At 63.9% G+C, this 113,439-nt stretch carries 101 protein-coding genes, 1 tRNA gene and 3 pseudogenes (1 of these 105 only partly in view); 51 read left to right on the forward strand and 54 right to left on the reverse strand.

Features of this window, described 5'->3' with window-relative positions:
• Nucleotides 1-96: 96 nt before the first annotated feature.
• Nucleotides 97-655 (reverse strand): annotated as a pseudogene (locus tag IVA75_RS27900) (strawberry notch C-terminal domain-containing protein); the annotation flags it as partial.
• A 294-nt stretch (nt 656-949) separates the two neighbouring features.
• On the opposite strand from IVA75_RS27900, the gene IVA75_RS27905 reads away from it, so the two are divergent.
• Nucleotides 950-1,171, forward strand: a complete 222-nt coding sequence (locus IVA75_RS27905; RefSeq protein ID WP_247282431.1) for a hypothetical protein — start codon at nt 950-952, stop codon at nt 1,169-1,171.
• Nucleotides 1,172-1,317: 146 nt separating this feature from the next.
• Here the strand turns inward: IVA75_RS27905 and ybgC are convergent, their stop codons facing one another.
• Nucleotides 1,318-1,761, reverse strand: coding sequence for a tol-pal system-associated acyl-CoA thioesterase (gene ybgC, locus IVA75_RS27910; RefSeq protein WP_026232585.1), 444 nt, complete (start codon nt 1,759-1,761; stop codon nt 1,318-1,320).
• Between the two features lie 1,624 nt (nt 1,762-3,385).
• Between ybgC and IVA75_RS27915 the strand changes: the two genes are divergently transcribed.
• The 3 genes from IVA75_RS27915 to IVA75_RS27925 all read left to right on the forward strand — a co-directional run bounded on the left by IVA75_RS27915 (nt 3,386) and on the right by IVA75_RS27925 (nt 6,650).
• On the forward strand, nt 3,386-4,858 hold the full coding sequence (locus IVA75_RS27915) for a coproporphyrinogen-III oxidase family protein (protein WP_247282432.1): 1,473 nt from the start codon (nt 3,386-3,388) through the stop codon (nt 4,856-4,858).
• Entirely contained in the window at nt 4,855-6,069 is a 1,215-nt protein-coding gene (locus IVA75_RS27920) for a hypothetical protein (RefSeq protein WP_247282433.1), read from the forward strand. The genes IVA75_RS27915 and IVA75_RS27920 overlap by 4 nt, the downstream gene beginning before the upstream one ends.
• A gap of 71 nt (nt 6,070-6,140) precedes the next feature.
• Nucleotides 6,141-6,650, forward strand: a complete 510-nt coding sequence (locus IVA75_RS27925) for a GNAT family N-acetyltransferase (protein WP_026232583.1) — start codon at nt 6,141-6,143, stop codon at nt 6,648-6,650.
• 513 nt (nt 6,651-7,163) lie between these two features.
• Here IVA75_RS27925 and IVA75_RS27930 read toward each other — a convergent pair.
• Both IVA75_RS27930 and IVA75_RS27935 read right to left on the reverse strand, forming a co-directional pair.
• A complete protein-coding gene (locus tag IVA75_RS27930) occupies nt 7,164-7,409 on the reverse strand; it encodes a hypothetical protein (RefSeq protein ID WP_247282434.1) in 246 nt (81 codons plus the stop codon).
• A gap of 69 nt (nt 7,410-7,478) precedes the next feature.
• A complete protein-coding gene (locus IVA75_RS27935) occupies nt 7,479-7,712 on the reverse strand; it encodes a hypothetical protein (protein WP_026232582.1) in 234 nt (77 codons plus the stop codon).
• 484 nt (nt 7,713-8,196) lie between these two features.
• Between IVA75_RS27935 and IVA75_RS27940 the strand changes: the two genes are divergently transcribed.
• Nucleotides 8,197-8,589, forward strand: a complete 393-nt coding sequence (locus IVA75_RS27940) for an avidin/streptavidin family protein (protein ID WP_039798703.1) — start codon at nt 8,197-8,199, stop codon at nt 8,587-8,589.
• A gap of 1,072 nt (nt 8,590-9,661) precedes the next feature.
• Here IVA75_RS27940 and IVA75_RS27950 read toward each other — a convergent pair.
• The 4 genes and pseudogenes from IVA75_RS27950 to IVA75_RS27965 form a co-directional block, all read right to left on the reverse strand.
• Nucleotides 9,662-10,291, reverse strand: a pseudogene (locus tag IVA75_RS27950) (hypothetical protein).
• 418 nt (nt 10,292-10,709) lie between these two features.
• Entirely contained in the window at nt 10,710-11,993 is a 1,284-nt protein-coding gene (locus IVA75_RS27955; RefSeq protein WP_247282435.1) for an FAD-binding oxidoreductase, read from the reverse strand.
• A 64-nt stretch (nt 11,994-12,057) separates the two neighbouring features.
• Nucleotides 12,058-13,302: a type II toxin-antitoxin system HipA family toxin gene (locus IVA75_RS27960; protein ID WP_247282436.1), complete on the reverse strand. Its 1,245-nt coding sequence runs from the start codon at nt 13,300-13,302 to the stop codon at nt 12,058-12,060.
• Complete coding sequence (locus tag IVA75_RS27965) at nt 13,295-13,606, reverse strand: helix-turn-helix transcriptional regulator (protein ID WP_026232580.1); 312 nt, start codon at nt 13,604-13,606, stop codon at nt 13,295-13,297. The genes IVA75_RS27960 and IVA75_RS27965 overlap by 8 nt, the downstream gene beginning before the upstream one ends.
• Before the next feature lie 827 nt (nt 13,607-14,433).
• Here IVA75_RS27965 and IVA75_RS27970 point away from each other — a divergent pair.
• A complete protein-coding gene (locus IVA75_RS27970) occupies nt 14,434-14,760 on the forward strand; it encodes a hypothetical protein (protein ID WP_247282437.1) in 327 nt (108 codons plus the stop codon).
• On the opposite strand, the gene IVA75_RS27975 is transcribed toward IVA75_RS27970, so the two are convergent.
• The 5 genes from IVA75_RS27975 to IVA75_RS27995 form a co-directional block, all read right to left on the reverse strand.
• Nucleotides 14,705-16,063 (reverse strand): integrase arm-type DNA-binding domain-containing protein, encoded by a 1,359-nt coding sequence (locus tag IVA75_RS27975; protein ID WP_247282559.1) that lies wholly within the window; start codon nt 16,061-16,063, stop codon nt 14,705-14,707. The genes IVA75_RS27970 and IVA75_RS27975 overlap by 56 nt on opposite strands.
• 700 nt (nt 16,064-16,763) lie before the next feature.
• Nucleotides 16,764-17,441: a hypothetical protein gene (locus IVA75_RS27980; protein WP_247282438.1), complete on the reverse strand. Its 678-nt coding sequence runs from the start codon at nt 17,439-17,441 to the stop codon at nt 16,764-16,766.
• A 54-nt stretch (nt 17,442-17,495) separates the two neighbouring features.
• Entirely contained in the window at nt 17,496-17,978 is a 483-nt protein-coding gene (gene greA / locus IVA75_RS27985) for a transcription elongation factor GreA (RefSeq protein WP_247282439.1), read from the reverse strand.
• Nucleotides 17,979-18,018: 40 nt separating this feature from the next.
• Nucleotides 18,019-18,531 carry a hypothetical protein gene (locus IVA75_RS27990; RefSeq protein WP_247282440.1) on the reverse strand — a complete coding sequence of 171 codons (513 nt, stop codon included), beginning with the start codon at nt 18,529-18,531 and terminating at the stop codon, nt 18,019-18,021.
• A 150-nt stretch (nt 18,532-18,681) separates the two neighbouring features.
• Nucleotides 18,682-19,020, reverse strand: a complete 339-nt coding sequence (locus IVA75_RS27995) for a hypothetical protein (protein WP_247282441.1) — start codon at nt 19,018-19,020, stop codon at nt 18,682-18,684.
• 254 nt (nt 19,021-19,274) lie between these two features.
• Here IVA75_RS27995 and IVA75_RS28000 point away from each other — a divergent pair, with 254 nt between their 5' ends.
• From IVA75_RS28000 to IVA75_RS28015, 4 genes are all read left to right on the forward strand, one after another.
• Nucleotides 19,275-19,508, forward strand: a complete 234-nt coding sequence (locus IVA75_RS28000) for a DUF3551 domain-containing protein (RefSeq protein WP_007596464.1) — start codon at nt 19,275-19,277, stop codon at nt 19,506-19,508.
• A 324-nt stretch (nt 19,509-19,832) separates the two neighbouring features.
• On the forward strand, nt 19,833-21,368 hold the full coding sequence (locus IVA75_RS28005; RefSeq protein ID WP_247282442.1) for a heme peroxidase family protein: 1,536 nt from the start codon (nt 19,833-19,835) through the stop codon (nt 21,366-21,368).
• Nucleotides 21,369-21,631: 263 nt separating this feature from the next.
• A complete protein-coding gene (locus IVA75_RS28010) occupies nt 21,632-23,233 on the forward strand; it encodes a hypothetical protein (protein ID WP_247282443.1) in 1,602 nt (533 codons plus the stop codon).
• A 22-nt stretch (nt 23,234-23,255) separates the two neighbouring features.
• A complete protein-coding gene (locus IVA75_RS28015; RefSeq protein WP_247282444.1) occupies nt 23,256-23,822 on the forward strand; it encodes a hypothetical protein in 567 nt (188 codons plus the stop codon).
• A gap of 45 nt (nt 23,823-23,867) precedes the next feature.
• Here the strand turns inward: IVA75_RS28015 and IVA75_RS28020 are convergent, their stop codons facing one another.
• Nucleotides 23,868-24,386 (reverse strand): hypothetical protein, encoded by a 519-nt coding sequence (locus tag IVA75_RS28020; RefSeq protein ID WP_247282445.1) that lies wholly within the window; start codon nt 24,384-24,386, stop codon nt 23,868-23,870.
• A 37-nt stretch (nt 24,387-24,423) separates the two neighbouring features.
• Nucleotides 24,424-25,971, reverse strand: a complete 1,548-nt coding sequence (locus tag IVA75_RS28025) for an acetolactate synthase large subunit (protein ID WP_247282446.1) — start codon at nt 25,969-25,971, stop codon at nt 24,424-24,426.
• Between the two features lie 257 nt (nt 25,972-26,228).
• Between IVA75_RS28025 and IVA75_RS28030 the strand changes: the two genes are divergently transcribed.
• Complete coding sequence (locus IVA75_RS28030) at nt 26,229-26,807, forward strand: L,D-transpeptidase (protein ID WP_027565212.1); 579 nt, start codon at nt 26,229-26,231, stop codon at nt 26,805-26,807.
• A gap of 69 nt (nt 26,808-26,876) precedes the next feature.
• The gene (locus IVA75_RS28035; RefSeq protein WP_247282447.1) at nt 26,877-27,692 is read left to right on the forward strand and encodes a DUF2927 domain-containing protein; all 816 of its coding nucleotides are present in this window, start codon (nt 26,877-26,879) and stop codon (nt 27,690-27,692) included.
• A gap of 36 nt (nt 27,693-27,728) precedes the next feature.
• Here the strand turns inward: IVA75_RS28035 and IVA75_RS28040 are convergent, their stop codons facing one another.
• On the reverse strand, nt 27,729-28,535 hold the full coding sequence (locus tag IVA75_RS28040) for a class I SAM-dependent methyltransferase (RefSeq protein ID WP_027565214.1): 807 nt from the start codon (nt 28,533-28,535) through the stop codon (nt 27,729-27,731).
• A gap of 103 nt (nt 28,536-28,638) precedes the next feature.
• Nucleotides 28,639-29,766 carry a threonine synthase gene (locus IVA75_RS28045; protein WP_247282448.1) on the reverse strand — a complete coding sequence of 376 codons (1,128 nt, stop codon included), beginning with the start codon at nt 29,764-29,766 and terminating at the stop codon, nt 28,639-28,641.
• A 387-nt stretch (nt 29,767-30,153) separates the two neighbouring features.
• Between IVA75_RS28045 and IVA75_RS28050 the strand changes: the two genes are divergently transcribed.
• The 4 genes from IVA75_RS28050 (at nt 30,154) to IVA75_RS28065 (ending at nt 33,628) form a co-directional block, all read left to right on the forward strand.
• The gene (locus tag IVA75_RS28050; protein ID WP_007614497.1) at nt 30,154-31,410 is read left to right on the forward strand and encodes a GTP cyclohydrolase II; all 1,257 of its coding nucleotides are present in this window, start codon (nt 30,154-30,156) and stop codon (nt 31,408-31,410) included.
• Nucleotides 31,411-31,417: 7 nt separating this feature from the next.
• Nucleotides 31,418-32,656 (forward strand): URC4/urg3 family protein, encoded by a 1,239-nt coding sequence (locus IVA75_RS28055; RefSeq protein ID WP_247282449.1) that lies wholly within the window; start codon nt 31,418-31,420, stop codon nt 32,654-32,656.
• A gap of 54 nt (nt 32,657-32,710) precedes the next feature.
• Complete coding sequence (gene upp / locus IVA75_RS28060) at nt 32,711-33,340, forward strand: uracil phosphoribosyltransferase (RefSeq protein ID WP_247282450.1); 630 nt, start codon at nt 32,711-32,713, stop codon at nt 33,338-33,340.
• Nucleotides 33,341-33,418: 78 nt separating this feature from the next.
• Nucleotides 33,419-33,628: a hypothetical protein gene (locus IVA75_RS28065; RefSeq protein ID WP_247282451.1), complete on the forward strand. Its 210-nt coding sequence runs from the start codon at nt 33,419-33,421 to the stop codon at nt 33,626-33,628.
• 15 nt (nt 33,629-33,643) lie between these two features.
• Here IVA75_RS28065 and IVA75_RS28070 read toward each other — a convergent pair whose 3' ends face one another.
• The 3 genes from IVA75_RS28070 to IVA75_RS28080 form a co-directional block, all read right to left on the reverse strand.
• Entirely contained in the window at nt 33,644-34,123 is a 480-nt protein-coding gene (locus tag IVA75_RS28070; RefSeq protein ID WP_247282452.1) for a DUF305 domain-containing protein, read from the reverse strand.
• A gap of 101 nt (nt 34,124-34,224) precedes the next feature.
• Nucleotides 34,225-35,331 carry a M48 family metallopeptidase gene (locus IVA75_RS28075; RefSeq protein WP_247282453.1) on the reverse strand — a complete coding sequence of 369 codons (1,107 nt, stop codon included), beginning with the start codon at nt 35,329-35,331 and terminating at the stop codon, nt 34,225-34,227.
• 3 nt (nt 35,332-35,334) lie between these two features.
• Nucleotides 35,335-36,489, reverse strand: a complete 1,155-nt coding sequence (locus tag IVA75_RS28080) for a YjgN family protein (protein WP_247282454.1) — start codon at nt 36,487-36,489, stop codon at nt 35,335-35,337.
• Nucleotides 36,490-36,858: 369 nt separating this feature from the next.
• Between IVA75_RS28080 and IVA75_RS28085 the strand changes: the two genes are divergently transcribed.
• Entirely contained in the window at nt 36,859-38,124 is a 1,266-nt protein-coding gene (locus IVA75_RS28085) for a cytochrome P450 (RefSeq protein ID WP_219683050.1), read from the forward strand.
• A gap of 92 nt (nt 38,125-38,216) precedes the next feature.
• Nucleotides 38,217-39,491: a cytochrome P450 gene (locus IVA75_RS28090; protein ID WP_247282455.1), complete on the forward strand. Its 1,275-nt coding sequence runs from the start codon at nt 38,217-38,219 to the stop codon at nt 39,489-39,491.
• A gap of 226 nt (nt 39,492-39,717) precedes the next feature.
• On the opposite strand, the gene IVA75_RS28095 is transcribed toward IVA75_RS28090, so the two are convergent.
• Nucleotides 39,718-40,638 (reverse strand): LysR substrate-binding domain-containing protein, encoded by a 921-nt coding sequence (locus tag IVA75_RS28095; RefSeq protein ID WP_027565224.1) that lies wholly within the window; start codon nt 40,636-40,638, stop codon nt 39,718-39,720.
• 123 nt (nt 40,639-40,761) lie between these two features.
• On the opposite strand from IVA75_RS28095, the gene IVA75_RS28100 reads away from it, so the two are divergent.
• The 4 genes from IVA75_RS28100 (at nt 40,762) to mdlC (ending at nt 45,669) form a co-directional block, all read left to right on the forward strand.
• Nucleotides 40,762-41,931 carry an acyl-CoA dehydrogenase family protein gene (locus IVA75_RS28100; RefSeq protein ID WP_247282456.1) on the forward strand — a complete coding sequence of 390 codons (1,170 nt, stop codon included), beginning with the start codon at nt 40,762-40,764 and terminating at the stop codon, nt 41,929-41,931.
• A 9-nt stretch (nt 41,932-41,940) separates the two neighbouring features.
• Entirely contained in the window at nt 41,941-43,044 is a 1,104-nt protein-coding gene (locus IVA75_RS28105; protein WP_247282457.1) for a CaiB/BaiF CoA-transferase family protein, read from the forward strand.
• Between the two features lie 15 nt (nt 43,045-43,059).
• Nucleotides 43,060-43,908 carry a MaoC family dehydratase N-terminal domain-containing protein gene (locus IVA75_RS28110; RefSeq protein WP_247282458.1) on the forward strand — a complete coding sequence of 283 codons (849 nt, stop codon included), beginning with the start codon at nt 43,060-43,062 and terminating at the stop codon, nt 43,906-43,908.
• Nucleotides 43,909-44,046: 138 nt separating this feature from the next.
• Complete coding sequence (mdlC, locus tag IVA75_RS28115) at nt 44,047-45,669, forward strand: benzoylformate decarboxylase (protein WP_247282459.1); 1,623 nt, start codon at nt 44,047-44,049, stop codon at nt 45,667-45,669.
• A gap of 175 nt (nt 45,670-45,844) precedes the next feature.
• Here mdlC and IVA75_RS28120 read toward each other — a convergent pair whose 3' ends face one another.
• Both IVA75_RS28120 and IVA75_RS28125 read right to left on the reverse strand, forming a co-directional pair.
• A complete protein-coding gene (locus IVA75_RS28120) occupies nt 45,845-46,639 on the reverse strand; it encodes an SDR family oxidoreductase (RefSeq protein WP_247282460.1) in 795 nt (264 codons plus the stop codon).
• Nucleotides 46,640-46,695: 56 nt separating this feature from the next.
• On the reverse strand, nt 46,696-47,391 hold the full coding sequence (locus IVA75_RS28125) for a hemolysin III family protein (protein WP_247282461.1): 696 nt from the start codon (nt 47,389-47,391) through the stop codon (nt 46,696-46,698).
• A gap of 178 nt (nt 47,392-47,569) precedes the next feature.
• On the opposite strand from IVA75_RS28125, the gene IVA75_RS28130 reads away from it, so the two are divergent.
• Both IVA75_RS28130 and IVA75_RS28135 read left to right on the forward strand, forming a co-directional pair.
• Nucleotides 47,570-49,039, forward strand: coding sequence for a YcjX family protein (locus tag IVA75_RS28130; RefSeq protein WP_247282462.1), 1,470 nt, complete (start codon nt 47,570-47,572; stop codon nt 49,037-49,039).
• Complete coding sequence (locus IVA75_RS28135) at nt 49,036-50,064, forward strand: TIGR01620 family protein (RefSeq protein ID WP_247282463.1); 1,029 nt, start codon at nt 49,036-49,038, stop codon at nt 50,062-50,064. Before IVA75_RS28130 ends, IVA75_RS28135 begins: the two co-directional genes overlap by 4 nt.
• On the opposite strand, the gene IVA75_RS28140 is transcribed toward IVA75_RS28135, so the two are convergent.
• Complete coding sequence (locus tag IVA75_RS28140) at nt 49,973-51,637, reverse strand: glycosyltransferase family 39 protein (RefSeq protein WP_247282560.1); 1,665 nt, start codon at nt 51,635-51,637, stop codon at nt 49,973-49,975. The two genes, IVA75_RS28135 and IVA75_RS28140, sit on opposite strands and share 92 nt — an antisense overlap.
• Before the next feature lie 280 nt (nt 51,638-51,917).
• On the opposite strand from IVA75_RS28140, the gene IVA75_RS28145 reads away from it, so the two are divergent.
• From IVA75_RS28145 to IVA75_RS28160, 4 genes are all read left to right on the forward strand, one after another.
• Nucleotides 51,918-53,651 carry an adenylate/guanylate cyclase domain-containing protein gene (locus IVA75_RS28145; RefSeq protein WP_027565233.1) on the forward strand — a complete coding sequence of 578 codons (1,734 nt, stop codon included), beginning with the start codon at nt 51,918-51,920 and terminating at the stop codon, nt 53,649-53,651.
• Nucleotides 53,652-53,786: 135 nt separating this feature from the next.
• Nucleotides 53,787-54,986 (forward strand): molybdopterin-dependent oxidoreductase, encoded by a 1,200-nt coding sequence (locus tag IVA75_RS28150; protein ID WP_027565234.1) that lies wholly within the window; start codon nt 53,787-53,789, stop codon nt 54,984-54,986.
• Between the two features lie 11 nt (nt 54,987-54,997).
• Nucleotides 54,998-55,306, forward strand: coding sequence for a sulfite:cytochrome C oxidoreductase subunit B (locus IVA75_RS28155; RefSeq protein ID WP_027565235.1), 309 nt, complete (start codon nt 54,998-55,000; stop codon nt 55,304-55,306).
• 208 nt (nt 55,307-55,514) lie between these two features.
• Nucleotides 55,515-55,715 carry a cold shock domain-containing protein gene (locus tag IVA75_RS28160; protein ID WP_007596519.1) on the forward strand — a complete coding sequence of 67 codons (201 nt, stop codon included), beginning with the start codon at nt 55,515-55,517 and terminating at the stop codon, nt 55,713-55,715.
• Between the two features lie 171 nt (nt 55,716-55,886).
• On the opposite strand, the gene IVA75_RS28165 is transcribed toward IVA75_RS28160, so the two are convergent.
• Nucleotides 55,887-56,348, reverse strand: a complete 462-nt coding sequence (locus IVA75_RS28165; RefSeq protein ID WP_027565236.1) for an Lrp/AsnC ligand binding domain-containing protein — start codon at nt 56,346-56,348, stop codon at nt 55,887-55,889.
• Nucleotides 56,349-56,462: 114 nt separating this feature from the next.
• Here IVA75_RS28165 and putA point away from each other — a divergent pair, with 114 nt between their 5' ends.
• The 3 genes from putA (at nt 56,463) to IVA75_RS28180 (ending at nt 61,592) form a co-directional block, all read left to right on the forward strand.
• Nucleotides 56,463-59,474, forward strand: coding sequence for a bifunctional proline dehydrogenase/L-glutamate gamma-semialdehyde dehydrogenase PutA (gene putA / locus IVA75_RS28170; RefSeq protein WP_247282464.1), 3,012 nt, complete (start codon nt 56,463-56,465; stop codon nt 59,472-59,474).
• A gap of 114 nt (nt 59,475-59,588) precedes the next feature.
• Entirely contained in the window at nt 59,589-60,794 is a 1,206-nt protein-coding gene (locus IVA75_RS28175) for a CoA transferase (protein ID WP_247282465.1), read from the forward strand.
• A gap of 150 nt (nt 60,795-60,944) precedes the next feature.
• Nucleotides 60,945-61,592 (forward strand): glutathione S-transferase family protein, encoded by a 648-nt coding sequence (locus IVA75_RS28180; RefSeq protein ID WP_247282466.1) that lies wholly within the window; start codon nt 60,945-60,947, stop codon nt 61,590-61,592.
• Nucleotides 61,593-61,601: 9 nt separating this feature from the next.
• Here IVA75_RS28180 and IVA75_RS28185 read toward each other — a convergent pair whose 3' ends face one another.
• The 3 genes from IVA75_RS28185 to IVA75_RS28195 all read right to left on the reverse strand — a co-directional run bounded on the left by IVA75_RS28185 (nt 61,602) and on the right by IVA75_RS28195 (nt 64,506).
• Entirely contained in the window at nt 61,602-61,766 is a 165-nt protein-coding gene (locus IVA75_RS28185) for a hypothetical protein (protein ID WP_247282467.1), read from the reverse strand.
• A 99-nt stretch (nt 61,767-61,865) separates the two neighbouring features.
• Nucleotides 61,866-63,416: a hypothetical protein gene (locus IVA75_RS28190; RefSeq protein ID WP_247282468.1), complete on the reverse strand. Its 1,551-nt coding sequence runs from the start codon at nt 63,414-63,416 to the stop codon at nt 61,866-61,868.
• 94 nt (nt 63,417-63,510) lie between these two features.
• Complete coding sequence (locus tag IVA75_RS28195) at nt 63,511-64,506, reverse strand: hypothetical protein (RefSeq protein ID WP_247282561.1); 996 nt, start codon at nt 64,504-64,506, stop codon at nt 63,511-63,513.
• 288 nt (nt 64,507-64,794) lie between these two features.
• Here IVA75_RS28195 and IVA75_RS28200 point away from each other — a divergent pair, with 288 nt between their 5' ends.
• The gene (locus IVA75_RS28200; protein ID WP_027520234.1) at nt 64,795-65,166 is read left to right on the forward strand and encodes a Crp/Fnr family transcriptional regulator; all 372 of its coding nucleotides are present in this window, start codon (nt 64,795-64,797) and stop codon (nt 65,164-65,166) included.
• On the forward strand, nt 65,163-65,975 hold the full coding sequence (locus IVA75_RS28205) for an MBL fold metallo-hydrolase (protein WP_247282469.1): 813 nt from the start codon (nt 65,163-65,165) through the stop codon (nt 65,973-65,975). Before IVA75_RS28200 ends, IVA75_RS28205 begins: the two co-directional genes overlap by 4 nt.
• 157 nt (nt 65,976-66,132) lie before the next feature.
• Here the strand turns inward: IVA75_RS28205 and IVA75_RS28210 are convergent, their stop codons facing one another.
• The 3 genes from IVA75_RS28210 to IVA75_RS28220 all read right to left on the reverse strand — a co-directional run bounded on the left by IVA75_RS28210 (nt 66,133) and on the right by IVA75_RS28220 (nt 68,259).
• Nucleotides 66,133-66,630, reverse strand: a complete 498-nt coding sequence (locus tag IVA75_RS28210) for a TPM domain-containing protein (RefSeq protein ID WP_247282470.1) — start codon at nt 66,628-66,630, stop codon at nt 66,133-66,135.
• A gap of 3 nt (nt 66,631-66,633) precedes the next feature.
• Complete coding sequence (locus IVA75_RS28215) at nt 66,634-67,524, reverse strand: YgcG family protein (protein ID WP_247282471.1); 891 nt, start codon at nt 67,522-67,524, stop codon at nt 66,634-66,636.
• A 132-nt stretch (nt 67,525-67,656) separates the two neighbouring features.
• Nucleotides 67,657-68,259, reverse strand: a complete 603-nt coding sequence (locus tag IVA75_RS28220; RefSeq protein ID WP_247282472.1) for a LemA family protein — start codon at nt 68,257-68,259, stop codon at nt 67,657-67,659.
• 184 nt (nt 68,260-68,443) lie between these two features.
• Between IVA75_RS28220 and IVA75_RS28225 the strand changes: the two genes are divergently transcribed.
• From IVA75_RS28225 to IVA75_RS28235, 3 genes are read left to right on the forward strand one after another with little or no spacing between them, the layout of a single operon-like run.
• Nucleotides 68,444-69,298: an enoyl-CoA hydratase gene (locus IVA75_RS28225; protein WP_247282473.1), complete on the forward strand. Its 855-nt coding sequence runs from the start codon at nt 68,444-68,446 to the stop codon at nt 69,296-69,298.
• A gap of 5 nt (nt 69,299-69,303) precedes the next feature.
• Complete coding sequence (locus IVA75_RS28230; RefSeq protein ID WP_247282474.1) at nt 69,304-70,452, forward strand: acyl-CoA dehydrogenase; 1,149 nt, start codon at nt 69,304-69,306, stop codon at nt 70,450-70,452.
• A gap of 15 nt (nt 70,453-70,467) precedes the next feature.
• On the forward strand, nt 70,468-71,664 hold the full coding sequence (locus IVA75_RS28235; protein WP_247282475.1) for an acyl-CoA dehydrogenase family protein: 1,197 nt from the start codon (nt 70,468-70,470) through the stop codon (nt 71,662-71,664).
• Between the two features lie 212 nt (nt 71,665-71,876).
• Here IVA75_RS28235 and IVA75_RS28240 read toward each other — a convergent pair whose 3' ends face one another.
• The 3 genes from IVA75_RS28240 to IVA75_RS28250 all read right to left on the reverse strand — a co-directional run bounded on the left by IVA75_RS28240 (nt 71,877) and on the right by IVA75_RS28250 (nt 76,331).
• Complete coding sequence (locus IVA75_RS28240) at nt 71,877-74,198, reverse strand: xanthine dehydrogenase family protein molybdopterin-binding subunit (protein WP_247282476.1); 2,322 nt, start codon at nt 74,196-74,198, stop codon at nt 71,877-71,879.
• 231 nt (nt 74,199-74,429) lie between these two features.
• The gene (locus IVA75_RS28245; RefSeq protein ID WP_247282477.1) at nt 74,430-75,305 is read right to left on the reverse strand and encodes a dihydrodipicolinate synthase family protein; all 876 of its coding nucleotides are present in this window, start codon (nt 75,303-75,305) and stop codon (nt 74,430-74,432) included.
• A gap of 60 nt (nt 75,306-75,365) precedes the next feature.
• The gene (locus tag IVA75_RS28250) at nt 75,366-76,331 is read right to left on the reverse strand and encodes a VOC family protein (protein ID WP_247282478.1); all 966 of its coding nucleotides are present in this window, start codon (nt 76,329-76,331) and stop codon (nt 75,366-75,368) included.
• Between the two features lie 193 nt (nt 76,332-76,524).
• Here IVA75_RS28250 and IVA75_RS28255 point away from each other — a divergent pair, with 193 nt between their 5' ends.
• Complete coding sequence (locus IVA75_RS28255; RefSeq protein ID WP_247282479.1) at nt 76,525-77,391, forward strand: S1C family serine protease; 867 nt, start codon at nt 76,525-76,527, stop codon at nt 77,389-77,391.
• On the forward strand, nt 77,388-77,759 hold the full coding sequence (locus tag IVA75_RS28260; RefSeq protein WP_247282480.1) for a helix-turn-helix transcriptional regulator: 372 nt from the start codon (nt 77,388-77,390) through the stop codon (nt 77,757-77,759). Before IVA75_RS28255 ends, IVA75_RS28260 begins: the two co-directional genes overlap by 4 nt.
• Here the strand turns inward: IVA75_RS28260 and IVA75_RS28265 are convergent.
• The 4 genes from IVA75_RS28265 to IVA75_RS28280 form a co-directional block, all read right to left on the reverse strand.
• Nucleotides 77,756-78,829, reverse strand: coding sequence for a HAMP domain-containing sensor histidine kinase (locus IVA75_RS28265; RefSeq protein WP_247282481.1), 1,074 nt, complete (start codon nt 78,827-78,829; stop codon nt 77,756-77,758). The genes IVA75_RS28260 and IVA75_RS28265 overlap by 4 nt on opposite strands.
• A complete protein-coding gene (locus IVA75_RS28270) occupies nt 78,816-79,508 on the reverse strand; it encodes a response regulator transcription factor (RefSeq protein WP_007596553.1) in 693 nt (230 codons plus the stop codon). The genes IVA75_RS28265 and IVA75_RS28270 overlap by 14 nt, the downstream gene beginning before the upstream one ends.
• 97 nt (nt 79,509-79,605) lie before the next feature.
• Nucleotides 79,606-80,055 (reverse strand): hypothetical protein, encoded by a 450-nt coding sequence (locus IVA75_RS28275; RefSeq protein WP_247282482.1) that lies wholly within the window; start codon nt 80,053-80,055, stop codon nt 79,606-79,608.
• Nucleotides 80,056-80,293: 238 nt separating this feature from the next.
• The gene (locus tag IVA75_RS28280) at nt 80,294-82,630 is read right to left on the reverse strand and encodes a Tex family protein (RefSeq protein WP_247282483.1); all 2,337 of its coding nucleotides are present in this window, start codon (nt 82,628-82,630) and stop codon (nt 80,294-80,296) included.
• 399 nt (nt 82,631-83,029) lie between these two features.
• Here IVA75_RS28280 and IVA75_RS28285 point away from each other — a divergent pair, with 399 nt between their 5' ends.
• A complete protein-coding gene (locus tag IVA75_RS28285; protein ID WP_247282484.1) occupies nt 83,030-84,142 on the forward strand; it encodes a ring-opening amidohydrolase in 1,113 nt (370 codons plus the stop codon).
• Between the two features lie 125 nt (nt 84,143-84,267).
• On the forward strand, nt 84,268-85,737 hold the full coding sequence (locus IVA75_RS28290; RefSeq protein WP_247282485.1) for an amidase: 1,470 nt from the start codon (nt 84,268-84,270) through the stop codon (nt 85,735-85,737).
• Between the two features lie 38 nt (nt 85,738-85,775).
• On the opposite strand, the gene IVA75_RS28295 is transcribed toward IVA75_RS28290, so the two are convergent.
• Nucleotides 85,776-86,096 (reverse strand): hypothetical protein, encoded by a 321-nt coding sequence (locus IVA75_RS28295; protein ID WP_027565258.1) that lies wholly within the window; start codon nt 86,094-86,096, stop codon nt 85,776-85,778.
• A gap of 147 nt (nt 86,097-86,243) precedes the next feature.
• Here IVA75_RS28295 and IVA75_RS28300 point away from each other — a divergent pair, with 147 nt between their 5' ends.
• Complete coding sequence (locus IVA75_RS28300; protein WP_247282486.1) at nt 86,244-87,152, forward strand: PaaI family thioesterase; 909 nt, start codon at nt 86,244-86,246, stop codon at nt 87,150-87,152.
• A gap of 67 nt (nt 87,153-87,219) precedes the next feature.
• Nucleotides 87,220-87,585, forward strand: a complete 366-nt coding sequence (locus tag IVA75_RS28305) for a hypothetical protein (RefSeq protein WP_027565260.1) — start codon at nt 87,220-87,222, stop codon at nt 87,583-87,585.
• Here the strand turns inward: IVA75_RS28305 and poxB are convergent.
• The 3 genes from poxB to IVA75_RS28320 all read right to left on the reverse strand — a co-directional run bounded on the left by poxB (nt 87,582) and on the right by IVA75_RS28320 (nt 90,959).
• On the reverse strand, nt 87,582-89,318 hold the full coding sequence (gene poxB / locus IVA75_RS28310; protein ID WP_247282487.1) for a ubiquinone-dependent pyruvate dehydrogenase: 1,737 nt from the start codon (nt 89,316-89,318) through the stop codon (nt 87,582-87,584). The two genes, IVA75_RS28305 and poxB, sit on opposite strands and share 4 nt — an antisense overlap.
• An 80-nt stretch (nt 89,319-89,398) precedes the next feature.
• The gene (locus tag IVA75_RS28315; RefSeq protein WP_247282488.1) at nt 89,399-90,031 is read right to left on the reverse strand and encodes a 2-dehydro-3-deoxy-6-phosphogalactonate aldolase; all 633 of its coding nucleotides are present in this window, start codon (nt 90,029-90,031) and stop codon (nt 89,399-89,401) included.
• A gap of 13 nt (nt 90,032-90,044) precedes the next feature.
• Nucleotides 90,045-90,959: a 2-dehydro-3-deoxygalactonokinase gene (locus tag IVA75_RS28320; protein ID WP_247282489.1), complete on the reverse strand. Its 915-nt coding sequence runs from the start codon at nt 90,957-90,959 to the stop codon at nt 90,045-90,047.
• A gap of 240 nt (nt 90,960-91,199) precedes the next feature.
• On the opposite strand from IVA75_RS28320, the gene IVA75_RS28325 reads away from it, so the two are divergent.
• A complete protein-coding gene (locus tag IVA75_RS28325; protein ID WP_007596571.1) occupies nt 91,200-92,297 on the forward strand; it encodes an LLM class flavin-dependent oxidoreductase in 1,098 nt (365 codons plus the stop codon).
• Nucleotides 92,298-92,354: 57 nt separating this feature from the next.
• A complete protein-coding gene (locus tag IVA75_RS28330) occupies nt 92,355-92,909 on the forward strand; it encodes a flavin reductase family protein (RefSeq protein WP_027565264.1) in 555 nt (184 codons plus the stop codon).
• Nucleotides 92,910-92,987: 78 nt separating this feature from the next.
• On the opposite strand, the gene IVA75_RS28335 is transcribed toward IVA75_RS28330, so the two are convergent.
• The 4 genes from IVA75_RS28335 to IVA75_RS28350 form a co-directional block, all read right to left on the reverse strand.
• Nucleotides 92,988-94,856 carry a sigma-54-dependent Fis family transcriptional regulator gene (locus tag IVA75_RS28335; RefSeq protein WP_247282490.1) on the reverse strand — a complete coding sequence of 623 codons (1,869 nt, stop codon included), beginning with the start codon at nt 94,854-94,856 and terminating at the stop codon, nt 92,988-92,990.
• 110 nt (nt 94,857-94,966) lie between these two features.
• Nucleotides 94,967-98,272, reverse strand: coding sequence for a carboxyl transferase domain-containing protein (locus tag IVA75_RS28340; RefSeq protein ID WP_247282491.1), 3,306 nt, complete (start codon nt 98,270-98,272; stop codon nt 94,967-94,969).
• A 128-nt stretch (nt 98,273-98,400) separates the two neighbouring features.
• The gene (locus IVA75_RS28345; RefSeq protein ID WP_247282492.1) at nt 98,401-99,084 is read right to left on the reverse strand and encodes an aspartate/glutamate racemase family protein; all 684 of its coding nucleotides are present in this window, start codon (nt 99,082-99,084) and stop codon (nt 98,401-98,403) included.
• Between the two features lie 12 nt (nt 99,085-99,096).
• On the reverse strand, nt 99,097-100,779 hold the full coding sequence (locus tag IVA75_RS28350) for a cache domain-containing protein (RefSeq protein WP_247282493.1): 1,683 nt from the start codon (nt 100,777-100,779) through the stop codon (nt 99,097-99,099).
• Nucleotides 100,780-101,075: 296 nt separating this feature from the next.
• Between IVA75_RS28350 and IVA75_RS28355 the strand changes: the two genes are divergently transcribed.
• Both IVA75_RS28355 and IVA75_RS28360 read left to right on the forward strand, forming a co-directional pair.
• Nucleotides 101,076-101,576: a hypothetical protein gene (locus IVA75_RS28355; protein ID WP_027565269.1), complete on the forward strand. Its 501-nt coding sequence runs from the start codon at nt 101,076-101,078 to the stop codon at nt 101,574-101,576.
• An 11-nt stretch (nt 101,577-101,587) separates the two neighbouring features.
• Nucleotides 101,588-102,061, forward strand: coding sequence for a hypothetical protein (locus IVA75_RS28360; protein ID WP_247282494.1), 474 nt, complete (start codon nt 101,588-101,590; stop codon nt 102,059-102,061).
• Between the two features lie 3 nt (nt 102,062-102,064).
• On the opposite strand, the gene IVA75_RS28365 is transcribed toward IVA75_RS28360, so the two are convergent.
• Entirely contained in the window at nt 102,065-102,664 is a 600-nt protein-coding gene (locus IVA75_RS28365) for a TetR/AcrR family transcriptional regulator (protein WP_247282495.1), read from the reverse strand.
• A gap of 110 nt (nt 102,665-102,774) precedes the next feature.
• Between IVA75_RS28365 and IVA75_RS28370 the strand changes: the two genes are divergently transcribed.
• Nucleotides 102,775-103,152 (forward strand): tautomerase family protein, encoded by a 378-nt coding sequence (locus IVA75_RS28370; protein WP_027565272.1) that lies wholly within the window; start codon nt 102,775-102,777, stop codon nt 103,150-103,152.
• A gap of 2 nt (nt 103,153-103,154) precedes the next feature.
• Here IVA75_RS28370 and IVA75_RS28375 read toward each other — a convergent pair whose 3' ends face one another.
• Nucleotides 103,155-104,105 carry a GTP-binding protein gene (locus tag IVA75_RS28375; RefSeq protein ID WP_247282496.1) on the reverse strand — a complete coding sequence of 317 codons (951 nt, stop codon included), beginning with the start codon at nt 104,103-104,105 and terminating at the stop codon, nt 103,155-103,157.
• Between the two features lie 3 nt (nt 104,106-104,108).
• A pseudogene (locus IVA75_RS28380) lies at nt 104,109-105,597 on the reverse strand (amidohydrolase family protein).
• Between the two features lie 919 nt (nt 105,598-106,516).
• Between IVA75_RS28380 and IVA75_RS28385 the strand changes: the two are divergent.
• On the forward strand, nt 106,517-107,542 hold the full coding sequence (locus IVA75_RS28385) for an alpha/beta hydrolase (RefSeq protein WP_247282497.1): 1,026 nt from the start codon (nt 106,517-106,519) through the stop codon (nt 107,540-107,542).
• Nucleotides 107,543-107,638: 96 nt separating this feature from the next.
• Here the strand turns inward: IVA75_RS28385 and IVA75_RS28390 are convergent.
• Nucleotides 107,639-107,713: transfer RNA gene (locus IVA75_RS28390), tRNA-Glu, on the reverse strand.
• A gap of 228 nt (nt 107,714-107,941) precedes the next feature.
• The gene (locus IVA75_RS28395) at nt 107,942-108,286 is read right to left on the reverse strand and encodes a hypothetical protein (protein WP_027565287.1); all 345 of its coding nucleotides are present in this window, start codon (nt 108,284-108,286) and stop codon (nt 107,942-107,944) included.
• On the opposite strand from IVA75_RS28395, the gene IVA75_RS28400 reads away from it, so the two are divergent.
• The 3 genes from IVA75_RS28400 (at nt 108,285) to IVA75_RS28410 (ending at nt 110,942) form a co-directional block, all read left to right on the forward strand.
• Entirely contained in the window at nt 108,285-109,292 is a 1,008-nt protein-coding gene (locus IVA75_RS28400) for an RluA family pseudouridine synthase (RefSeq protein WP_247282498.1), read from the forward strand. The two genes, IVA75_RS28395 and IVA75_RS28400, sit on opposite strands and share 2 nt — an antisense overlap.
• A gap of 217 nt (nt 109,293-109,509) precedes the next feature.
• The gene (gene rpoH, locus IVA75_RS28405; RefSeq protein WP_007596598.1) at nt 109,510-110,409 is read left to right on the forward strand and encodes an RNA polymerase sigma factor RpoH; all 900 of its coding nucleotides are present in this window, start codon (nt 109,510-109,512) and stop codon (nt 110,407-110,409) included.
• Between the two features lie 191 nt (nt 110,410-110,600).
• Entirely contained in the window at nt 110,601-110,942 is a 342-nt protein-coding gene (locus tag IVA75_RS28410; RefSeq protein ID WP_027565289.1) for a hypothetical protein, read from the forward strand.
• Between the two features lie 4 nt (nt 110,943-110,946).
• On the opposite strand, the gene IVA75_RS28415 is transcribed toward IVA75_RS28410, so the two are convergent.
• The 3 genes from IVA75_RS28415 to IVA75_RS28425 form a co-directional block, all read right to left on the reverse strand.
• Nucleotides 110,947-111,573: a peptidoglycan recognition family protein gene (locus IVA75_RS28415; RefSeq protein WP_247282499.1), complete on the reverse strand. Its 627-nt coding sequence runs from the start codon at nt 111,571-111,573 to the stop codon at nt 110,947-110,949.
• Nucleotides 111,574-111,607: 34 nt separating this feature from the next.
• A complete protein-coding gene (locus IVA75_RS28420) occupies nt 111,608-112,819 on the reverse strand; it encodes a GGDEF domain-containing protein (protein WP_247282500.1) in 1,212 nt (403 codons plus the stop codon).
• 581 nt (nt 112,820-113,400) lie between these two features.
• Nucleotides 113,401-113,439, reverse strand: the final stretch of a protein-coding gene (locus tag IVA75_RS28425) for a LysE family translocator (RefSeq protein WP_027565292.1). Its footprint extends 573 nt past the window's final position; 39 of the gene's 612 nt are visible here — the last part of the coding sequence; the start codon falls outside the window, past its right edge; its stop codon occupies nt 113,401-113,403.

A 113,439-nucleotide genomic window follows, 5' to 3' on the forward strand; every position in this document is an offset into this window, starting at 1 on the left:
ACTATCCTTCGACATTGTGACCTCGCGACAAACCATTCCGCGAGATCTTCTAGCCGACCAGATCAGCCCTCAGCGCGTGGTCCCTGCATGACGCTCACGAAACAACGGCGGCTGCGCCCGGTTCGTCCGCTTGGTGCGGCCGAGCCCCTGGATCGCGGCATCGGCCTCCAACCGGGCTCGAGCAAATAATGACCCGCAGGCGACGCTTCCGCGCCGACAGCTCGGCATGATAGCTCCTCCCCGTGCCGCCCGCATCGGAGAACACGAGGACCCGCTTGACGTCGACCATGAACGCCGAGGTCTCGGCGATGTTGGCCGAACCGGCGCGGTTTTCGACCACCAGCCGATCGCCCTTGCGCACGACGCGGCGTGAGCGGCCTGTGACCTCCGCGACCATGTCAGTGCCGAAGCGCTGGATCACCTGATCCAGCGCGCCCGGGACCGGCGGCAGCCACGAGCTTCTCGATGAGGCCGTCGCGATAGACGGGTCGAGAGCAGAGATTGCCCTCCTGATCGGTGAAAGGCTCGTAGAGCTGCACCGGAAAGGCCGGCGCTCCATCAGTGCCTCGCCGGTCGAGACGAGCTGGATGACAGCGGCATGGCCAGCGTCAAGATCGCGTTCGATCGAGTGGATCAGCGACGGCGTCTTTATCGAACACGATCACAGTGGCCTTGCCAAGCTGCAATCGGCCATGTTGCTCCAGGGCCGGCAGCAAGGTCGGGATCATCACCTTGAGCCGCTTGCCGCATAGGCGACGGCGGCGTGCCGAGACTATCAGCCATCAACAATTGCAGAAGGTCCCCGCCGCCAGGACGATAGCGCAGCTGATGATGACTAAGCCGACCACCTAACTAAGGCCGAGACCGTCACGCTTGCCGTCATCGAACAAAACTTTCCTATGCTGGCCGATGCCCAAGCTCTCCAGGCGATCATCCGAAGGAGGCCGAGATGGAGCTCGAACCTCGGATTGATGAATCCAAGCGGAGCCTCATTGCGTCGTTCGCGAATGGGATCGCCAACGATAAGGGCGCGGTGCACGCCGCTATTACGCAACCATGGTCCAATGGCCAAGTGAAAGCTCACATCGCCAAGCTCAAGCTGGTCGAACGGCAGATGTACGGGCGCGCTAAGCTCGATCTTCTTCAGGCTAGGCTGATTGGCGCGCCATAAAAACAATCACGATCATCGAATATGCGTCAGAGCCCCGATTGGATGCCGATTACCCCGAACACTCGTTTGACTAGGTCGCAACAGAAGCTTAATGACTTGATTTCAGTGGGGCGCTGGAAGCTAAAAGCTTGAACTAAGCGGCAGATCTATCGAAGCCCTTCCATAGCGAGCCGCAGCGACTTCGGGATGCGCTGCGCCTTTCCGGCTGAAATAAACGCCACGCGTACACGCGCCGTGACTAGGAGATCGTCTCCGCGCCTGCATTCCTGCAGCAACGCAATCGACGCTCCCCTCACCTCTTGCGGGACTGTGACGACGTCAAGCAGGTCATCCAAGACCGCCGGTTTTAGAAAATCGATCGTCATGGAGCGGACAACGAAGGCAAAGCCGGGCGCATCTTTCTTGGCTTCTCTGAGTAGCGCTTGCTGAGTGGTTCCGAGCAGGCGCAAGTAATTCGTTCTACCGCGTTCCATGAAGCGCAAAAAATTTGCGTGATAAACAATCTGACCGGAGTCAGTATCTTCGAAATAGACGCGGACCTGCATATGATGGCCGCCGTCGCGAATTTCGCCATCAAGAGAAGCTGTCACAGTGCGGTTTCCTTACTGCCGTTCTGGGACGAATTGTCTTGCACAGAGGCGCGTTCCGCAGCAAGTGCCAATGGGTTTGGTGCGTGCAGGTTGAGGCTGCCCGGCGCAAGGCCGGTCGGAGACCGGTTGCTTTGCGAGAAGCCGGCACCCCCTATCCAGATTTCGGGCAAGTCCCGCACGCACGGATGGTCTGCAGAGCTCTTATCGCTGCTCAGCAATCCCCGAGGACCGAGGTCGCCCCACTGGCAAGCGCCTTGATCTCCGCGTACATCTCCGCTTCGCAGGCCAAAGTCGGGATTGCCCGGCAGTGCGGATTGTTCAGCAAGCAGTCCTATTCCGCGAATCCTACCATTCTTAGCAATTGTTAAACTCCGGCCGGTCAGTCATCGCGGCTGGATATTCCAGGTGAGATGGTCATGGAGATCAATGAAACCGGGCAGAATGATCCACGGTACCTTGACCGAAGAGTCGGCCGCGCCGATGCTCTGCGCCCGAGCTCGTCGCTCGGTACGACACGCACCGCGCCTGGCAAGTCCGCGCCGAGCGCTGCCAATAGATCGAAGTCGCTCACCGCGCCGCAAGAAAGCGACGAGTTCATTTGCATATCCGTCACGTGCCGGGACGCTGCCTTATGAGCCGGGCGATTCGGTCGTAAGGTGGCCGTTGGAGCAGATGTTCGAGTTCGGCATGAGAGGCCGCCAACGTCATTCAACATTCCGCGTTGTCGTGTTCAGCCGTGTCCGGCTGAAGACGTTAATGTCCGGGACCAGACACTGAGGCGCGAGTATTCCGTCGGTGGACACGAAGCACATGGTTTTGCCCTCTTCAAGCCAGGCTCGCAAATGTCTTTAGTGGCACGTGTATTGCTGGGACACCGTAAATGCATCCGCACGACCATGACGATCTCGCATTCGCCGGCCCAGGAGTTCAAATGAAACTTGCTCGACTCAATGCCTTGGACCTGCGCTATTGAGTGCGGTCCCGCCTAAAGCTTTGCCGCGTCCCTCGCGGGTGCCGCTGTCGTTCTTCGCGTCGGGTAACTCTCAAGACCACCAGACACGACTAGCATTGAGCGCGCTTACTCCCGAGCAAATCCGAACCAGTGTGACACGTTTGGGCGGCTCTGTGTCGAATGCATGCAGCGGCACGCGAATGTTGGCGTCGGACCGGGAGGAAACCAAATCAAGCTTGGTCTCGAGCAATGGGCGCTTCCTGTCGAAGAGGGGAGCGGACAGAAGTTGTTCAATGGCACGCTGGAGCAGATCGAGCTCGGCGCCCGACCCGGCGCGGGTCACACTCGAAGGTGGAGCACCATTTTCTCCAGCAGTATTCGCACTCCTCAGCCCCTGAAGTCTTTCTCGGTGCCGTTTCGCAACGCCCGAAGGACATTCGGCCACGGCATCTGTCTTCCTCGCCGAACCATAATCATCCCGCGTGTCCCCGAGCGGATGGCGACACTCGGTCTGCTCTACGGTGGTTGCGTCGAGTAGGAGCCGACAAATCCGCGTCTGATCGAATTGCACGACTTCAGTATCGAGCCCGAGCTTAAGAGCGCGATGTGACACGAGCAACGAAGCTGCCATCGGGCCTTGCCTTCACAAGAAAGCTAGAGGAGTTTAAAAAAATGCGTGCGCCGTCCTATTCCGAGGCCTTGGAATTCGCGATCGACCGCTCGTACGACATTAACCTTGACATGTTGAGGTCACGGAATTTGCACCTTGACATGCACAACGATTATCTTGTCGGCACATATCCGCCTCTCAAGGCAATGGGCGACCTGAATGCCGAAAAGTTGTTGCTTCAGGTTTCGTCGTCAATTGATCTCTATTTTCACATCCCCTTCTGCGATCAGTATTGTACCTTTTGCCACTTCGCCAAGGAAATCAATCCATCTTCCGGGCGAGTGGAGCGCTATCTGGCGGCTTTAGATAAAGAGATGAGTTGGTCGGACGCAGCGCTCGGTGGCAGAGCTGTTGAGACTGCTTTTTTTGGAGGCGGCACTCCCTCGTTCTTAACCAACCGTCAACTCGAAACGCTATTTGGCATGATTAGCCGGCGCTTTGACCTGTCTAAGTCGGAAGTGAGTTTCGAATTGCATCCCTCTCTTGCAAAGCAAGCGGACGCTGCACATCGCATATCCACACTGCTTAGAGCCGGCGTAAACCGCTTCGTATTGGGCGTTCAGAGTCTAGATCCGAGCATTTTACGCATATTGAACCGCGGGCACCACGTGGACGAGGTAGTACAACTAGTAAAGTTACTGAATGAGATGGGCGTTCAGAATCTGTCGCTTGATCTCATGTATGGGTTGCCGCAGCAAACGCTCCGGAGCTGGTACGACTCACTTATCGGCTTACTGGATATGGGAATAGAGAAGTTCAATGTATTCCCATTGATGTTTAAATCTACAGACCCCGTAGCCCGCCATTTGGCTAGGGGACGATATCAATTTGCCGGGGCTAAGGAGCGCATTATCATGCATTTTATGGCCGAGCACATCCTCACGAAACTCGGCTATCGCCATGGGCCGATTTTCTATTGGAGTAAGCAGTCGCAGCCGCACTCAATTCAACAGAGCCGCAAATACGATTCCTGGAACGACAATAATCTGGTCCCGTTTGGGGTTGCCGGGTTTGGTTACATGAGCCAGTGCCAGTTCTATAACGAGGCAGATTTAGATCGCTACCTATATAGGGTTGAGGCGGGCGAGAAGCCTGTGTGGAAGGGTGTTGTCCTGTCGCAAGATGATCTCATGCGCAGAACGGTAATGTTTGCCCTGCGTAGCAGTGGGGTGTTGCTCTCCCGCTTCGAGCGGGAGTTTGGGGTTTCCATTGAGAAATGCTTTGGCCGCGAGCTTGAACTCTTGAATGAGGCAGGACTCATCTGCATTTCGAACGGCCTGCTTTCGCTAACTGCCGCCGGCACTATCAATTCGGGCGCCGTATCGCTGCTATTCTTCTCGAACAATATACTCGAGCGGGTCGCGTACAACGACAGCAGGATAATAGACAAACGAACTGATCTGCTCGAAAAGCACGATTACTCACCGGCCGCACGATACGGGTCAAGTGCCGAAATGCAAGTTGCGTTTCGATGAAGTCGCGTGCGCGCTCATTTATGGTCGCTCCTTTTTCCGTTTCCACCCCGCAAGGCTCGCCCTGCCAGGCGGAGGACATATTTTCGCATCTGTCCGATAGCATTGATCGCCGGCACCGAGAACGCCCGCTTGGGCTTGTCAGCAATTTTGTCGCCGATCAACTGCCGCACTGCATTGCGGAGATCAAATGCAGTGAACGACCAGATGAAGCGGTTAAGGCTCTTGGGCGTAATATCAACGCGATGATTGCGGAGGCGGACTATGAAGCGCAGCTGCTAAGTCTGCCGCAGTCGGAATTCGAGATCGCTAAGACAGACATCCAATATCTCGTAAATTGTGCTTATCAGATGTCTGCGTTTGCCGGCCTTCATCCCGTGGACGCCGAGCTGACGGTGGGAGATGTACTGATCCGCCTTGCGCGCTCGACTTGTCAACGGCGGCCTGGCATTGAGGTCCTCTCCTATGAAGATATGATCCTTACGAATCCGCTGCAGAACGATCCACGCGTATACTGCCTCGGCGCGGCCGGCGTCGAGGAGCGAGATTTTTGCTTGGGCCACCAGATCATCGAGAGCGAATTGCAGTCAGCAATGGACGCTCTGCTCAAGTTGCGTGATGTGGCCGACGTGGATGCGGGGCAATGTCTTGCGACATGCCTGGAGCGCCTTGAGTCAGCAAACAATGTTCTGACGCGCTTTTATGAACATATGTCGCCGGACTTATTTGGCCAATTTCGTGTGTTTTACGGAAAGAATCCTTATAAGAATACGCTTGGTCCAAGCGGCCGCTTCTCGGCCGGTATCGTGGCGGTCTCGGTGCTACTGGTCGGTGAAGAACTCTTCCACCACAAACCGCAATTTTATAGGGATCTGTACCGGCTGTCCGAATATTATCCGCAGAGATGCATTCACGAGGTATTCCGCTGGCTGTCGTCAGGCAAAGGGAGTGCACCGCTCAAGCCACGTTGGCTAAAGGGGAAAGCGGACTTTCCCAGGGTTGCGACCATTTCGCCAGTCGTGGAGCATCACGGCGGCGAAATCGGAACGCTGCGCACGTCCTGTGTTTGTGCACTGGATCGGTTTACCCGGATGCATCGTAGTACGGCCTTAAAATATACGGTTGAGCCGGGTCGTCCAGTTGTCGGAGTTGAGGTATCGGAAAGTGTTGAGGCTGTCCTTTCTCAGCGGCTGTTGACAGAGGCGCGCCCGTAAGCCGACGGTGGTCTCTGCGTGGCTAACAACAAAGGCGCAGACGTCCGCCACCGGTCGAGAGGTAATAGTCGATGTCTCAAGACGAACTGATCCTTCGTCGGTTCGAGTCCGGGGATAGCGATGATGCATGGCATCTGCACAGAAGCGCATCGCAGGATGTTGGTGTGTGTGGCCCGGAAGGGGCTTGGGAGGATGATTTACGCAATATCGGGGAAGTATACATCGCCTCGGGCGGTGACTTCGTAGTTGCGCATATTGGTCCCCGGTTCGCTGCCATGGGTGGGCTGAAACCTTTTGATGATGATGTCGCAGAACTAAAACGTATGCGGGTCGACCCCGTCTTTCAGCGACGAGGGTTTGGAAGGAGGGTTCTTCGTGAATTGGAGTCGCGAGCTGTTGCTCTCGGTTTCAAGTGGATAATGCTCGATACAACAACGATCCAAGTAGGGGCCCAAAGACTTTATGAGAGCGCTGGCTATGTTCGCCGCAGGGAAGGGATGTTGCACGGATATGCAGTGATCTTCTACGAGAAGCGGCTCATTTGGCCAGGAATGACCCCCGCTGAGCAAATGAGGTTGTGAGACCGGACAATCCAGTGAAGCTCTACGGACGCGCAACGAGCACAAATTCAATCACTTGCCCCCTGACTAGCCGAATGCCCAATCTCGCTCCTTGGGAATGACGTGGAATGCGCTCAGATAAAACCGTATCATCCGCGAGGACTTTCTCATTGAGCTTCGCGAGATCCGCGATCGGAATGAATCGTGTCACTGTAGCTGATAAGGACGTGAAGGTTTCGCGACCGATAGGCCTCGAACGCACGCACAAACTCACGTCTGGCCGAGCCAGCGTTGCATTCAAAACGAGAGCTGATACGGTGCGCCAGCGGCGGATAGGCGAAGACGCTCTGGAGTGTCGTGGGCTCGCGACGTGAGCCTTGCCAGCCGGCATACAAATCCACCTCGATTCAACCGCAACATTCTGTTGCGTATGGAATCCAAAAGTCCGCTCTTGGTGATGCGGGATGGTGGATGCACGGGCGCGTCTAATCGCCCCCTACCAGCTTGTGGTGGTCGCCCTTCCAGATCGTGATGCTACTCGGGCGTATCGACCGGTTGCGTGCCGTAGCGCTCGCAGGCTCTCAACCAAGGACCCAGCTCGCACCCTTCTGGATCACGATCGAGTACCAAACCTGCATCAAGCAGCTGCGGATCGGGTCTCACCAGCTTCGTGGTGCTCACGCCCGTATTCGGGTCAACTGCCATTCGGTAGTCTCGTTCAAGCAGCTCTCGCAGGCGCTCGATGCGAGCGAACCGGAATGGATGGACCGGTTTAATCATCGGGCCAGGCTCCTCGGGTCGAATGCCAACAATTGGATGATGAAAATGACGGCGGGCGACGGGTTGCGTTCATGAGTCGAGCTGTCGGTTCTCCGCCGAATGCCAGTCCGCGCCGTAGAGGCGGATCATCTCCCGACGGGACCGCTCGATGAAGATGCGCTCAACGCAAAAGCCGGTTGTCACTGAAGCCGCCAGCGCAAGGCCGCAGACCATATAGTCATTCATGAAATTCCAAAACATGTTGCAGCCGGCAACTCCCACAAAAGTAAGTGCCATGACCGTATTGCGAAATGCCTTAACCATGTTGCCCCCAGTCAGTGGGAACTTTACCATTGCAACCATGGCGATTAGCAGCGTTTGTCCTTGTTAGGCGCCGTCTTTCTGCTCGATCGGCCTGGGTCCGCCCGCGCTGTCGACGGCCGTGGGTTCCCCATTGCCCGGCGCAGCTCATTCGATCGCGTCGGAGTCCTGGCGCGGATTGCCCGATCCGATACAGCTCGTGGACAATGACCTCTACTCTCCGCATCTCCTCCGACGACCACAGGCGTGGCACATCAAAATAACCGAGCACCGGCTCGGCGCTCGGCCGCCCAGGCGAACCGATTCGAGGATGAGAAGCGCCGAGGGCTGGACAGCGTCGGCTACGCCGCGATCCAGCGTGGTTTCGGGTATATGCGCCGCATTCCTATGCCGAACGCGAGATAATGGCAGTGAATATGACCTCAAGTTGTATCACGCTAGATGATCCACGTTGCGACCTTTAAGTGACCTCTTTTGGGGCTTCAATATGAAGAGACTTCTGGGACTCTTGCTGCTCGCCCATTCCTTCTTCCTTTCCGCCGAGGCCATCGCACAGGGGCTTCCTGCCCCCTCGTACTGGAAGAATGAACGAGGTTCAGAACTTTTTGTTTGGTCCGCCAATAGCGGGGCAATACAAGGGACTTTCACAAACCATGCTCAAGGGTTTGCGTGCCAGGGCATTCCATATCCTGCATCGGGAGCCGTTAGCCCTGCTGGCTTGTATTTTGTTGTTACCTTTGCCCAGTGCAATTCCTTCACCCGGTGGGTTGGAAAGCTCAACGGGTCTCAAATGCCGACCTCATGGACGCTGTTCTACGTTGACAAGAACGGCAAGCCCGGCAAGTTGAAGGGTGCCGATACATTCACGCGCGTATGGTAGTTTTCAATCTTCTTGCTCTGTCGTGACCTTTGATTGGAAACTCACTCTCGCGAGTTTTTGGCTGCGTCTCTTCGGGAAATGTGGGCTCGCCTTCGTGGAGCACTGGCCTGTCCAGGATCAGCTTCGATGCTGGACAGCCGGCAAGTCGTGCCGAACGGCCCGGGAAAAACATCAAAGGGCCTCTCCCGAAATCCGAAAGGACATTCTGAATTTGCGTCCGAATCGCGGGACGATCCGTGCACTACCGTTACTTTTCAGGTCCTTGTTTTGAAGCCGAGCGCGGGCTCCGGCAGATGCCGCTAACATCTGCGGCGGTCGCGTTGCCTGAGTTTGGTTGACGACGTGATTTTCAGCTCTCGATACCCAGAATTCTCACACAGCGCGATTCGCAGGCTTCGCCGCCGGAAGTAGCCAAGGGCGCGCTCAGTCTAACCGTTCCGCGAAGCTGCTTGCTATTGCCGGTTCATGTTGCGCGGCGACAAGATCGCACGTTGGCAACGAGTACGGACTTGATCCCTCTCTAGCCATTAGGTAGATCCCGTCATTTGGAATTGGAGATACTTAGTGACGACTGGCATCGTAAGGTGGTTAAACGCGACCCAGGCTATGGATTTATCAAGCTGGATGATGGCGGAGCCGACGTTTTCGTGCACATAGGGCGGTCGAGAAGGCCGGCTACACCGTCTTGCAGAGGGGGCCTTGATCAGGTTCGAGATCAAGACTGGCAGCTCAGGCGAGGTATCCGCAGAAAATCTGCGTACAGGATGATTCGCGCTATCAGCTACATGATGCGTCAACAGTGATTCGCCTAGGGCGTCAGCATTCTTCGCGCTTACATGCCTCGATCTGACTTCGGCGAAACACTTCAGAGTCGGCAACCTCGCATGAAGGCGCACATCAGTGTTAATACGCGATCTCGTGTTTTTTCAAAACCATTGTATTTCTCATGTAAGAAGATTCGCAGCCGCAAGATCTTCGATTGCGGCCCCAACAGACTTGAAGAGAGTGATCTCTTGCTGCGAAAGGCGGCCAGACTTCAAACCATTGGTTAACTCATGAAGATCCCCACAAATCATTGAGGCGTCCCACCGGCCACCCGCAATCGGCTGGAGCAGATCACTGGCTTCTTTGGGGGCACCCGCATAGTATCTACGAACACGCGGCTGCGGCAAACAGCATCGTCGTCGGTCTCACGCATTTCTGGTGTGAATGCGCCGACGAGATCGAGATGTGTTCCTGGCCTGAGGTGCTGGCCTACGATCAGCGGCTCACGTGACGTGGTGGCGCAGCTAACGATGTCCGCCACCGAGAGAGCGTCCGTCAGATCAGCAGCCGGTTTCGCCTTGAGACCCTGATGCTCAAGCGTGTCCGCGAGAGCTTAGACAGGTTGCGCATTGCATCCCCAGACCAGCACGGCTTCAATCGGCCTAACTGCGCGATGGGCAACGGCCAAATAGGAGGCGAGCAGGCCGGTTACAATCAGCAGCAGCGTGCGACTGTCGGGGCGTGAGAGATGTCGTGATGCGAGCGCGGAGGCGGCGGCTGTACGCCGATTAGTGAGTTTTTCGCCATCGAAATTTGCGCGCGGCCGGCCGGTTGCCGTCGAACAGCATGTAAAGCGAGGAAAGGCAGGGAGACCGCATGCCCGCTCTTCGGAAACACGGTCACCAGCTTCACGCGGAGTGCCTTGCCCCGCTCCCAAGCCGACATTGTCAGGAGACGACCTGGGCTTGCAGCGGTACCAACATTATAGCTCTGCCGCACTGGCATCGCTTCTCCGCCGCGCCGGACGGCTTCGCTTAGGGCATCGATCAACCTGGGATAGTCGAGGCCGGCATCTACCTCTGGGGCGGAGAAATAACGCGACATGATTTCCTCGTTTTCATTCGAAGTTCGGACGAGTTTAGCACCCGTCGCTCCGATGACAGCACGGTCTATACCGCCGCCAAAGAGAGGCCGTCGCCAGCGTTTAAATTCGCGTGTGAAGCTCGACTGAACGTACAGAACACAAAAAAATCTCGCCTCGTAGCAACAGATCGAGGTCAATGGCCGTCGGAGCGCGAAGTTGAGTCATGAGCATGCCGATGACAGTCCCATACTTGGCGAACTCGTTTGAGTAATCAGAACCGGGTCTCCAATAGGTGAACAAGTTGGGACCCCGCGATGTAGAAGGCTTCCCGCGCGGCACGAAAGCGTCGCCGTTCAACGGCAGTGACCGGCAGCGGAAGATCGTTCTCCGCGATCTGACCCAGAACGTACGAAGCCAACACACTGCCAAAGACTGTGCCAGGTGCGATGCCGCGACCGTTGTAACCGCTGAAAGCAACGACGTTGCGGTCGAGCTCGTGAAAGCGCGGCAGGTTGTTCGAGGTCATTCCAATCATGCCGAACCAGCCGGTTTCAAACTCGACATGCTGAAGTCCCGGAAACAGCTTGCGCAACGATCTCTGAGCCCATGCCCGGTGAACGGATGCGCCAATACCCTCAAGGGCACCAACACTGCCAAACACGAGGCGCCCGGAGCGATCCAAGCGAAATGAAGAGAGGACCTCTCGAGTGTCCCACGCTCCCTGCCGTTCAGGCAGGATCGACTTCCTCAGACCATCCGGCAGAGAACCTGTAGCAAAGTTGAAGTAGGGCAGATGGATCTGCTCCTGCCGTACCTGCGACCAAAGTCCTTTACCATAGGCATCCGTCGCAACGATCACCCATTCCGCATCTACCGATCCGCTTTCTGTGCTAATCCTCCAGCGCAGGCCGTTGTGTTGCGCAGTAACAGCCTCGCTCTGTGTGAATATCCTAGCCCCCGCTGCAAGCGCGGCTCTCGCTAGACCGTGCACATAGGCCAGCGGCTGTATCGTCCCGGCGCGCTTATCGAGCAGCGCTCCGCTGTATTCGCCACCGCCGACTTTCCTGCGTGTCTCATCTGCATTTAGCACTACGACAGGGGCGCCACGCTTCTGCCACTGTTCGGCGCGGGCCTCGATCTCTTGCAAGCCCTTACGTCCGACGGCACAATGCAGGGTACCGGCACGTTCCACTTCACATTCGATGCCATGCTTTTGGATGAGGTCGAACACCTTTTGCGGTCCACGGCCGAGTTGTTCAATCAACCGTTCGCCGAACGGGACGCCGAGCGTATCCGGAAGGGTGTCAGGCATCACCCACATGCCCGCGTTAACCAGACCGACGTTCCGGCCCGAACCGCCGAACCCAATTTCGGACGCCTCCAACAGCGCGACGCGCGCCCCTCCTTCGGCGAGATGAAGTGCAGACGACAGCCCGGTATATCCAGCGCCAATCACGATCACATCCGCTGCGGTGTCACTGGCGAGGGGAACAGTGTCTGGCGCCGGTGGCGCGGTGAGAGCCCACAATCCATGTGAAGCTGAATTGTTTCGCATCCAGCAATCCTCATATATTCTTGGTTCTTGATCAGCCCAGGTCGTGCTGCAATCAGTGCCGCGTCTAAGGGTCAAGGATGGGTACCATTTCGTCGATATGTGCATCGATCCGTTCGAGAACCTGCCCAGGCACGACGTCGCGTTCTGGAAGAACTGACCATCTGTCGCGCACGGCCGCCGCGGTCTCAGCTACAGCCGTCACCACTGCCCCCTCTGGAAGACGGCTGCGGTTCGCGAAATTGCGCCAGCGCTCTGGAGTCAGGGCCTTAAATGACTTTTCGCCCGCAAGGCTCAATGCCAGACCATCTTTCGGGATATACGAAATTGTTGAGAGCACGTCGTAGATTGGCGCCAACGTAGGCCTCCGTCCGTCTCCAGGATACAGTAACGACCAATTCTTGAGATGCATGTCGCCATTGCCCGTGATCGCGGTGAGCGCAAGACGACGGACAAATTCGATCGCGGAATCGAACGAGACACCGCTGTTCAGCGCGGCCGCGATATTGTGATACGCCGCACCGGTATATTTCTCGGACGGATAGCGGCCGAAGACCTGTGCAAAATCCTCCATATGCACGCGCGCTGCATCGGCACCGCGATCGAAGCGACGGACAAGAAGCACTTTGCCCGTGGACATGGTGTTAAACTCTTCCGGAATGCCGGCGAAATCCGTCTTTTCGACGAGCTCACGTGCAGGCACTTCCATCCCTAGCGCTTCCGCTAAGGCTAGGATCGCGAATTCGTTTTCCGAAAGCCCAATGTGGGTGAGGGAGGGAAATTTCGCGATATACTGCCCTTGCTCATCGTCGACGGCGAGCGTGATCCCCCCTTCTTTTCCGGTATTTTTGATGACGGAGAGCTTCATCTGGACACCGGCGAGCGAAAAGCGCGCCTTCTTCTTGCCTTCTGATTCTGGCCCGGCCGGAACGGGAACGCCGTCGCTCGGCAACGCTCGTACCGCTCCCGGTAGATTTGTCCCCAGTGCTGCCAAGAGATCGAAGTCGTTTCCAGGTCTTACTGACGCTGCGTGGTGCTTTTCCATTGCTTCGCGCAGTTTCTCTTCGGGCAGCAAGTTCGCGAAGAACGGCGGCAGCGCGCCGCGTATGGGTTTGGGATCCCGGCGGAGGCTGCCATCTGCCGAGCGAAGCGACAGGCTGAAGATCGGAGGGTCGTTCAAGCTCCGATACGCGGGCAAGAGATTGAATGCGCTGTAGTCGCCCGGCGTTCGCACGAGCGTGCCGACGGCAAGATCGTTTAATGAGATGTCGAGCGATTGGATACGTTCAGCCGCGAGGACAGGCTTATTCATGCTCCTCCTCAACATCTGACGTGAACGCAGGATGGTCATCATCGCCCGTAGCTGGCTGCAGCATTGATTGAATAGCCGGTACCATCGCTTGCGGAATCAGCATCATTTCCATGCCAAGGGCGCGGGCAACGTTGACGAGTGTCGTTGCGCGCGCTGCAGCGGCCCCCGTTTCAATGTCGCGATAGCGGGGCCTGCTAATGTTCGCCCGGAGGGCGACTTGCTCCTGGGAGAGGCCAGCAGCCCTTCGCGCTCTGCGAAAGTGCAGGCCAAGTTCCTCGAGCAGCGGGTTTGGAGCCGAAGCCATGATATGTTCTCGGATCATTAACACCGAAATGATATGTAAACAGATCACACATCGCAGTCAAGCGAAACGTAAACAGATCTTCTTATCGACAATGATCCTTAAACATATCTTGTTCCAGCGGCAATGTCGTCTGAACTGTTGACTCTGCTGCCAGAATGGCCCTTGGGGCTAATGCGCCTGACGCGATGAAGGAGCCAGATCTTATCGCCAGGTTGACACAGATTCCCATGGCGCTCGCGTGCATTGGGCGCATAGGAATGGCCGCCAGCGAACGAACCCGATCCTGGAACGCGGTGCGTCGCTTTTATGGAACGCCAGTTGAAAGCGGTCGGTAGATGGATCATCGAAGTTCTTCCATGACGCGCCGTCCTAGTGGCGTCGTGCCGAGTCGTTTCCGTGAGGCGCCTTTGGCGCCAAGCAAGTCCATATTGCCAAATCAATTCCGATGTCCGCCGGCCCGCCTCGATGTAGCTACGAAGCGTCGAACTACCTATCAATTCGTTTTTCATTCTTCGACATGCTTCCCATGACGGCCAATAGCCTGCGGGCGTGACCGGGCCGCTGACGTGGCCACTCGCAGGGCCGCAATGCGAGCGGAGTGGTCTCGGCTAGTACCAGCAACTTTTCTTCTATTCGCGTTGATATCCAATCCTACGACGCGCAATTAAACGTGTTCCTATGCAACATCAACCGGAGCATGATGGTCAAATCGGCGGCACTCGACAGGGAAAGTTCGACGACTGCGTTGATTCTCTTGACGTCCCCGCCCAAGAAGCGACCAGGCGAATACACAAGAGCCTCGCTCGCTTCAATCGTGAGAGTTGACGATGGGCCGCTTGAAGGAGACGCTCCGCACCATGAAGCGACCTCGGAAGAATCGCGGCATGCCGCCGCCCGCGACGTTCGATATCGATTCGCTGCCGGGCAGCTCAAACTTAACGGCATTAGAAACGGCCGCCGTGATCCGGCGCACGCCTGGAGCCCTGGAGCTATGGCGGCGCAATCCGAACCACCCGCTGAAATGGCGCTACATCGATGGCCGCCCGCTTTACCGAGTTGATGCGGTGCGCGACTATCTGGCCGGACGCGATGAGACAACTAAGTCGTCGCAGCCGCATAATGCTCGCGAAGACGGCCAAGCAATTCGGCCTTGATGGGATCGAGCGGATTCGTCCGCTGCAGGCGCACGACCTTGCCTCCCCGTTTAGCGCCGACCAACTCCGCGATGTAGTCATGAGCAGCTTCGAACGCCATCTTGCGGATGATCCACTGTTCGTCATGATTGTAGACCTGATCGATCCCGCGCGGCTTTTGCCCGACACACAACCGCTGGATTTCGTTGTCATAGCCGCAGCGTGACATGATGGTTCGCAAGCTGCGCCTTAAGTCATGCATTGTGAACTTGGCGACACCCGCTTCCTTGACCAGGCGGTCGACCAAGTTTGTGAAGCCCGACATCTGGCCGCCGGTCTTCGGTGACGGGAAGACATAGTCCGACGTCGCACGCTGGAAATGTTTTGCGGCCGTAAGCACCTCGTCAACGAGGTGGGTACGCGGCACGTCGTGGTAAACGCCCATCTTGGTCCATGCTGCCTCGAAAGTGATGCGGTCATCCATGACGTGATTTTGCCACTCGATCATGGCTGGCTCGCTGCGGCGCGGGCCGCCAAGCAGGCACATTCGTGTCAATAGCCCAAAAGTCCCAAGCTTGCCGGATGCGTGCCAGACTTTGATGATCTCCTCGTCGGGCAGCGCCCGGCCCTTCGTTCGGCGCCCGACCCGCTGCGCGCGCGTCTCCTTGGGCACGCGATAGCCGGCGAGCACGTTGTGCTCGACGTAGCCTTCGCCGACGCACCATTCGAGGAACGTGTGCGTGTGCTTGCGCAAGTCCTTTGCTGCGCCGCGCTTGCCGGTCTTGCCGATCCTGTCCACCGCCGCCATGATTTGCCGTCGCGTGAGCTCGGCGATGGCGAGGTCGAAATGATCTTTCAGACCGCGTCGGAGTGCCGACATAGCCGGTTTCCAGTTGACGACCTGGCGCCCGGTCAGGGACATTTCGTAGGGGCCATCTTCAACGATCAAGGTCGCCAGTGTCGTGCACTGCCGCTCGGCCAGCGCTTGCCGCTTCGCCTCGCGCTTGCCCTCATTGGGATCGATCCCAATGACCACCTCCCCAGCGACGACGGTGGCGGCCCTGCGCGCGGCCTTCTCATTGAATTTGGGCCATGCACCCAGCGTCTTGCGTTGGGTGCCTTTCGTCCCAGGCTTTGTGAACATGAAGACCCAGGTCCTGCCACCCGTCGCGCGCATCCTGATCGCGAGCCCCGGCTGCTCTGTGTCGTGCAGATAGTGCTGCGATTTGCCCGACGGCAGCGTCGCCGCACGGATGGCCGCGTCAGTGAGTCTCAGGTAGTTCGTCGTTCCTTCAGCTCTGAGAGATTCTTTACTCTTTTCCATCGTTTGTGCTCTCGCTCCTTGCGCCCTGAGACGGGTCGCGGCGATCCTAGAAGAAATGGACCACAAGCCATTGCCTTCGCGTTCCCAGTTAATGTGCCCTAAGGGAAATCCTCCGAAGGGCACAGCAGGGACATACACCATGTGGTAAGGCCAACCGAGGCCACGGATGGTCCAATATGGCCACAAGTCCTTACCTTACAAGGACTTTTGCAATAAAACTATGGCTGGATTAGGTTGGCTACAGTCCACCAGTTGTGGTTCACACGGGAGAGGTCCAAGGTTCGATCCCTTGTGCGCCCACCATCCACCTTCCTGAACCCTGCTGATTGCGGCCCCATCGTCGACGCCTGCAGGCGTGTCGGGACCGTCTCAATCAAAAATGTCGAAAACAACCCCATGCACAGTAGCCGACCCCAGTCGGATCAATGGGTTACAACCATACTATTTTTCCGAAATCGGATTTGACTTGCCGGGCAAAACACCGGCATGATGGCATCGTCGCGGTGGCGTGAGCGGGAAGTATTGGGTCATCGCCTTTGCGCATCAGCTTTTTGTTTGCGCATGATCTCCCCTCGTCATTACGAGCGTAGCGAAGCAATCGAGAGTCTTTCCGCGGAGACAGACTGGATTGCTTCGCTGCGCTCGCAATGACGGAGCAAGGGGTGAGACCGCGCGGCTGACGCGCACGCCACCTCGAGCCTCAAGCAGCCCGCACCGGCCGCCAGGCCGCGTAGAGACCGACCAGCGTCCCGATGGCGACCAGCGCTGCGGCCAGCAGCAGCTGCAATTCCCCGTCGTCGGTGGTGCCTACGGACGACACGAGTCTGGTCACGACGACGAACAGAACGCCCACGGAGGCTGCTGCACCCACACAGAGATAGGCGAGCTCGCGCGTCAGGTTGCGGCCGAGAAGTCCGAGTGCCGTGAAATACATCGCGCAGGCGTTGGGATGAACGAATAGGGCAATGCGCGCGTAAGGACCGTAGGCGTCGAGGAGGGACTCACAGCGGTTCAGTGCCGCCTTTGAGGCGACCCGCTGCAACAGCGGTCGGAAAAAACGAGCCTGCCCGTAACTCAGGACGGCGCCGACGATGATAGCCAGCCACGCCACGATAAAAACGGAGACGTCCGCGGGCTTCGGATTGAGCGCCACGGACATCAGGATAAGAGCGGTTCCGGGGAAATAGCCAAAATACGGAAAGACCGCCTCCAGCAGCACGCAGACGAATATGAAGACCGGAAACCACGCCGAACCGGTTGCATCCCGGACGATGGCGTTCAGGTCGAAGAGATCAGTCTTGTACAGGACGAGATACATGCACATGGCCAACCCGGCCAGCGCGTAGAACGGCAACGCCCCCGACAGAAACCGCCTCATCCAGCTATCGCGCCTTGTTGCGCGGACACAGCGGAAACCATCGATAAACGTCCCCTACCCAATCGACAAAATCTCGATCTCCTGCGCACCCGACCCCACGACATCCCCGACCGCCTTCCCCATCAACGACTTTGCCACCGGCGCCACGAACGAGATCGTGCCGGCCTTGGGGTCGGCTTCGTCCTCGCCGACGATGCGATAAGTTTGCACGCGGCCATCTGCGCGGCTGAAGGTCACCGTGCTGCCGAAGGCGACGGTGTCGGTCGAGGCTGGGGCGGGAACGGCCTGCGCCGTGCGCAGCCGTTCGGTGAGATAGCGGGCATCACGCAAGGGCACCGCCGATTGCCGGCGCTTTTCGTTGACGTCCTCGATCGCCTGCGCGGCTTCATAGGCCTCGCGCGCGTCCTGAAGCTGTCTTTGCAGCGCCTGCAAGCCCGCTTCCGTCACGAGGTTCGGATGCGGCGAGATCGGCCGATCCGGCAACAGCGTCTCGGCGGCGGTTTCCGCGCTCTCTTCTTTGGTAAAGGCAACGCTCAAGTCGAAAATCCTGTCGAACTGTTCGGGCTCACGGCCACGATCATATCTCAAGTTCGACGAAACGGCGCAGCTTGAAGACGATGTCCGGCATGGCCTGGCGGAACCGCGTGGCATCCCGGAACGTGGTCGAGAACGGCGCGAAGGTGATCATCGCGTTCCAGTGTCTGTAACCATAGACCGTCACGGAGGCGCCGGTCGCCGGAAAATTCTCGAGCTTGCGCAGCTCACCCAGGACGAGATCGGCGATCGCTTCAGCAGGCAGCAATCGCTTCCCATCAGGCGTCGTTGCGATCTTCGCTGGCGGCTCGACCGGCTTCGCGGCAGCCGGCGTCGCATCGGGCGCGTCCTCGGAATCATTCTCCGAGTTGTTCTCGAGCTTGGCCGGCGGTGTAGCGGGGGTGGGCTCGACCAGCTCAAACCCGTTCGTCGGTGCTGTCGGCGGTGGAACCTCGATGAGCGGCGGCGGCGCGACACTTTCTGCGGCGCGCTTGTTGCCTCCCAGGATGCTGCTGATCATGGCCACAAGGCCAGCATCCCTCACGTCGTCACTCATAACTCCCCCCAGGCTTCGGCCTACTCTAGCACCGCTCGCGTGGACCGCCACTGGGGATCTATGGCCGGATTCCGCCCGGCCAAGGTCCTAATTTTACGCGATGGCACCGGCGGCGCGACGCCCGATCACGCCGCGCCGCCGTGCGATCCGTCACTGCTTATCGAACGGAACGTATTGCTGGTACTGCTTGGGCACCGAGCTGCGGTAGCGCGCGGGCACCGTGCCGCTGTCGACCGAGTGGTCGATCTCCTGCTGCCGCGTCATCTTCTTCTTCGCCGGCTTCTTCGACGCACTCTTCTTGGAGTCGGTCGGCTGGCTGGAAGCGTCGTTGGTTGCGCCCGGCGCGGTCGTCGTCGCTGCCGGCGCGGCAGTTGTCGCAGCAGGCGCCGCGGTTCCGGCGGCGGCCGGTGCGCCCTGCGCCAGCGCGAGCGGTGTCTGCATGAGAAGCGCCAGCGCTGCTGTCGCAGCCAGCAAGTATGATTTCTGCATTAGAACCTCCAAAAGACCTGATCCGAATAAGGCAAGCGTAGTTCTCCGGGATCGACGCGTGCAAGTCCGCTCACGATAGGCCGGAACCCCGTCGTGAACTGTGGCCGAGATCACATTGCCGGCGGCAGGCTGCGTCATGATGTGCCTTGTCGCGAACGCAAGGCATTCCTGCGACACCAATACAGGCATGACTGCGCAACAGACGAGCCAGGCTCGCTGACATTCCCACCCACTCGCTCTCGAAGGAGACTGACATGCGTCGCACCATCCTCACTCTCGCATCGCTCGCGGCCCTGCTGGCCGTAGCATCCCCGGCCGCCCAGGCACATCCTGCGAACGATCGATATTGCATCCAGGGCCGCTCGTGGGGCTATCCCGGCAATTGCCAGTTCGCCAGCTATCAGCAGTGCCTCGCCACCGCGTCCGGCACGTCGTCCTATTGTGGCATCAACCCGCGCTACGCGTTCTCGCAGCAGCGCGACTACTGACGAATTGGCGGCGTGCGCGCATGACGCGCGCGCCGCCACAATTTTTGCGTGAAGCCGATCCATTTCGCCGACGCCTCGGCGAATTGAAACTGTGCGAACCCGCCTGCGTCCGTCGATGACGAGAATGTTATCCGTCATCGCCACGAAGAAATTCACGATGCGCAGCCGTGGCTTGCGGGAAAGCCGCACCTACCGAAAATTTCGATGCCGGGCAATTGTGATCCATCTCGCTCGTGACAAGCTTGATCGCGCCTAGGCTGCAAACCCCAGCGCGAGAAACTTGAGCCCGAACTGTTTCATTCGACTTTTCAGGAAGGTGTTTCAATGAGCAGCCGCCACGCAATTGTTCCGCGCGGTCTGAACGCAACGCGTTCGCCGCTTTCGCAAGGCCGCTTCGGCCGCATGTTCCGCAAGCTCGCACCGGCCAAATTCGGCCCGAACGATTCCGGCACGATCGCAAACCTGTCGGCGCTCGCCGACAAGATGATCGCCGGCTTCGACGGGCCGAAGGACGGGCCGGACGCGGAAGAGAGCGGCATTCCTTCGCTCTACACTTATTTCGGCCAGTTCGTCGACCACGACATCACCTTCGATCCGGTCAGCTCTCTGACCAAGCAGCAGGATCCCGACGGGCTCGTCGACTTCCGCACGCCGTCGCTCGACATGGATAATGTCTACGGCCGCGGTCCGAACGACCAGCCCTACATGTATGACGGCATCAAGTTTCGGCTCGGCGAGAAGGTCACGGGCGCGGGCGTGCCCGATGCGGTCGACCTGCCGCGCTTCAAGGGCCGCGCGCTGATCGGCGATCCCCGCAACGACGAGAACAGCATCGTCTCGCAATTCCAGGCCTTGATGCTGCGCTTTCACAACCGCATGGTCGACGACAATGACAGCCTGTCGTTCGAAGACGTGCAGCAGCGCGTTCGATTCCACTATCAGTACGTGGTGCTGAACGACTTCCTGCCGCGCATCGTCCACGCCAGCGTGCTGGACGAGCTGAAGACCGCAGGTCACTACGACCGCAGCAAGCTCGCTTACTACCATTGGAAGACCTATCCGTTCATGCCGGTCGAGTTCTCGGTCGCGGCCTACCGGCTCGGGCACTCCATGATCCGCCCCGGCTACCGGCTCAACGACGCGGCCAACATGCTGCTGCAGATCTTCCCCGATCCCAACAATCCCGACCACAACGCACTGACCGGCTTCCGTGCGATGGGACCGGGACGTGCCATGGACTGGGGCCGCTTCATCGATCTCGACACGCGCCCCTATGGCGTCGAGGACGACGACACCAATCCCGACAACAAGAGGCGGCTGCAGTTCGCCTATCGCATCGATGCCTCGCTGGTGGACCCGCTGCGCAAGCTGCCGCCGGAAGTCGCCTCCAATCCGGCGTCGCTCGCGCTGCGCAATCTCGAGCGCAGCTGGCGGCTCGGGCTGCCGTCGGGCCAGGCCGTCGCCAGGGCGATGAACCTGACGCCGCTGAGCGACGACGACATCATCATCGGCAAGGCGGTCGACGAGCCCGGGACGGGCGATCCGCAAGTCAAGATCGCGACCATCGCGAACGGCGTGTTTGCCGACAACTGCCCGCTGTGGGCCTACATCCTCGCCGAGGCGCGGCAAAACGCGACGGACATGGCAATCCCCGCCACCGGCGGGCCCGCCACGGTCAGGACACCGCAGCTCGGACCGGTCGGCGGTCGCATCGTCGCCGAGGTCTTCCTCGGCATGATGTTCGGAGATAATTCCTCCGTGCTGTCGCTCGACCCGCAATGGACGCCGGTGACCGGCTCCGGGTTCGCGCTGAAGGACCTCGTCGCCTACGCGCTCGGCCAAGGCGATCCGCTGCATTGAGCGGATGAGGGACGATGATGCAAGGCCGCTCGTCGTGCGAGCGGCCTTGTGGCCCACTCCCCTCGACGCGCGGGCGGATGGATCCTGGCAGGCGTGCTTCCCTAACGCAAATCTGTCCGCTTCCTGTTGACTCGCATGTCGAATGGAGAAATCCTTTAGCAACGCAGTTGCCATTGCCAATCTCAGCAGTACGAACTTCGGCGCCCTCGGTTTTATCGGCGCCATCTGACCAGATTTATTCTGAACAGAAAACGGAGGGGCCGATGCGCGCGCTCGCCTTGAGAACCATTTCTCTTCTCGCTCTCGCTACCCTAGGCTCGATTTCCGGCACGCCTGCCGCACGCGCGGAGGACGGGGCCGACGAGCAATTTGGCAAGGTGCACTTCCAGACGTCCTGCAACGAGGTGGCGCAGCGCCGCTTTGATCGCGGGATGCGTTATCAGCACTCGTTCTGGTACCGGCCCGCAAAGGAAATTTTCGAGGAGACGCTGCAGGCCGATCCGGAATGCGCGATCGCCTATTGGGGCATTGCCCTGAGCCTGCTGTACAATCCGCATTTTGCCGCGCCGAAGGAAAACCTCACCGGAGGTCTCGCCGCGCTGCAGAAGGCCAAGGCACTCGGCGCCAAGAGCGAACGCGAACGTGACTATATCGACGCGCTGCTGGCCTTCTATTCGGGCGACGAAAAGACGACGTTTGGCCAGCGCGCGCAGTCCTATCTCAAGGCAACCGAAGCCGTCGCCGCGCGCTATCCCGATGATGACGAGGCGCAGATCGCCTACGCCATCACGCTGAATGTCACGGCGTCACCAAACGACAAGTCCTATGCCAACCAGCTCAAGGGCGCCGCTATCCTGGAGCCGATCTTCAAGCGCCAGCCGCGGCATCCCGGCGTCGCGCATTACCTGATCCATCTCTATGACTATCCGGCGATCGCAGGGCAAGGACTCGACGCTGCCAAGCGCTACTCCGAGATCGCGCCGGCGGCACCGCACGCCTTGCATATGCCGTCGCACATCTTCACGCGCGTCGGCTACTGGAACGAATCCATTGACGCCAATAGCCGTTCCGCCAAGGCTGCCAAGGAGGGCAAGGACCCCAGCGAGCAGCTGCATGCCGACGACTATATGGTCTACGCGCTGCTCCAGCTTGCGCAAGACAGCCGAGCCAGCGACGTCATCGCGGACATGGTTGCGACCACCGGCTATGCGCCGGCTGTCCGCGCCGGTCCCTACGCGATCGCGGCCAGCCAAGCGCGCTATATGGTCGAGCGCGGTGATTGGCAGGGTGCTGCCGCGCTGAAGGTCGAGCCGAGCCGGTTTGCCTATGTCGACGCCATCACCTATTTCGCCCGCGCCCTTGGCGCCGCGCGCTCCGGCAATGCAGACGCGGCAACGGCGGACATCGCCAAGCTGGCGGAGTTGCGGGACAAGCTGCAGCAGGACAAGGACGCTTATTGGGCCGAAATCGTGGACATTCAGCGGCAGGTCGCTACAGCCTGGCAGCTCAACGCCTTGGGGAAACAGGCGGATGCGTTGGAAGCGATGCGCCTTGCCGCCGATGCCGAAGACAAGACCGAAAAATCCATCGTGACGCCGGGTCCGCTTGCCCCCGCACGCGAGCTTTACGGGACCATGCTGCTCGAACGCGGCATGGCGACGGAGGCATTGGTCGCGTTCGAAAGCACGATGCGCAAGGAGCCGAACCGCTTTGGCGCGACGATCGGCGCCGCTCACGCGGCCGAGAAAGCGGGGGATACTGTGAAGGCCCGCCAGTATTACGCCAAAGTCGTCGAAACGGCGAGAAATGGCGACTCATCTCGGGAAGACCTCGCGGCCGCACGAAAGTTGATGGCTCAGAATTAGCAAAGGTGCCGCGGCAACTTCCATGCGCCTGACAAGCAAATTCGTTGCAATCAGCGCAGCCAGTGCGCTGCTCTGTGCAGCCGCAGCGCTCTGGATATTGCGATCCGGCGAACCGGCACGCGCAACAGCGGCCTCCGGCGAGGTCCGCCCGGTGTGGACGGAAATCGACTGGCCTTTCGGCGCGGATCCCTGGGGGAAAGGAAAGGCGTTTCGCTGCAAGGCCGAAGATTGCGGCGGCGAGGTCCAGCTCTACGTTCGCCCCAAGCTCGGCTTTTGCAATTGCGCCACCGGCGTTGCCGACGACGGCGACCTCGAACAGATGGGCGACCTGGCGCTGATTGGGAAGGCAACGCCGACGGCTGCCGGCCGAGAGATCGTCGTCGGTCCGATGCGCGGCCGCAGCCGGGCATATCGCGTTGAGGGGAATCCGAAGGCCGCGCTCTCACTCGCCTTCAATCAACGCTGCGACATGGTGGCCGCGACGGCTTTGCTCGCACCGGGCGCGACCGCGTCACTGGAGCCGGCGGTGCTGTCATTCCTCAATAGCGACCGCATGCTGAAATGGGCTGAGATCGCGCTTGGGTTATGACTCAAAGCAATAGCTGAATTAAAGGCGACAATCTCGACACGCGCCTTACCGCGCAGCCCTCAGGCCGATCTCCTCCAACCGCGTCGCGAACCAGCGCGACAGCGGCTGATCGAGGACGCCGCTGACATAGACTTCCGAGATCGTCACATGGTGCTTGTCCAGCACCAGCAGCACGCCGATCCAATACGCGAACCAGACATGCGCATCGGTCAGCGCCATCAGCTTGTGCTGGTCGTGGTCGAGTGCGGTGTGATTGCTCGCCTTGCGGATCTCCACGGTGAGCAAATTGTTCGGGATCTCGCGCTGATGCACCACGACGTCAGGGTAGATCGACTTGCCCAGATGATCGTCGGTCGAGATGATGGTGCCGTGCGGCAGATGCAGCGTACGCTCGCCGAGCCGGTCGTAGTTGCAGTCGACCGACCAGCCGGAGAATTGCTTCTCCAGATATACGGCGAAGCGGTGCGTGATGGCACGCTCGCCGATGTCCTTCTCGAACAGGAATGCTTCGTGGGCGTAGAAGTCCCGGAGCGCCGCGATCACCTTGTTCAGCTCGGTCTGCATCTTGCCTCGGGGCCCTCGGCGCTCCTGATGCGGTGCCCTACATCTGGACTTCGATCAGCCGCGGCCCGGGCTCGGCAACGGCTTCGGCCAGCGCCTTGTTGAACTCGTCCGCGTTGGTGACGGCGCGGCCGGGCACGCCCATGCCCTTGGCCAGCGCCACGAAATCCAGCGTCGGCCGGTCGAGACGAAGCATGTCATTGGCGCGCTGGCCGGGCTCGCCAGCGCCGACATTGTCGAACTCGCCGCGCAGGATCTGGTAGATGCGATTGGCGAACACGATGGTGACGATGTTGAGGTTTTCTCTCGCCTGCGTCCACAGCGACTGGATCGTGTACATCGCACTGCCGTCGCCGACCATGCAGATCACCTTGCGATCCGGGCAGGCGATCGCGGCGCCGATCGAGAGCGGCGTCGAGAAGCCGATCGAGCCGCCCATGTTCTGGAGCCAGTCATGCGGAGCAGCCGCCGCGGTCGGCGGGAAGAAGGCGCGCCCGGTGGTGAGGGATTCGTCGACCAGGATCGCATTCTCGGGAATCGCATAGGCGATCGACTGGGCGATCGAGGCGTGGGTCAATGCGCCGGTCGGCTTGAGCAGCTCGGCCGCGGCCTGCGGCTTGACGTCCTTCGCGCTGGCCTTCACCGCGCCGGCGAGCGCTTCCAGCGCCGCGACCGAATTCTCACCCCAGGAGGTCATGCGATGCACGTCGCAGCCCTCGGGCTTGAGGATGCTCGGCTTGTTCGGATAGGCGAAGAACGCCACGGGATCGTCGGACTCGACCAGCACGATATGGCGGAACCTCGCCAGCATCTGCAGCGCGTTGTCGATCACGTAGTGGATACGATCGATCGAGAAGCGGCCGCGGCCGCGCGCCATCCTGGGACGGAAGGTCGGGCCCATCACGGTGCAGCCGGTCTTGGCGGCGATACGCTCGGCCAGCGCCAGGCCCTGCTCGCTCAGCGCACTGCCGGTCATCAGCAGCAGCGTGCCCTCGCCGTCGCCATGCAGGATCTTGGCGGCCTGCTCGACCGCCTGCGGCGAATAGCTCGCGCGCTGCTGCTCGGCCGGAACCTCGGCGATGCCGTCCGCTTCGTTCCAGGCGGTGTCGGCGGGCAGGATCAGGGTCGCGATCTGCGGCGGCGCGCTCTTGGCGGCGGCGATCGCCGCGGCACCATCGGCGGCGACCGATTTGGAGTTCGGCGAGGTCCGGACCCAGGACGACATCGGCCGGGCCAGGCCCTCGATGTCGGAGGTCAGCGGCGCGTTGTAGCCGATGTGGTAGACGGCGTGCTGGCCGACGATGTTGACGATACCGGAATTCGCTTTCTTGGCGTTGTGCAGATTGGCAAGGCCGTTGGCGAGGCCGGGACCGAGATGCAGCAGCGTCGAGGCCGGCGTGCCCTTCATGCGGAAATAACCGTCGGCGGCGCCGGTCACCACGCCTTCGAACAGGCCGAGCACGCAACGCATGCCGGGCACGCGGTCGAGCGCTGCGACAAAATGCATCTCGGAGGTGCCGGGGTTGGAGAAGCAGACGTCGACCCCGCCCTTGACCATCGTCCGCACCAGACTTTCCGCACCGTTCATCCGTCAGCTCCCGCAACCGGCAATGTTCCAACAATCCGTCCGATCAATCATTGTTCGCTCGTCTCGTCAAAGCAATAGCCGGCATCGCCGCCCTGCGATGCGCCCGTTTGGCTAATGCTTTCCGGCAAATTGGCATGGTTGCCGATTTGGTAACGCCATTCATTAAGGATGCCTCCCTCACGGTGCCGTGGCTTGCGGAAAGCTCGCAAATATGGCCTGTGACTTCAGTTGAATCGATTTTTTTGCTGGGGGAAACAATGATCCGGTTTTTTGCCGCGCCGATTGCCGCCATCGCACTGCTGTCGGCGACCGCCGGCGGCGCCTTCGCCGAGGAGTTCGACTCCCGCGACATCATGGGCGGCGGCCCGAATTTCTTCCGCGGCGGCTCGAGCCCGGTTCCCCGCACCACCGTCATGTACAACGGCAATTACGCCCCCGGCACGATCGTGGTGAACACCTCGGAGCGCCGGCTCTATCTGGTGCTCCAGAACGGTCAGGCCCTGCGTTACGGCATCGGCGTCGGCCGCGACGGCTTCCGCTGGGGCGGCGTGCACAGGATCACCGCCAAGAAGGAATGGCCGGACTGGACGCCGCCGTCGCAGATGCTGGCCCGCCGGCCGGACCTGCCGCGTCACATGAAGGGCGGCGTCGAGAATCCGCTCGGCGCGCGCGCGATGTATCTGGGCTCGACGCTCTACCGCATCCACGGCTCCAACGAGCCGGAGACGATCGGCCAGGCGGTGTCCTCGGGCTGCTTCCGCATGACCAACGACGACGTCACCGACCTCTACGGCCGCGTCGGGGTCGGCACCACCGTGGTCGTGCTGAACAACTAGCAGGAACCGGCGGGCGCGTGGATATGCGGTCTTGTGCGTCGGTTCCGAATACGGCAGCGTCGCCTGGCAATGAGCGCATTGGCCCCGTCTTCGTCCGGCTTTCGCATCGCCCTGCTGGCACTCGCCACCGTCGCGTTTGCCCCTGACACCGCTACCATCGCCGTCGCGGGCGAATTGCCCGCGGTCGCCTCGCGCCAGCGCGCCGAGAAGAAGAGCTTTACCGACGGCGAAATCGTCGATGGCTTTCTGAAGACGGCGTTCGGCGCCGAATACCATCTTGCCGGCCGCGTCGACCGCATCCGCAAGTTCGACGGACCGGTGCGCGTGTTCGCCGAGAGCGACCGCGCCGACCGCAAGACGCAGCTCGCGAAAGTCGTAGCCGACATCGGCAAGCGCGTGCAGCATCTCGACATCGCCATGATCGACAGCAGCGAGGCCGCGAATGTGCGGGTGAAGCTCGTGCGCGACCGCGATCTGTTCCGCACCATCTCAAGCTTCTACGGTGCGGAGAAGGCCCGCGAGATCCGCACCTCGCTCGATCCGCAATGCCTGTCCGGCTTCCGCAAGAACGACAATTTCGAGATCGAGCATTCCGACGTCATCCTCACGGTCGACAACGGCGATTTCACCTTCCTCGACTGCGCCTATGAGGAGCTGCTGCAATCGCTCGGCCCGATCAACGACACCGCGAGCGTGCCCTGGACCATGTTCAACGACAACGTCTCGATGGGCTATTTCGACGTCTACGACCAGTACATCCTCAACCTGCTCTACGATCCCCGCATCAAGGCCGGCATGACCATACAGGAGGTCAAGGCGGTGCTGCCCGGCGTGCTCGCCGATGTGCGCATTTGGGTGAGGCGTGTGAACGATTTGAAGGAATAGAGGCGCTCTTCCCCCGCAAGGGAGAAGAGAAAGCAGTCACACCTTCCTCGCCTTCGACATCAAAAATTGCTGGCGCATCACGTTGTTGCTTCCGTCGTAATATTCGGAAATCAGCGCCTCGAACTCGTTGCGAAAACTCCGCAGCCTGTCCGGTTCGTCCTTGTACTGGGCAATGAGCTTGATCAAAGGGCCGATCGTCGTTTCCATGGTGCGGCGGAAATGCTGCGGGCTGAGTGCGGACGGCGTCATGATGTCCATGTCGAAGGCGATGTCCTTCGCTTTCCCTGCGAGACGTTCGGCGACGATCTTGGGATCGCCCCACGACACCGGTGATGCCACGCCCTCGGGCGGCGGCAGATGGCGGGAGATCAGCGCGAACATCCGCCCGACATAGAGATGCGGCGGCCAGGTGGAGAAGGCGATGGTGCCGCCGGGCTTCAGCACGCGCAGCATCTCGCCGATGGCGACCTCGGGACGCGGCGCGAACATGTGGCCGAACTGGCTGAGCACCACGTCGAACTCGTTGTCGCCATAGGGCAGGCTTTCGGCGTCGCCCTCGGCAAAGTCGACATCGAGGTTCGCCAGCTGCGCGTGCTCGCGGGCGCGATCGATCAGGACCGGCGACAGGTCGAGGCCCCTGACCTTCGCACCGCGGCGCGCCGCCGTGATCGCGGCAACGCCGGTGCCGCATCCGACGTCGAGCAGCCTTTGGCCGGTCGCGACTCCGGCGAAGCTCACGAGCTTGGCGGCCGAGGGTGTCGTGAACACTTCCATCGGCGTGAACAGCGACCAGGCTTCCTTCTGGACGGCCTTGAAACCAGCAAACGGGTCTTGATCGGGCATGGAACTCTCCCTTCGCTCGATGTCGGCCTTCATGAGGCTGACGACGGATGCCAAAGGTTCAACGCGGTCCCATGACGGCGACGGCTTCGCCTCCTTCGCGCTCCTATTGCACGAGATCGGCGACGATGGTCGCAGCCTTGAGGCCGGTGCCGGTGAGGACGGCGACCGTGGTTTCGTTCGCCTTGATGGCACCCGTGGCGGATAGTTTGTCCAGCGCGGCGGCAGCACTGGCACTGGTCGGCTCGGCGAACAGGCCCTGCCGCGCAAGGCGCCGCAGCGCTGCGACAATCTCATCCTCGGTGAGCGCGACGGTGCCGCCGCCGCTCTCGCGCAACGCGCCGATGATCTCGCGCAGGCGCAGCGGATGCTTGATCGCGGTGCCTTCGGCGATGGTCTTGTTGACCTCGCGCGCAACAGGCGTGTCGACGCCCGCCTTGAAGCTCGCATCGATCGGCGAGCAATTGAGCGGCTGCGCCGCAAACAGGCGCGGCAGCCTGGTGATCTGACCAGCCTTCAACAGCTCACGGAAACCAAAAGCGCAACCGAGCAGAGAGCTGCCGGCGCCGACCGGGACGATGACGTTGTCGGGGGCGCGAAAGCCGAGATCTTCCCATATCTCATAGGCGAGCGACTTGGTGCCTTCGAGAAAGAACGGCTGCCAGTTGTGGCTGGCATAAAAGGTTTGTTGCGACTGGCGGATGGCCTCGGCCTCCGATTCCTCGCGCGGTCCCTCGACGAGCTGCACCGATGCGCCATAGGCACGGACCTGCGCGATCTTGGCCGGTGACGTCGATGCCGGCGCGAGAATCTTCACACGCATGCCGCCGGCGGCACCGAGACCCGCCATCGACGAGCCGCCATTGCCGGACGAGTCCTCCAGAATGGCGTCGACGCCGATCTGCCGCAGGAACGACAGCATCACGGCGGAGCCCCGGTCCTTGAAGCTGCCGGTCGGGTTGAACCATTCGAGCTTGAAGAACGGGCGCAGCTCGCCCCAGGCCTGCTGCACCAGCGGCGTGCAGCCTTCGCCGAGCGTGATCGAAGTCGTGATCTCGACCGGCAGCGCCGCCCGGTAGCGCCAGAGCGATCGCGTGCGGCCGTCGATGTCCTCGCGCGACATCCCGGCCCCCGCCGTCACCAGCAGCGGCGTGCGCTCGTCCGAGCACCAGCGCGGCTGGTCCAGCGGATAGAGCTTTCCGTTGCGAGGGTCGATGTAGGTAGCGGCGGACATGGCGGTCTCCCGGGCAGGCGATAGGGCAAAGGCGATCTGGGCGTTTGGTTTGATGACACGTTTTGTCCGGAAACTCGACGCCCGCCACGCAAGCCGCGCGGCGCCTCTTGAAAACTAGAAAACCATAATTACTTCATAAGCTTACTGCGATAGCGGCGAGGTCCGCCAGTGCGGTGGCGTGGCACTCGGGCAGGCGCTGCCGGGTTGCGGGATGACGGGAATTTGGCCGCGAGCCGCCCTGCTCCGCGCAGCACGATTAACTTGTCTGTCGCGACTGCCCGCTACAATATGTTGGATTGAGCTCGCGCCGCCGGTGTTCCGCATCGGCAGCGCGACGAGCCAAGGCCCGTCCGAGCGGCGGGCCGTTGGCTTTTTAGGAGTTTGGTCATGAGCCGCGCGAACCGTACCGACCACATCCGCCTCACCTCCCATCCGGAGCCGGGCAGGACAGCTGCCTTCCCGATCCACTGGGGCGCCGCCGACGCACGGGCCCGCGGGCCGATCATCGGCACGGTGTCGCGCGCCGGGGATCGCAACGTGATCGGCAGCCATGGCGGCTCCTATGCGATGTACCGCGCGCTCGCGGTGTCCGCCGGCGCGCTCGATCCGATTCGTAGACCCGATCTCACCAACACGTTTCCCGCGGCGACCATCGGGCCATTCCCGCAATGGAGCGATCCCGCCAAGATCGTCGCGCTCGATCCCTGGGGGCATCTCGTCGCCGAAAATTTCGGCAAGGACATCGCTGAGGGCATCGACATCAGGCCGAGCATCGCGGTGACGCGGGCGCGGCTGGATCTGCCGGAGATCCGCGAGGCGCTCGCCGCCAAGCGCCTGCGCGCCGACGGCGACGTCGTGCATGCCAATGGCAGCGTGTCGGTGGTGAAGATCGCGATCGATCCGGTCTGGTATCTGCCGGGCCTTGCGGAGCGCTTTGCGACCAACGAGACCGAGCTGCGGCGCACGCTGTTCGAGCAGACCGCCGGCATGTTCCCCGAGCTGGTGACCCGGCCGGACATGAAGGTGTTTCTGCCGCCGATCGGCGGCACCACCGTCTACATGTTCGGCGACGTCACCAAGCTGCCGGACCATCGCACCAAGATCACCTGCCGCGTGCATGACGAGTGCAACGGCTCCGACGTGTTCGGCTCCGACATCTGCACCTGCCGCCCCTACCTCATTCACGGCATCGAGGAATCCGCGCGCGGCGCGCAGGAGGGCGGACTCGGGCTCGTGATCTACAACCGCAAGGAAGGCCGCGCGCTCGGCGAGGTCACGAAATTCCTGGTCTACAACGCGCGCAAGCGCCAGGAAGACGGCGATGCCGCCGCCGCCTATTTCGAGCGCACCGAATGCGTCGCCGGCGTCCAGGACGCGCGCTTCCAGCAATTGATGCCCGACACCATCCACTGGCTCGGCCTGAAGCGCATCGACCGCTTCCTGTCGATGAGCGACATGAAGCATGACGCATTGACCTCGCAGGGCATCGACATCGTCGAGCGCGTGCCGATCCCGCCCGAGCTCATTCCCGCCGATGCCTATGTCGAGATCGCCGCGAAGAAGGCCGCCGGCTATTACTCCACCGACATCGCGCCGGAGAAGGACGTCGATGGCGTGGTCGGGCGTTCGCTGGAAAAATACTGATTGATTGATGGCAGACGCTCTGGAATTGCAGGCCCGTTCGCTGCTCAGCGCAGCAGCGGTTCGCGCGCGTGCCGGCGACATGTTCGAGATCGGCCTGAACGACGGGCTGACGCATTTCACGATCGATCTCGATCGCATGGATGGCGTTGCCGACGCCGTTCTCGCCGTGACGCGCGAGGCCTATCCGACGCTGGAGATTCCGTTCCATGCGCGCTGGCGGCATTTCGTGCTCGGCGGCGTCGATCGCTGGGCGCGGCTTGCGGATGCGGCGCCGTGGCCCCATCGCGCGGCACGGGCACGCGCGGAGTTCGACCTTGCCATCGTCAGCGTGCTGCTCGATGCCGGCGCGGGTGCGGCGTGGCGATACCGCGACGCCGTGACGGGACGGAGCATCGGCCGATCCGAAGGACTCGCGATTGCAAGCCTCGACATGTTCGCGAGCGGTCTTTTTTCCCGCGATCCCCGCGCACCCTTCAGGGCCGATGCGGACATCCTTGCTAAACTGCCCCTCGCCTCCCTCACCTCCGCCTTTCAGCTGAGCGATGCCAATCCGCTGCTCGGGCTCGAAGGGCGGACCGATCTGCTGCGACGCCTGGGCAAGCTGGTGACGGAGCGCGCGGACGTGTTCGGCGCGCACGATACGCCGCGGCCGGGCGGGTTGTTCGATCACATCGCGGCACAGGCGAAGGGCGGCGCTGTTCCCGCACCCGCGATTCTGTCGGCGGTGCTGAACCAGCTCGGACCGATCTGGCCGTCGCGACTGGAGCTTGCCGGAATTCCGCTCGGCGATTGCTGGCGCCATCCGGCAATCAAGGCCAGCGATGCGACCTCGGGCCTCGTGCCCCTGCACAAGCTGTCGCAATGGCTGAGCTATTCGCTGATCGAGCCGCTCCAGCGCGCCGGGTTTGACGTCACCGACATCGACGGCCTGACCGGGCTTGCCGAATACCGCAATGGCGGCCTGTTCGTCGATCAAGAGGTGTTGCGCCTGCGCGACGCCGCCGACGCCGAGCGTGCGCATGCGGTGGACTCCCTGCTCGTCGTCGAGTGGCGCGCGCTGACCGTGGCGCTGCTGGACCGGCTCGCCGAACTGGTCCGCGCCAAACTCGGCCGCACCCCTGAGACATTGCCGCTCGCCAGCATTCTGGAAGGCGGCACCTGGGCCGCGGGCCGCGCCATCGCCTTCGCGCGCCGCCCCGACGGTTCGCCGCCGCTCAAGGTGATCAGCGACGGGACGGTTTTCTAACGCGTATCCAGACGCGTCGCATTGCGCATCGATCAATTTCAGGAGCATCCCGTCATGCAAGGCGTCACGATCGTCGATCATCCGCTGGTGCAGCACAAGCTGACCCTGGTGCGGGACAAATCGATTTCGACCAAATCGTTTCGGGAGCTGATCAAGGAGATCGGCATGCTCCTGTGCTACGAGGTGACGCGCGACCTGCCGCTCACCGATACCGTTATCGAAACGCCGCTGGCGACGATGCATTCGGCCAAGATCGCGGGCAAGAAGCTGGTATTCGTGCCGATGCTCCGCGCCGGCACGACCTTCGTCGACGGCATGATGGATTTGGTGCCGACCGCGCGCGTCGCACATATCGGCCTCTATCGTGAGCCGCACAGCTTTGCGGCGGTCGAGTACTTCTTCAAATCCCCATCCGATCTCGGCGAACGCCTGGCGATCGTGGTGACGCCGGTCGTTGCGACCGCCAACACGGCTGTGGCCGCAATCGACCGGCTGAAGGAGCGCGGCGCCAAGGACATTCGCCTCGCCTGCCTGATCGCCGCCCCCGAAGGGCTCGAACGGCTGCGCGGACTGCATCCGGACGTCCCGATCTGGACGGCCGCAGTCGACGAAGGTCTCGACGAGAACGGCTTTATCCTGCCGGGCCTCGGCGACGCCGGCGACCGCGCCTACGGCACAAGATAAGCGTCGGCCTGCAAACCGCGTCACATTAGGAACAGCTTCGCTCGCGCAAGGTTTTCCTGCTCTACCATGGAGAGCACGATGACCTATCAGGATGACCGCAGAGCAGACAGAGCACGCCGCAACAGCCCGGTGGGCTGGGCGATCGGGGCGGTCTTCGTGATCGCTGTAGTCGCAGCCGTCTTCTTCTACAATGGCCGCGACGTCGGTCCGCAGACCACAACCACCAGTCCGAACAACGCGCCGAGCGTCACCACGGGCTCAACCAATCCGACCGCCCCGGCAAAGTGATACGAGGCCGCTCCGTCAGGTCGGCGGCCGCGGAGGCAGATCCTTCGCATCCGCGGGCGCGGGCTTCTCCTTGAGGTCGGCGATCAACCGTTCCATTTCGCCGATCTCCCGCACCTGGGCTTCGATGATGTCGTCGGCCAGCTTGCGGACTCGGGGATCCCTGATGTGCGCGCGCTCGCTGGTGAGAACCGCGATGGAATGATGCGGGATCATCGCCTGCATATAGGCAACGTCGGTCACGGTCTGCTGGCTACGAACGAGCCAGAGCGAAACCGCAAACACGACAGCGCTGGCAGCCAGAATGGCGACGTTCGCCGTACGATTCCTGTACATGCCCCACATGAAAGCGAGCATCACGGCGGCCATCAGCAACGCCATCCACGTCCGGGTCTGGCTGTACCAGACGTGATCCAGAGCGAAGGTGTTGAGATACATCAGAGCGAACATGATCACGGTGGAAGCCGCGATCATCGTGACGAAACGACCGTAAGCCATGAGGAACTTCCCGCTGTCTATCGGGGATAACCAGACCCCGACGGATCGTTCCTCGCCGATTGGTGATTTGGCGCGGGGCCGACGCGTCGGCGGCAAGAGATTCAGATCTTGCCGCTGCCGCAGATCCCCTTCAGCGCCTGCCACTCCGCATCCGTCAGCAGCGGCGGGCCGCTAGCGGGGCGATCCTCCTTCGTCATGCGCGCGAGGCGGTCCTCGGTCAGCGGATGGCTCGCCAGGATCGACGCGAGGCCGCCGCCTTCCTTGCCGGTGATGCGGAACATCAGTTCCGCCGCGGGTTTGGGCGAGCGGCCGAGCTTGTGCATGATCTCGATGGCAAACGTATCCGCAGCGGTCTCGGCCTCACGCGAATAGGACGCCTCGACCACGCTACGCGAGGCGAAGATCACGGCGCTCGAGCCGGTGACGTCGCCGAACAATAGGCCGATCAGGAACGAGGTGCCGCCGTTATAGATCAGGCCGCGCATGTTGTCGTAATGCTTGAGATGACCGAGTTCGTGGGCGAGGATGCCGGCAAGCTCGTCCGGGCTTTCGGCCTTGTCGAGCAGGCCCTTCAGCACGAAGACCTTGCCGCCCGGCAGCGCGAACGCGTTCGGCACCGGAGTCGGCAGCACGCCCGCGGTCATGGAATCGTCGTCCAGGCCGGCGGCATCGCGCAGGCGGTTGACCAGCTTGATGAAGGCCGCCTTCCCCGCCGCATCCTCGCACGCATTGCGGCCGAAGATGGTCTTCACCTGAACCTCCGACGCATCGCCAATACGGCGCTCGATCGGTTTCGGCACCAGCGGCGCGAGGCGGTCGGCAGCGAGCGGCACCCCGAACAGCACGACGCAGACGATGGAGACGGCGGCTGCCATCGACCAGCCGACGATCTTTGCGACGCCACGGCGCGAGGTCTGGTGGTCGTCGAGCCGCATGCAGCGCGCGGTCACGTCCGAGGCGAGCACAGCGTCGCGGATTTCCAGCCGCGCCAGCGGCGGCGCGGAAGCGCAGGCGAGCCGCAAAATGCCAGGCGGGCTGTCGGCCCGGCGGATGTCGGCATAGGCCCAGCGAACGGGCGCACCCTCTTCGAGAATCTCGAGCGCGTCACTGAGCGTCAGCGTCACCTGCCGCCTGCGGCTCGACACGCCGTCGAAGAAGATGGTCGGCTTTGCGGATTGCGCCGGGGCCTCAGCGAATACGTCACTCACAGCTCAGAATCCCGCGACATCGAGTCCATCGGCAAAGCCTTCGCCCAGCGCGCTGGCAAGCTCGGCGCTGCCGCGCACATCCGCGGCTGCGGCGATGTTGTGCACATCGACCGTTTCCAGCACCTTGGCCCAGAGATCGCGCTGGAGATAGACCCGCATGACGATGTTGAGGGCCAGGGCTAGAGCGAGGTAGCCGATGACCATCATCACCAGTGTCGGGATGCTCTTGCCGGCATTGCCGGGCCCCAACGCCTGCTCGACCGAAAGACCACTCAGCGTGACCACGAGCATGGTCGCTCCGCCGATATAGGCGGCGAAGATGGCCGAGAGCAGCGTCCACCAGCCGATCACTTTCCAGTACAGGCAGTAGAATGCGTTGTGCGGCAGTTGCGAGGACAGGCTCACGTCGCCGATGCGGATGCCGTCGAGCCACCAGCGCCACTCGCGCGCCTTGAATTCGGCATAGAAGAACGGCGCCAGCGGAAAGATCACCATTGCGATCGGGCTCAGCAGCCACAGCCACCAGGCGCGCTTGAAGAACGTCCAGCCGTCGGCTTTGAAATCGCCGCGCAAATCGCCGTAATGAGTGTGCCGCATCTTGTAGCGTTCGAGCGAGGCCTCGCGCCACGGCAATGCGAGCCCGAGCGTCAGGAACACCAGCAAGCCCCACAGCATGGCGCGGAACGAATAGGCCCAGCCCGATCCGTCCATCCAGAACCGCACGCCGCGCCAGACCGTGCGCGTCAGGCGATAGCGCCGCGCGCGAAAGATCGCAAACTGACCGAAGGCGTAGAAGCTGATGAACAGCGGCGTCGAGGCAAAGCCCTGCCAGCGCTCGAACTCGATACCGACAAGGAAGTAAGCGAGGTAGATCGGCACCAGGATCGCGAGCGCGAACAGGAAGCCGACCAGGAGCTCCTTGGCCCGCCCGGTATATTCGGCGGCGTCGCCATCAACCGCGGTGTTCGCCCACAGATGACGGCGGATGTCGGTGACGAGCCAGAACCGGTAGAAGCCGAAGGTGACGAGCTCGAGCATGGCACCCTTGGTGACCAATTTGCGAAACTCGGTACGGTTGCCGGTGAAATCGACCCGCGTGGGCGGCAGCGGTGGGGGTAAGGGTTCGGAGCCGATGGGGGCCCATTGCATGTCGTTCACGGCGGCAACCTCGGGGTGCGGACCTGGTTCGATCAAACTTATAGATCAGAGATTAGTCGATCCCCAAGATGGGCGGGTTCGATTTAGCTCGATTCCGGTCGATTTCTGGCACGATTTCACGGCCGAGGGCGTGCGCGAGATCACGTTATTGGATCAATGGCCTCGTAGCCCGGATGGAGCGCAGCGCAATCCGGGACAGCGGCAGTAGCGGACCGATCCCGGATTTCGCTCCGCTCCATCCGGGCTACATCACACCCATGTGGCAAAACTCTCCCTTGCTCCGGCGCAGACAACCGGCTGTAATTGCAAATCAAATACCGCAGTGCAGAATTCAACGAGAACGCGCGGTTCATGTCAGGGAGAGCGGTCATGCATGGCACCATCGAAAGCGCGGCGAAGCTCGACGCGTTACGCGCACGCGCAACGTCACTGCCGCTGGAGCAGTTCGATCCGGGCGACCCCGAGCTGTTCAGGACCGATACGTTCTGGCCCTATTTCGATCGCCTGCGCCGCGAAGATCCCGTGCACTATTGCAAGGACTCGATGTTCGGCCCGTATTGGTCGGTGACGCGCTACAACGACATCATGGAGATCGAGACCAATCATTCGGTGTTCTCCTCGGCCTCCTCGCTCGGCGGCATCACCATCCGCGACATCGATCCGGAACTGCGCCGCGAGAGCTTCATCTCTATGGACCCGCCGCGTCACGCGGCGCAGCGCAAGACCGTGGCGCCGATGTTCACGCCGACGCATCTGGACAATCTCGCGCTGAGCATCCGCAAGCGCTCGGCCGAGTGCCTGGACAATCTGCCGCGTGGCGAGGTGTTCGACTGGGTCGACCGCGTCTCGATCGAGCTCACCACGCAGATGCTCGCCGTGCTGTTCGACTTCCCCTGGGAGGACCGGCGCAAGCTGACGCGCTGGTCGGACATCGCGACCACCATTCCCGGACCCGACGGCCTCGTCGCCACCGAAGACGAGCGTCAGGCCGAGCTGACGGAATGCGCGGGCTATTTCGCGCGGCTGTGGAAGGAGCGCATCGAGCAGCCGCCCAAGAGCGACCTGTTGTCGATGATGGCGCATGGTGCCGCGACGCGCGACATGGACGCGAAGAACTTTCTTGGCAATCTCATCCTTTTGATCGTCGGCGGCAACGACACCACTCGCAACACCATGTCCGGATCGCTCGACGCACTCAGCCAGCATCCGGAGCAATATCGCAAGCTGCGCGAAAACCCCGCGCTGCTCGACAGCTTCGTGCCGGAAGTGATCCGCTGGCAGACGCCGCTGGCCCATATGCGCCGCACCGCGCTTGCGGACTTCGAGTTCCGCGGCAAGCAGATCAAGAAAGGTGACAAGGTCGTGATGTGGTACGTTTCGGGCAACCGCGACGCCGACGCGATCGAAAAGCCCTACGAATTCATCATTGACCGCGCCCGCCCGCGCACGCATCTCTCGTTCGGCTTCGGCATCCACCGCTGCGTCGGCTTGCGGCTTGCCGAACTCCAGCTCAAGATTATCTGGGAAGAGATCCTCAAGCGATTCGACCACATCGAGGTGGTCGGCGAACCCAAGCGGGTCTATTCGAGTTTCGTGAAGGGTCTCGAAACCTTGCCGGTGAAGATCGCGGCTTAGATTCGCAAAGATGAGTTCGACACGTCCACAAGGAAGCTGCGCCCCCTCTCCCGCACGCGGGAGAGGTTGAGCAAGCAACTGGAGCAACCACCATGAACATCCAAGCGCCGGTTCAAGTGGACAAGGCAGAACGCATGCGCAGGGCGCGCGAGGAGGCCTATGCGACCCCGCTGGCGCAGTTCCACCCGGGCGCGCCCAGGCTGTTCCAGGACGACACCCTGTGGCCGTGGTTCGAGCGGCTGCGCAAGGAAGAGCCGGTGCATTACTGCACCAATGCGCCGATCGAGCCGTATTGGTCGGTGGTGAAGTACGACGACATCATGCATGTCGATACCAACCACAGCCTGTTCTCCTCCGATTCAACGCTCGGCGGCATCGGGATCCGCGACGTGCCGGAAGGTTATGACTGGCCGAGCTTCATCGCCATGGACCAGCCGCGTCATTCGTCGCAGCGCAAGACGGTGTCGCCGATGTTCACGCCGACGCATCTGGACGAGCTGGCGAAACTGATCCGCCAACGCTCGCAGACCGTGCTGGACAATCTGCCGCGCAACGAGACCTTCAATTTCGTCGAGCGGGTCTCGATCGAGCTGACGACGCAGATGCTCGCCACCCTGTTCGACTTTCCCTGGGAAGAACGGCGCAAGCTGACGCGCTGGTCCGATGTCGCGACCGCGCTGCCCAAGAGCGGCATCGTGGCTTCGGCCGAAGAGCGCCGTCGCGAGATGGATGAATGCTACGCCTACATGTCCAAGCTCTGGAACGAGCGCGTCAACTCCGCCCCGCGCAACGATTTGTTGTCGCTGATGGCGCACAACGACGCCACGCGGTTCATGGATCCCGACAATCTCATGGGCAACATCATCCTGCTCATCGTCGGCGGCAACGACACCACGCGCAACACCATGACCGGCTCGGTGCTGGCATTGAACGAGAACCCGGAGCAGTACGACAGGCTGCGCGCCAACCCAGAACTGATCGATTCCATGGTGCCCGAAGTGATCCGCTGGCAGACCCCGCTCGCGCATATGCGGCGCACTGCGCTGCAGGACACTGAAGTTGGCGGCAAGCACATCAAGAAGGGCGACCGCGTCGTGATGTGGTACGTCTCGGGCAACCGCGACGAGGAGATGTTCGAGAGGCCGAACGAGTTCGTCATCGATCGCCCGCGGCCGCGCACCCACCTCTCCTTCGGCTTCGGCATCCACCGCTGCGTCGGCATGCGGCTTGCCGAACTCCAGCTCAAGATCGTCTGGGAAGAGATGCTGAAGCGCTTCGACCGGATCGAGGTGGTCGGCGAGCCCAAGCGGATCTATTCGAGCTTCATCAAGGGATATGAGTCGCTGCCGGTGAGGATTTCGGGGTAGGCTCCACTGTCATGCCCCGCGCAGGCGGGGCATCCAGTACGCCGCGGCTTCTCGGCTGAAGCACTGCGGGCTCTGGAATACTGGATTGCCCGCCTTCGCGGGCAATGACACCGAGGGTGGATTAAGAGCGGACGACTCCACCCCAGCTATAAAATTCCGGCATGACAGTTCGCACAACATGCGATGGGTCGCACACGGCCTACTGTCCTAAACCGCACCGGCACATCTAACTCAACCTGATGTCCCACACGCCTTCCTTGCGGCAGGCGGCGACTTCCTCGCGCAGGAGGGCGGTGACTGCAACCGAGGCCGTCGAGACCGGACGGTCGATCGGAGAGGCGAATATGAGCTCGCGCGTCATCGGCTTCGAGACGACAGCGGTTTCCAGCCGCCCGTCCGCGACCTCGCCGTGGACCGACGAGGGCGGCAGCAGCGCGAAGCCGAGGCCTTCCTCGACGAGACTCGTGAGCACGCGGAACGAATCCGCTTCGAGCTGGACGTTGAGCTTGATCTTGCGCTGGGCCGCCGCGTGCTCGATCAGCGCGCGGAGGCCGTGGGAATGACTGGGCAGCACCAGCCGTTGCCGCAGCAGCCAGCCGACATCGACGCTCTTCTTGCGCGCCAGACCACAGCCGCGCGGACCCACCGCGACGATGTTGTCGCGACCGAGGCTCTCCACGTTGAGATGCAGATCGGCGGAGCGGCCGTAGAGGATGGCGAGATCCATCTCGCCGCGGTGCAGCCATTCGACGAGATGGCCGCTGTAGCTCTCGACGATGCGCAGCGAAATGCCGGGAAATTTCTCGACGCAGCGCCGCGCGAAGCGCGCCGACAGCACGCAGCTCACGGTCGGGACCAGGCCGAGCACGACCTGGCCGGACGGCGGCCCCTTGGACGACTGGATGTCGTCGCGGATCTGGTCGATCTGCCGCACGATGCCGGAGGTGCGCGCCAGCAACAGGCGGCCGGCATCCGTGAGCACCATGCCGCGGCCGTTGCGGGTGAACAATTCCGTACGCAGTTCGTGTTCCAGCAGCTTGATCTGCCTGGACAGCGCCGGCTGCGCCACACGCAACGTGTCGGACGCCTTGGAGAGGCTGCCGAGCTCCGCCACGCAACTGAAGGTCCTGAGCTGACGGAAATCCATGCTTGCCAATCCTGGAAGGCTACTCCATACGCTATAGCAAATGAGCATAGGGGCTGGCATTGTTTTCACAACGCCAGAGGATCGGCCGGCGTTATCTTAACTGCCGCACATACGGGAAACCCCATGAGTGAAGAACACCACACCGAAGATCACGCCGACATCCGCGAAGCCGTCGCAAAGCTGTGCGCGCAGTTTCCCGGCGAATACTGGCGCAAGCTCGACCGTGAGATGGCCTACCCGAAGGCCTTCGTCGACGCGTTGACCGAGGCCGGCTATCTCTCGGTGCTGATCCCCGAGGAGTATGGCGGCGCAGGCCTGAACCTTTCTGCGGCCGCCGCGATCCTCGAAGAGATCCAGCGCGCGGGCTGCAACGGCGGCGGCTGCCACGCCCAGATGTACACGATGGGCACCGTGCTGCGGCACGGCAATGACGAGCAGAAGGCAAAATACCTGCCGAAGGTCGCGAGCGGCGAATTGCGGCTGCAGGCCTTCGGCGTCACCGAGCCGACCAGCGGCACCGACACCACCTCGCTGAAGACCTTCGCACGCAAGGACGGCAATGCCGGCTACGTCGTCAACGGCCAGAAAATCTGGACCAGCCGCGCCGAACATTCCGACCTGATGCTTCTGCTGGCGCGCACCACGCCGAAGGACCAGGTCAAGAAGCGCACGGATGGACTTTCGGTGTTCATCGTCGACATGCGCGAGGCCAAGAACAAGGGCCTCGAGATCCGCCCGATCCGCACCATGATGAACCACGCCACCACCGAAGTGTTCTTTACCGACATGAAGGTGCCGGCGGAAAATCTGATCGGCGAAGAGGGCAAGGGCTTTCGCTACATCCTCTCCGGCATGAATGCCGAACGGATCCTGATCGCGGCCGAATGCGTCGGCGACGCCAAATGGTTCATCGCCAAAGCCACCAACTACGCCAAGGAGCGCAGCGTTTTCGGCCGGCCGATCGGCCAGAATCAAGGCATCCAGTTCCCGATCGCCAAGGCCTACGCCGCGATGCGCGCGGCCGAATTGATGGTGAAGGAAGCGACGCGTAAATACGAGGCCGGGCTCGACTGCGGCGCGGAGGCCAACATGGCAAAAATGCTCGCGGCCGATGCGTCGTGGGAAGCGGCGAATGCCTGCGTCCAGACCCATGGCGGCTTCGGCTTCGCCGAGGAGTACGACGTCGAGCGCAAATTCCGCGAGACGCGGCTCTATCAGGTGGCGCCGATCTCGACCAACCTCGTGCTGTCCTTCATCGCCGAGCACGTGCTCGGCATGCCCCGCTCGTACTGAGGCAGCACCATGGGAGCACTTGACGGGATCAGGGTGATCGCGGTCGAGCAGGCGGTGGCGGCCCCGTTCTGCTCGTCGCGGCTGGCGGATGCCGGCGCGGAAGTCATCAAGATCGAGCGGCCCGAAGGCGATTTCGCCCGCGGCTATGACGCGGCGGCCAAGGGCCAGAGCAGCTATTTTGTGTGGCTCAATCGCGGCAAGCAATCGGCGGTCGTCGATCTCGCCACCAAGGAAGGCTGCGCCGAGCTGGAGCGACTGATCGCAAGCGCCGACGTGCTGATCCAGAATCTCAAGCCGGGCTCGATGGACAAGCTCGGCTTTTCGCGCGAGCGGCTGCTGAAGGACTATCCAAAACTGATCTCGTGCACGATCACCGGCTATGGCGACGAGGGCCCCTATGCGCACCGCAAGGCCTATGATTTGCTGATCCAGGCCGAGAGCGGCCTTGCCTCGATCACCGGCAATCCCGACGGCGCCTCACGGGTCGGCATGTCGATCGTCGACGTCGCGACCGGCGCGACCGCGCATGCGGCGATTTTGGAAGCCCTGATCGGACGCGGACGCACCGGCAAGGGCGCCGACATCCGCATCTCCATGTTCGACGTGATGGCGGACTGGTGCACCGTGCCGCTGCTCAACTCGGAAGCCGGCAATCCGCCCAAGCGCATGGGCCTGCGCCATCCCTCGATCGCACCCTACGGCGTGTTCACGTCGAGCGACGGCAAGGACATCCTGATCTCGATCCAGAGCGAGCGCGAGTGGAAGACGCTTTGCGCAAAAGTGCTGGACCAGCCGAATCTGCCCGCCGATTCCCGCGTTGCCAACATGGTCGAGCGCGTACGCAACCGCGACTTCACCGACAAGACGGTCGCGGATGCCTTCGGCAAGATGACGCGCGATGAGCTGCTGAGGCGGCTGTCCGACGCCGACATCGCCTTTGCCGAGGTCAACACCATGGCCGACCTCACCAAGCATCCGCATCTGCGCCGCATCGAGGTCGACACGCCGCAGGGACGTGTCAGCTATCCCGCGCCGGCGCCGATCATCGTCGGCGAGACGCGCAGCTATGGTGCCGTGCCGGCGATCGGCGAAAATCCCCAATCCAAAAAATAACAAGAGCGAGGCGTCATGACCGAGCAGCTCGACATCGATCATCTCAGGCAATGGATCGGCCGCAGCGAAGAGGCCACCGACACCGTCACCGCGCAGCTCGTGAAGGGTTTGCGCGCGACGCTGTTCCAGGAGGTCGGTTCGCCCAAGCCGGGCGATGCGGCGCCGTTCACGGTGCATTGGTGCCTGGCGCAGCCGGTGTTTCCGATGTCGATGCTCGGCCCCGACGGCCACCCCACCCGCGGCGGCTTCCTGCCGCCGGTGCCGCTGCCGCGCCGGATGTGGGCCGGCGGCGAGATCGAGTTCCTGCAGCCGTTGCGCGTTGGCGACGAATCGACGCGGACATCGCGCATCGCGGACGTACAGGTGAAGACGGGCTCGACCGGCACGCTGTGCTTCGTCTCGGTCGAGCACAGCATCTCGTCGCCGCGCGGCATCGCCATCCGCGAGCGGCAGGACATCGTCTATCGCGAAATGACGACGACGTCCGCGCCGGCAAAGACCCCGCCTCCGCCGCCCAAGGCGCAGCATCGCGAGACCCATGTCTCCGATCCCGTGCTGCTGTTTCGATATTCCGCGCTGACCTTCAACGGCCACCGCATCCATTACGACCGCGACTACGTCACCAAGGTCGAGGGCTATCCGGGCCTGATCTTCCACGGGCCGTTGCAGGCAACGTTCATCATCGAGATGGCCGCGAAGCTGCGCGGCGGCAAGGCTCCGAAGAAGTTCACCTATCGCGGGGTGCAGCCGCTGTTCGAAGGCTCGGAGTTCTCCATCAACGCCAACGAGACCGCTGATGGCATGGAGCTGTGGACCGCGAACGCGGAGGGGCAGCCGACGATGAAGGGGACGGCAGTGTGGTGATAGTCTCTCCTCGTCATTGCGAGGAGCGAAGCGACGAAGCAATCCAGACTGTCACCGCGGCGGCATTCTGGATTGCTTCGCTGCGCTCGCAATGACGGCTGGGTTAGCAGCGCCGACCAACATCAGGGAACGGAAACCATGGCGAAGAACGGCAAGACCGGCAGCAAATCCGTCACCGTCAAGCAGGCGACACTCGACCTGCTGCGCTCCTTCGGCATCAGACGCGTGTTCGGCAACCCTGGCTCGACGGAGCTGCCGTTCCTGAGCGACTGGCCCGACGACATCGACTACGTGCTCGCGCTTCAGGAAGCGTCCGCGGTCGGCATGGCCGACGGTTATGCGCAGGCGACGCGCAATGCCGGCTTCGTCAATCTGCATTCGGCCGCCGGCGTCGGCAACGCGCTCGGCAACATCTATACCGCGCATCGCAACCAGACGCCGCTGGTGATCACCGCGGGCCAGCAGGCGCGCTCGATCCTGCCTTTGCAGGCATTCCTCTATGCGGAGCGTGCGTCCGAATTCCCGCGGCCTTATGTGAAATACAGTGTGGAGCCGGCGCGGCCCGAGGACGTGCCGGCCGCGATCGCGCGCGCCTATTACACCGCGATGCAGCCGCCCTGCGGGCCGACTTTCGTCTCGATCCCGGTCGACGACTGGGCGCATGCGGCAGCTCCCATCGAAGCCCGCAAGGTTAGTCGCGACATCGGGCCCGAGGTTGACGCGATGACGGCGCTGGTCACCGCGCTCGGCTCGGCCAAGCACCCTGCCCTCGTCGTCGGCCCCGGCGTCGATCGCGCTGGCGCGGTCGACCTGATGGTGCGCGTGGCCGAGAAGGCCAGGGCCAGCGTCTGGGTCAGCCCGTTTTCGGCGCGCTGCTCGTTCCCGGAACGCCATCCCCAGTTCGCGGGCTTCCTGCATGCCTCGCCGGCGCAATTGTCGGACGCGCTGCGCGAGCACGACCTCGTCGTCGTGATCGGGGCGCCGGTGTTCACTTTCCACGTCGAAGGCCACGCCGCGATCTTCGACGGCCGTGCGACGCTCTTCCAGATCACGGACGACCCGGATGCCGCAGCGGTAACGCCGGTCGGAACCAGCATCATCGCGACGATGAAGCCGGCGCTCGCAATGCTGCTCGACCTCTTGCCGGAGAGCAAGCGCGCTGCACCGAAGGGGCGAACGCTGCCGCCGGCGCCGCAAGCCGCCGATCCGCTCCCGGTCGAATTCCTGCTGCATTCGCTGTCGCAGGCGATGCCGGACGGCGCGTCGCTGGTCGAGGAAATCCCCTCGCACCGGCCGGCGATGCAAAAGTTCATGCCGATGCGCGGCCAGGACAGTTTTTACACCATGGCGAGCGGCGGCCTCGGCTACTCGCTGCCGGCCGCGGTCGGCATGGCACTCGGCAAGCCGAACAGCCGCACGGTGTGCCTGATCGGCGACGGCTCGGCGATGTATTCGATCCAGGCACTGTGGACCGCCGCGCAGCGCAAGCTGCCGCTCACCATCGTCGTCATCAACAATTCCGGCTACGGCGCGATGCGCTCATTCAGCCAGGTGATGCAGGTGAGGAACGTGCCGGGACTCGAGTTGCCGGGGATCGATTTCGTCCGGCTCGCCGAGGGCATGGGTTGCCATGCGGTGCGGGTGAGCAAGGCAGCCGAGCTGGGCGAAGCGCTCAAGCGCGGGATGGCATTCGAAGGGACCAGCCTCGTCGAGGTGATCGTGGATTCGGCGGTGCCGGTGCTGTACGGGCAGAAGCATTAGGGGCGCACTGCGCTTCATGCCGTCGTCCTGGCGAAAGCCAGGACCCATTACCCCAGGGAGTAGTTTGGCGAAGACTTGTCGTTCGGTACTGCAACTACGGCAAGATCGGTAGACCTCGCGGTATGGGTCCTGGCCTTCGCCAGGACGACACCGGAGGTCGTGGCAGGCCTCTTCCCTACGTCCCGAACTCGTCGCGCATCCTGGCCTGGATCTTGGCCATGCCGCCGATCCAGCGGTCGTAATTCTCGGTCTTCTTGCGCATGTAGCCGAGCACCTGCGGGTGCGGCAGGATCAGGAACGTCTCCTGTTCGAGGCCGGCGAGCACGTCCTTGGCGACCTGCTCGGGCGAGAGGTCGCCGTCGCCGGATTGCGGGCCCTTGGGGATCGAACGCAGCATGTTGGTATCGACGCCCTGGGGGCAGAGGATCGAGACACGGATGTTGTGCGCCTTGTGAGAGATCGCGAGATTTTCGGCAAAGCCGACCGCGGCATGTTTGGTGGTGGAGTAAGCCGGACTGCCGACCTGCGACAGCAGTCCCGCGGCCGAGATCGTGTTGAGGAAATAGCCGCCGCCGCGCGCCTTCATGCGCGGGATCAGATGCCGCGCCGCATAGACATGCGCCATGACGTGGATAGCCCAGCTGCGCTGCCAAGGCTCATCCGAGGCGCCGCCGGCATTGACCGACATCGGGTCGAAGCCGCCGCCGATGCCGGCATTGGAGCAGAACAATTCGATCGGGCCGAACTGCCGCTCGGTCTCCTCGATGACGTGGGAAATATCCTTTTCCTGCGCGACATCGCATTTGAACGCCGCGCCATCCACCGTGGCTGCGACCGCCCTTGCGTTGTCCGCGTCCATGTCGGCGACGACGACCTTGGCCGCACCGGCCTTGTGAAAGGCTTCGCAGAGCGCCTTGCCGATGCCGTTGGCGCCGCCCGTGACGACCACGAGCTTGCCGGTCACCTGCATGCGACGTCTCCTCTTGTCTTATACCGTTTTGGCCTATTCCGCTTCGCGGAGCTTGCTCAGCTCAACACGAGGTCGAGCACCGCGGTATAATGGCACGCCGCGCCGGCCAAGACAAAGCCGTGCCAGATCGCATTCTGGAAGCGCAGCCGCCGCCAGGCATGGAAGATCACGCCAAAGCTGTAGAGTAGTCCACCCGCAAGGATGAAGCCCAGCACCAGCGCGGGCAGCGCCTTGACCACGGAATCGTAGAGCATGATGCCGCTCCAGCCCATCGCGAGGTAGATGCCGACCGCGACGCGGTCGAACCGGCCGGGGTAGAGAAGTTTCAGCACGATGCCGAGGAGTGCCACGCACCAGACGCCGGCGAGCAGCACCAGCGCGAATCCACTGTCCTTCACCTCCAGGATGAACGGCGTGTAGGTCGCCGCGATCAGGAGATAGATAGCCGAATGGTCGAAGCGCCGCAGCAGCCATTTGGCCGGCGAGACCGGCCAGAGATTATAGGTCGCCGACAACACCAGCATCGAGAGCAGGCCGGCGACGTAGATCGAGACGCCGACGATGTCGGTCGCGTCGGCAAAGAGCACCGTCAGCACCACCAGCACGGTCGCGGCAATGATGCCGCAGAGCACGCCGATCGCGTGGATCACGCCGTCGGCGATCAACTCGGCGCGGTCGTAATGCCAGCCGACCGCGTCGGCGGCTGCGTGGACGGAGGAGGATGCGAGCTGTTTCAGTTGGAAGACGGTCATGGCAATCCGCAAGTTGAGACAATACCCTCTTGTATGGGTGTTTCGGGACCGGCGCGTCGTTCAAACGGGTGATTTGCCGACAAAGGAGGTGGAAGTATGAAGCTTGATTTTCCCCACGCAATTGCCACTTTTGTGATCGGTCACACATTTTCTCCCGCCGAGATCACTTAACGTTCAAATGGCATTCAGTTTCCAGGATATGGTCGAAGAAGCGCGGTTGTCGGCGAGGGCGCTGATCGACTATGGCGGGCACTTCTTCAACCCGACGGTGCGGCTCGGGGTCACAGGCCTGTCGCGGGCCGGCAAGACGGTGTTCATCACCGCGCTGATCCATGGTCTGACGCGCGGTGGGCGGTTTCCGGTATTCGAGGCCTATTCATCCGGGCGGATCGCGCGGGCGCATCTGGCGCCGCAGCCGGACGACGCCGTGCCGCGCTTTGCCTATGAGAGCCATCTGCGCGCGCTGATCGAGGAGCGGCGCTGGCCGAGCTCGACTGTCGACATCAGCGAGCTCAGGCTCGTCATCGACTACCAGCGCCCGAACGGCGCCGACCGCACGCTGACGCTCGACATCGTCGACTATCCCGGCGAGTGGCTGCTCGACCTGCCGCTGCTCCAGAAGAGTTTCGAGCAATGGTCCGCCGAAAGCCTTGCGTTGTCGCGCGAGGCGCCGCGCGTGCATCTGGCCGCGGACTGGCACGCGCATCTCGCAACGCTCAAGCCCGAGGCGCGCGAGGACGAGCAGGCGACGCTCACGGCCGCGAAGCTGTTCAGGGGCTATTTGCAAGGCTGCCGCGACGAGCGGTTTGCGATGAGCCTGCTGCCGCCCGGCCGCTTCCTGATGCCGGGCAATCTCGCCGACACACCGGCGCTGACCTTTGCGCCGCTCGACGTGCCCGCGGGCGGCCAGGCGCCGGAGGGATCGCTGTGGGCGATGATGGTACGTCGCTACGAGGCCTACAAGGACGTCGTGGTGCGGCCGTTCTTCCGGGATCATTTTGCCCGGCTCGATCGCCAGATCGTGCTGGCCGACGCGCTCGCCGCGTTCAACGCCGGCCCCGAAGCGCTGCACGATCTCGAAGCCGCGCTCGCGGGCATTCTCGACTGCTTCAACATCGGCCGCAGCACGATCCTCTCCGGCCTGTTCCGGCCGCGGATCGACCGCGTTCTGTTCGCGGCGACCAAGGCGGATCATCTGCATCATTTCAGCCATGACCGGCTCGAGGCCGTGCTGCGCCGCGCGGTCACCCACGCGGTTGCGCGCGCGGAAACTACGGGCGCTGCGATCGACGTCGTCGCGCTCGCCGCCGTCCGCGCCACGCGCGAGGCGCAGGTCGCACATGGTCGTGACAAATTGCCGTCGATCTTGGGAACGCCGGCCGCCGGCGAAAGCGCCGGCGGCGAGTTCTTCGACGGCAACACCGAGGTGGCGACCTTTCCGGGCGACCTGCCCTTGGATCCCGAACCGCTGTTCAACGGCACCGACGCGTTCCGCGGCCTCTCGACCGAGGCCGCCGACAGAAGCGATTTTCGCTTCCTGCGCTTCCGCCCGCCAAAGCTCGAACGCGAGGGCGCCGACCAGCCGGCGCTGCCTCACATCCGCCTCGACCGTGCCTTGCAGTTCCTGATCGGAGACAAATTGTCATGAACGACCGATCGAAGTCCCGGCGACCGGCAACGTTCCGGCTCGACGACCCCGGTGTTGTCGTCACCGAAGCCGACGAGACGACCCGGCTCGGTCGCACCACCATCCAGATCACGCCGGAGCCCGATCCGGCGAATTTGCCGGTGCCGATCGCAGCGACGCTACCGGCGCGGCGCGGCTTTCCCTGGGGCACATTGTTCTGGTCCGGCGTTGCCGGGCTGACGCTGCTCGGGGTCGGACTCGGCGTTGTCCGTCTGATCGAGGATCTGTTTGCGCGCAGCGAAAGCCTCGGCTTCGTCGGACTGGCGCTTGCCTTCGTCACCGCGCTTGCGCTCGCGGTGGTGACCGGACGCGAGGCTTTCGGGCTAGCGCGGCTGGCAACCATCGAAAAGCTGCATCAGCGCGCGGCCGCCGTCCTTGCCAGCGACGACCGCAAGGAGAGCCGAATCATCGTGCAGGATCTGCTCAAGATCGCACATCAGAACCCGCAGCTCGCGCGCGCCCGTGCCGCACTGGAGAGCCACGCCGGGGAGATTATCGACGGAGCCGACATGATCCGGCTCGCTGAGCGCGAATTGATGTCGCCGCTGGACATCGAGGCGCGGCGGCTGGTGTCATCAGCCGCGCAGAAGGTCTCGATCGTCACGGCGGTTTCGCCGCGCGCGCTGATCGACGTGTTGTTCGTGTTCGTGGCGTCGCTGCGCCTGATCCGCCAGCTCGCTTTTCTCTATGGCGGCCGTCCCGGCGCGCTCGGCATGATCCGCCTGCTCCGCCACGTCATCGCCCATCTCGCCATCACCGGCGGCATGGCGGCGAGCGACAGCCTGGTGCAGCAGATGCTCGGCCACGGCATTGCGGCGAAGCTGTCGCAGCGGCTGGGCGAAGGCATGCTGAATGGATTGCTGACGGCGCGGCTGGGCCTCGCCGCGATCGACGTCACCCGGCCGCTGCCGTTCGCGGCACTGCCGCCGCCGAAGCTGTCGGATCTCGCCACGGATCTGCTGCGGAAGAAGGAAGAGGAGGAGTAGCATTCTGTTTGCCGTCCCACGCTTGCGGGGAGACGAAAGCCAGCACGCGCCACTGGAACAGCGGCGAGTTCGTCGGCGGCGACAGCTCCGGCGTCCAGCCTGAGAGCTTCTCCAGCACATAATTGTCCATCACGAGACCGCGCCAGCGGCGTTCGACTTGACCAAGCGACTCGCGCCTGGCGGGGATGTTCTCCCACAGCGATGAGCGGTTGTCCGGCTCGCGTCCGACATAAATGCCGGCGTGGCCCTTGATCCGATCCATGCCGGGATCACGAAAGTCCTGGAAGCGGCCGCGCTCGTTGATCTCGATCACGGGCACGCGGCCCCTGAAAAGCCAGCGCATCATGGCATAGGTGCGGTAGTCCGTCGTGGCGATCCAGGTCGCGCCGGTCTCGTCCAATGCGGCCTGTGCGCGCGCGGCGACCTGCTCGTAGCCGGATTCAGCGCCGACCGGATCGATCTTGCCGAGCAAATTCCAGGGCGCGGCGACGTAATAGAAGAACACGATGACGACAAAGGCGATGCCCGAGACCACTGCCGTGTTGGCCCAGAACAGCGACGCCCTGACCATCCGCGCCGATCTTCCTTCGCCCGACAGCATGGTGAGGTTGACAGCGGCGGCGGCGAAACCCACCGGCCACATGAACATCGGCCAGGTGTCGCCGACGCGGAGGGTCAGGGATTTCGCGAGGAAATAGAGAAACGGCACCAGGACCGCGGTCGACAACAAAATCGCGACCGGCTCGCGCGTGCGATAGCCGCGCCACGCCGTCATCACCACCCCCGTCAGCACCACCGGCAGCATGACGAAGCCGACCAGTCCGAATTGCAGGCCGATGTAGTCGCCGAAGGTGCGGAGCGAGATGCCGTAGCTGGTGGTGGCGCGCACGCCCTGGAAGCGGATCGCGGCCCAGTCGTGTTGCACGTTCCAGATCAGGACGGGCGAGAATACGGCGATTGCGATCAGGACCGCGAGATACGGATAGGGGCTGCGCAGCCAGCGCCAGCGCCAATCCGGCACCAGCAGAAAGGCGGCAACCGCTGGCGCGAACATGATCACGGTAAATTTCGACAACATCGCCAGCCCGGCGAACAGGCCGGCCGCGAGCCACCAGCGGCGATCGCCGCCCTGCGCAAGCCGCACCAGGCACCACATCATCGCCACCGCAAACGGGATCATGGCGACATCGGGCGCGACCTTGGCCATTAGCAGGCCGTAATAGAGCGCGGCCTCCGGCATCAGCACCGCGAGCACGACGGCGCGCACATCGTGGGTGAGGCGGCGGACGATATCTGCGAGCAGGAGCTGCGTCACCAGCATCGCGACGATGCCGCCGAAGCGCACACCGAGCGGGGTGTCGCCGAAGATCGCGGTCCCGAACCGGATCAGCCAGGCGATGCCGGGGGGATGATCCAGGAAGCTGAGCGCCGTCTCCTGCGACCACGTCCAGTAATAGGCCTCGTCCGTACGCAGCTCGATTGCGGAGGCGTAGACCATGCGCAGCAGCGTCATCGCAGCAATGATCGCCGCGGCCATGACGAGCGGCCGGCGCGCCGCGCCTACGGGGGGCATCGTGATGTCGGGAGCTGTCGTCACGGCGGCGCTTTTCGCCAACCTGGGAGGGGGAGTCAATGTTGGGGACGGATCGACCTATTCCGCTGTCGCGATCCCAGCCCCGACGGGCAAAGCGAAGCGTGCCCACCACAAGTGCCGATTGGTGGGCACGGCGCCAAGACGCCTTCCCACCCTACGATTTCGTCACCCTGCCGCGGATGTGATCCCGCAAGCTGGCCATCCCCGGAATTAAACGCGACGCTGGCTGTTCTCCTTCATGAACTGATACAACAGAATCATGGCCGCTACCGCATCCTCACGATTTTCCGAGCTTTCCCGCGCCATCAGCGTGCGCCAGGTGCGGCTGGTCTGCGGCGTCATCCTGTTCGCCTATGTGGTCAGCCATTTCCTCAACCATGCGCTCGGCAACATCTCGGTCGATGCCATGGAGATCGGGGTCTACTACCACACTCTGTTCTGGCAGTTCCTGCCGGTTGCGATCACGTTCTACACGGCGGCGCTCACGCATATGGGGCTCGGCATCTATGCACTGTATCAGCGCCGGCAGTTCCGCTGGCGGACGGTCGAGCCGCTGCAGCTCGTGCTGGGCTTGAGCATCCCCGCGCTGGTCATGGGGCATGTGATCGGCGTGCGGCTCGGCCAGACGCTGTACGGGCACCAAAAGCTCTATCCGCAGGAACTCTATCTGTTCTTCGTCGCGTCGAACCGTATCTGGACGATGACGATCCTGCTTCTCATTGCCTGGGTGCACGGCTGCATCGGCATCTATTTCTGGCTTCGTCTCAAACCGTTCTTCACGCGCGCGGCGCCCTATCTGCTCGCGGCGGCCGTGCTGATCCCGACGCTGTCGCTGCTGGGTGTCTACCAGGGTGGCCGCAGCGTCGAGGTCGAGGCCGACGACGGGGAATGGCGGACGCACAATCTCACGCGCCGCCAGGTCGGCACGGCTGCCGAGGCCACGACGCTCGACCGCATCACCGGCGGCCTCACCGCCGGTTATCTCGGATTGCTCGCCTTGGCGCTCGCCGCACGCGGCGTGCGGGCCTTGCGCGAACGACGCGGTGGCATGATCGCGCTGTCCTACGGCAACGGCAAGACGGTGCGCGTCCCAAAGGGCCTCTCCGTGCTGGAGGCGAGTCTGCGCCACAATGTGCCGCATGCCAGCGTCTGCGGCGGCCGCGCCCGCTGCTCGACGTGTCGCATCCGCATCATCGGCGATCATGACGCCCTGCCCGAGCCGTCGCAGCGCGAGGCGTTCGTGCTCACCCGCGTCGGCACCAGCGATCCCTCGATCAGGCTGGCCTGCCAGCTGCGGCCGACATCAGATCTCTCCTTCTTCCAGCTCTTCACCGCGCATACCCTGACGGCGAGCACACAGGCCTCGACGCCCGCCAGAATCGGCCAGGAGCGCTATCTCGTCAGCCTGTTCGTAGACATGCGCGGCTCGACGCAGCTGGCCGAGAAGCGGCTGCCGTTCGACACCGTGTTCATCGTCAACCGCTTCCTCGGCGCCGTCTCGCAGGCCGTGATCGAGAATGGCGGCCAGCCGAACCAGTTTGTCGGCGACGGTATGCTGGCGCTGTTCGGGCTGAGCGCCGATCCACAAGAAGCCTGCCGGCAGGCGCTGAAGGCCGCCGCCGGCATCGCCAGGCAAATCGACGATCTGAACGAGCTCCTGAGCCACGATCTGCGCCAGCCGATCCGCTTCGGCATCGGCATCCACGGCGGCGAGGTCATCATCGGCGACATCGGCTATCGCGATCACATCGTATTCACGGCGCTGGGCGATGCCGTCAACGTCGCGGCCCGCCTCCAGGACATGACCAAGACACTGGCCTGCGAAGCGATCGTCTCGGAGGAAGTCCGCCGCACCGCGGGCCTTGCCGACGATGCGCTGCCGCAGCAGGAGGTCGCGATCCGCGGCCGCGACGAACCGATGGCCGTGCGCGTCGTCGCGGACGCGAGGGAGCTGTCGGCACTCGTCGACCACGGCGAACGCGTCGCGGCGTAACACCGGCTTGCTGCAACGCAACGACATGGGCCTGCTGCGAAAGCACGAATTGACTTCAACTGAGTCGTTGCGACACATGAGTGCGAGATCGCGGTGATGACCGTGATCCACCGAAAAGCTCCGGGAGGAGACCACATGTTCGATCGACGCGACCTGCTCAAAGGAGCGGGCCTTGCCGCTGTTGCGACTGCACTGAACTCGACCAAAGCGCTGGCACTCGACACCGTCGCCCTGCCCTTCGCCAATGGCGAACGGCCTTTGGTGAAATATCCGCAGAAGCGGCCGATGATCGGCCTGACCAGTCGCCCGCCGCAGCTCGAGACGCCGTTCACGGTCTTCAACGACGGCCCGATCACGCCGAATAACGCGTTCTTCGTGCGCTATCACCTGTCCGACCTGCCCTACAGTCTCGACCCCGACAAGTTCACGCTCGAGGTCAAGGGCAAGGTCGACAAGCCGCTCAAGCTGTCGCTGAAGGACATCAGGAAGATGAAGGCGACCGAGATCGTCGCCGTCAACCAGTGCTCCGGCAACAGCCGCGGCTTCCTGGATCCGCGGGTGGCCGGCGGCCAGCTCGCCAACGGCGCGATGGGCAATGCGCGCTGGCGCGGCGTGCCGCTGAAGGCGGTGCTGGCGATGGCGGGCGTGCAGAGCGGCGCCAAGCAGGTCACCTTCAACGGCATGGACGGTCCGGTCAGCGACAAGACGCCCGATTTCGTCAAGGCGCTCGATATCGATCACGCCAGCGACGGCGAGGTGATGCTGGCCTATGGCATGAACGGCGAGGACCTGCCGTTCCTCAACGGCTTTCCCCTGCGCCTGATCGTGCCCGGCTATTTCGGCACCTATTGGGTCAAGCACCTCAACGAGATCACCGTCATCGACAATGTCTATGACGGCTTCTGGATGAAGTCGGCCTATCGCATTCCGGACACGCCGAACAATGCGGTCGAGCCGGGCACTGCACCGAAGGCGACGATCCCGATCAACCGCTTCACCATCCGCTCCTTCATCACCAGCGTCCCCGACGGGGCCAAGCTGAAAGCAGGCGGCACGACGCTGCGCGGGATCGCCTTCGACGGCGGCAAGGGTATCAAGGAGGTCGCGGTCTCCACCGACGGCGGCAAGACCTGGACCGGCGCCAAGCTCGGCAAGGATCTCGGCAAATACTCATTCCGTGAATGGACGCTGCCGGTGAAGCTCGCGGCGGGCTCTCACGAGCTCAAGGTGCGCGCCACTGGCAATGGCGGCGAAACCCAGCCGGATACGCCGCGCTGGAATCCGGCGGGTTACTTGCGCAACGTCGTCGAAACCGTCCGCGTCACCGTGGCTTGAGGGGAATGATCATGCAGCGCACCGCTCTTCTCGCCATTTCGCTCGCGCTCGCCGCCGTGGTGGGTTCTGCACTTGCAGCACCGGTCAATTACAAGACCCCCGATGAGGTCGCGGCGTTCAAGCCCGGGCCCAATCTTGAAGTCGTGCAGGGCAATTGCAGCGCCTGCCACTCCGCCGACTACATCAACACGCAGCCGCCGATGAAGGACAAGAAAGGTTTCTGGCAGGCCGAGGTCACCAAGATGATCAAGGTCTATGGCGCGCCGATCGACGATGCCGATGTCGGCAAGATCGTCGATTATCTGGCCGCGACTTATTGACGGATGGCACGCGGCGCGCGGACCAAGTGACCGCGAAACGGGCAAATCCGGCAAAAACGCCGCGAAGTTGAGCGGAATTCGGCGAAAGGCGGATGTGGTTTGAGCTACCAAGCCAGCCACATTCCGCGTATCGTATTAGGACCGAACCGGCCGGTTGGCGGGGACTGGCGGTTCGCGATCTCGGAGGAAGACCCGCGGAGAAGTCGTGATGGCTAAAGGTACGGTCAAGTGGTTCAACCCGACGAAGGGTTATGGATTTATCCAGCCTGCGTCGGGCGGCAAGGATGTGTTCGTGCATATCTCGGCAGTGCAGAAAGCCGGCCTGTCGTCCCTGAACGAAGGGCAGACGGTGGAATATGAAGAGATCGCAAACCGAGGCAAAAGCTCCGCAGAGAACCTCAAAGTATAAGCCCGGCGGCTTTCGCTAACTCCCGGATCGATCCGGGAGCCGGGCCAAGAAAATTTCAGAAGAAGGTCAGTGCATTCGACGACAGGCGTTGCGATTGCACACGGAGAACTATTTGTCCCGCGAAGATCGCCCGTTCAACGCCACAGCAATGACAATCGCGACAGCACTTCGTTAGTCCACCGGCAATGGTGCGTCGCGCTTGATCTCTTCCATCACCGCATAGGTTCGCGTTTCGCGCACGCCGGGCATCGACAGCAAGGTCTCGCCGAGGAAGCGCCGATACGCGGTCATGTCTGCCAGCCGCGCCTTCACAAGATAGTCGAAGCCGCCGGCAACCATGTGACACTCCAGCACCTCGGGCGCGAGTTTCACCGCGCGGGCAAAACGCTCGAAATGATCAGGCGTGGTCTTGTCGAGCAGCACTTCGACGAACACCAGGAGCCCAAGGCCGAGCCGGTGCGGGTTGAGCCGCGCCCCATAGCCCTCGATAAAGCCCTCTCGCTGCAAACGCTTCAGCCGCTCGCCGATCGAGGTCGGCGACAGCCCGATGCGCTCCGCGAGCTCGACATTGGCGATTCGCCCGTCCTGCTGCAAAATCGAGAGTATCTTCCGGTCTGTGCGATCTAATTCCATACTTTATGAGGTTAAATGGCTGCGAGGCTTCATTTCCTAAGCCAGATCAGCTAAATTGTCTATCGAGCTAAGATAACGCCGGCATTATCCTGGATCGGAGCCACAGGACACGCCATGCCGAACATTCCGCCTCCCTTCTCCGCAACCTACACGCCCGATGATGCCGATATCGCCGCGCGCCTTTTGCCGTCTGCGCATCTCGGCCCGCCGCAGGAGGCGCGGATCGATCGCACCGCGACACGGCTGATCGAAGCCATCCGCAAGCGCGACGATCGGCTTGGCGGCGGTCTTGGCGGGGTAGAGGACATGCTGCGGGAGTTCGCGCTCTCGACCAAGGAAGGCCTCGCTTTGATGGTGCTGGCGGAGGCGCTGCTACGCGTGCCTGACGCGCGCACCGCCGACCAGTTCATCGAGGACAAGCTCGGCGAGGGCGACTTCATCCACCACGAGACCAAATCCACGGCGTTCCTGGTCAACGCCTCGGCCTGGGCGTTGGGCCTCTCGGCACGGGTGATCCAGCCCGGCGAGACGCCCGACGGCACCATCGGCCGTCTCGTGAAGCGGCTGGGCGCACCGGCCGTGCGCACCGCCACGCGCCAGGCGATGCGGCTGATGGGCGATCATTTCGTGCTGGGGGAGACCATCGCGCAGGCCCTGGAGCGGGCCCGGCCGCGCTCGGGTGAGAGGGCGCGCTATTCCTTCGACATGCTCGGCGAAGGCGCGCGCACGGCCACCGACGCCAGGCGCTATTTCGACGCCTATGCCAGTGCCATCGAGACGATCGGCAAGGCGGCCGGCAACCATCCCCTGCCCGACCGGCCCGGCATCTCCGTCAAGCTCTCGGCGCTGCATCCGCGCTTCGAGGCGATCAGCCGCGACCGCGTGATGAGCGAACTGGTGCCGCAACTGCTGGACCTGGCGCAGCGCGCCAAGGTCCATGATCTCAACTTCACCGTCGATGCCGAGGAAGCCGACCGGCTGGAATTGTCGCTCGACGTGATCGCGGCAACGCTCGCCGATCCCTCGCTTGCCGGTTGGGACGGATTTGGCCTCGCGATTCAGGCTTACCAGAAGCGCGCCGGCGACGTGATCGACTATGTCGATGCGCTCGCCCGCGCGCATGATCGCAAGCTGATGGTGCGGCTGGTCAAGGGCGCCTATTGGGACACCGAGATCAAGCGCGCGCAGGAGCGCGGGCTCGAAGGCTATCCCGTGTTCACCCGCAAGGCGATGACGGATCTGAACTACGTCGCCTGCGCTCAAAAGCTGTTGAGTCTGCGGCCGCGGATCTTCCCGCAATTCGCCACCCACAACGCGCTGAGCGTCGCGACCGTGCTGGAGCTTGCCGGTGCGAACGGCGGCTTCGAATTTCAGCGCCTGCATGGCATGGGCGAGGCGCTCTACGAGCAGCTCGCCAAGGATCACCCCGAAATCGCCTACCGCACCTACGCCCCGGTCGGCAGCCATCGCGACCTGCTCGCTTATCTGGTGCGGCGATTGTTGGAGAACGGTGCCAATTCCTCCTTCGTGGCACAGGCGTCCGATTACCGCGTGCCGGTTACGGCGCTGTTGCAACGCCCGGCGGATGCCGTCGTCCGGCCGCAGCAGGCGTCCCATCCGAAAATTCCGCTGCCGGGCGATCTGTTCGCGCCGGAACGGCGCAATTCGCGCGGCGTCGAATTCGGCGCGCGCGCGGCGCTCGAGCGGTTGCTGACCGAGGTCAAGGCCGAGACGATTGACTTCAAACCTGTCACTGAGGCAACGCCGGATCAGGCCAATGCGGCAGTGGCTGCAGCGCGCGCCGGCTTTGCCGCCTGGAGCCGGACACCCGCAGCCACGCGCGCGGCGGCGCTGGAGCAGGCAGCGCATCTTCTGGAGAACCGCGCGCCCCATTTCATCGCGCTGCTGCAACGCGAGGGCGGCAAGACGCTCGACGATGCGCTGTCGGAACTGCGCGAGGCCACCGACTTCTGCCGCTATTATGCCGCGCAGGGCCGCAAGCTATTCGGCAACGATGTGGCGATGCCGGGCCCGACCGGCGAGAGCAACGCGCTTGCCATGCGCGGCCGCGGCGTCTTCGTGGCGATCTCGCCATGGAATTTTCCGCTGGCGATCTTCCTCGGCCAGGTCACGGCGGCGCTGATGGCCGGCAACAGCGTGGTGGCCAAGCCCGCGGAGCAGACCCCGCGCATCGCGGTCGAGGCGGTGCGGCTGCTGCACGAAGCCGGCATCCCCGCAAGCGCGCTGCACCTCGTCGCCGGCGACGGCCGCATCGGCGCCGCGCTGACGGCGCACCCCGATATCGCCGGAATCGTCTTCACCGGCTCGACCGAGGTTGCGCGCAGCATCAACCGGGCGCTGGCGGCCAAGGACGGGCCGATCGTGCCGCTGATCGCGGAGACCGGCGGCATCAACACCATGATCGCGGATGCGACTGCGTTGCCCGAGCAGGTCGCGGACGATGTCGTCACCTCGGCGTTTCGTTCCGCCGGCCAGCGCTGCTCGGCGCTGCGGCTGCTGTTCGTGCAGGAGGACGTCGCCGACCGCATGATCGAGATGATCGCGGGCGCGGCGCGCGAGTTGAAGATCGGCGACGCCAGCGACGTCGCGACCCATATCGGCCCGGTGATCGATGTCGAGGCCAAGCAGCGCCTCGATGCGCATATCGCACGAATGAAGAGAGAGGCGCGGCTGCACTTTGCCGGCACCGCGCCGAAGGGCTGCTTCGTGGCGCCGCATATTTTCGAGCTTGAGGATGCCGGCCAGCTGACCGAGGAGGTGTTCGGCCCGATCCTCCACGTCGTGCGCTACCCTGCCGAAAATCTCGAACGCGTCCTGCAAGCCATCAAGCGCACCGGCTACGGGCTGACGCTCGGCATCCATTCCCGCATCGACGATACCATCGAGGCGATCGTCGACCGCGTCCAGATCGGCAACATCTACGTCAACCGCAACATGATCGGCGCCGTCGTCGGCGTGCAACCGTTCGGCGGCAACGGCCTCTCCGGAACCGGCCCGAAAGCCGGCGGCCCGCACTACCTCGCGCGCTTTGCGACCGAGCAGACCGTGACGATCAACACCGCAGCAGCCGGCGGCAACGCTGCCCTGCTCGCAGGGGATGAGTGAGGCGCGGCGAGGAGCGTTGCATCCCGCCGAAACATCGGTCTAATGCTGCCCGTGACGTGGCCCTCGCCAATTCCAGCGCGCGGGAAACAACACGAGTGAGGGAGCAATTCCGCGATGGAAAAGGGCATTTTTGCAGGGCTCAAGGTGCTGGATTGCGCGAGCTTCATCGCAGCACCAGCGGCCGCGACCGTGCTGTCGGATTTCGGCGCCGACGTCGTCAAGATCGAACCGCCCGGTGCCGGCGATCCCTACCGCAATCTGCCCAATATTCCGGGATATCCGACCAGCGAGCACAATTTCGCCTGGCTGCTGGAGGCCCGCAACAAGAAGAGCATCGCGCTCGACCTCGCAAAGCCGGAGGCGCAGGCCGTGCTCTACAAGCTCGTGGAAGAGGCCGACGTCTTCATCACCAACATGCCGCCGCCGGTGCGCACCAAGCTCGGCATCACCTATGACCACCTCGCCCATCTCAATCATCGCCTGATCTACGCCTCCTTCACCGGCTATGGCGAGAAAGGCGAAGAGGCCAACAAGCCCGGCTTCGACAGCAACGCCTATTGGGCACGCTCCGGCCTGATGGACCTCGTCCGCGCCGACACCGACACGACGCCGGCCCGCTCGGTCGCCGGCATGGGCGACCATCCCTGCGCCATGGCGTTCTACGGCGCCATCGTCACCGCGCTGTACCAGCGTGAGAAGACCGGCAAGGGCTCGCATGTCGCCTCCAATTTGATGGCAAACGGCGTGTGGGCTGCGAGCGTGCTGGCGCAGGCAAAGCTCTGCGGCGCCAAGTTTGCCGAGCGGCGGCCGCGCGAACGCGCGTTGAACGCGGTCGCCAACCACTACCAATGCAAGGACGGCCGCTGGCTGATCCTGTCGCTGCTGAGCGAGGAGAAGCAGTTTCCAACGCTGGCCAGGTGTCTGGGCCGCGAAGACCTCATCACCGACCCGCGCTTCGCCACCAAACCCGACCGCCACGCCCGATCCGTCGAGCTGATCAAGATCTTTGACGAGACCTTCGCGACCAGGGATCTCGCCGAATGGCGCAAGATCCTCGACGGCAACGGACTCGTGTTCGGCATCGTCGGCATCCTGGACGACATCCCGAACGACAAGCAGATGCTCGACAACGAGGTTCTGGTGCCGTTCGAGAACGACACCATGCTCACCATCTCCAGCCCGATCTGGATCGACGGCGCCAAGAAAGTGCAGCCGCGCAAGCCGCCCGGCGTCGGCGAGCACAGTGACGAGATTTTGCGCGGCGCGGGATACGACGAGGCCGCGATCAAGCAGCTGCGGTCGCAGGGGGCGGTGGGGTAGGCAATACGCTGCCACAACCCCGTCATTGCGAGCGCAGCGAAGCAATCCAGAATCCCGCCGCGGACGCATTGCTGGATTGCTTCGCTACGCTCGCAATGACGATGTCGGGAGATCGCGGTATAGTAGTCGGCAAAGTAATCGCGAGGTCCCATGCCCAGCTACCGCCTGCACTACTTCCCCGAATCCGGCAACAGCTACAAGCTGGCGCTGATGCTGACGCTTTGCGGCGAGAGGTTCGAGCCGGTCTGGACCGACTTTGCCGGCGGCGTCACGCGCACGCCGGAATGGCGCAAGAGCGTGAACGAGATGGGCGAGATTCCCGTGCTCGAGGTCGACGGTGTGAAGATGACGCAGACCGCGCCTCTCCTGCTCAAGCTTGCCGAGCAGTACGGGCGTTTCGGTGCCGAGACCGAGGAGGAAAAGTTCGAGCTGCTGCGCTGGCTGTTCTGGGACAACCACAAGCTCACCGGCTACATGGCGACCTACCGCTTCATGCGCGCCTTCACGCAAAGTAACGATCCGCAGGTGCTGAAACACTTTCGCAGGCGGCTCGAAGACTTCCTCGGCATTCTCGACGGCCATCTCCAGCACAATGAATTCGCGATCGGCACCAGGCCGACCGTCGCCGATATCTCGATGATGGCCTATCTGCACTATCCGAGCGACGAGCACGGCTTCGATTTCGCGGAAAGCTATCCCGCCATCCACGCCTGGCTTGGCCGCATGGCCGCACTGCCCGGGTGGAAGCCGGCCTACGAGCTGCTGCCCGGCAAGCGGATGACGAATTACGCGAAGTGAGCGTGCCGTCTACTTCAGCGCCAGCCAGCCGAGCGTGAACAGGATTCCACCGATGATGACGATCACCGCGATCGCCCAGGTGCTGACGCGGATGCTGCCGGTGACCTGCTTGGCCTCTTCATTCTGCGCGATCTCGCGATTGCGCTCCTTGTTGGCTTCGCTGGAGTCCGTCATGGGTCATCCAAATCGGTTGTGGGCTTTATCTTGCGCGTGATCTTCGGAAAACCGCTGCGCACTTTGCGCTGGCGCGGCCCTCCGGGTCCGGATCACGCGCTAACGCGTCTTAATGAAGCACATGCCGATGCGGCGCGAGGCCGCGGCAGCCTGACAGGTCAATCCTTTAGCACAGCTCCATGACGTAAAACTCCTGTCGGCCGATCCCGATCCCGCATTTTCCAGGGAACAATGCGCGCCCCAGCCGTCCTGATATTCGGTCCCGGCCAGCTCAGTGCTGCCGCGGGTCTGCGGCCGGCTGGCAAATCCGCGTGAGAAATCAGGACGTTTGCCTGCGGCCATCGCGGTCAGGATGTCGCGGCGGCGGACCTGGTCGCCAAGAAAATGCGGCGAAGCCGGCACGATGGTCGCATTGGACGGCTTGTCCGCGAGCCAATCGACGCCCGGGAAATGAAAGCCGCCGATGCCGCGGGTCTGGTGGCAGCCGGCGCAGGTGATATCGTTGAGGCGGCGCTGGAAGCCCGCGACCGAGCGGACGTTCTGGAGATCGATGCCACGCGCCGCAGCCTGCTTCAGCGCACCAACCACGTCGTTGTCGGAGAAGACCGGCTCGCCTTGTCCCTCTCCGTTGCCCTCCCCTTGCATCATCCCGAACTCCGGCTGCAACGGAGAAGCATCGAGGCCGGCGGGCGTCGGCACGATTGCAGCCTTGGCGAGGAATTTCTCCGGGATCAGCACCGTGCCGCGATCGAAGTCGCGAAGATGATCGGGCGCGAGCAGCCAATCCCTGAAGTCGCGCCGGAGATCATTGTCGGCGAGAATGCGGTCGCGGTCGATCTGGTTCTCCAGCGTCGATTCCTCGAAGGTCTTCGACACAGCGTCGTACTTGAACACCTTGAGCAGATAGTCGGAGCGGAAATCGTGCAGCGCTGATTTCGCTGCAACCGAGATCTGAACGTTGGTCTCGATGCGATCGAGCATCGCATCGTAAGGGAAGAAGTCGCTGCCGATCAGCCCCTGCCAGTCGCCATTGCTGAGCCAGCGTCGCGCGACCTCGGCGCAGGTGATCGGCTTGCCGTTCCCGTCCATCTGCCGCGCGTCGCGCGCCTTCATCACCAGATTGAGTGTCATCGGCAGCCGTGTCGCGGACTTGCTACCGTCCGGTTTGGTCTCGAAACGCGCGAGACGATAGATCAGCCTGATCTCGCCGCAAGAGTCTTCCGAGACATAGGCCCGGTCCATGCGGTTGAAGATGCCGGCCAGCACGAAACGGGTGTCGCGGGATTTCAGATTGGCGCGATCGAACAATTGTACGTCGAAGCCCTCGCCGACACCGATGGTCTCGGTCGAATATGCCGCCTTCTGCCGCGCGACGTAGCGGTCGATCTCGGCGTCGATTGCGGGGCGAATTTCCTTGAGCTGCGACAGCCACGAAAACATCAGATCGGTCGTCAGGGGAAAGTTCGCGTTCCGCTCCGGCCACAACAGGCGCGAGATCGTGAATGCGTCGTGCTGGTCGAGCTCGCGCAGGAGATCGGGATCGGTGATCGCCGTGCCGCGCGCCAATTGCGCGTTCTCCGCGGCCAATGACGACACGATGCCGCCGAAAAATACGGCAGCAGCAACGAGAATTCGCAAGGCGCGGCTCATGCCTCAGGTAACACCGCGCAGGGACGACTATTCAAGCAAAAAGGCGCTTCACCTGGTGGTGAAGCGCCTCTTCGAAAGCCGGATGATGAGCGGCTCAGCGCGCGACGATCAGCCCTTTGCTGGTGACGACCACCCAGCGGCCGTCCTGGCGGCGGATCGCATCGACACGGCCAACCCCTGGGATGGGGTCACCGGCATAAACCTCGTAGAGCCCACCGCGGCCCTCGACCAGTGCACCACCGTTGGAGACGTCGCGCAGCACCCAGCCTTCGACCGTCGGCAGCCTGCCGACCTCGGTCTTGGGTGCGGCGGGAGCCGGCGTAGCTGCTGCGGTCGCAACCTGGGCCGGCGCGATCGAGCCGGTGGTCTCACGGGCCGGCACGGCGGCTGCGGCCTGGGCGAGCGCCGCCGGCGGAGTGGCACGGAGCTTGTCGACGGTCTCGGACAGCTTCGCGATTTTGGCCATCGGCTCGGCTTGCGCCTTCTCGAGCTTGTCGAGGCGGTCGTTGGTCCGGTTGAACTGGCCGAGGCCGGTCTTGGAGGTGTGCTCGACATTGGCCTTGAGCGCGACGACATCGGCATCGATCCGGGCGACCGAGGATTCCAGCGCGCTGGTGTCGGCGACCTGTGCCGGCGCGGGGCTTGCGAAGTGCATCATCCCTGCGGTCGCGAGCGCGCCGCTGATGGCGCCGACACTGGCCGCAATCGCCACCACCGCGGCCATCGCCGACAGGCGGCGCTTGCCGCCGGTCTCGCGCGGCTCGTCCGCCTTCACATGCGGCGCAAACTCCTCACCGCCCCAAGACCGCTCCGCGGGTGCCATGACGATGAGCTTGCCGGGCTTTGGCTCGGACCTGGTTTCGGGCTTGGGCTCGGCTTTGGTTTCGAACTTCGGCGTCTCGATCCTCGATGCCTCGATTTTTGGGGGCTCGACCTTGATTGGATCGGGCTTGACCGGATCAGGCTTCGGCGGCGTCTCGTGGTCGGGGGCAATCGAGGGGGCCTCGATGCCGGCAGCAGCCTCGATGGCCTGCGGCACGGTCGCTGCGGCTACGACGACGCCAGTATCCTGGGCGGCCTGCTCGGGCATTGGTTCGCTCACGGCTCAAATACTCCAGTCTCGGTTGACCTTTTGGTAACTTTCATTGCTTGCGAATTCCTTACCTGCGGACCCGCTTACCAAAATTTTAGGAACTCATCCGGGGCCGAATTGGGCCGGGAAAGTGGAACCGGTGTGACGGCGTGCAACAAATCGTCAGCCGATGCTGCCCTGCGGTAGGCACGCTCCCGCCAGAACAGGCTGTTTGCCCGCCCCTGTTACCCCGCTAACATGACTGCCTGTCAGCCAGAACGGCTGCAGAGGCCCTTGGGGGGTGTCATGACGATCGAGAAGTGCATCAACGAGTTTGGCGTCGATGACATCATCTTCGAGGAAGGCTCGACCGGCCGCGAGCTGTACGTTGTCCTCGACGGGGAGGTCGAGATCGCCAAGTTCAGCGGCGCCAGCAAGACCAGCATCATCAAACTCGGCAAGGGCGAATTCTTCGGCGAGATGGCCGTGATCGACGGCTCCGCACGTTCGGCGACGGCGATCGCGGCGGCGCCGAACACCAAGGTGATGAGGGTCAACCACGCCCGCTTCGTCTATCTCGTCAGCCAGCAGCCGGCGTTTGCGCTGATGGTGATGGACGCGCTGTCGAAACGCCTGCGCGCCGCCAACGCGGTCAGCTACCGGGCAGCCCAATCATGAGCGACGGCAAGCCGACGGCCTTTCCGGTCCTGATGAAGAACGACACCTGCTCGCTGATCCAGGCGGCGGACGACGTCTACCAGATCCGTTTCTCCAATCGCGCCGCCAACGTCTATCTCGTGCGCGGCTCGGCGCGGACCATCCTGATCGATACCGGGCTGTCCTCGAATTATGCGGCGATGGTCGAATGCCTGAACTTCGTCGGCTGCCCGCCGGAGAAGATCGACATGGTGGTGCTCAGCCACGAGCATCTCGACCACATCGGCGCGGCGTGGCACTTCAACGAGCGTCGCACCTTCGTCGCCGCCCATCGCCTCGCCGCCAACAAGATCATGCTGCGCGACGACTTCTCGATGCTGCGGAAGATGTTCAACGAGCCGAACGTGCCTGTTAATATCGACATCTGGCTCGAGGAGGGTAATTTGATCGACCTCGGCAATTTCCGTCTCAACGTGATGCACACGCCCGGCCACACCTCGGCCTGCATCACGCTGTTCGACCAGGACAAGGGGCTGTTGTTCGCCGCCGATACGCTCATGCCCGGCGGCGTGATGGGCGGCGTGTTCGGCTCGGGCAGCATCGCCGACTACATCGAATCGCTGGAGCGGCTGAAGGGGCTGGACTCGAAGATCCTGCTGTCCGGGCACGGGCGCCTGTCGGACACACCGCAGCAAGACGTCCGCATCGCGATTGCTAGGTCGCATGGATTGCTGGACGACACCGCGCAACTGTTCGACGCGCTTGATGCGCGCTCGAACTTCGAGCCGATCATGCAGTCGGTGCGGGATCTGAACAAGCTGGATGATTAGGTGGGCTGGCGGCTGCGTGTGACTCTTTGCGAAAGAAGCACGGCGCTTCAGCATCGTCATTGCGAGCGCAGCGAAGCAATCCAGAGTCCCGCGGAGGAGACAGTCTGGATTGCTTCGCTACGCTCGCAATGACGGAGTGTAGGGTTATCAGCCGGGACTACATCACCACCGGCGCATCCGGCAGCTCGTTCGCATGCGGGCCCTGCGGCGGGAAATGCTTTGCCAGCTCGCGGGACACCGCCTCGATCCCGCCGATCACGCCGCGCTCGAATTGCCCTGACCTGAACTCCGCCTCCATCGCGCGGCAGATGCTCTCCCAGCCCTCGGCGCCAACCTTCGCATCGATACCGCGGTCGGCGACGATCTCGACATCGCGGTCGGCGAGCAGGAGATAGATCAGGACGCCGTTGTTGTGCGCGGTGTCCCAGATGCGCAGCTGCGAGAACACGTCGAGCGCCCGCTCGCGCGCCGGCTGGTTGCGAAACAGCGGGCCGCCATCGAGCGCGCCTTCGACCACGAACCGCACCTGGCCGGAATGCATGGCTTCGCCACGCTTGATCGCCTGCTCGATGCGGTCGAGCACGTCTTTCGGAAACACCTGCTTGGCACGCCAATGATGCTGGAGCAGATGCCGGGTGATGCGCCTGATGCTCATGACCTACCAGCTCCCCGAAGCACCGCCGCCGCCAAAGCTGCCGCCACCGCCGCTGAAGCCGCCGCTCGACGACGACCCGCTGCTCCAGCCGCCGGATGACGAGCCGCTCGACCACGAGCCGCGACGCGAGGATCCCGTGCCCGATCCCGCCCCAAACAGATCGGCAATAAACGTCAGGACAGCGCCGAGCAAACCGACACCCAGTCCAATGATCGCAGAGCCGATCACGAACCAGGCGATGACACCAACGATCGCTCCGGTTATCCCCGAACCGAACAGCCGCCCGAACATGGAGCGCAGGATACCGCCGATGACCAGCGGGCCGAACAGCAGAAAGAAAAAGAGCGGCTCGATGTCGTTCCAATCGCCGAAATTCACGCTCCGCGAGGGCGTCGGCAGCGGCTCGCCATCGATGACGCGGATCATGCGATCGACGCCCGCCGTGATGCCGCCGGCGAAATCGCCACTCCTGAATTTCGGCGTGATGGCTTCGTCGATGATGCGCCGCGACGTGACGTCGGGGAGCGCGCCCTCGAGGCCGTAACCGACCTCAATGCGGAGGTGCCGGTCGTTCTTGGCCACCACGAGGATGGCGCCGTCGTCGATCTTCTTGCGTCCGATCTTCCAGGCCTCCGCAACGCGGATCGCGAACTGCTCGATGGTCTCCGGATCCGTCGTCGGCACGATCAGGACGACGAGCTGGCTGCCTTTGCGGGTCTCGAAGTCCTGCAGCTTTTGCGACAGCGCGGCGATGTCGCCGCTGGAGAGCGTGCCGGTCTGATCGACCACGCGGCCGGTGAGCTGGGGTATGGCGACGTCGGCTGAGGCGGGAAGCGCAAAGGTGAACAGGAGCGCGACCGTGATGGCAACACGCCACCACACACTCGCTGTCATCGCCCGGCTCGACCGGGCGATCCAGTATTCCAGAGACGCCAGCGGGATACGGTGAAGCCGCGGCGTACTGGATTCCCCGCTTTCGCGGGGAATGACAGTGGCGGATGGGGCATGCATCGGGGTCGAAGGCACTTACTTCGATGGCGCCGGATTGAAATCGACCTTCGGTGCGGTCGAGATTTCCTTCTCGTTTGCGACCGAGAAGTTCGGCTTCTCCTTGTAGCCGAACATCATGGCAGTGACGTTGCTCGGGAACGAACGGATGGTGACGTTGTAGTCCTGCACCGCCTTGATGTAGCGGTTGCGCGCCACCGTGATGCGGTTCTCGGTGCCCTCGAGCTGCGACATCAGATCCTTGAACAGCGCATCCGACTTGAGCTGCGGGTAGTTCTCGGTGACCACGAGCAGCCGGGACAGCGCGCCGGAGAGCTCGCCCTGCGCCGCCTGGAATTTCTGGAATGCGGCGGGATCGTTCAGCACCTCGGGCGTCGCCTGGATGCTGCCGACCTTGGCGCGGGCATTGGTGACGCCGAGCAGCACATCCTTCTCCTGCTGCGCAAAACCTTTCACCGAGTTGACGAGGTTGGGCACGAGATCGGCGCGGCGCTGATACTGGTTCACGACCTCGGACCAGTTGGCCTTGATCTGCTCGTCCTCGCTCTGGATCGCGTTATAGCCGCAATTGGTGAGGCTCAACGAGGCCAGCGCCGCCAGCACGGTCAGGATCTTGCGCATCAAATTTCTCCCGGTGGAATCGGGCGCAAGCTACCAGATTGCGCGCGCGAGATGCCAGACATCTTGCGTCCTGGCCGTGGCCTGTGAAAAGCAGCCGATGTACGCAAGCCTCTTGCTTAATCCTGGCTGTAATAGTCAACTTGAGGGAACAATAATGCCAGGTCGGGAACGCCAGGGGAACGCGATGAGCTCGTTCGAGACCATCCTCGTGGAGAGGCCGGAGCCGGCGATTGTCCGGGTCGTGATGAACCGGCCCGACGCGCGCAACGCGCAGAACCTGCAAATGACCTACGATCTCAACGCCGCCTTCGATCAGGCGGTCCAGGACGACGCGGTCAAGGTGATCATTCTCGCCGGCAATGGTCCGCACTTCTCCTCAGGCCATGACCTGCGACCCGGCAGCAAGAATGAAGCGGGCGTGGATTTTCCGCCGATCGGAAATTGGGGCGGCTTCGCCGAAGCAAACGCTCATGGCCGCTACGCGCGCGAGCAGGAGATCTATCTCCAGATCACGCGGCGCTGGCGCAACCTCGCCAAGCCGACCATTGCAGAGGTGCACGGCAAATGCATCGCCGGCGGCCTGATGCTGGCATGGGCCTGCGATCTCATCATCGCCAGCGACGATGCGCAGTTCTGCGATCCCGTGGTCACCATGGGTGTCTGCGGCGTCGAATGGTTCGTGCATCCCTGGGAGCTCGGCCCGCGCAAGGCCAAGGAATTTCTGTTCACGGCCGATAGCTGGAGCGCGCAGGAGGCGCATCAACTCGGGATGGTCAACCGGGTCGTGCCGCGCGCAGAGCTGTCATCCGCCGTGCTGGCGCTGGCACGCCGGATCGCATCAAAGCCGTCCTTTGCGCTGAAGCTGACCAAGGAGGCGGTGAATCGTTCGGTTGACGTGATGGGCCAGCCCGCCGCGATCGACCAGGCCTTTGCGCTGCATCAGCTCTGTCACGCCCACAATCTTCAGGAATTCGGCATGATTGTCGATCCATCCGGCCTGCACCCCTCCGTGCGCAAGCCGCCAGCGGCCGCGGAGTAGATACGATGGATCTCAATCTCACCGACGAGCAACGGCTGCTGCGCGAAAGCGCGGGGCGCTTCGTGGCCGAAAGCTACGATGCCGATCACCGCCGCAAGATGGCGAACGATCCGCTCGGCTTCAGTCCGGCGGCGTGGAAACAATTCGCAGAACTGGGCTGGCTGGCGCTGCCGATTGCGGAAGAGTTTGGCGGGCTCGGCGGCAGCGCGGTCGAGATCGGCATCTTGATGGAGGCCTTCGGCCGCGGGCTGGTGTCGGAACCGTATATCGCAACGATCGTGCTTGGCGCTGCGTTGATCGAGCGATGCGGCAGCACGGCGCAGAAGCAGGCAATCCTGCCGAAGATCGCGGACGGATCGTTGAAGCTCGCGTTCGCGCATTCCGAGCGCGCGGCGCGGTTCGATCTTGCCAAGGTTGCAACCACCGCTCACAAGACGGCGCAAGGCTGGCACCTTGCCGGCAGCAAGATTGCCGTGCTCGACGGCCATGCCGCGGACGAGATCATCGTCTCCGCGCATATCCATGATCATCAGGGGCCCTCCGGCCGCATCGGCCTGTTCCTGGTGCCGGCGACGACGCCGCGTGTTGCGATCTCCGACTACGAGCGGCTCGGCGGCGGGCGCGCCTGCAACATCGAGCTGTCGGATGCGCAACTGCCGGAGGATGCCTTGCTCGGCAATGGGCATGACGCGCTGCCGGCCATCGAATGGGCCGTTGACCGCGTCATGGCCGCGCTTGGCGCCGAGGCCGTCGGCATCATGCAGGTGCTGCTGGACACCACGCTGGAGTACACAAAAATTCGAAAGCAATTCGGCCGGCAGCTCTCGGCCAACCAGGTGATCCGCCACCGCCTCGCCGACATGGCGGTGCAGGTCGACGAAGCGCGCTCGATTGCGCTGCGCGCCGCGCTGAAGGTCGACGCCGATCCGGTTGAGCGTGCGCGGGCGGCATCGGGCGCGAAGGCGAAGATCGGCAAATCCGCGCGTTTCGTCGGCGAGCAGTCGATCCAGCTTCACGGCGGCATGGGCGTCACCGAGGAGCTCGAGGTCGGCGCTTATTTCAAGCGGCTGGTCGCGTTCGACACGTTGTTCGGCGGCAGCGCGCACCACTATGGCCGCCACGCCCGGCTTGGCCGCGCCACCGTGCCGGCCTGACACAAGGAGCGCATCATGGACCTGTCGTTCAATGCCGAGGAGCGCGCCTTCCAGGACGAGGTGCGCGGCTTCATTGCCAAGAATCTCACCGAGGAGATGAAGCGCGCGACCGCGCTGACGCCGTCGGTGTTCTCCGACCCCGATATCGGCATGGCCTGGCAGCGCACGCTGCACAAGCAAGGCTGGGGCGCGCCGGGCTGGCCGGTCGAGCATGGCGGTCCCGACTGGACGCCGGCGCAGCGCTGGATCTTCGAGACTGAAAGCGCGCGGGCCGGCGTGCCCAACGTCAACGTGATGGGCGTGAAGATGGTCGGCCCCGTCATCATCGGCTTCGGCTCGGCGGAGCAGAAGAACTTCTACCTGCCGCGCATTCTGTCCGGCGAGGATTATTGGTGCCAGGGCTATTCCGAGCCGGGCTCCGGCTCCGATCTCTCCTCGCTGAAGACCCGCGCGGTGCGCGACGGCGACGACTACATCATCAACGGCACCAAGATCTGGACCACGCATGCCCATCACGCCAACCGCATGTTCGCGCTGGTGCGCACCAGCGACGGCCCGCGGCAGCAGGATGGCATCAGCTTCATCCTGATCGACATGAAGACGCCGGGCATCACGACCCGCCCCATCCTCACCATCGGCGGCGACCACGAGGTCAACCAGGTATTCTTCGACGATGTGCGCGTTCCCATGGCCAACCGCGTTGGGGAGGAAGGCAAGGGCTGGACCTACGGCAAGTATCTGCTCGAGTTCGAGCGCGGCTCCGGCATTGCGTCGGCAAAATTGCGCGAAGGGCTGAAGGCGATCGCGGATCTCGCCGAGTCCGACTTGACGGGCCGCGCGATCGACAGTCCTGATATCGCGACGCGCATCTCCGAGGTCGAAGTGGACATCGACGCGCTGGAGATGACCGAGCTGCGCGTGCTGTCGGCGCTGCAGACCGGACAGAATCCCGGCGCGGTGTCGTCGATCCTGAAGCTGCGCAACAGCGAGATCCGGCAGGCCGTGACCCGGCTCGGCGCAGACGTGATCGGCCATGACGCCCTCGCGGTCGAGCCGATGCGCCCGCTCTACAGGCTCAACCACGAGCCGGCGATGCCGGAGGAGATGCTGACGGTGGTGCCGGAATATCTCAACGGACGCGCCTACACGATCTTTGGCGGCACCTCGGAGATCCAGCGCGACATTATTGCGAAGATGATGCTGGGGATTTGAAGGGGCGGGCAATTTGCTAACGCGCGCGCTACACACTCGCTGTCGTCCCGGCGAAGGCCGGGACCCATACGCCGTGACGAAGTCGTAGCGCGAAGCTGGTAACCACCCGTCTTCCAAATTTGACTCGGTGGTTATGGGTCCCGGCCCCCCGTGCGCAATGGCGCACTAGGCCGGGACGACGGCGGAAATCGCCGCCACAGCGAGGGCTACGCCTACCCCACCTTCGCGTCCTTGATCGCCTGCCAGATCTTCTGCGGCGTCAGGGGCGTGTTGAGCTGGGTGATGCCGAGCTCGGCGAGCGCATCCATCACGCCATTGGTGACGCAGGGGGGGCCGCCAATGGCGCCGGATTCGCCGCAGCCCTTGGCGCCGAGCGGATTGGTGCGGCAGGGCGCGGAATCATCGAGCGTCACCACGATCGGCGGAACGTCGTCGGCGCGCGGGATGCAGTAGTCCTGGTAGCTTGCGGTGAGCAGCTGTCCGTCGGCATCATAGGACACGCCCTCATACAGCGCCTGGCCGATGCCTTGTGCGACACCCCCATGGATCTGGCCGGTGACCAGCATCGGGTTCACGGCGACACCGACGTCGTCGACGGTCGTGTAGCGCACGACCTTGGAGACGCCGGTCTCCGGATCGATCTCGACCTCGCAGATATGCGTGCCGTTCGGCCAGCTCGGACCATCGACCTCGCCTTCGGAATCGACGCTGAGTTTTGCGCCGCTCTCCTTCTCTGCAATATCGAACAGGCTGATGCGGCGGTCGGTGCCGACCACGGTGAGCATGCCGCCCTGGTACTCGATGTCTTCGATCGAGGTCTCCAGCACGTTCGCCGCCTTCTCGCGCGCCTTCTGGATCAGATCGTTGGAGGAGACCGCGACCGCCGTGCCGCCGACGAACAGCGACCGCGAGCCGACGCTGCCAAAGCCCGTCGCCAGATCGGTGTCGCCCTGGACCACGTCGATCTTGTCCATGGCAATGCCGAGCGTGTCGGAGATCATCTGGGTGTAGGTGGTCTGCAACCCCTGCCCCATCGCCATGGTCCCGGAATGCAGCACGACGCGACCTTCCGACGTCGCGTGCAGGCTGACCTTCTCGGTGTGAGCGCGGCCGCCGGTCCATTCGATATAGGAGGTGAGCCCGCGGCCGTAGAGCAGGCCCTTCTTCTTCGCCGCCTTCTTGCGCGCGGCAAAGCCGTCCCAGTCGGCGAGCTTCACGGCACGGTCGAGCATGTGCGCGAAGGCGCCGGAATCGTAAACCTGGCCGGCAGCATTGATATAGGGCAGTTGCGCCGGCTTGATGTAGTTGGCTTTCCGGATCGCGCGTGGATCCATGCCGATTTTCCGCGCGGCCGCGTCGAACAGGCGCTCGACGATGAACACGGCCTCGGGCCGGCCCGCACCGCGATAGGCACCGACCGGCGCCGTGTGAGTCATCACCGACTTCACCTCGAAATGCACCAGCGGCAGATCGTAGACGCCGGTCTGCACGAACGGGCCCAGCACCAGCGGAATGATGTTGGCCGCGCCCGAGGAATACGCGCCGGTGCAGCCGATCGAGCTGACGCGATAGGCCAGCACCTTGCCTTTCTCGTCGAGTGCGAAGGAAGCGGTCGAGGTCAGATCGCGGCCATGGGTGCCGCCGACGAATTCGTCGGTGCGGTCCCCGCGCCAGCGGATTTTTTTGTTCAGCTTGGTTGCGGCATAGGCGACGATGCCGTCCTCGGGATAGAGGTTGGTCTTCTGGCCAAAGCCGCCGCCGATATCGCCGACCAGCACGCGAACGCTGTCCTTCGGACGCTTCAGGACGGCCTCGGCCAGCACGTCGCGAGTCGAGGCAGGCGTCTGCGACTGCACATGCAGCAGAAGGCGGCCGGATTTCTTGTCGATCTCAGCAATGGTCGAGCGCGGCTCCATCGCCGACGGCACGAGGCGCTGGCTGACGAGATCGAGCTCGACCGTATGCGCCGCCTTGGCAAAAGCCTCGTCCACCTTGGCAGCATCGCCGTAAGCCATCGCGCCGACGATGTTGTCGGGGGCTTCCGGCCACACCAATGGCGCGCCGGGCTTGACCGCCTCGACGGGATCGACCACCGCCGGCTGCACGTCATATTCGACCACGATCGCTTCGGCTGCGCTCTGCGCGTCGGCACGCGAGGAGGCCACTACGGCGGCCACGGCCTCGCCGGCATAGCGTACGATTTCGTGCGCCAGCAGGCGGCGTGGCGGCACCGTCATCGGCTTGCCGTCGGGGCGCTTGAAGATGCTCAAGGTCGGGATGACGCCGATGTCGTCCTTGACGAGGTCGGCGCCGGTGTAGACCGCGGTCACGCCGGGCATCGCGGCCGCCGCACTGGTGTCGATCGAGACGATCTTCGCGTGGGCATGCGGCGAGCGCAGCAGGTACAACCACAGCGCGCCATCTTCCGGCTTGTCGTCGATGAACTGCCCCTTCCCGGTGAGCAGCCGCTGGTCTTCCAAACGCTTGACGGGTTGCCCCGCTCCGAAACGCAAATTGCCGGGAAGAATGTTCATTCCGTGGGGTCCTCAGGCTCTTTTCGAAAGTGCGGGCCGCCTTTTAGCGGATCGATCAAGGGCATACCAGCCGCGCTTTTAGGCGGTATATCCGCGATTTCGTCATGCCCGGACTTGTCCCGGGCATCCACGTACTTTCGTGTGGAGGCGCGTGGATGGCCGGACATAGGCGAGCGAAAGCGACCCCGTCCTTCGGACGGCTATGCCCGGCCATGACGACGAGGGGACCGGCTACGCCAGCTCCCGCAAGGCCGCTTCCACGACCTTGCGCGCATCGGCGGTGAGTGCGGCCTGCGGCGGGACGGGATCGCCGACGTCGTAGCCCTGGAAGGCCAATCCGGCCTTGATGCAGGCCGCCAGGTTAAAGCGGGCAAAAGCCTCGTTGATGCGCCACAGCCTGCGCTGGAGCGCCATCGCCTCGTCCCAGCGACCGGCCTTGCAGAGGTCGTACAGCGCGACGCTCTGGCGCGGGATGATGCAGGCCGGGCCCGCCATCCAGCCGAGGCCTCCGATCAGCATCACGGCAGCCGGGATGTGGGCGGAGGCCGAGAACACCCGCAAGGCATCGCCGCAGCGGTTCATGATCGAGAGCAGCCGGCCGGTGTTGGTCGAGGCGTCCTTGATGTAGCCGATGCGCGGATGCTCGGCGAGGCGCGCAATGACGTCGAGGGTCAAATCAGAGCGCTGGAATTGCGGATTGGTGTAGATGACGACCGGGATGTCCACAGCATCGGCGATGGCGCGGAAATAGGATTCGATTTGAGCGTCGGCGAGCGGGAAATAGGCTTCCAGGATAGCCAGAATGCCGTCGGCGCCGAGCTTCTGATACGCTATCGCCTGCGCCACCGCGTCAGCCGTCGAGGTGGAGGCAACGCCCGCGACAACAGGCACACGTCCCTTTGCCGCTTCGATCGCGGCCTGCACCACCGCGGTGCGTTGGGCGGCGTTGAGATAGGCGAACTCGCCGGTCGAGCCGAGCGGGGTCAGACCATGGACGCCGGCGCCGATCAGATCGTCGCAGAGCTTTGCGAGGACGTTCGTCCGCACCGCGCCGTCGGCATCGACGGGCGATACGAGATAGGGGAAGACACCGCGAAAATCGGGCATGTCAGGGGACCCGGAGACTGGTTTGCACCTGACGGGTCTTAGCAACGCCGGCGCAGGCGATCAAACCCTGATCAACCGCACCCGCGTGCCCCAGGGATCGATCGCCTCCACGCCATTGGCCAGCCCCGTGACTTTCGCGCCGCCCTTGCGCAGGCGCTCGTCCTGCGCGGCAAGCAGGTCCGGCTTCTCCGTCACCAGCGAGAACCAGGCGAGCCCTGTTGCCTGATCGTCGCGTTGGCCGGCACCCTGGCTCTGCCAGACGTTCATGCCGAGGTGATGGTGGTAGCGGCCCGACGACAGGAACGCGGCACCGTTGCGGCTGCGGGTCGGGTCCAGGCCGATGGCACCGTGGTAGAAGCGCTCGGCCTGCGCGAGGTCGCCGACGCGCAGATGCATGTGGCCGATGCGCAGACCGTCCGGCGCCTTGGCATAATCAGGCACGCGCGTATTGGTCAGCGACAGCAGGTCGGGAATGTTGAGCTCGTCGGCCGCCATCTTCACGCTGCCCTCGCTCCACTGCCATTGCGAGGGATCGCGGTCGGCATAGACCTCGATCCCGTTGCCTTCGGGATCGTCGAAATAGACGGATTCGCTGACGAGGTGATCGGCGAAGCCCGAAAGCGGCACACGATGCGAAGCGGCTGCCACCAGCCAGCGCGCCAGGTCCTTGCGGGTCGGCATCAGGAAGGCGGTGTGATAGAGGCCCGCGGCGTCGCGCGGCTCGATTGTGGCATCGGGACGGGCCTCGAGCACCAGCAGCGTGATACCGGCTGTGCCGAGCCTTGCGGCAGTTGCCGAGCGTTCCATCACGGTGAGCCCGATGACGTCGCGGTAGTAGTCCGCAACCTTGTCGAGATTTTTCACGCGGAGCGTCACCATCCCGACCCGCATCGGCGTGCGGCTGGCATAGGTCGGCCCACCGCCCTGTGGTGCGCCCTCAGCGCGCGCCGCGCCCGCCGCCGCCATTGCCAGCGAGGCGGCGCCGGCAAGTTCGAGCAGGGTGCGGCGGGTGAGGTCGATGGTCATCGGTCAGGCTCGCTGAAAATCGTGAAGACGGCGCAATTTCGCGATTGCTACACGTTCCCGTGAGCGGCTCCCAATCACATGTTCGTCGGCGGTGGTCTTACAGACCAGCTTCCCTGCTCATTTCCTGGCCAAGCGGCCAGTTACGCAATCGCCCGCGACATCCCAGATTGAGGTCAGCTTACAGGAGCCTGCCATGACCGCCTCAACTCCCCTGACCTCGCTGTCGTCCGCGCTCGCGGACGTCGTGGCGCGCACCGCGCCGTCCGTCGTCGCCGTGCATTCGCATCGCTCCCGCGCCACCGGCTTCGTCTGGAAGCCCGGCCTGATCGTCACCGCCGACGAGGCGCTGGCCGATGAGGGGGACGTCGAAATCGGCCTCTCCGACGGCAGCACCGCAGCCGCCACGATTGCAGGCCGCGACCATACGACGGATATCGCCCTGCTGCGCGTCGATACGGCGCTGACCCCGGTCAAGCTGGCCACAATTGTCCCGCCCCTCGGCGCGTTGTCGGTCGTCGTCGCCACCAACCGCGATGCCCCGAGCGCCGCGCTCGGCATGGTTTCGCTATCCGGCAAGAGCTGGCGCTCCTTGCGCGGCGGCGACATCGATGCGCGGATCGAGATCGACGTCTGCTTGCGCTCCAGCCAGCAGGGCGGCCTCGCGCTCGATGCATCGGGCGAAGCCTTCGGCATGGCCGTGCTCGGCCCGAGGCGTGTGCTGGTGATCCCGACGGCGACGATCGAGCGGGTCGCGGCCCAATTAGAGGCCCGCGGCCGTATCGCACGCGGATATCTCGGCCTCGGGCTGCAGCCGGTCCGGCTCGACGACGGCGTCGGCGCGATGGTGATGAATGTCGACAAGGCCGGCCCTTCGGCCGCGGCCGGCATCCGCCAGGGCGACGTCATCGTCGCCGTCAACGACCAGAAGCTGTCCGGTGTACGCGCGCTGTCGCGGACGCTGGGTCCGGCGAGCGTGGGCGCGGTGGTCGATATCGCGGCGCGCCGCGGCGGCGAGCCGGTCAGCTTCAAGGTTACGATCGGCGAGAGGCCGGCGGCGTGAGCGAGGACATCGCGCCCGAGATCGTGTTGGCTTTGGAGATCGACGATCCCGCCCTCGCCGATCGCCTGGCTGCTCTGCTCGGCAATATCGCCGGGCTTCGCCTCGCCGAACCCGGCGAGAAGGCCGCAGCGGCGATCGTCACCCGCGATCCGCGCATCATGCCTGACGACATCGCGCTGACACAGCGCGAGCTCGATGTGCTGGCGTTGATGGCGGAGGGTGGCTCCAACAAGATGATCGCGCGTCAGCTCGGCATTTCCGTCCACACGGTGAAATTCCATGTCGGCTCGCTGCTCGACAAGCTGGATGCCACCGGCCGCACCGATGCGGTGGCTCATGCGGCACGCCGCGGCGTGATCGAGCTCTAGGGCGGGTGCGGCGGGAAACTGAGCTGGACCGACAGGCCCGGCGCGTTGTCGTGCAGGGCAATCTCGGCGCCATGGAGGCGAGCGACCGCGGCGACCAGGCTTAAGCCGAGGCCGTTACCGGGCGTGTAGCGGCTCTGCTCCAGCCGGTAGAAGCGCTTGAACACGTGATCGCGCTGATCCGCCGGAATGCCCGGACCGTCGTCGACGATCGCGATCACTGCCCCCTCGTTGGCACTGCGGCAGGTGACGGTCACCTGCCCGCCCTTGCAGCCGTGCTTGATCGCGTTATCGACGAGATTGGCGACGGCGTCGAACAGAAGGTCGCGATCGCCAATAATCGCCACCTTGCGGTCGCCGCCCAGGCTGAGCCGCGTCGCGACCTGTTCGGCGGCGGCATCGTAGAGCTCGACGACCTCGCCGGCGATTTCGGCGAGATTGAGGGTGCGAAACGCGCTGCGGCGGGCGCGGGTCTCGATCTCCGAGATGCGAGTGATTGAGGCGAACATGCCGAGCACGGCATCGAGATCGGCGATGGTGTCGCCGATCAGCACCGCGTCGGCCTCGCCGTTGCGAGGGGTGTGATAGGCCTTCTCCAGCCGGCCGCGCATGCGCGTCAGCGGCGTGCGCAAATCATGGGCAACGTTGTCGCTGACCTGCTTGACCTCGCCCATCAAAGTCTCGATGCGGTCGAGCATCTGGTTGAGGTTTTCGGCGACACGGTCCCACTCGTCGTGACTGCCGCGCAAGGGAATGCGCTGGTCGAGGCCGGACATCATGATGGCGCGGCTGGTGGCGTTGATCTCCTCGATTCGCCCGACCGTGCGGCGCGTCACCAGCACCGCGGCGAGCCCCGCGAGCACCAGCATCAGCACCGCGACAGCGACCATTGCGAGCTCGATCATCGCGGTGAAGCCGCTGTGATCGCCGGCATCGCCGACACGGTTCTGCACATAGGCGATCGTGCCGAAATAGACATAGGCCATGATCGCCGCGACGATCAGCCCGAACGCCGCGATCGCGATCAGCGCCAGGCGGAAGGTCGAGGAGCGGAGCGTTTTAGCCAGGAGCACGGAGACAATATCCGATGCCGCGGATGGTGTGGATCAGTGGATAGGCCTGGGCATCATCGACCTTGCGGCGGACGCGACCGACATAGACGTCGATGATGTTGGTGGAGGGATCGAAGTGCAGATCCCAGACATGCTGGAGCAGCATCGCACGCGAGACGACGCGGCCCTCGTTGCGGACGAGATATTCGAGCAGCTGGAATTCCCGCGGCAACAGCGGAATCTTCCGGCCGCGGCGGCTCGCGCTCCGCGCGATCAGATCGATGGCGAGATCGCCGACCCGCAGGATTGTCTCCTTGGCAACGGTGTCGCTGCGCCGGCCGAGTGCCTCCAGCCGCGCCAGCAATTCGGTGAAGGAGAACGGCTTGACGAGATAATCGTCGCCGCCGGCGCGCAAGCCGCGCACGCGATCGTCGACCTCGCCAAGTGCGGAAATGATCAGGAACGGCGCGGCGATGCCGTCGTCGCGCAACTGGCGCATCACGCTGATGCCGTCGATGTCGGGCAGCATGCGGTCGATGGTGATCACGGCATAGTCGCGCGCGGCGCCGTGGCTGAGGGCTTCGCGCCCCGTGGCGGCGAGATCGACGTCGTAGCCAGAAATCGTCAGCTCCTCGACGAGTTGGCCTGCGGTTTCCGCATCGTCCTCGACGACCAGAATGCGGCGGTGACCTCCGGACATGATAAACTCCGCGCGACGATCGCCACCAGACTATCCCGTTCCGGGGCTGAGCGGAACCGCCCGATGACGATCGCGACAATGGTGCGGTACGGCGATGCTAGTACCAAGAGTCTCCGCACACATTGACCCATTGCCACCCATAGGGCGTCAAGCTCCTGCGCCAACAGCCGTCATTGTAGCCGGCATAGTAATAGGGCGCACCGAAGACGGCGAAACGACGGAAGTGATGGTGGTGGAAGGCATGGTGGCCGTGCCAGCCGGCACCGGCAAAGCGTGGTCCGATCGCGCCATGCGCAAAGCGCGGTCCACCGAAGCCTGCTTCGCCAACATGGGCAAAGCGCGCACCGCCCATGCCGCCCACATGCATGCCGCCGAAGCCACCGGCGTGCATACCGCCACCGAAATGCCCACCACCGCCGAAATGTCCGCCACCGCCGAAGCCGCCATGTCCGCCACCACCGCCACCTCTGGCGAGCACCGGTGAAGCGAGCGCCATCACCGCTGCGATCGTCACCGCGGTGAGGCCTTTGAGAAGCCTGTTGTCCATCGAAGCATCCTCCGTGCTGCGCGACAATATTCTGCCGCGCGAGGAGGATCAGATGAGAGCAAGGGACAGGCGCCTTCAACTTACAAACGCGCCAGATTCTGACGCCGGTGTTAGGGAGAGGACCCGCTCTCTCCTCGTCATTGCGAGGAGCCCTTGCGACGAAGCAATCCAGAGTCCCGCTGTGGAAAGATTCTGGATTGCTTCGCTGCGCTCGCAATGACGACGCGGATAGAAGAAGCTACGCCCGCTTGCCGCCGTTCTTCTCCGCCGCGCGGCGCAGCGCTTCGGCGAGTGCGCCGCCGCCGGAAGATTCCTGCTGGCGCGGGGCCGACGATGTCATGCGGGAGGGGTTGCGTGAGCTGTTGTCCCGCTGCATGCCGGGCGCGTCCTTCTTGGCGCCGACCTCGTCGTCGAGGCGCAGTGTCAGCGAGATGCGCTTGCGCGCGACCTCGAAGTCCAGCACCTTCACCTTGACGATGTCGCCGGGCTTCACCACCTCGCGCGGATCCTTGATGTAGGTCCTGGACATCGCCGAAATGTGCACCAGGCCGTCCTGGTGCACGCCGATGTCCACGAAGGCGCCGAACGCGGCGACGTTGGTCACGGTGCCCTCGAGGATCATGCCCTTCTTGAGGTGCTTGATCTCCTCGACGCCATCCATGAACACAGCGGCCTTGAACGCCGGACGCGGGTCGCGGCCGGGCTTCTCGAGCTCGCGCAGGATGTCAGTGACGGTCGGCAGACCAAACGTCTCGTCCACGAAGTCTTTCGGCTTCAGCGTGCGAACGATGTCGCTGCTGCCGATCAGCGCCTTGATGTCGCTCTTGGTGGCGCTGAGAATCCGGCGCACCACCGGATAGGCTTCCGGATGCACGCCGGAGGCGTCGAGCGGATCCTCGCCGCCGAGGATGCGCAGGAAGCCCGCGCACTGCTCGAACGCCTTGGGGCCGAGCCGCGGCACGTCCTTCAGCGCCTTGCGCGACTTGAACGGCCCGTTGGCGTCGCGGTGTGCCACGATGCTCGAGGCGAGGCCGGAGCCGACACCCGATACGCGCGCGAGCAGCGGAGCGGACGCGGTGTTGACGTCGACGCCGACTGCGTTCACGCAGTCTTCGACCACGGCATCGAGCGATTTGGCGAGCTTGGCCTGGCCGAGGTCGTGCTGGTACTGGCCGACGCCGATCGCCTTGGGCTCGATCTTGACCAGCTCGGCGAGCGGATCCTGAAGCCGCCGCGCGATCGACACCGCGCCGCGCAAGGTGACGTCGAGATCAGGCAATTCCTCCGAGGCAAAAGCGGAGGCTGAATAAACCGACGCGCCGGCTTCCGACACCACGATCTTGGTCATCTTCAAGTCGGGCAGGCCCTTGACGAGGTCGGCCGCGAGCTTGTCGGTCTCGCGCGAGGCGGTGCCGTTGCCGATCGCGATCAGCTCGACGCGATGTTTCAGCGCGAGCTTGCCAAGGATCGCAAGCGCCTCGTTCCACTGCCGCTGCGGCTCGTGCGGATAGATCACGGCGGTATCCACCACCTTGCCGGTCGCATCCGTGACGGCAACCTTGACGCCGGTTCGGAAGCCGGGATCGAGACCCATGGTGACGCGGGTGCCGGCGGGCGCGGCCAGCAGGAGGTCGCGCAGGTTCGAGGCGAACACGCGCACGGCCTCGGTCTCGGCCGCATTCCACAGCCGCATGCGCAAGTCGATGTTGAGATGCACCTGGATCTTGGTGCGCCAGGCCCAGCGCACGGTGTCGATCATCCAGCGGTCGCCGGCGCGCTTGAGGTCGGCGATGCCGAACCGCTTCATGATCTTCAGCTCATAGACACTCGGCACGCCCGGCGGCGATGGTTCGGTCTCGGCCTGGATCTGGAGATCGAGGATCTCTTCCTTCTCGCCGCGGAACATCGCAAGGATCCGGTGCGAGGGCAGCTTCGTCAGCGGCTCGGAGAACTCGAAATAGTCGGCAAACTTTTCGCCCTCGGTCTTCTTGCCGTCGCGTACCTTGGATGCCATGCGCGCATTGGTCCACACCTCCTCGCGAAGCGCGCCGATCAAATCGGCGTCTTCGTCGAAACGCTCGACCAGGATGGCGCGGGCGCCGTCGAGCGCCGCAGCGGCATCCGCAACGCCCTTCTCTGCATTGACGAAGGCTTCGGCGACGACCTTCGGATCGTTGGTGGGCTCGGCCATGAGCTGATTGGCGAGCGGCTCGAGGCCGGCTTCTTTGGCGATCTCCGCCTTGGTGCGGCGCTTCGGCTTGAAGGGTAGATAGATATCTTCGAGGCGCGCCTTGCTGTCGGCGGCGAGAATGGAGGCTTCCAGCGCGGCATCGAGCTTGCCCTGCTCGCGGACCGATTCGAGGATGGCCTTGCGGCGGTCCTCGAGCTCGCGCAGGTAACCCAGGCGTTCCTCCAGCGTGCGCAATTGCGCGTCGTCGAGCGCACCGGTCGCTTCCTTGCGGTAGCGGGCGATGAAGGGAACCGTGGCGCCGCCGTCGAGCAGCGCCACAGTCGCCTCGACCTGCTCCGCCCGAACCCCAAGCTCCTGCGCAATTTTCTGGTTGATATTTGCCACGCGAGAACCCCTCTATCCAAGCACGCATCGCGGAGGCGAACCACCGGCTGCGGGACGCCGCTTATGGACCAATCGGGGTTGATTCATCAAGGTGCAGCGGACAACCGTCGACAAGGGATTTTTTGTCGAAGCGATGCGATCTCGCCACAATCGTGGGTGCGACGCAGACGGCGCACATATCCCCGTCGTCCTGGCGAAAGGCAGGGCCCATACCGCGTGATTCATCGATTGTGAGCGGTAGGCGTACCGAACGATGAGCCTTCGCCAAACTGACCCCTGGGGTAGTGGATCCTGGCGTTCGCCAGGACGACGATGGGGATTGCCTTGACACCTTGACAGACACCCTCGTTCGACGGCTGTTTTGTCCGCCGGGCTCCTGAACCCCATGTGAGGACTATAATGCGTACCACGTCGGTCGGCGTCATTAGAATCGCCACCAAAGGCCCCGGCGACGTCTCCGGATTGATCAGCATGATCGGCTCCGACGCGATCGATCCGACATCCATCCTGGCGATCCTCGGCAAGACCGAAGGCAATGGCGGCGTCAACGACTTTACCCGGGAATATGCCGTTGCCGCGCTGTGCACGGCGCTGGCGCCACGGCTCGGGCTGTCGCCGCAGGACGTCGAGCAGCGCATTGCTTTCGTGATGTCCGGCGGCACCGAGGGCGTGCTCAGCCCGCACATTACAGTGTTCACGCGCAGGGAAGTCCCGCAGCGCCCGGCAGGCATCTCCGGCAAGCGCCTGAGCATCGGCATGGCGCAGACGCGGGATTTTCTCCCTGAAGAGCTCGGGCGCTCCGCTCAGATCACGGAGACAGCCGAGGCCGTGAAGGCCGCGATGGCGGATGCCGGCATCGCCGATCCCGCCGACGTCCACTTCGTGCAGATCAAGTGCCCGCTGCTCACCAGTGAGCGCGTCGCGGCGGCGAACGCGCGCGGCCACAAGACGGCGACGACCAGCGCCTACAGCTCGATGGCCTATTCGCGCGGCGCCTCCGCGCTCGGGGTTGCGGTCGCGCTCGGCGAGATCGCAACCGACATACGCGACGAAGACGTGCTGCGACGCTACGATCTGTTTTCGAACGTCGCCTCGACCTCGTCCGGAATCGAGCTGATGCACAACGTCGTCATCGTGCTCGGCAATTCGATGTCCTCGACGAGCGAATTCGAGATCGGACATGCCGTGATGAGCGATGCGATCGACGCTGCCGCCGTGCTCGCGGCGCTGGAGAGCGTTGGGCTCCGTGCCGCGCCGCAGACGACGACCGGCCGCGAGTTCGTCAACATTTTCGCCAAGGCCGAGGCCTCGCCTGACGGCAGCGTGCGCGGCTTCCGCCACACCATGCTGGAAGATACCGATATCAGCTCGACGCGCCACGCCCGGGCTGCCGTTGGCGGGTTGATTGCCGGCCTTGCCGGCACCGGGGCAGTCTATGTCTCCGGCGGCGCCGAGCATCAGGGCCCCGCCGGCGGCGGGCCGGTCGCGGTGATCGCAAAGCTCTCGAATTGATGCGCGCGCATGCAATGCGGGATTACCTCTCCATCCGGCGCAACCCTGCCCTTCGCGCCGCCTCAGTTGATTAAAGTGTTTCCGTGCGAAACTAAGATGGCGCCGCACGAAGAGGTTTGGATCGCATGACTTTCCCGATGAGCTGGAACGAATGGGCGCAGCACGATGGCGTGGGGCTGGCCGCGCGCGTCCGCAAGGGCGAGCTCACGGCGAAGGAGTTGGCGCGCCAGGCCGCCGCGGGCGTTGCCAAGGTCAATCCGGCACTGTCGGGCGTGGTCGAGCTGTTCGATGACGTGATCGCCGATCCGGCCAAGGACGGCGCCAATCTCGCTGGCCCGTTCGCAGGCTTGCCCTTCCTGATGAAGGACCTCGGCCCGACCATGAAGGGTCGGCTCCAGGAGATGGGCTCGCTGCTGATGCGCGGCAATCGCGCCAGCGCCGACACGTTCCTGACCGGCAAATTCCGCCAGGCCGGACTGAACCTGATCGGACGCACCACGACGCCGGAATTCGGCGTCTGCAGCTCGGCCGACAATCCGGCCGTCTATGTCACGCGCAATCCCTGGGATACCGACTACACCACCTGCGGCTCGTCGGCCGGCAGCGCCGCGATGGTCGCGGCCGGCGTGGTGCCGATCGCGCATGCGACCGACGGCGGCGGCTCGATCCGCATTCCCGCCGGCGTCAACGGCAATATCGGCCTGAAAGTCTCGCGCGGCGTATTCTCGCTCGCACCGCACATGTCCGATCTCACCGGCCTGGTCTCGATCCAGGGCTGCCAGTCGCGCTCGGTGCGCGACACCGCCGCCTTCGTCGATCATGCAAGGGGAGCGGCGCCGGGCGAGTTCATGCCGTTCTGGACCACGGCGCAGCCCTATTCCGAGATGATCAAGCGCGATCCGTCAAAGCTTCGCATCGCGCTGTCGCACAGCTGGGGCGACTACACCGCGACGCCAGAGATCGCCGCCGAGCTGGCGAAGGCCGGCCGCTTCCTCGAAGGCCTCGGCCATCACGTCGACTACGCCCTGCCCGAGCTCGACTTCCGCGCCGCGTTCGAGGCGCAGACCACCTGCTACATCTCGAATTTTGCGGTGGTGATCTCGAACATGCTCGCCGCGCGCGGACTGGAACGGCCGCCGGAAGACCTCATCGAGCCGATGAATATCAGGATCTGGGAAGCCGGCCGGCATACGAGCTTCGCCGAGCGGGCGAAGATGCAAGGCGTGTTCAACACGACCTCGCGCGCCTTCGGCGCTTTCTTCGAGCAGTGGGACGTGATCCTGACCCCGATCACTGCGCTGCCGACGCCGAAGGTGGGCACCCGGGAGTATCTCACCATCTCCGACAATCCTGACGTGCTCGACTGGTTCGGCAATCTCTGGCGCTTCTTCGCCTTCACGCCACTCGCCAATCTCTGCGGCATGCCGGCGATCTCGATGCCGATGGCCACGCAGAACCACGGCCTGCCGCTCGGCATCCAGGCGATTGCGAAACAGGCCAATGACGGCCTGCTGCTGCAACTCGCCGCCCAGATCGAGCGCGCGCTCGACGGCAAGTGGAACGATGGCAGGAAGCCGAAGGTGCATGTGAGCTGAGTGAGTTGATCGCATTAACTTGCGATCCGCTAACTGCCTCAGTTCTTCACCGAGGGAATTTCCTCCGGCCGGGGCTGCTGCTGGCCCTGCTGGTACATTGCCAGCGCCTTTTCGAGCGCTTCGCGCAGCGCCAGCGCGGCGGCCACGCTGCAACGCAGATGCGCGGTCTGAACGACGTCGACCCTGACGGCGGCGCCGACCGGCATCAACAAATTGGCCGCAAGCTCGATCTGGATCGCGCCGTTGTGGTGGCCGAAGCAGGATGCGCCGTCGAAATAGATGATCGGCGCCCGCTCCGAGCTCGAGGTCGAAATGATGACGGGCCCCTGGCTGGTGGCGGGCGTTTCGGGATCGGCCATGGGCACTCCTTGCGGCTAGTCGAACGAACGAGGCGCCCACCATCGTTGCTTCGGCCCGCCCTGTCGAGGCCAAACCGCCCCGGCACCTGCCGTGGGACGCGCATCCGGGGTTTTGCGCCGCGCCCGCCACTGGTCTAGAACGTCCTCATGTCCAGCTCACCGACCACACTTTCGTTCGAGGACCTCGCCGAGGCGATCAAGGGTCGCCGCTCCGATTACGGCCAGATCAGCGGGCTCCAACTCGACCGCTTCGCGCCTCGCGAGGCCTGGTCCAGCCTGCCCTACCGGCCCGTGTTCGTCGGCGATACCGAGACCGGCGTCCTGCATGGCGGCGTCGTCACCGCGATGCTGGACGAGAGCTGCGGCATGGCGGTGCAACTTGCGCTCGACGGCACGAGCGCGATCGCGACGCTCGATCTGCGCATCGACTATCAGAAGCCGGCGACGCCGGGCCTCGACATCAAGGCGCATTCGGTCTGCTACCGCACCACGCGTTCGATCGCCTTCGTGCGCTCGACCGCCTATCAGGACTCCGAGGACGATCCAGTCGCGACCGCCACCGCCTGCTTCATGATCGGTGCCAACCGCACCAACATGCTCGCAGACCGCAGGATGGACTCCCGCAACATCCCGACGCTGGAGGCGCCGGACGATCCGGACGGCCCGTTCGCCAACAGCCCGTTCGCGCGCTGCCTCGGCATTCGCGTCAACGACGACGACACACTGACGATGCCGTTCTCGCCAAAGATCATCGGCAACCCGATCCTGCCTGCGATCCATGGCGGCATGACCGGCGCCTTCCTCGAGACCACCGCGATCTTCGGAGTGGCGCGCGAACTCGGCGCAGCCGCGCTGCCCAAGCCGATCGGACTGACCGTCAACTATCTGCGCTCGGGCCGCGCGCTCGACACCTTCGCCAACGTTTCGATCGTGAAGCAGGGCCGGCGCATCGTCGCCTTCGAGGCGCGGGCCTGGCAGGATGATGCGAACAAGCCGATCGCCACCGCCTTCGGCCATTTCATGCTGCGGCCGACGCCCGGAAACGACGAGGAATAGGCGCATTTTCCCTTGACGGCCAGGGTCTGGGCCACAACGATAGCATGTTCCCGCGAGAGGTATTGGGTTGCGGCATCCGCTCGACATCGTCGCCATGTTCGCCGCGCTCTGGCTGCTGGCAGCGATGGTGCTCGACGCGCTGACGCCGAAGGAACTGACGACGGTGATGATCGGCATCGCCATCGGACCCGCCGTCGTCATCACCGCCGTGTTCTACTATCTGCGCTGCCCGCGCACCGATTTCGCGGTGATGTTCGCCGCGCTGTGGCTGATCTCCGACATCGGCATCGCGTTCATCTCCCCGGCGCAGCTGCCGCATTTCCTGATCGCGCTCGGCTTCGTACCGGCGCTGCTGATCGGCATCGTGCTGCACTGGCAACGCTTCCAGCGCCGCCATGAGCGGCTGCCCGTGCCGTCGGTCAAGCGGGGTTAGCGCGGCAGCAAATTGGTCTTGGCGAGATCGACGACCTCGTCGCCGCGGCCGTTCATCACGGCGCGCAAGACCCAGAGGCTGAAGCCCTTGATCTGTTCGGGCGTGATGGTCGGCGGCATCGACAGCTCCTGCTTCGCCGTGACCACGTCGAGCAGCGCCGGTCCGTTGTGGGCCAGCATCTCCTTCATCGCGCCCGGGAGCTCGCCGGGATCCTCGACGCGCCTTGCGAAAATGCCCATGGCGCGCGCCATTGCCGCGAAGTCCGGATTCTCCAGATCGACATTGGTGTCGACGAAACCGGCCGCCTTCATCTCCAGTGCGACGAAGCCGAGCACGCCGTTGTTGAAGATGACCACCTTCACCGGCAGCTTCATCTGCGTCAGCGTGATCAGATCGCCCATCAGCATGGTGAAGCCGCCGTCGCCGGAGAGCGAGATCACCTGGCGGCCGGACTGCGCGGCCTGCGCGCCGATCGCCTGCGGCATGGCGTTGGCCATCGAGCCGTGCACGAACGAGCCGATCAGCCGGCGGCGGCCGTTCATCTCGAGATAGCGCGCGGCCCACACCGTCGGCGTGCCGACATCGGCGGTGAACACGGCATCATCAGAGGCGTGGTCGCTGATGACCTTGGCGAGATATTGCGGATGGATCGGTTTGCTGCCCGGCGTGCCCTTCGCGAGCGAGTCCAGGCCCTCGCGTGCTTTCTTGTAGTGCGCGATCGCATCGTCGAGATGCCTGCGCTGCGTCTTGGCCTTGAGCAGCGGCAGCAGCGCCTCGATGGCGAGCTTGACGTCGCCGACGAGGCCGAGATCGATCTTGCAGCGACGACCGAGATTCTCCGGGCGGATGTCGATCTGGGCGACCTTCGCATCAGTCGGGAAGAACTGCTTGTAGGGAAAATCAGTGCCGAGCATCACCAGCGCGTCGCAGGCGTGCATGGCGGCATAGCCGGAGGAGAAGCCGATGAAGCCGGTCATGCCGACGTCGTAGGGATTGTCGTATTCGACGTGCTCCTTGCCGCCGAGCGCATGCACAATCGGGCTCTTCAAGGCTTCCGCGAGTTGCATCAACGGCGCATGCGCGCCGGCGCACCCGCGGCCGCAGAACAAGGTGATGCGCTCGGCGCCGTTCAAGAGGTCTGCGAGCGCCTTCAACTCATCGGCCTGCGGCACGATTTTCGGCGCCGACAGTGCAAGGCCACGCGCCGTCGACAGTGCGCGCTTGGGTGGGCTGCGGAAGGCGACGTCGCCGGGCATGGCGACGACGGCAACGCCGCGCATGCCGACCGCCGCGCGGATGGCGTTTTCCAGCACATAGGGCAGCTGACTCGGATCGGAGATCAGCTCGCAATAATGGCTGCACTCGCGGAACAGGTTTTGCGGATGCGTCTCCTGGAAATAGCCGCTGCCGATCTCGGCCGTCGGGATTTGCGCGGCGATCGCCAGCACGGGAACGCGGCTGCGATGGGCGTCGAACAGGCCGTTGATCAGATGCAGATTGCCGGGACCACACGAGCCCGCGCATACCGCAAGGCTGCCCGTCATCTCCGCTTCCCCGGCAGCGGCGAAGGCCGCGACCTCCTCGTGCCGGACATGGATCCATTCGATCGTGCCGCGCCGCCGCAGCGCTTCGGTCAGCGCATTCAGGCTGTCGCCGACGATGCCGTAGATGCGCTTGACGCCGGCCTGTTCGAGCGTTGCCACGAACAGATCGGCCACGTTGTTGATTGCCATGTCGGTCTCCTGATCTTGCTTCTGCGGCAAGATAGGATAACGCGCAACAGTGACGGCATCACGGCTTGTTTATTGCTGCTTCAGTCTTTCGCAATCGCCCGATCGTAGGCCGCGATCGTCAATTTTGCGCGAGCGGCAACGTCCGTTGCCGTCATGCCGGGCTTGTAGAGGCTGGAGCCGAGCCCGAACGCCGTCACGCCACCCTTGATATACTCCGCAAAATTCTGGTCGGAGACGCCGCCGACGGCGGCGATCATGGCGCCGGCCGGCAGCACCGCGCGGATCGCGGCAATGCCGGACGCGCCGAGCACGCTGGCCGGAAAGAATTTCAGGCCAGAGGCGCCGGAGCGCGCGGCCAGCAGCGCCTCGGTCGGCGAGAACACGCCCGGTAGCGTGACCATGGCGTATTGGTGCGCACGCGTGAGCACCTGTGTATCGACATTCGGCGACACCATCAGCTTGCCGCCGACATCGTTGAGCCGATCGACATCCGCTGTGGTCAGCACCGTGCCGGCGCCGATCAGCACGCCGGCCGGCGCGAGCTTGACGGCGATGGCGATTGAGCGGAACGGATCGGGCGAGTTTAACGGGATTTCGATCGCGGTCATGCCGGCCTCGATCAGCACGCCGACGATGGCCTCGGCTTCCTCCGGCTTGATGCCGCGCAGGATCGCGACCAGTGGCCGTTTCATCGCCGGAAAGGGAACACTCATCTCGACTATCCTCTCATTTCGTCCAGATCGCGCCAGCCGCCATCGACAGACCGCGGCGGACGGCTTCATCGGCATCGACCGGCTTCACGGTGACCGACAGCGCGTCGAAAGCCAGCCTGTACAGCATTGCGAGCCGCCCCGAGGCAATCAGCGTGATTCCAGCTTTCGGCATCGCGCCGGAGAGCCCTGCCGCCAGTTCGACGCCGATCAACGTGCCTGACAGCGTTTCGCGCGCCGCGGCCGGTGTGCCCCCGAACAGGAGCTGACGCGACCGCGCGCCGAACAGAAAATTGGCGGCGAAGGCCGGTGCTTCGTACGCGGCCTTCACCGCAGCCTGGAAGCTCGTGACATCCTCGGCGTCTTCGGCGCCCGCGACGGCAAGCGACAAAATCGTCTCGCGCGACACCACGCTGAAGAGCTCGCCGGTGATAAAGGTAGAGAAATGCGCGACCGTATCGTCCTTCAGGCGCACCCATTTCGAATGCGTGCCGGGCATGCAGACCAGCGCTTCACCGGCGGCATCAAGCCCGAGCGCGCCGAGCAGCTGCGTCTCCTCGCCGCGCATCACGTCCGGTGCTTTTGCATCGCGCTGCGCGATACCCGGCAGGATGCGGATGTCGCGCGCTTCGCCGGACACGCGCGCCGCCTGCTTCAGAACAGCGGAGAGTGGCGCGGGCGTATCGACATAACCGGCCTCGATCCAGCCGGTACGCGCGCCGGCCATGCCGCAGACGAGGACAGGCAGATGATTGGGCGCCTCGACTGCCGCGAGATGCGATTGCAGCACGGCGGCAAAGCCGGCCTTCGCGGCCACCAGCATGCCCTCGTCGCTGCGGCGCTCAGCGAGCACCTCGCCGGCGCGGTCGATCAGCCAGAGCCGGAAGCTGCTGGTGCCCCAGTCCACCGCGACATAGGCAGGTTCGGTCATCTCAACGCGTATCCTCGTCTCACCGCCGAGACGCCGTCTCGCGACAATGAGACGGGGCCCCGCAAATCTGCCCCGGGATATCGGCTATTGTTGCCGCAAACCAGCCTTTTTTCGCGGGTCTGGGGCGCCGTTCGCGGTGGCACACCGCTTGCGAAGAGGTGGCACACCGCTTGCTAAAGCGTTCCCGCTCACGTCCGTGAACCGCGCAACAGGACGCGTCAACATCAGATGAGGAAACCCATGGAGATCGGTTATTTCACGATGCCTTCGCACCCGCCGGAGTGCGGCCTGAAGGAAGGGAACGACTGGGACCTGCAGGTCATGCGCTGGCTCGACGAGCTCGGCTATCAGGAGGCCTGGGTCGGTGAGCACCACACCGCGCCTTGGGAACCCAATCCCACGCCGGATCTGCTGATCGCACAGGCGCTGATGCAGACCAAGAATATCCGCATCGGACCGGGCGGCTTCCTGCTGCCCTATCACCACCCGGCCGAGCTCGCCAACCGCGTCGCGATGCTCGATCACCTCTCCGGGGGACGACTCAATTTCGGAGTTGCGGCCAGCGGCCTGCCAAGCGACTGGGCCATGTTCAACGTTGACGGCATGAGCGGACAGAACCGCGACATGACGCGCGAGGCGCTGGAGATCATTCTGAAGATGTGGAGCGATCCCGCGCCCTGGACCTACAAGGGCAAGTTCTGGACGGTGACCAAGCCGGACACGATGTTCGACTTCCTCAAGCCGCACATCAAGCCGTTGCAGACGCCGCATCCGCCGATCGGCGTCGCCGGACTCTCGAAGAATTCGGACACGCTGAAGCTCGCCGGCGAGCGCGGCTTCATCCCGATGAGCCTCAACCTGAACCCCGCCTATGTCGGCAGTCATTGGGATTCGGTCGTAGCAGGTGCCGCCAAGACCGGACGCAAGCCGGACCGCGCGGATTGGCGGCTGGTGCGCGAGGTGTTCGTCGCCGATACCGACGAGGAAGCGTGGAGGCTCTCGACCGGCGACATGATGGGCCGGATGATGGGCGAGTACTTCCTGCCGCTGCTCGGCCATTTCGGGTTCAAGGACTATTTGAAGCACGCGCCCGACGTGCCCGATAGCGATGTCACCGTCGAATATTGCGCCAAGCGGAACTGGATCGTCGGCTCGCCCGCGACCGTCGCCGAGAAAATCGAGAAGATCTACGAGGAGGTCGGTGGCTTCGGCGTGCTGCTGGTGTTCGGCTTCGACTACAAGCACAAGGCGGAAGCCTGGCATCACTCGCTGTCGCTGCTGAGGAACGAGGTGATGCCGCGCCTGAAGCATCTCGGCTCCGCGCAGAAGGCGGCTTGACCCGACGCGGGTGCGGCGCGATCGTGCCGCACCCGCATCCATTTCGGAGATTTCCGCGTGACGGTGGACGCAAAGGAATTCAAGCAGGCGATGCGCCAGTGTGCGGGCGCCGTGGCGCTGGTGACGGTCGGTGCCGAGCACGGTAATCGCACGGGGCTGACGGTCACCTCGGCCTGCTCACTGTCGGACTCACCGCCATCCCTGATCGTCTGCGTCAACCGCAACGCCAGTGCGCACGCGCGTATCCGCGAGGAAGGCGCGTTCGCGATCAACTTCCTGCATGAGGACCACGCTCTCCTGGCGCTCACCTTCAGCGGCCAGAAGGGCGTCAATGGCGACGACCGTTTTGCGTTCGGGGAGTGGACGCGCGGGGTGACCGGCGCGCCGGTGCTGAGCGACGCGGTCGCCGCATTCGACTGCGTGCTGGCGCAGGAATTCGAGACGACGACGCATTCGATCTTCGTCGGCGAGGTGCGCGGCGCATCGCATTCCGACGGCGCGGCGCCGCTGGTGTATCTGCGCAGCAGCTTCCACGTCCCTCACGAAATCCGCGGCACCGTAACCGTCGGCGATCTCGACTCACGACATCTGAGCTGGAGCGATTTTTCGTAGGAGCGGCGGCGTTGATGGTGCGCTCTTCCTTCTCCCCTTGCGGGAGAAGGACGAATGTGCGCCGCACGCAGTTGAGGACTACTGCGTCGTCTCGATCTTCAACAGCTTGATCTTACGATAGAGCGTGGCCCGGCTGAGTCTCAGTGCGCGCGCCGCTTCAGTTACACGGCCGCCATGCTTGCGTAATGTCTCCACGATCGTGGCGCGCTCCGCCGCGGCCAGATCCGCTTCCACCGCCCTTCCGCCAAACGGGGGCAGATCGAGATCGGCATCGGTAATCACGCCGTCCTCCGCCGTGCAGCCGGCGAGCCGCAGCACATGTCGGAGCTGGCGCATGTTGCCGGGATAGGAATAGGCCGCCAGTTGCGCCCAGGCCTCGTCCGAGAGGGAGCAGTTCGGCGCTTCCTCGCGCGCGATGTGGCGGATGACGTCGTCGCGGTCGGCGCGCTCGCGCAAGGCCGGCAGCCGCACCTCCATGCCGCGCAGACGGAAATAGAGGTCGGTGCGGAAGGCGCCCTCCTCGGCCATGCGGCCGAGATCGCGATGGGTGGCGCTGATCAGGCGAATGTCGACCGGCACGGGCTTCAGCGCGCCGAGCGGCCACACTTCGCGGTTCTCCAGCACGCGCAACAGCCGCGTCTGCAGCGCGATCGGCATGTCGCCGATCTCGTCGAGGAACAGCGTCCCGCCGTCGGCCTGCACGATCAGACCCTTCGAGCCGTCGCGGCGCGCGCCGGTGAAGGCACCGGCCTCGTAACCGAACAGCTCGGCATCGATCAGGCTTTCCGGCATCGCCGCGCAGTTTAGTGCGACATAGTTGTGGCGCGCGCGATTGCCGGCTGCGTGAATGGCACGGGCGAACACATCCTTGCCGACGCCGGTCTCGCCGTGCAGCAGCACCGGCAGATTGCGATCGCCGATGCTTCTAAGTCGCTTCACGCTCCTGATCAGGCCGGGATCGCGGCCGGCGAGCCGCTGCAGAGCATCGAAGCGATCGACCTGTGCATCGCGGCGCGGCGCGAGCGGACGGCTCGAGACTCTCGCTCGCAGCGGCGGCGCGACATGGCCATGCCCCAACGGAGTGCCATCGGCCCGGCGCAGCTCGACGAGATCGTCTGCGTCGCGCGCGGCGGGATGGTCGAACTTGACGTAGCGCGACAGATCGATGCCGGATGCGATCAAGCCGTCGGTGAGACCCAGCAGCGCGCGCGCCGAACGGCAGGCGCCGACGATGCGGCGATCATCGTCATAGGCGAGCAGGCCGCTGCCGCCATCGCCCGGCACGGTCGCGATCCATGCGTTGCGGAAATGACCGCGGAAGATCGCACCCTCCATGCGCCGCGTCGCCTCCATCGTCACCGCGAGCGCGAGCTGATGCGCGGTGCGCTCGAGGTCTTCGCGGCAGGAAGTGATGTTCACGGCGCCTGCGAGCCGTCCGGCCTGGTCGAACAGCGGCGTCACGGCGCAGGAAAACATGTGCCACTGCGCGCGAAAATGCTCGTCGCGATGCACCAGGATCGGCTTCTGCTCGGCGAGCGCGGTACCGAGCCCGTTGGTGCCTTCAAAAGCCTCGGAAAAATTCGACCCCGTGTAGATCTTCCAGTCCATGAACAGTCTTGCGTCGGCCTCGCCGGGCAGACGGCTGAACAGCATGGTTGCGTTCACGTCTGCCAGATTGACGCAATAGCCGGCATCGCGCAGCACCCGGGCGAGGTCGTCGAGCTCCGGCGTTGCGAGCCGGATCGTCTCTTCCATCGGTTCGGCGACGTGACGGATCTCGGCTTCGGTGAGCGTCTGCGGCGGCCCCTGACGGGCGGGATCGAGCTTGTGGCTGACCAGGCAACGCCGCCAGGAATTGGCAATGCGCGAAGAGGCATCGACGTCGGCCACGTGATTGGCGGCGGACAAGACGCGGGCGACATGGTTCGAGGCCGAAAGGCTGGCCATCGCGGACGTCTCCACCCTCTATTATTGTGCAAAGTCTGGCACCGCAGGCGGGGATGTCAATCGGGAACCAGGAAGGCGGCGAAGCGCAAATCGGAATTGCTGCACCGCCCTCACCACGTATCGATGCACGGCCGCTTCTTTCCATTCCGCGCCGGCGGCTTCGGCACCGAGCGCAGGCCCGCCATGATCCAACGCCGCGTCTCGGCGGGATCGATGACGTTGTCGATCTCGAACACGGAGGCGATCGAGACAGCCTTGCCGTTGGCATAGAGCTCGGCGACCTTGTTGCGATAATAAGTCTCGCGCTCGGCGGGGTCGGCGATCGCCTCCATTTCCTTGCGGAAGCCGAGGCGGACGTAACCCTCCAGGCCCATGCCGCCGAATTCGCCGGTCGGCCAGGCCGCGGTAAAGAACGAGGCGTGGAAGCCGCCGCCGATCATCGACTGCGCCCCGAGCCCATAGCCCTTGCGCAGCACGATGCCGAACAGCGGCACAGTCAGGCTCGCGCCCGTCACGAACATGCGCGAGACGTGGCGTACGATCGCCGTCTTCTCGGCTTCCGGACCGACCATGAAGCCGGGCGTGTCGCACAGCGAGACGATCGGCAGATCGAAGGCGTCGCAGAGCTGGAGGAAGCGCGCGGCCTTGTCGCCGGCATCTGCGTCAATCGCGCCGCCGAGATGGCGCGGATTGTTGGCGATCAGGCCGAACGGCCTGCCCTCGATGCGGATCAACGCGGTGATCATGCCGACACCGTAGTCGCGGCGCAGCTCCAGCACGGAATCCTTGTCGGCGACGAGGTCGATCACGCTGCGGATGTCGTAGACGCGCAGGCGGTTCTCGGGGATGGCGCGGCGCAGCAGCCGCTGGTCGGCGGCCTGCCACTCGGTCACCGCACCCTGGAAATAGGATAGATATTTTTGCGCAACACGCGTCGCCTCCTCCTCGTCCTCGACGAGGATATCGATGACGCCGTTCGGCGACTGGAACGTAACAGGCCCGACCTCGGCCGGGTGATAGACGCCGAGCCCGCCGCCCTCGATCATCGCGGGGCCACCCATGCCGATCGAGGCGTTTTTGGTCGCGATGATGACGTCGCAGCAGCCGAGCATCGCGGCATTGCCGGCGAAGCAATAGCCGGAGACGATGCCGATGACCGGCACGAGACCCGAGAGCCGTGCGAACTGCACAAAGGATGGACCATCGAGGCCGGTCATGCCGAGCCGGTCGGTATCGCCAGGCCGCCCGCCACCGCCTTCGGCATAAAACACCAGCGGCACGCGCCAGTCTTCCGCGAGCGTCAGCATGCGGTCGATCTTCTTGTGGTTCATGTGGCCCTGCGTGCCCGCGAGCACTGTGTAGTCATAGGCCACGACGATGCAGCGACCGCCCTCGGGGCCGAACTTCTCGGCGTTGACGGTCGCGACACCCATGACGAGGCCGTCAGCCGGCGTGTTCTTGACGAGATCGTCGAGCTTGCGCCGCCGCCGCTGCGCCGCGATCGCAAGGCTGCCATACTCCATGAACGAGCCGTCGTCGACGAGCTGCGCGACATTCTCGCGCGCGGTGCGCTGATTGGTGTTGCGGCGGCGCTCGACCGAAGCAGGGCGATTTTCGTCGAGCGTGTTGGCCTGGCGCGCGATCAGTTCGGCGAGATCGGGACGGATGTGGTCGAGATCGATATCGGTTTCCGTTGCCGACGCATCAGCCGCAACCTCGAGCGGCTCCAGATACATGATCGGCTCGCCATGCATCAGCGTGACACCGTCGCCAGCGAGTAGCTGCATGACGCGACCGCCCTGCTCGGCCATGACGAGATGCTCCATCTTCATGGATTCGATCACGGCGAGCTGCTGGCCCGGACGCACGACCTCGCCTTCCTTCACCTGAATAGTGACAATGGTGCCTTGCAGGGGCGCCGCGACCATCACCGTGCCTTCGGGCACGGTCTGTGCCGTATGCGCCTCGGTGCCGGGACCGCCGCTTCGCTCCGTCGCTGCAAAATAGAGTGGTTTGGCCGCGCCATCCGCGGCTTCGACGAGCTTGCCGATGTTGCGATCGATGAAGTCTGTCGCGATGCGGTTGGAGCGGAAGTCGGGATGCGCCAGCACGGCCTGGAGGAAGCCGATATTGGTGACGACGCCGTCAATCCGAAACTCGCGCAAGGCGCGCGAAGCCTTGGCAACGACCTCGTGCCAGGCTTCACCGGACGTATGCACGATGACCTTTGCCAGCAGCGAGTCGAAGGCGGCGCTGGTCTTGTAGCCGGCATAACCGAAACTATCGACGCGCACGCCGGGGCCTGACGGCGGCTCGAACACGGCAAGCACGCCGCCGGTCGGGTGCGTCGCCCCTAGCTCGTCCAGCGTCTCCATGTTGACGCGGAGCTGCATGGCATAACCGCGCGGCTTCGGGATCGAGCCTTGCGCCAGGCCGAGCGAGGCAAGCGAGGCACCGGCAGCAACCGCAAGCTGGGCGCGGACGAGATCGAGGCCGAGCACCTCCTCGGTCACTGTGTGCTCGACCTGAAGCCGCGGGTTGGCCTCGATGAAGGCAAAGCTGTCTTCGGCGGCGCCGTCGACCAGGAACTCGAACGTGCCGAGATTGTCGTACGACGCGGCCACGGCGAGTTGCTTCGCCGCCTCGATGATACGGCCACGCAAGCCGTCGCTGAGCGACGGGCTCGGCGCCACCTCGATCAGCTTCTGGTGCCGGCGCTGGATGGTGCATTCGCGTTCCCAAAGATGAGAGATCGCGCCGTGGCGGTCGCCGATGATCTGTACCTCGATATGGCGCGCTTGCCGGATCAACCGTTCGGCATAGACGCCGTCGAAGCCGAACGCGGCCTTGGCCTCGGACTGGCAGCGCGCGTAGGCCTCCGCCAGATCGGCAGCGCGCTCGACCACGCGCATGCCGCGCCCGCCGCCGCCGGCCATCGCCTTGATCACGATCGCCGCGTTGCTGCCGAGCGAGGTGAAGAACGCCGCGATGTCCTCCAGCGAGGATGGCCCGCTGGTGCCGGCGATGATCGGCACGCCGCAGCGCTTTGCCAGTTGCCGTGCCGCAACCTTGTCGCCGAACAGTTCGAGCGCCGCGGCCTTCGGCCCGACGAAGGCGACGCCTGCATCAGCGCAGGCTTTCGCCAACGCTGCGTTCTCGCTGAGGAAGCCGTAGCCGGGATGCACGGCGTCGCAGCCGGATGCCGTTGCCGCCTTCACCACGGCCTCGATGTCGAGATAGGCCCGTGCGCCGCGGCCGGGGATTTCAACGGCCTCATCGGCAACCCGCACATGCAGCGACAGCGCATCGCCCGCGGGATGGATCGCAACCGTTGCGAGGCCGGAATCGGCTGCGGCGCGCGCGATGCGGATGGCGATCTCGCCGCGATTGGCGATCAGGAGCTTCTTGAACGACATGCAGCGTCTCCATGCCCGCGTGCCCAGGCGCGGGTCGGCAGGTCCGATGGTTCTGCTTCGTCACTTTAATCGAGGCCGTCAAGGGCAAGAACGCCCGTCGCGACGACCGTTCCCGCGGGGCCGGAATTTCAGTCGGTCGCTTGCGCCGTGATGAGGCGAATAATCCGCGCCACGGCAGACGGGATCGGGGCGATGATCGGCACGGTGAATATCGGCTGAAGCTCGCGCGCAGCTTCGCCCAGCGGCCCGCCGCCGATGATGACGGCCTCCGCGCCATCCTGCGCGATGCAGGCCTCGACCGCGCCGGCGAGCGCTGTGCGCAGCCGCGCCGGATCGCGCATCAGCTCCTGCGGATCGCCCTCCGCGAAGCGGACGCCGGTGTAATACGATCGCAGGCCCAGCCCGTCCGGCAAGGCGTCGATCTTCACTTCCAGCAGCGGCGTCGTGGTCGCCACGCCGAAGCGGCGGCTGTTCTCGGCAGCTGCGAGCATCGAGGACTCACCGATGCCGACCGCGGGCAGTTCTATCGCAGCTTTGATCCCGGCCAATCCGGGATCGCCGAACGCCGCGACGATGATGCCGTCGCATGCATGCCGGTTCGACTGCGCGATCTCCAGAACTTCGGTGGAAGCTGCATCCAACGCATCCGGCGTCACGATCATTTGCGGCGCGCGCGTTGCGGTCGCGCCGTCGATCTCGAAGCTGTCGCCGGCGGCCGACCTCGCGATGGCGACCATCATCTCGGTGGTCGCCACGGAACTGTTTGGATTGATCAGGAGAATGCGCGCGCGCCGATCGGAAGTTTGGCCCATCCCCCTGCTATACTAAGCCGCCCGCACCCCCGCAACGAAAGCGCTGACCTCGTTTTCCAGCGATTGCAGCTTCTGCGACAGCCGGCCGCTCGATTGCAGCACGAGGCCGGCGGCCTGGCCGGTCTCCGCCGTCGCATCGGTCACACCCGAGATGTTCTGCGAAACCTGGTCGGTGCCGGAGGCGGCCTCCCTCACGCTGTGGGCGATCGCCGCGGTCGCGGCGCCCTGCTCCTCGACCGCTGCGGCGATCGACGAGGAGATCTCGTTGACCTCCATGATGGTGCTGCGGATGCTCTCGATGTTGCCGACGACCTGGTTGGTCTCGGCCTGGATCGCGGTGATCTGCGCGCCGATCTCGTCGGTCGCCTTCGCGGTCTGGCTCGCCAGCGACTTCACTTCGCTTGCCACCACCGCAAAGCCCTTGCCGGCCTCGCCGGCGCGCGCTGCCTCGATGGTGGCGTTGAGCGCGAGCAGATTGGTCTGCGAGGCGATCTGGTTGATGAGGTCGATGACCTCGCCGATCTTGTGCGCGGCCGCCGCCAGCCCCTGCACCGTGTCGTTGGTGCGCTGACCGTCGGCGGCGGCCTTGTCGGCCACGGTTGCAGCCTGCGCGACACGCTGGCTGATCTCGGTGATCGAGGACGACAGCTGCGCGGCGGCGGAGGCCACCGTCTGCACGTTGCTCGAAGCCTGTTGACAGGCGGTGGCGACGAAGCTCGCGCGGTCGGTCGCCTTGTTGGCGGTTTCGGACATGCCCTGCGCGGCCTGCTGCATCGCGCGCGCCTCATTGAAGACGTCGCGGACGACGGCCTGAACGTTCGCCTCGAACTTGCCGGCGAGATCGGTCATCGTCCTGCGCTTCTCCTCGTCGGCCTTCTGCTTCGTCTCCTGCTGTTCGGTGTGCATCCGGCCGACCTCCGCAGCATTGTCCTTGAACACGGCGAGCGCCTTGGCGAGGCCGCCGATCTCGTCGCGACGGTCGGTATGGGGCACGTCGAACGCGCTATCGCCGGAGGCGAGGCGCTCGGTGAGCGCGGTGATCTTCGCCAGCGGCCGCGTCACGCTGCGGCCGATCACGAAGGAGGCGCCGAGCACGAGCACGAACACGACCAGGCACACCAAGGCGAAGGTCATCGCATTCTGGCGGAAGACGGCGTCGACGTCGTCGAGATAGATCCCGGTGCCGATGATCCAGCCCCAGGGCGCAAAGCCCTTCACATAGGAGATTTTCCCGACCGGCTGGTCGAAGCCGGGCTTCGGCCAGAGATAGCTGTAGAAGCCCGCGCCCTGCTTCTTGACGACGTCAACGAAGCCGACGAACAGCGCGTTGCCGGACGGATCCTTCATCCCGGAGAGATCCTTGCCGTCGAGCTCCGGCTTGATCGGATGCATGACCATTTTGGGGGTCATGTCGTTCAGCCAAAAATATTCGACCTTGTCGTAGCGCAGGCTCTTGACCTCCGCGATCGCGGCGGCCTGCGCCTGCTCGCGTGGCAGCTTTCCTTCGCTCTCGAGCTTCTGGTAGTGCGCCAGGATACCGTAGCCGACGTCGACCATGTGCTGCGTCTTGGCCTCACGGTCCGCGATCATCTGCGCGCGCAGGGTCGAAAGCGCGATCGGCGCCAGCGCGATCATGCCAAGGAGGCTGATGCCGACAATCAGGACCAGCTTGAAACTGATGCGGGAGAAAAACATCGGTGCTCGCAAGATTTGGAAGGGCTGATATGCCAGTTTATCCCGCGTCCCTTAGCAAAGCTTTAAGCATTCGGGTTCCCGCAAAACCCCGCAAACTCCGTAGGATCCTACCGGCATGCCTCGGACACCTGGCAGGTTCACGAGGCGGGCTGCATCCGAGATGCGAACTCTTCAAAACTAGAAGACCTCGACATCGCCCCTCCGAGCGTTGACTTGCAGGGGGCTCTGACCGAACGATCGGCGCAGATCATCAGCGCCAGCCGGGGCGCGGGCGCAGCCGGAGGCCAGAGGCTAGAATGCATCAATCGACATCGACAGGGTCCCTCGACCTTCCGGCGCTGAGCGCGGCGGAGCGGCTCTTCATCTGGGGATTTCGGGCCAAGGCACGCAGCGGAAGCGCTGTTCCCACCGCGGCCGACATCCAGCAAGTGTACGACCATTTTCGCGTGGGCGACGCCGTGCCGTCGCTGGAATCCATCATCGAGATCTTTGCCTGCACGGCGCATACGGCGATCGCGGTGCACTGCCCGACCTGCCCGCGCATGTCCGACAGCGAGCACGGGATGTTGCGGGCAATCGCCGCCGCGCAGAAAGAGCGCGATGATATCGCGCGCGAACAGTTCGAATGCTGGCTGCCGCCAGTCGGCGCCGATTGGGCTCTCGCACCCGTGCGCGGGCTTGCAACGATCTTCCGCATGGCGGGTCTCATCCTGCCCGACCGACACGTTCCGTCTTTCGACCACGACCGGACAATGGCGATGAAGAGCTGGCTGGTCGGAAGCCCCACGTTGCACTGACGAGATCGCGCATGATGCAGGACAGTTGCGGCGCTGTGTCTGTCACGGAAGCCGGCCAGGCGCGGCTCTGTCCGCTTCGGGTCGCGCTTGCGACGCGGCCTGACTTCGAGAGCTACGATGATTTTGGCCGCGTCACCCTCTCGCTGTTCCGGTTCATCGCTGCCGCCTATGCGACCGGCGCGTCCGATTGCTGGGAGGCGGCCTATCACTTTGCCGACGAGGCGCCTGGCATCGCCGACAGCCCGCTGCTGGTCGCACGCGTTGCCGCGCTCGTCAGAATCCTGCGCAGCGGCCGGCCATGTCAATTGTGCTTCATGCCGCCATCGTGCCGGCGCCTGTCGCAGGACGAGACAGAATTGATGCGACTGCTGGCGGTGGCGCGCGGCAACCAGCCGGGTGAGCTCGAATCTGCCGTTTGCCAGTTCGTCGGCGACGAGAACGGGATTGCGACAACCAGGGCGGTTAACGCGCTCGCGGTCTGCTGACACCTAGCCGCCCTTCTTGCCGAGCACGAGATCGATGGTGTGGGACGCGATCTTGCGCAACTGCGGCTCGTCGCCGAAGGCGCGTTCGAGCACGGCGAGGCCGCGCGTCACGGTGATGATGTGCAGTGCCGCGGCCGCGGAATTGCCGCTGAACTCGCCGCGCGCCGCACCCGCCGACAACGTCTCCTGAACCAGAACAGTGATGCGCGAGATGAGGTTCGCGAAGGCCTGCCGCGCCTCCTCGTCCAGCCCCTCGCCTTCTGCCGCGCCGAGCTCCATCAAGCCGCGCGTGGTCGGACATCCCCGCGGCGGCGAGCCCGCGCGGAAGTTGCTGATGGTCAGGTCGAAGAACGCGGTGAGGCGCTTTCGCAAGCTGCCCGCACCGAGCGCCTTTTGCAAAGCGACGAGATAGTCTCCCGCATAGCGCTCGTACGCCTGCAGGAATAGCGCCTCCTTGCTGCCGAAGGCGTTGTAGAGGCTGCCGCGCTGCACACCGGCGTCGCGCGCGATGTCCGACAGCGAGGTGCCGCGCACGCCCTTGCGCCAGAACTGGTCGAAGGCGATGCGCAGGACATCGTCATGGTCGAATTCGCGCGGCCTCAAGCTTTGCTCCCGTCAGGCGTATTTGACACGATGTCAAAAACATGGTTTCTTGACGCCGCGTCAAAAACAAACTGAGGCCTACGCAGCCTTTCGTCAATGAGGAATTCGCGATGCCTCTCCTCCACATCTCGATGCGCGCCGGAAAGCCGGAAGCCTACCGGAAGGCGATCCTCGACGGCCTCTACCGCGCCATGCGCGAGGCGCTGAACGTCCCCGAAGGCGACGAGTTCATGACCATCAGCGAGCTTTCGCCCGCGAACTTCCGCTGCGGCAACGCCTACGGCGTCACGCGCAGCGACGATGCCGTGCTGATCCAGATCACCGTATTCGCCTCGCGCACACCCGAGCAGAAGAAGGCCCTGTACCGGCGGATCGCGGATCTGCTCGGCGAAAACCCGGGCATCCGCCCCGAGGACGTGTTCGTCAACGTCCTCGATGCGCCCGCAGAGAACTGGTCCGTCGGCCACGGCGTTGCGCAATTCGCTTGAGCTTATAGCTTCACCGATCCAACGCACGTCTCCATGATCCCGTCGAGCTCCGCCTTCGAGAGCACCCCAAGCTCGACGATGAAGACAATCCGCGCGCGCGGCAGAGCGGTGGCATCACCAACGGCGAGCCCGGGGTCACCCGGCGCCAGCGTGGCGCGGCCGGCGGCGAATTGAAACACCATCCGGCGCCCGGGCTGCTCGACGGTCTCGAACAGGCCTTTTGCCCGCGCGAGTTTTGGCGCAAGCCGGCCGATCGCCTGCTGCAGGCGGGGCAGCGAGATCGGCTGGTCCGAGGTCCAGCTCAGCGTTTCGAAGCGTTGCTCTGCCGGCCGTCGCGGTCCGGGCTCGCGTCGCGCGGGGGCCCGACCGACGGTCGCGGGAAACAGCAGCGCGGACGGAATCTCGCCGTGCGGCGCATCGACCACCACGGCAGGAACGCGCTGCGCGCGGATGGCCTCGCGCATCCGCCCACCCGCACCCTCGTCCGCCAGATCCAGCTTGCTCAGCGCCACGATGTCGGCGACGCGTAGCTGCGAACGATGCAGCGCGTCGTCCAGGGCGGCGGGCGGTGTCGCCGCGTCCATCACGCAGAGCACCGTTTCCAGCGGCGCCTCACGCAGGATCACGGGATCCATCAAATTGCGGACGATCTCGGCGGGATCGGCGACGCCGCTGGTCTCGACGACGATGTATTCCGGCCTCGGATCACGCCGCAGCAACGTCGCAAGCGTCCGCAGGAGGTCGCCTTCGAGCGAGCAGCAGATGCAGCCATTGGCGAGGCTGACCACGCCGTCGCTCGCGCCCGCGATCAGCTCGGCATCGATGTTGATCGCACCGAAATCGTTGACTACAGCGGCGATCCGCCGCCCCTCCGCATGCGCCAGCAGATGGTTCACGACAGTGGTCTTGCCGGCCCCCAAGAAACCCGTCACCAGGAGAATGGGGACCGGCATGTGTCAGCCTCCGACGACAGGGCGGCGCACGGGACGGCCGGGCCGCGCCGCCACGTCCAGCACACCATCGCTGATTAGTATCTCGCCGCTGACGATCAGATGCCGCACGCCTTCGGACGGGCGGTTCATCGCCGTGAAGGTCGCACGATCCGAGAGCTTCTCGTAATCGAACACGACGATGTCGGCATCGGCGTCCTTCGCGAGCCTGCCCTTGGCGCGCATCGCGGGCGTGCTCTGCGACAGGATCTCCGCCGGGCAGCGCGCATTTGCGTACGCCTTCGAGCAGCGACACGGTCTTGCGCTCGCGCACCCATTCGCGGATGAATTTCGTGAAGCAGCCGGCCGAGCGCGGATGCGAGGTGACGTCATCCGGCAGCGGCCAGGCATCGCCGGTGTAGGTCTTGCCGTCCGACGTCGTCCACGGCATCGCGTCGGAGGCGATCGCGCCGCCGGGATAGAGCACCGACATGTCGAGGAGGTCGCGGTGATGCGCGTTGTTCTCGGTGTCGAGGATGTGCCACAGCACCAGCGAGGACGGCTCGTCAGCCTGCGCCTTCAGGAGCTCCTCGCGATCGCTGAAGCGATGGCCGTCGGTGACCCGCTGCACGGAATCATAACCGGTGCCGTTGCGCTCGACGAATTCGGGGTCGCTGAAGAACGCAGCCGCCAGCACGGTCGAGCCGGTGCCGTAGGGATAGGCTTCGACGGTGATGGGCAGGCCCTGCGCCTGCGCTTTCGCGATCAGCACGCGGCAGCGCTCGACGTCGGTCTTGCTCGACGAGTTGAAATGGCAGATGTGCATGTGCGCGCCGGTGGCGCCGGCATAGCCGATCAGGCGGATATAGGCTTCCGCCGCGCTCTCGGGGTCGACGCGCGACATATAGGCGATGTGGGTGAAGGTCGGCACGTCCTGCGCGACCGCGAGCTGGCAGACCGCGGTCAGCTCCTGCACGCCGGCGCCCGGCGCATAGGCGTTCAAGATGCCGATGCCGATGCCGCCCTCGTTCAGGCCGCGCGAAAGGCGCTCGAGAATGCCGGCGACCTCCGCATCGCTCGCCACGTTGTCCATCCAGCGGCGATCGCGCATGGCGTTGCCGAACGCCTCCAGCGAGCTCTCGGCGTTGGAGCCCGTCATCGCGCCGATGCGCGCGAAAGCCCAGTTGGTGGCGGCGCCGTAATTCAGCACGCGTCCCTTCCGCGCCTGGCGCTCATACCAGGACCCGACCGGGAGCACGCCGGCTTCGAGATCGAGCGTCGTCGTGACGCCGTCGAACGCCTGCATGCGATCCGCGGGGAGCGACTGGCCGTGCGCATGAAGGTCGATGAAGCCGGGCGCAACCACGAGCCCCGTCGCGTCGATCACCCGCTCGGCACTGCCAAGCCCCGTTCCGACCGCGGCGACCTTGCCGTCCACCACCGCCACATCGCCAATCGCGTCCATTCCGCTGGCGGGATCCACCACCCGACCGCCAGAGATCACCAAGCCGCTCATATCGTCACTCCCTCACGCTGAATTCGCATCAAGGCAGATTCCGTGAGGGACGACCACCTCCACCGATGCCGACGCATCATGCTCGCAAGGGAGGCTCGAAAGGGAGGCTTGAAGGGAGGTCAATTCACATGCGGGTCGCGGATACGCGCTCACAGTCTCGCGGCAGGTTTGCCCGAGCTATGCTTCTCGCTTCACCCCTCGAGAAGAAAGGGCGCAGGGAAGACCGGGTGCCGGCTGGCACCCATAAAAACCCCCATGCGAACTGATTGCACACGCGATGCACAGGGGAGCCACAGGGCAGCCGAGACCAGGCCTTCCCTGCGCGATGGCTTGACGGCCCATGCCGCGCTCTCCCCGGAGACGAGTTCCTTCTTGCCTCGGTCACCTCCACGAAATGCTCAGCACCGCGCCGGTTGAGACGCGCTGACGCCTTCGCAAAGGCTTGACCGTAGCAACGACGGCCAGGACCACACGGTTTCGCCGTACGCGAGCTTCCTGCTTCGCCTCACGGCTTCGCAGGACATGCCTGCTTCGCCAAAAGCTTCACGAGGTTTGAGCGCCGTCCGTCGATGCGGTTCGTGCCATGCTCACGAGGTTCATCTCGCCCTGCAAGCAAGCCCGCCTTTAACGCCGCCCGCGTCCACCGCAATTCCCAACCCGCGTTCGTGACGACGTACGACCGCCCCTTTTGTGGGCTGGGATGGCCGACACATACGACATTTCCGAATTTCGGCAAAGTGGAATATTTTTGATATGACGGGTTGACTTGCGTTTGCGTCTGTTTCGCCCAGCCGTCGGAGACGACGGACGCCACGACCGTGCAATGGACCGCGAAGCAGCTCCGCCGTCTTCTCGCCCCCATTGTCATTCACGAAGTTAGATGGGGCGCTACGGTGGGCAAAGTTCCCAAAGGTTTTGTGTGATCGCTCGACCTCTTCTGCATCGCGACCCTCGTCATTCTATTTCGCGCCGCGCTCTCCTCGGCCGATTTATGTCGGCAGGGACCGCCCTCGCGCTCGGCGGATGCGCCGGCTTGGGTGCGACCGGGGCGCGTTTCGACGCGTCATCGCTATCCCTTGACCCCACATTGCTCGTCATCACCACGCGCAAGCCGGTGAACGGCGGTCGCACGAAGCCCTGGTTCGGGCCGGAGCGCGCGACGACCAGGACAGTCGCGCGGGCGAAGCTGGGGGCGCCGGACGAAAGCCGTCTTTCTCTCGCCTCGGTTGGAATTGGCGATTGGCGCCTTGACCGGGTCGAACCGATGTCAGCCGACGCCGGCGATCTCGTCGCGCAGGCCGGCGGAGGAGATGTGCTGATCTATGTGCACGGCTTCAAGCAGACCTTCGAGACGGCGGTGCTGGATGGCGCCCATCTCTCCGATGGGATCAAGTTCCGCGGCCGGACCATGGTGTTTTCCTGGCCCTCCAAGGCAGGACTGTTCGACTATGCCTATGACCGCGACAGTGCGATGTGGTCCCGCGACGAGTTCGAGCGCGTGCTCTCCGCCCTCGTGTCGGCGCCAGGCACCGGCCGCGTGAACATCGTTGCGCACAGCATGGGAACCATGCTGGCGCTCGAAAGCCTGCGTCAGCTCTATGCACGATACGGCGACACAGTGACGAGCAAGATCGGCGCGGTGGTGTTTGCCGCGCCCGATATCGACATGGACGTGTTCTCGTCGGCGATCCACCGCATCGGTCCGCTTGCCGGCAAGATCACCGTGATCGCCTCCACGAACGATCGCGCCCTGGCCCTGTCGGGACAGATCGCAGGTGGAATGACCAGGGTCGGCGCCGCCGAGAAAGCCGTCATCGCGCAGCTCGGTGTGCGCGTGGTCGATGCTTCGCAGGAGGGCTGGGGCATCATCAACCACGATCTGTTTCTGTCGAATGCAGAAGTACAGCGGGTGATCCGCCGCTCGATCGACGGCACGATCGCTTAGGAGAGCGCCCGCGCCGAGCCGTGCGAACTGCGCACGCCGGTTGGGGCTACAAGCGGAAATGGCCGGTTTTCGAAGTGCCCAGTCTGGCAGGAAAAATGGCGCTCCCTAGGGGAATCGAACCCCTGTTTCAGCCTTGAGAGGGCCGCGTCCTAACCGCTAGACGAAGGGAGCGTGAGGGAGAGGACATAGCCTCGAATTTTGCCGGCGGCAAGCGGGGATCGAGGGGATTCAAACGCCCAATCGGCGTCGTCCTGGCGAAGTTCAGACCCATCGCCCCGTGTGGCGATGGTTAAGGCGAACCGAGTAACGATCTCGTTCACGCAACCGGGTTTCGGTGGTTATGGGTCCTGGCTTTCGCCAGGACGACGGCTGAGGCGGGTTCCGCGCCCCAGCCCCGCCTTACGGCTCATTGGCGAATTTCAGCTTTCCGGCCGGCCGCAAGGTGTGGGCATCGAAGGTGCGGATCTCGGTGACGCCGCCGACGTCGAGCGTGATCACGAGCCGGTCGCCGGCGACGCCGCTCGAGACAATTTTGGCGCCCTTCGGCAGGGTGGCAATGACGTCGCCTGCCGGCTCGGGCGCCCTTCCCTCCGACTTGAAAAGGCGGTAGCCCACCGCGATCAGCACGGCGCAGATTGCCAGCGCCGTGGTCAGCCCCGCGATCAGCATCATCCGCCGCACCCGCGCGAACAATGCGGCCTGCTCGGGGCTCGGTTCGGGAACAACGGTATCAGACGTCGTCATGGAAAATTCTGGCTCTGCGCAAAGGTTGGAGGTTGTCGTCGAAGGCTCCGAGGGCTCGACCCGGCTCGACCGCGTGCTGGCGACGCACCTTGCCGAGCTGTCGAGATCGAGGCTGAAAGCCCTGATTCTGGCGGGCGCGGTGAGCCTCAGGGACGCCGCGATCCGGGACCCCGCTTATCACGTCGCCTCCGGCGATACGATCACAATCGACGTGCCGGAAGCGGCCCCGCCGGAGCCGAAAGGCGAGGATATCGCCCTCGACATCGTGTTCGAGGACGACGACATCGTCGTCCTCAACAAGCCGAAGGGGCTGGTGGTGCATCCCGCGGCGGGCCACGAGACCGGCACGTTGGTCAATGCGCTGATCGCCCATTGCGGCTCATCGCTGTCGGGTATCGGCGGGGTGCGCCGGCCCGGCATCGTGCACCGGCTGGACAAGGACACCACGGGGTTGATGGTGGTCGCCAAGAACGACCTCGCGCATGCCTCGCTCACCGCGCAATTCGCCGACCACGGCCGCACCGGGCCGATGCGGCGCGGCTACATGGCTTTCGCCTGGGGGCTGCCGGGCCGCCATCGCGGCACCGTGGACGCGCCGATCGACCGCCACCCGCATGCGCGCGAGAAGATGGCGGTGCGCCAGGGCGGCCGCGAGGCGGTGACGCATTGGGAGCTTCTGGAGAGTTTTGCCGGGCGCGACGGCAAGCCGATCGCGACGCTGCTCGCCTGCGAGCTCGAGACCGGGCGCACCCACCAGATCCGCGTCCATCTCGCCCATATCGGCCACCCCCTGATGGGCGACGCCGTCTACGGCCCGCACTTCAAGACCAAGGCAAGCCAGCTGAGCCCCGAGTCGCAGGCCGTCCTGGCTGCGCTGGGCCGGCAGGCCCTGCACGCTTACCTGCTGGTATTGGAGCACCCGAGGACTGGAGAATTACTCCACTGGGAGGCGCCTCTGCCGGAGGATTTGCTTCTCCTCCAGGGGGCCCTGAAAGCGGCGCTATGACGCAGGCCGCTTCAGAAATGCTTTACATTACAAAAAGTTATAGCTGCCACACGGGGACGTGACGTCAGCAATCCTTCCCTTTTTGCCTCCCGATGGAGTATATTGCGCTTGCGTTGAAGACCAACGCGGAACATCGCAGCACCGATCGGCTTTAACCAAGCGGTCGTCTGCCTGGCCCGCCGCTATCGGGGGCCTGAACCTGTTTGGAGGGCGCACTATGGCCCGTACAGCTACCCTGCCGGTCCTTAATGGCGAATCCGGCCTTTCCCGTTACCTCGGCGAAATCCGCAAGTTTCCGATGCTGGAACCCCAGCAGGAATACATGCTCGCCAAGCGTTGGCGCGAGCACGATGATCGTGACGCCGCGCACCAACTCGTCACCAGCCATCTCCGTCTCGTGGCCAAGATCGCCATGGGCTATCGCGGCTACGGCCTGCCGATCTCCGAGGTCGTCTCGGAAGGCAATGTCGGCCTGATGCAGGCAGTGAAGCGGTTCGAGCCCGAGAAGGGCTTCCGTCTCGCTACCTACGCGATGTGGTGGATCAAGGCGTCGATTCAAGAGTACATCCTGCGTTCGTGGTCGCTCGTGAAGATGGGCACCACCGCGAACCAGAAGAAGCTGTTCTTCAACCTGCGCAAGGCGAAGAGCAAGATTTCCGCGCTGGACGAAGGCGATCTCCGCCCCGACCAGGTGGCCATCATTGCCAAGCGTCTCGGCGTCACGGCTCAGGACGTGGTCGACATGAACCGCCGCCTCGGTGGCGACGCGTCGCTCAACGCACCGATCCGCGACGACGGCGAAGCTGGCGAATGGCAGGACTGGCTGGTCGACAATTCGCCCAACCAGGAAGCCATGCTGGCCGAGCACGAGGAGTATGATCACCGCCGTGACGCCCTGAACGGCGCCATGGGCGTGCTCAACCCGCGCGAACGCCGCATCTTCGAGGCCCGCCGCCTCGCCGATGAGCCGATGACGCTGGAAGACCTTGCTGCCGAGTTCGGCGTGTCGCGCGAGCGCGTCCGCCAGATCGAGGTCCGCGCCTTCGAGAAGGTGCAGTCCGCGGTCAAGGGCACGATCGCAAAGGCCGAACAGGCCGCGCTGGAAGCCGCGCTCTAAGCGCGAGGTTTTTAGAGCCAGAGATTGGCGGATCGACAAGAGACAAAAAGCCGGCGGCAACGCCGGCTTTTTTGTTTGCGTGTGAGGCGCAGCATGTTCGCGGGGACGCGGACCAGGCATCTTGAACCCGCGCTGCCGGTCGACCGACCAAAAGCATCGGGCCGACAGCATCAAGAGAACGGACACCACCCGTGTCGATCATTCTGCAATCCACCGTCGGCGGCTTCTCCGCCCAGTTCATGCGCAAGCTGCCGCTGGTCGAGCAGGCCATGCGCGACCACGGGCTCGAGCCGTCGGAGTTCGTGATCTCGAAGGACTACGCCTCGACCGCGACGATCCCGCTCATGGGTCCGTTCTTCTTCAATTACAGCGTCTACTTCGGCGACGAGACATTCACGGTCACTGAGCCGAACGACATGGTGTTCCTGGACTACTTCTTCAAACGCGTGCTGGCGGTGGATGACCCACCGGAACTGCCGCGGCGACCGGGCTTGATCCGGCGGCTGTTCGGCTGGATGTCGCAACCGGTGTAGCTCGTCACTCCCCCCAAATCCGCGCCAGCGTCGCGAGCCAGCAGCCTTCGCAATAGCGGGCGTCCTTGTAGTCGATCCAATTGTGCGCATAGACGTGGTCGAGCGGGATGCCGTAGCGCGCGCGCAGGATCTGGACGAGGATCTTCCATGCCGCGACCTGCGCCGCGGTCGGTCCCGTCGTGACGTCGGGATAGTTGCCGGCGAACTCGACGCCGATCGAATTGTCGCGCACCACCTGGCGATAGGTCGGCTTGTTGTCGATGTATTTGTTGTCGTTGCGGTTGGCGCCGTCGCCATGGGTCGGCACTAGGTTTTCCGCGACCGCCCAATAGACGGTGCCGTCGGTCTCGACCCACAATGTGACGCCGCGACGCGTGGGATTCTTCGCTTGCACCTCGGCACCGCCCCGCGCCGAGCCGGCCGGTCCCTCGGTCTGGTGCACGATGATGTTACGCCACGGTTTTGCGTTGCCGACGTCGCCCCATGGCGCCAGCCACACCATCTTCAGGCCGGGAATGTCGGGCGTGCCGGAGGCGCGCGCGAGCTTAGCGAGCTCGGCGTCGGTCGCAGCGGCAGGTGCGATCAGAATGAGAGCGGCGAGAACGGCCGCGAGCAGGCGAGAGATCATCATGCGGGTCCAGTGCGGACCTGACGTTAGCACGCCCTTACGCGAATTTGCGCAAGGCCTCGCCGGGACCGACCGGGTCAGGCATGAGCGGCGGCGCCGGATCGTGGACGGCAAAGTCGTTCTTGCCGTTCTTCTTGGCGGCATAGAGCGCGTGGTCGGCATGCGCGATCAGGCGGTCCGGAAACTGGCCGACGCCGCGGTCCCACTGCGCCACCCCGATCGAGATCGCGATCGGAATGTCGATGCCGGTGCAGTTGACGGCATCCTGGCGGCAGACCTCGAGCACGCGGCGGGCGATCGCAGCCGCCTCGCGCAAGGTCGACGACGGCAGCACGACGCAGAATTCGTCGCCACCGGTGCGGGCGAGCATGTCGCCGGGCCTCAAGCGCGTCTGCGCCATCAGGGTGAAGTGCTGGAGGCAGGCATCGCCCGCGGCATGGCCGTGGGTGTCGTTGATGGTCTTGAAGCCGTCGAGATCGATCACCAGCAGCGAGAACGGCTCGCTGCTGCGCTCGGAGCGGGCGCATTCTTCACCCAGCCGCTGCAACAGGTGCCGCCGGTTGGCGACACCGGTGAGATCGTCGAGCAGCGCGAGGTCGGCAACCTCGTTGCGCAGGCGGTCCATCGCCATCAGCAGGAAGCCGAAATTGAGCGTCATCGAGAGGAACAGCAGGCCCAGCACCATGACGGCATGAGACTGCCCGCCGGCGACCGACGAGAAATCGCCGCCGAGCAGATTGCCGATCGCACGGGCCGCGAAGATCGCGATGATGGTGATGATCACGATGCCGGAGAGCCGGGCTCCCGGGCTGGCGCGGCCTTCCGGCGGCGACAGCAGCAAACGCAGCGACAGCGCCAGCGGCAGCCCCTGACCGAGCGAGTAGCTGAGCATGCGCAGCTGCATGTGATCGTATGCGACCATGAAGAACACGACGCCGCCAAGGCTGAGAATTCCGGTGGCGGCCATGACGCGCCAGGACACCGGTTGCCCGTAGAAGCGCTGAATGCCCATGGCGGCAAGGCAGCTCGCCGCGATGACGCCGGCGGCTCCGAGCAGAAGCGGGACAGGCGAGACGACGAAAAGGCGGATCAAGGCCGCCATCGTGCCGGTCGCGCCGACGAAGCACGATGCCATCCAGAACCGCGCGGCCGCGAATTTCGGATAGGAGCGTGTCACGTAGGCCCAGATCAGGCCGAGCGCCAGGAAGTTGACGACGAACACGGTCCAGAGTGTCGGCACGTTCAGCATGGCGCGCGCCACAAGCGCAGCATCGCGCCCTCTGTCCCTGCCAGCTGTCCGTCCATGACCCGTCCCCGTTTTCTTGCGGAGACAATGCGGCCGTCGCGCTTAACGGAGTCTCACTGCGATCCGCGAAAGCATGCCTTTGGTTTTGGATTCATGAACGGCCGGCGCATTGTCGGATCGTTAGGCATGCCGACGCCGCCGTATTCGCGAGCCAAAATCACCCGAAAATGCATCTGAGCTGTGGATAACGCGATGACACCGATGTGACAGCGCGGGGCAGAAGCGCGCGAATCTGCTGAGCTTGTCATCGAGGATGTTGCGAGGCTGGCCCTCCGCCGAGCATCCCTCGTGTCGCGTTTCACCATTAACCCTGAAGAGGATCCTATGGCTAAGAAAGCGAAGAAGGCGAAGAAGGCGACGAAGAAGAAGGCCAAGAAGGCAGCGAAGAAGAAGTAACGAGGCTTCTTATTCTTTGCCCGGGTGGAGCTCGCTCCGCCCGGGCGTCGGGTGGAAGTTGTGAGTTGGAAGATGGCGGGCGCAAGGCCCGCTTTTTTATTGGCTCCCGCGTTGATTGGCTGGAGAAGCTATCGCTCCGCGAACGCCAGCTTGGCGCCGAGCGCGGC

Source organism: Bradyrhizobium sp. 134 (assembly GCF_023074155.1).
In the GTDB taxonomy this organism is placed as follows: Bacteria; Pseudomonadota; Alphaproteobacteria; order Rhizobiales; family Xanthobacteraceae; genus Bradyrhizobium.

What these genes read in the sequence shown, in the direction of transcription:
- IVA75_RS28145 (WP_027565233.1), top strand. Translation starts at nt 51,918, where the DNA reads ATGGCCGCTACCGCATCCTCACGATTTTCCGAGCTTTCCCGCGCCATC.
- IVA75_RS27920 (WP_247282433.1), top strand. Translation starts at nt 4,855, where the DNA reads ATGAAGTCGCGTGCGCGCTCATTTATGGTCGCTCCTTTTTCCGTTTCC.
- IVA75_RS28400 (WP_247282498.1), top strand. Translation starts at nt 108,285, where the DNA reads ATGGAAAATTCTGGCTCTGCGCAAAGGTTGGAGGTTGTCGTCGAAGGC.
- IVA75_RS28150 (WP_027565234.1), top strand. Translation starts at nt 53,787, where the DNA reads ATGTTCGATCGACGCGACCTGCTCAAAGGAGCGGGCCTTGCCGCTGTT.
- IVA75_RS28130 (WP_247282462.1), top strand. Translation starts at nt 47,570, where the DNA reads ATGGCATTCAGTTTCCAGGATATGGTCGAAGAAGCGCGGTTGTCGGCG.
- IVA75_RS28000 (WP_007596464.1), top strand. Translation starts at nt 19,275, where the DNA reads ATGCGTCGCACCATCCTCACTCTCGCATCGCTCGCGGCCCTGCTGGCC.
- IVA75_RS28100 (WP_247282456.1), top strand. Translation starts at nt 40,762, where the DNA reads ATGAGTGAAGAACACCACACCGAAGATCACGCCGACATCCGCGAAGCC.
- IVA75_RS28200 (WP_027520234.1), top strand. Translation starts at nt 64,795, where the DNA reads ATGACGATCGAGAAGTGCATCAACGAGTTTGGCGTCGATGACATCATC.
- IVA75_RS28345 (WP_247282492.1), bottom strand. Translation starts at nt 99,084, where the DNA reads ATGGGCCAAACTTCCGATCGGCGCGCGCGCATTCTCCTGATCAATCCA.
- IVA75_RS28315 (WP_247282488.1), bottom strand. Translation starts at nt 90,031, where the DNA reads ATGAGTGTTCCCTTTCCGGCGATGAAACGGCCACTGGTCGCGATCCTG.
- IVA75_RS28215 (WP_247282471.1), bottom strand. Translation starts at nt 67,524, where the DNA reads ATGACAGCGAGTGTGTGGTGGCGTGTTGCCATCACGGTCGCGCTCCTG.
- IVA75_RS28050 (WP_007614497.1), top strand. Translation starts at nt 30,154, where the DNA reads ATGAGCCGCGCGAACCGTACCGACCACATCCGCCTCACCTCCCATCCG.
- IVA75_RS27970 (WP_247282437.1), top strand. Translation starts at nt 14,434, where the DNA reads ATGGGCCGCTTGAAGGAGACGCTCCGCACCATGAAGCGACCTCGGAAG.
- IVA75_RS28165 (WP_027565236.1), bottom strand. Translation starts at nt 56,348, where the DNA reads ATGGAATTAGATCGCACAGACCGGAAGATACTCTCGATTTTGCAGCAG.
- IVA75_RS28030 (WP_027565212.1), top strand. Translation starts at nt 26,229, where the DNA reads ATGATCCGGTTTTTTGCCGCGCCGATTGCCGCCATCGCACTGCTGTCG.
- IVA75_RS28155 (WP_027565235.1), top strand. Translation starts at nt 54,998, where the DNA reads ATGCAGCGCACCGCTCTTCTCGCCATTTCGCTCGCGCTCGCCGCCGTG.
- IVA75_RS28055 (WP_247282449.1), top strand. Translation starts at nt 31,418, where the DNA reads ATGGCAGACGCTCTGGAATTGCAGGCCCGTTCGCTGCTCAGCGCAGCA.
- IVA75_RS28125 (WP_247282461.1), bottom strand. Translation starts at nt 47,391, where the DNA reads ATGACCGTCTTCCAACTGAAACAGCTCGCATCCTCCTCCGTCCACGCA.
- IVA75_RS27925 (WP_026232583.1), top strand. Translation starts at nt 6,141, where the DNA reads ATGTCTCAAGACGAACTGATCCTTCGTCGGTTCGAGTCCGGGGATAGC.
- IVA75_RS28180 (WP_247282466.1), top strand. Translation starts at nt 60,945, where the DNA reads ATGCCCAGCTACCGCCTGCACTACTTCCCCGAATCCGGCAACAGCTAC.
- IVA75_RS28340 (WP_247282491.1), bottom strand. Translation starts at nt 98,272, where the DNA reads ATGTCGTTCAAGAAGCTCCTGATCGCCAATCGCGGCGAGATCGCCATC.
- IVA75_RS28250 (WP_247282478.1), bottom strand. Translation starts at nt 76,331, where the DNA reads ATGACCATCGACCTCACCCGCCGCACCCTGCTCGAACTTGCCGGCGCC.
- IVA75_RS28020 (WP_247282445.1), bottom strand. Translation starts at nt 24,386, where the DNA reads ATGCAGACCGAGCTGAACAAGGTGATCGCGGCGCTCCGGGACTTCTAC.
- IVA75_RS27965 (WP_026232580.1), bottom strand. Translation starts at nt 13,606, where the DNA reads ATGGCTTCGGCTCCAAACCCGCTGCTCGAGGAACTTGGCCTGCACTTT.
- upp (WP_247282450.1), top strand. Translation starts at nt 32,711, where the DNA reads ATGCAAGGCGTCACGATCGTCGATCATCCGCTGGTGCAGCACAAGCTG.
- IVA75_RS28070 (WP_247282452.1), bottom strand. Translation starts at nt 34,123, where the DNA reads ATGGCTTACGGTCGTTTCGTCACGATGATCGCGGCTTCCACCGTGATC.
- IVA75_RS28295 (WP_027565258.1), bottom strand. Translation starts at nt 86,096, where the DNA reads ATGGCCGATCCCGAAACGCCCGCCACCAGCCAGGGGCCCGTCATCATT.
- IVA75_RS28040 (WP_027565214.1), bottom strand. Translation starts at nt 28,535, where the DNA reads ATGCCCGATCAAGACCCGTTTGCTGGTTTCAAGGCCGTCCAGAAGGAA.
- IVA75_RS28230 (WP_247282474.1), top strand. Translation starts at nt 69,304, where the DNA reads ATGGATCTCAATCTCACCGACGAGCAACGGCTGCTGCGCGAAAGCGCG.
- IVA75_RS28270 (WP_007596553.1), bottom strand. Translation starts at nt 79,508, where the DNA reads ATGTCCGGAGGTCACCGCCGCATTCTGGTCGTCGAGGACGATGCGGAA.
- IVA75_RS28010 (WP_247282443.1), top strand. Translation starts at nt 21,632, where the DNA reads ATGCGCGCGCTCGCCTTGAGAACCATTTCTCTTCTCGCTCTCGCTACC.
- IVA75_RS28195 (WP_247282561.1), bottom strand. Translation starts at nt 64,506, where the DNA reads ATGCCCGAGCAGGCCGCCCAGGATACTGGCGTCGTCGTAGCCGCAGCG.
- IVA75_RS28120 (WP_247282460.1), bottom strand. Translation starts at nt 46,639, where the DNA reads ATGCAGGTGACCGGCAAGCTCGTGGTCGTCACGGGCGGCGCCAACGGC.
- IVA75_RS27905 (WP_247282431.1), top strand. Translation starts at nt 950, where the DNA reads ATGGAGCTCGAACCTCGGATTGATGAATCCAAGCGGAGCCTCATTGCG.
- IVA75_RS28105 (WP_247282457.1), top strand. Translation starts at nt 41,941, where the DNA reads ATGGGAGCACTTGACGGGATCAGGGTGATCGCGGTCGAGCAGGCGGTG.
- IVA75_RS28210 (WP_247282470.1), bottom strand. Translation starts at nt 66,630, where the DNA reads ATGAGCATCAGGCGCATCACCCGGCATCTGCTCCAGCATCATTGGCGT.
- IVA75_RS28090 (WP_247282455.1), top strand. Translation starts at nt 38,217, where the DNA reads ATGAACATCCAAGCGCCGGTTCAAGTGGACAAGGCAGAACGCATGCGC.
- IVA75_RS28005 (WP_247282442.1), top strand. Translation starts at nt 19,833, where the DNA reads ATGAGCAGCCGCCACGCAATTGTTCCGCGCGGTCTGAACGCAACGCGT.
- IVA75_RS28225 (WP_247282473.1), top strand. Translation starts at nt 68,444, where the DNA reads ATGAGCTCGTTCGAGACCATCCTCGTGGAGAGGCCGGAGCCGGCGATT.
- IVA75_RS28185 (WP_247282467.1), bottom strand. Translation starts at nt 61,766, where the DNA reads ATGACGGACTCCAGCGAAGCCAACAAGGAGCGCAATCGCGAGATCGCG.
- IVA75_RS28235 (WP_247282475.1), top strand. Translation starts at nt 70,468, where the DNA reads ATGGACCTGTCGTTCAATGCCGAGGAGCGCGCCTTCCAGGACGAGGTG.
- IVA75_RS28140 (WP_247282560.1), bottom strand. Translation starts at nt 51,637, where the DNA reads ATGCCCCCCGTAGGCGCGGCGCGCCGGCCGCTCGTCATGGCCGCGGCG.
- IVA75_RS28255 (WP_247282479.1), top strand. Translation starts at nt 76,525, where the DNA reads ATGACCGCCTCAACTCCCCTGACCTCGCTGTCGTCCGCGCTCGCGGAC.
- IVA75_RS28085 (WP_219683050.1), top strand. Translation starts at nt 36,859, where the DNA reads ATGCATGGCACCATCGAAAGCGCGGCGAAGCTCGACGCGTTACGCGCA.
- IVA75_RS28135 (WP_247282463.1), top strand. Translation starts at nt 49,036, where the DNA reads ATGAACGACCGATCGAAGTCCCGGCGACCGGCAACGTTCCGGCTCGAC.
- IVA75_RS28160 (WP_007596519.1), top strand. Translation starts at nt 55,515, where the DNA reads ATGGCTAAAGGTACGGTCAAGTGGTTCAACCCGACGAAGGGTTATGGA.
- IVA75_RS27930 (WP_247282434.1), bottom strand. Translation starts at nt 7,409, where the DNA reads ATGATTAAACCGGTCCATCCATTCCGGTTCGCTCGCATCGAGCGCCTG.
- IVA75_RS28320 (WP_247282489.1), bottom strand. Translation starts at nt 90,959, where the DNA reads ATGACCGAACCTGCCTATGTCGCGGTGGACTGGGGCACCAGCAGCTTC.
- IVA75_RS27960 (WP_247282436.1), bottom strand. Translation starts at nt 13,302, where the DNA reads ATGAATAAGCCTGTCCTCGCGGCTGAACGTATCCAATCGCTCGACATC.
- IVA75_RS28350 (WP_247282493.1), bottom strand. Translation starts at nt 100,779, where the DNA reads ATGTTTTTCTCCCGCATCAGTTTCAAGCTGGTCCTGATTGTCGGCATC.
- IVA75_RS28360 (WP_247282494.1), top strand. Translation starts at nt 101,588, where the DNA reads ATGATGCAGGACAGTTGCGGCGCTGTGTCTGTCACGGAAGCCGGCCAG.
- IVA75_RS28420 (WP_247282500.1), bottom strand. Translation starts at nt 112,819, where the DNA reads ATGCTGAACGTGCCGACACTCTGGACCGTGTTCGTCGTCAACTTCCTG.
- putA (WP_247282464.1), top strand. Translation starts at nt 56,463, where the DNA reads ATGCCGAACATTCCGCCTCCCTTCTCCGCAACCTACACGCCCGATGAT.
- IVA75_RS27980 (WP_247282438.1), bottom strand. Translation starts at nt 17,441, where the DNA reads ATGAGGCGGTTTCTGTCGGGGGCGTTGCCGTTCTACGCGCTGGCCGGG.
- IVA75_RS28290 (WP_247282485.1), top strand. Translation starts at nt 84,268, where the DNA reads ATGACTTTCCCGATGAGCTGGAACGAATGGGCGCAGCACGATGGCGTG.
- IVA75_RS27915 (WP_247282432.1), top strand. Translation starts at nt 3,386, where the DNA reads ATGCGTGCGCCGTCCTATTCCGAGGCCTTGGAATTCGCGATCGACCGC.
- IVA75_RS27940 (WP_039798703.1), top strand. Translation starts at nt 8,197, where the DNA reads ATGAAGAGACTTCTGGGACTCTTGCTGCTCGCCCATTCCTTCTTCCTT.
- IVA75_RS28015 (WP_247282444.1), top strand. Translation starts at nt 23,256, where the DNA reads ATGCGCCTGACAAGCAAATTCGTTGCAATCAGCGCAGCCAGTGCGCTG.
- rpoH (WP_007596598.1), top strand. Translation starts at nt 109,510, where the DNA reads ATGGCCCGTACAGCTACCCTGCCGGTCCTTAATGGCGAATCCGGCCTT.
- IVA75_RS28045 (WP_247282448.1), bottom strand. Translation starts at nt 29,766, where the DNA reads ATGTCCGCCGCTACCTACATCGACCCTCGCAACGGAAAGCTCTATCCG.
- IVA75_RS28205 (WP_247282469.1), top strand. Translation starts at nt 65,163, where the DNA reads ATGAGCGACGGCAAGCCGACGGCCTTTCCGGTCCTGATGAAGAACGAC.
- IVA75_RS28190 (WP_247282468.1), bottom strand. Translation starts at nt 63,416, where the DNA reads ATGAGCCGCGCCTTGCGAATTCTCGTTGCTGCTGCCGTATTTTTCGGC.
- IVA75_RS28370 (WP_027565272.1), top strand. Translation starts at nt 102,775, where the DNA reads ATGCCTCTCCTCCACATCTCGATGCGCGCCGGAAAGCCGGAAGCCTAC.
- IVA75_RS28025 (WP_247282446.1), bottom strand. Translation starts at nt 25,971, where the DNA reads ATGAACGGTGCGGAAAGTCTGGTGCGGACGATGGTCAAGGGCGGGGTC.
- poxB (WP_247282487.1), bottom strand. Translation starts at nt 89,318, where the DNA reads ATGGCAATCAACAACGTGGCCGATCTGTTCGTGGCAACGCTCGAACAG.
- IVA75_RS27990 (WP_247282440.1), bottom strand. Translation starts at nt 18,531, where the DNA reads ATGAGTGACGACGTGAGGGATGCTGGCCTTGTGGCCATGATCAGCAGC.
- IVA75_RS28220 (WP_247282472.1), bottom strand. Translation starts at nt 68,259, where the DNA reads ATGCGCAAGATCCTGACCGTGCTGGCGGCGCTGGCCTCGTTGAGCCTC.
- mdlC (WP_247282459.1), top strand. Translation starts at nt 44,047, where the DNA reads ATGGCGAAGAACGGCAAGACCGGCAGCAAATCCGTCACCGTCAAGCAG.
- IVA75_RS28175 (WP_247282465.1), top strand. Translation starts at nt 59,589, where the DNA reads ATGGAAAAGGGCATTTTTGCAGGGCTCAAGGTGCTGGATTGCGCGAGC.
- IVA75_RS28285 (WP_247282484.1), top strand. Translation starts at nt 83,030, where the DNA reads ATGCGTACCACGTCGGTCGGCGTCATTAGAATCGCCACCAAAGGCCCC.
- IVA75_RS28355 (WP_027565269.1), top strand. Translation starts at nt 101,076, where the DNA reads ATGCATCAATCGACATCGACAGGGTCCCTCGACCTTCCGGCGCTGAGC.
- IVA75_RS28275 (WP_247282482.1), bottom strand. Translation starts at nt 80,055, where the DNA reads ATGGACAACAGGCTTCTCAAAGGCCTCACCGCGGTGACGATCGCAGCG.
- IVA75_RS28415 (WP_247282499.1), bottom strand. Translation starts at nt 111,573, where the DNA reads ATGATGATCTCTCGCCTGCTCGCGGCCGTTCTCGCCGCTCTCATTCTG.
- IVA75_RS28325 (WP_007596571.1), top strand. Translation starts at nt 91,200, where the DNA reads ATGGAGATCGGTTATTTCACGATGCCTTCGCACCCGCCGGAGTGCGGC.
- IVA75_RS27995 (WP_247282441.1), bottom strand. Translation starts at nt 19,020, where the DNA reads ATGCAGAAATCATACTTGCTGGCTGCGACAGCAGCGCTGGCGCTTCTC.
- IVA75_RS28240 (WP_247282476.1), bottom strand. Translation starts at nt 74,198, where the DNA reads ATGAACATTCTTCCCGGCAATTTGCGTTTCGGAGCGGGGCAACCCGTC.
- IVA75_RS28375 (WP_247282496.1), bottom strand. Translation starts at nt 104,105, where the DNA reads ATGCCGGTCCCCATTCTCCTGGTGACGGGTTTCTTGGGGGCCGGCAAG.
- IVA75_RS28395 (WP_027565287.1), bottom strand. Translation starts at nt 108,286, where the DNA reads ATGACGACGTCTGATACCGTTGTTCCCGAACCGAGCCCCGAGCAGGCC.
- IVA75_RS28065 (WP_247282451.1), top strand. Translation starts at nt 33,419, where the DNA reads ATGACCTATCAGGATGACCGCAGAGCAGACAGAGCACGCCGCAACAGC.
- IVA75_RS28095 (WP_027565224.1), bottom strand. Translation starts at nt 40,638, where the DNA reads ATGGATTTCCGTCAGCTCAGGACCTTCAGTTGCGTGGCGGAGCTCGGC.
- IVA75_RS28035 (WP_247282447.1), top strand. Translation starts at nt 26,877, where the DNA reads ATGAGCGCATTGGCCCCGTCTTCGTCCGGCTTTCGCATCGCCCTGCTG.
- IVA75_RS28245 (WP_247282477.1), bottom strand. Translation starts at nt 75,305, where the DNA reads ATGCCCGATTTTCGCGGTGTCTTCCCCTATCTCGTATCGCCCGTCGAT.
- IVA75_RS27955 (WP_247282435.1), bottom strand. Translation starts at nt 11,993, where the DNA reads ATGCGAAACAATTCAGCTTCACATGGATTGTGGGCTCTCACCGCGCCA.
- IVA75_RS28335 (WP_247282490.1), bottom strand. Translation starts at nt 94,856, where the DNA reads ATGGCCAGCCTTTCGGCCTCGAACCATGTCGCCCGCGTCTTGTCCGCC.
- IVA75_RS28110 (WP_247282458.1), top strand. Translation starts at nt 43,060, where the DNA reads ATGACCGAGCAGCTCGACATCGATCATCTCAGGCAATGGATCGGCCGC.
- IVA75_RS28300 (WP_247282486.1), top strand. Translation starts at nt 86,244, where the DNA reads ATGTCCAGCTCACCGACCACACTTTCGTTCGAGGACCTCGCCGAGGCG.
- IVA75_RS27935 (WP_026232582.1), bottom strand. Translation starts at nt 7,712, where the DNA reads ATGGTTAAGGCATTTCGCAATACGGTCATGGCACTTACTTTTGTGGGA.
- IVA75_RS27975 (WP_247282559.1), bottom strand. Translation starts at nt 16,063, where the DNA reads ATGGAAAAGAGTAAAGAATCTCTCAGAGCTGAAGGAACGACGAACTAC.